This window comes from Alkalimonas mucilaginosa, assembly GCF_036327005.1.
GTDB lineage: Bacteria > Pseudomonadota > Gammaproteobacteria > Enterobacterales > Alteromonadaceae > Alkalimonas > Alkalimonas mucilaginosa.
This window is the reverse complement of the sequence record NZ_JAUGZK010000011.1, coordinates 1-115,343: the sequence shown is the minus strand read 5'-3', so window position 1 is coordinate 115,343 and position 115,343 is coordinate 1. Positions and strand designations below refer to the sequence as shown.

Below are 115,343 nucleotides of genomic sequence, written 5' to 3'. Positions count from 1 at the left end.
GCATATGGTACTTCGCTTTTACTTCATTGGGCAGCGCAAAAAACTGCTTAATGGCGGTGTATGTATCTGCTACCACGTCGTCTGAAATTCCGTGACCGCTAATGCCACAAAATCCAAATTCAGTGTAGGCCTTGCCAATTTCGGCAACAAAGTTATCTTTGTCGGTGGCAAACCGTCTTATATCTAACGTTGGAACTTGCTGTGTCATATAAAAGACCTGTTTTTTAGCCTAAAGAAAAAAAGAACCCTGCAATAGCAGCGCTCATTAAGTTAGCCAATGTTGCTGCCAGCAAGGCTTTTAAACCCAGTGCCGCAATATCAGCCCGGCGACTGGGCGCCATACCGCCCAAACCACCTAATAGGATCGCAATGGAGGAGAAATTGGCAAAGCCACACAGCGCGATAGTGACAATCACTTGGGTATGTGCACTTAGCTCTTCTTTCACCTTTACATAATCAAGGTAAGCAACAAATTCATTGATCACCAGTTTCTGGCCAATAAAACTGCCTGCCACCCGCGCTTCTTCCCAGGATACGCCCAGAATAAAGGCCAGCGGCTGAAAGACATAGCCAAAAATCAGTTGCAAGGTCAGATCATCTTTGCCAAACCAAGCACCGATGCCACCGACCATGCCGTTTATCAGTGCAATAATCCCGATAAATGCCAACAACATGGCCCCCACATTAAGCGCCAGTTGCATACCGCTGGAAGCACCCGCGGCTGCGGCATCGATCACGTTGGTATGAGGTTTTTCCTGCGCAATTTCGGTCAGTTCGTTTTTCGGCTGCTCTGTTTCCGGCAAAATCATTTTCGCCATTAAAAAACCGCCAGGGGCTGCCATAAAACTGGCCGCAATCAGGTATTTTAATTCCACCCCCAACTCGGCATAACCAGCAAGCACCGAGCCAGCCACCGAAGCAAGTCCACCTACCATCACGGCAAAGAGTTCAGAGCGGGTCATCGTTGGCACAAAGGGCCGAACAATCAATGGTGCTTCGGTCTGCCCAACAAAGATATTGGCTGCCGCAGACATGGATTCTGGCCGACTTGTTCCGAGCAGCTTTTGCAAGCCGCCACCAATCAGGCGAATAACCCAGGCCATAATGCCGATGTGATAGAGCACGGCGATCAGGGATGAAAAGAAAACAATAATGGTCAACACATGAATGGCAAAAATAAAGCCTTGCGAGCGGCGGCCCAGATCACCAAATAAAAACTCGATACCATCTCTGGCGTAGCCAATCACATTGGAAACCACCAGTGAAATGCTGTACAACACATCCTGCCCAACAGGGATGTACAAGACAAAAGCACCAATCGCTAACTGAATAGCAAAAGCACCCCCTACAGTACGCCAATTAATTCGCTTTTTATTATTCGATGCCAGCCAGGCTACCAGCAATAGCACCGCGATACCTACTAATCCCATCATTCCCCTGATCCTTTTAATTACTCCGCCAGCAACTGACGAATTTTTGTTTTTATAATGTCGATAGCAATCTGGTTTTTACCGCCTCGAGTCACCACCAAATCGGCAAACTGTTTTGAGGGTGCAATAAAATCAAAGAATGCTGGCCGCACGGTATCTTCGTATTGTTCGACCACCGATTGCAAACTTCTTCCTCTGTCTTCCAAATCACGGCGAATACGCCGCAACAGGCAAATATCCAGTGGTGTATCCATAAAGACGCTAATATCAAATTCATCACGCAGCAATGGATCGCTAAGCAACAAAATCCCCTCTACCAAAATCACTTTGGCTGGTTGCACCTGAATAGTATCTGGTAAACGGGTATGGGTTTTGTAGCAGTACTGAGGCATAGCAATGGCTTTACCTTCCCGTAGCTCCTGCAAATGCTGCCCCAAGAGTTTGTGCTCGAACGCCGACGGATGATCGTAGTTGGTTAGGGTACGCTGCTCAAACGACAAATGGCTTTGGTCGCGGTAATAAGCATCTTCAGCCAGAATAGCAATGCGCTCCCCGCCAAGCTCCTCTACCAGTTCCTGATAAACAGTTGATGCAAATAAACTTTTCCCGGAAGCAGAAGCGCCGGCTATGGCAATGATGGTGTTCTTACCCACGTCGTAGTCACTTTCCAATACACACAAAAAGCAATTATCGCTAAAAATGCCCGATATAGAAATAAAAAACCGGCCCGAAGGCCGGTTTTGTCAGGATAAAGCTTAATTAGAAGCGGTAGCGTACACCTAGCTTCAAGCGCCAGGTCGACTCGTTTTCATTAAAGCGTTCCCAGTTACTTCCTTGACGAGGTTGAAATCCTCGGATAGTAATCTCGCCGGTGTCCTGATTCACATCGCGCACCTGATACAAGCTGATAGTTCCAAACTCCGTATCACGGACATGACCTTTCGAGCTATCCAACAGATTGAGGAAGTTAGAAATGGTAAAATACAGCTCCCCTTTGTGGTCTTTATGGAAACCAGGCACCTGCTGGCGGACACCAACATCCCAGGTAGTTACCCACGGAGAGTTGAAACCGCCTTTCGGCACGTAGCCGCCAATATAACCATTTAAGCCCATACTCGCGACAATATCATAAAACTCTTGCTTTCTGGCTTCACTTTCAAACACATACTGTGCATCATCTGGTGATGGAATGTAAGCTAAAATGCCGCCGCCGCCATCACCATAACCAAATGCTTCACGACCAGGCGCTGAAATATTCGCCAAATAAGTCAAAGCCTTACCTGATTTCCGCTCAAAGAATGAGTTAAAGGTAGTGGTATAACCAGAGAAAATCTCGGTTTCATACGAGATGTTTAACACAAACCGATGACGGGTTTCGTACGGAGAGGTGCCAACCAGGGTTTCATTACGGTTAATCGCAATGTTATTTCCAAAGTTACCATGAGCAGTTGAAGCTGAGCCCACCGTAGCACTGGTAATATCCTGATAAGTGTATGAAGTATTCACACTTAAACCAGACTCCCAACGCTTAAACAACGACGTAGTGATGATATGCGAGCGTCCTTCAGAATCCGCATTGGTCATCATCAGTGCCGGTAAACCTGCATCCTGATACAATTTCCTGCCATCAGTAGTTTCGTAAAACACATCCCCGATAGTGACGTTTTTCCAGAACACTGAGTTTTCAGGCTTCACGTAACTGTACTCCGTGGTCCAGAGTACGTTTTGTAAGTAATCCCCCAAAGAAAAACGATAATCTGTCGCCAACTGGAAACGCCAATCAGAAGGAATTTTAAAGTTTGGATCGTTTAGGTTGATTGGTGAATCTGCACCTGAACGGACATATTCTTCAAAAGATTCAGGTACCGTCGTAATATCAACACCCACCAAAGAGTTGCGCAGGTCTTCAGGGAAACGAGGGTTTGAAGTCACATTCCCAGTATCAACTTTGTTGATACCATTATTACCGTATGCGTTACCGGCCCATACACTTGGTTGACCACCAGAGAAGCGGCCAATACCACCGCGCACTACCAAATCAGTAGCAGCATCCCACTTAAAACCAAAGCGTGGTAGCCAGATATCCAGACCGTTCAGGTTTTCCCGGTTGTCAAAGCCGGTTTGAGTCAGGAAAGACTCATTGAATGCTGGAACATCACTGGTGGTTAAGCGCTCATAGCGTAAACCGAAGCTTAACAGCACATCCGGAGTAATTGCATATTCATCCTGAATATAAAATGCATGCTCGCCACGCTTGAAGGAAACTGCGGCATCGCGCGGATCCAATGATGGTGCATTTTGATAGCGCAGCTCCGTCGCTAAACGATTCTCAAAGTCTTCAATGCTGTTGAAACGGTAGCTACCCCGGGCGTACTGCACAAAAAGATTGTTCGCCTCAGTCTCTTTAAACTGATAGCCAAAGCTCAGCTTGTGATCATCCAGCAAATAAGTACCATCGATACCCAAAATCAGCGTTTTATTACTTAACTCATTAGCGTGGCGACTATGGTCCGAACCAAAAGCGATACGACGATTGGAGTCACCTTCGATATCGACAAAAACTTGCGGCAAAGTACTTAACGAGTTTTGGCCAGTGCTACGATCCTGGTAGGTGGCATAAATTTCGGTTGAAAAATCATGTGTCCAATCAGAGAACAATTTGAAAGCATAGCTGTCCATCGTTTCAGAACGATCATACCAATGACTGGATAACTTCAAAGTTCTTGGATCATCGGTGGTATTTTGGATTTTGTTGCCATCGCTGCGTTGGTAAGTCAATGCAGCCCGGTGATCATCGTTGATGTTCCAATCCAGCTTTAGCAAGATTTTTTCATCTTTTGTGGTCGGGCTTACTGCCCAATCACCTACCTGAACACCATAAATATCATTGGCTATCTGAGCAACAGATTGCAACTCTTCAGCAGTGACATTGGTTGCGTTTGCCACGCCAGAAACACCACTTGGACCCCAGCCAGAAGCCTGTGGCGAACTGTAGCGCTCATAAGAGGCAAAGAAGAACAATTTATCTTGTACTAAAGCACCACCCAGAGTAGCACCCCAGGTCTTTTCATCGAAGTCTAACGAGTCTCTGGAATTGTTGTGCTTGTATTCTCCGGCCCAGGAGTCGTTTTGCCTTTCAAAAAAGAAAGAGCCTGACAACTCATTGGTACCTGATTTTGTCACCGCATTAATTTTTGCACCCTGGAAGCCAGAGTCTTTGGCATGGAAAGGTGATGTGTCGACAATGACCTGTTCAATCGCATCCAGTGAAATAGGAGAACGAGTCGTTGGATAGCCGGTAAAGTTTAAGCCAAAATCGTCATTGATGCCGATGCCATCCACAGAAATGCTGTTAAAACGTGGGTTCGTTCCAGCAACAGAGATAGTGCCATCAGCGGCATTGATATTTACCAATGGGTTGTTACGAATGATGTCTTTCAGATCACGATTAAACGTTGGCGCATTTTCGATATCTCTGGCACCAAAGAAACTGCTTGAGCCAGTGTTATTTACAACCATGATCGAAGAGCCAGTTACTGCTATCCGCTCTACAGATGAAGCAAGCTGTGCATTAAGACGTAAACCATCACCAAGTGTCAGATACACTTCGTCGTAAGTTACCGAACCTTGATCACCACGAATGGTAATCACATAAGGGCCACCAACCCGCAGACCAGTGCTTGAGAAAGCACCTGCATCATTCGTAGTGGTGGTAGTACGCGTGCCGGTCGGAACATGTAGAATTTCTACTCTGGCATTTGCTGCTACTTGTCCGGCTTCAGTGACTACATTACCCCGAACTGATGAAGTTGTATCCGCATAGGCTAATTGACTGACCCCAAGCCCGAGAGCTACAGCCAAAGCTAAATGTTTAATTTTCATATCGTTTCACCTGGTAGTTTCCGAATTTATACCCAATCCATTAGAAAACAATTGCTGTCTTCAATTTGGGAAGACATCCTAACGAATGATTGTGACGTTTTTTTTACGCCGGACCGAACAACAACGGAACTTTTTCCCGAACGGCGCATCTAACTCGTTTGGTCATACAATTGTAACATGACTGGTCTGAGTTGCGTACTTGCTAATGCAGTAATTTTGCAGAAAATTTCTTCAGCTATGGATTCGTTTTCAGTTTTGCTGGCTGATTACAGCTTGAGGTATGATCCCACTACCAACTTTATTTAACTGGCAAAATCATGTTGCATATACCTGTCATCATTCTATCTGTCAGCTTTTTTACAGGCTTGTTTATGTCCATTCATGCTACAGAAATACGTATCGCTACCTTCAATGTCAGCATGGAGGCCGAGAATTACCTGCCAAAAGGCCAACGAGGTAACCAACAGGTTTTGATTGATCGACTAGCCGATGGCAAGGAGCCTCAAATCCAGGCCATCGCCCGTATTATCCAGTTAACCCGGCCGGATGTGATTTTTCTGACCGAATTCGACTACATTGAGTCACCTGCGCAGGGAGTCGAAGCCTTTTTGCAGAACTACCTGGCCGTATCGCAACTAGGTGCAGCGCCAATCGATTACCCTTACTACTTTTATGCCGAAGTGAATACTGGCCAGCCCAGCCCCTTTGATCTAAATCGCGATGGTCAATCTACTGGAGTAGGTGCTGATGCCTGGGGTTTCGGTTTTTATCCGGGCCAGTACGGTATGTTGTTGCTGTCGCGTTACCCTATCCTGAAGGATGAAGTACGGACATTTCGTCAGTTTAAATGGCAGGATATGCCAGGGCATCTTACAACGGTTCAAGCAGATGGCAGCCCCTGGTATGAAGACGCTGCCTGGCAACAATTTCCGTTATCGTCTAAATCGCATTGGGATGTGCCACTAACTATAGATGGTAAACGACTGCATGTATTTGCCAGCCACCCAACACCGCCAGTGTTTGATGGCCCGGAAAACCGCAATGGCAAACGCAATCACGATGAAATCCGCTTTTGGGTCGATTACATCAGTGGCGAACAAGGACATTACATTTACGATGATTCCGGACTGGCTGGTGGCTTTGACAGTCAGGCTCCCTTTGTGGTGCTGGGGGATTTGAATGCATCCACCGTAGAAGGAGATGCCATCGCTGCCGGGATCCAAAGCTTATTGCAACACCCTCGCATACAAGATCCACAACCAGGTAGCCGCGGTGCGGCAGAGCACAGTCCAGACAATCCTTTTGCTGCCCAGCATACGGCTGTCTGGCGCATGCGGGCAGATTATGTGTTGCCAAGTAAAGCAGGCATTCAAGTATTATCGAGCGGGGTGTTTTGGCCTGCAGCCGATGAAGCCGACTACTCATTGGTGAAAAAACGAGAGACCAGCTCGGATCACCGGCTGGTCTGGGTAGATATGCGACTAAAATAAAACTAGCTATGCTGCTCCACCAGTGGTGCGGTGTAACTAAGCTCGGTATCCCAGGGTAACTGGATCCAGGTGTCTTGCTCAATATCGGTGACATACACATCCACCAATGGCTTGCCCTGAGGCTTGGCGTAGACCGTAGCCAGGGTTGCCTGAGGAAACTGCTGCTTGAGTACTTTGGCGGTCTCGCCGGTATCCACCAGATCATCCACAATCAGCAGCTTCGCATCATCCGGCCAATCGCAGCCTTTAACAACGGATAGGTCACCCTGCTGATCGTGCTGATAACTCACAATACAGATGGTATCCAGCAAGCGGATATTCAACTCGCGTGCAAGGATGGTCGCTGGCACCAAACCACCGCGACTAACCGCCAGAATGCGTTCAAAGCGACCAGTCAATAATTTAGCCGCCAGTTCACGACTGGCCCGGTGAAATGCCTCCCAGGAGACATAAAACATCTTATGGTTGGTCATCGACATGGCCGTTAATCCACCATGCCCAAAGCAATTTCAACCATATCATTAAAGGAGGTTTGCCGTAGCTCGGCACTTAGCGATTCACCAGTTCGGATGTGATCGCTTACCGTCAGGATACTCAGAGCTTCAATACCGTATTCAGCCGCCACGCCATACAAACCTGCGGCTTCCATTTCTACAGCCAAAACACCGTATTTTTCTAAGGTATCAAACAAGCTTGGATTAGGGTTGTAGAACAGATCCGAGGTAAAGACATTGCCAACTTGCACCGGAATATTTTTCTGCCGTGCAGCCGCTACGGCCTTTTCAATCAGATTAAAACTGGCTAAAGCAGCAAAGTCCATGCCTTGCAAGCGGTTACGATTCACCGCCGAGTCGGTACTGGCACCCATAGCAATCACTACATCACGAACTTTAACCGCATGTGGCAAGGCACCGCAGGAGCCAATACGTACGATACGTTTTACATCGTAAAACTTGACCAACTCAGTCGCATAAATTGACATCGAAGGCACGCCCATGCCTGAGCCCATAACAGTCACTGGCTTGCCATGATAACTGCCGGTAAATGCATACATGTTTCGTACTTCATTGACGCAGCGTACATCCTGCAAAAAAGTATCGGCAATATGCTTAGCACGTAATGGATCACCTGGCATCAGCACAGTAGCGGCAATATCACCAGGATTAGCAGCAATATGGGGTGTTGTCATACGGATGTTCTCTTAATTATTTAGTCAATTGTGCAAAGAAAGAATCGCCATAAGACATGGCTTCCAACGAAAATAAGTCGGTCAAGGTCTGGCCTATATCGGCAAAGCTATGACGCATGCCTAAGTCGACCTCAGCGATACCCCGGCGATAACACAACACAGGAATAAACTCACGGGTATGTTCAGTGCCTGGCCAGGTAGGATCACAACCATGATCGGCTGTCAGCAACAGCCATGTATCGTCATCCAAAGCATCGATTAATTCCGGTAAACGGCTGTCAAAATACTCCAGCGCCTCACCATAACCAATAGGGTCGCGTCGATGGCCATAATTCTGATCAAAATCAACCAGGTTGGTGAAAACCAGACTGTTGGCTCCAACCAGCGCCATCTGCTGCAAGGTAGTATCTACCAGCGCAGCAAGCCCGGTAGCCTTAACCCCTTTGCTGATGCCCTGATGCGCATAGATATCAGCAATTTTGCCAATGCTAATGACCTCGCCACCAGCTTGTGTCAGTTTATCCAGCACTGTTGGCGCCGGAGGCAAGACCGAATAATCGCGCCGGTTACCGGTACGGGCATAGTTATCGGGGCTATCGCCAAGAAAGGGTCTGGCGATAACACGACCGATATTGTATTCATCCAGCAAACGGCGCGCCACCTGACAAAAATCCAGCAGCTTCTGCAAGCCAAAATATTCTTCATGAGCCGCTACCTGAAACACACTATCAGCTGAGGTGTAGCAGATAGGTTTGCCGGTTTTGATGTGCTCATCACCAAGCTTTTGCAGAATATCCGTACCTGAGGCATGGCAGTTGCCTAAAATGCCTGGGACACCGGTCTCGGCACATAATTTATCGAGTAACTCTGCGGGGAAGCTATCGGTCTTTTGATGAAAGTAGCCCCAATCAAACAGCACAGGCACACCAGCAATCTCCCAATGGCCACTCGGTGTGTCTTTACCACTGCTAAGCTCAGCCGCATAGCCGTAGGCTCCACGTACCTGGCTGGCATCTTCGACCAGAATCGCCTGCTCAGATGCGGCTTTGGCAGCACGCACCAATCCAAGCTTTGCCAGGTTAGGCAATGCCAACTGGCGACCTTTCGCTTTAGCAAAAGCGCTGGCCACACTGGCCATCGTATTGGCGCCAAGATCGCCAAAACGCTCAGCATCAGGCGCACTGCCTATGCCAAAACTATCCAATACCAGGATCACAGCTTTTGTCATCATTGCCTCTATTTGCTGATAGATTCATGTCAGCATTGATGGGATTCTTTGCACAGTATATCAAGTTTCTACCAAAAATGGTGTTAACAGGGGCGTTATGCAATCAGAATACGCATCTGGATTATACAAGCTGGAATGCAGAAATAATTCGAAGGGATGGCTTTAAAATGGTGCCCAGAGGCGGAATCGAACCACCGACACGAGGATTTTCAATCCTCTGCTCTACCGACTGAGCTATCTGGGCATACTGCTGGCTGTTAAGCCTGAACGAACATTGCCGACACCATTCAAAGGGGAAGAATGGTGCCCAGAGGCGGAATCGAACCACCGACACGAGGATTTTCAATCCTCTGCTCTACCGACTGAGCTATCTGGGCAACGGGGAGGTATTAAACGGATTTTGACGAACCAAGTCAATCATTTTTTTACTGCCACAGAGTGTTCGCCTATTCTCTGAGCAAAGCCACGACTTTAGCGCTGTAATTCCAATTCTCTGTCCACAAGTTGTCTATGCTACAATCAGCCGGTAGCATGCAACCAGCCCCAACGATAAATAGCCTTGGAAGTTACATGGAAAAATCCTCTTTCTTCGGTTCCATCTTCTGGCGAAGCCTGCCTTTTTGCCTGATATCCAGCTTGCTGATAACGGGTTTAATGCTGTGGCTGATAAACACAGCCTCATTGTCAAAGCTTAGTCTGATATTTCTGGTCGTTGCCAATATATTTATAGCGTTACTCGCTGCAGTTATGATCAGTTCTGTCATGAACCGGATGCTGCAACATCGCCTGCAACGACTGATGGCTCCCTTGCAACAGGCTTTACGGCAGGAGCAATTTACGCAACGTTTTGCAGAGCACTTAGAGGATGATTTTGGTCTACTGGCCAGTCTGGTCAACCGCCTGTTCCAACGTATTGAAAAAGGAGAGCAGCAGTGCCAGCAGTCGGAGCAAAATATCTTTCAATTGCGCCAGGAAATTGAACAACGTATCAAAGAACGCACTGATGCGTTGGAAACAGCCAAAGTCACAGCCGAGAAAGCCAACGAGGCCAAATCAACCTTCCTCGCTACCATGAGCCATGAAATCCGCACCCCAATGAATGGCATTATCGGCACCATGGACTTATTACGTAAAACAGCCTTAAGTACCACGCAGTTTCGTATGACCGATACCATCCGCGAGTCCTCATTCTCTCTGCTTCGTATACTGGATGATATTCTTGATTTTTCTAAAATTGAAGCTGGCAAGCTGGAGCTTGAAAGCATTCCTCTCTCCATTGCAGATATCATCGAAGCCGTAGGACGTATTTTGGTCTCCGTTGCTCATCAGCGCCAAATCGACTTGAAGATCTTTATTGATCCGCGGATCCCGAATGGTCTTTATGGCGACCCGGTCCGCCTACGGCAAATTTTATACAACCTGGCAGGTAATGCCATTAAGTTCACCCATACCTCTTTGGAAAAAACCGGCTTGGTCATTGTTCGCGCCGATTTATTGGAAGAAACCATGGAGTACTGCCACATCCAATTTAGTGTGCTGGATAATGGCAAGGGCATGACCAAACGACAAATCAATTATGTCTTTCAACCCTTCAATCAGGCCGAGGGATCCATCACACGCAAGTTTGGTGGCACGGGGCTAGGTCTATCCATTTGCCAGCGCTTAACCTCCTTGATGTATGGGCAGATTGAGGTACAAAGCGAGCTCGATAAAGGCACAGAGTTTCGGGTACAGATCCCAATGCGACGTTCTGATGAAACCAAAGCACTGGATAAAGAGCTGTTACGTGATATTCAACTGGTGATATTTAGTCAGGATCAGGATAACTATCAGCACCTTGAAAGTTACGCCCGCTATCTGGGAGCCGACTACTACGGTTACCAGAATGTCGAGCAATTACGCCAGCGAGCTGCCGAGCAACATAGATTACCACCAAAAATCAAAGGAGTCTGGCTGCTGGACGCTACCTACGAGCAAATCAGCGCCGCCCATATAGAAGCCCTGAACCATCACCCGAACTTGCACCAAGTACGCTTTATTGTGATCACCAACCTGGTAGAGCTCACCGAGCAAAGTAACGAGCGCATACTCTACTTACACAGCTCACCTATTTGTCGCAGCCATCTGATTGATGCCATCCTGGTTGCTTCCGGTAAAAAAACCATGCCTTTCAAGGCTGGTTACGATAGAGAAAGCGCCATGAAAACAGCCCCGGCCATTGATACTGCCAAACGCAACCAGCAGCTTATTTTATTGGCGGAAGACAACCAGATGAATCAAAAGGTTATGTTGGATCAACTCAATGCACTGGGTTATGCAGCGGAAGTTGCCAATGATGGCGCTGTGGCGTTGGCTATGTGGCGAGAGTACCGCTATCCATTGGTGCTGACTGATTTGCATATGCCCAACATGAGTGGCTACGATTTAGCAGAAGCAATCCGTAAAGAAGCCTTGCAAACCGATGAAGAGCAACACTTTACCCGCATTATTGCGGTAACAGCCAACGCCTTGAAGGGGGAGGAGCAAAAGTGTCTTAGTGTGGGCATGGATGGCTACATCACAAAACCTATTGAGTTGAATATTCTTGAAAGCATGCTCAATCGTTGGCTACCGTTGCAACAAGCACCCAATAAAGAGTTGATCGAACAACAAGGCGCCCGGGAAACCAATCACCAGACGCCTATCTGCTTTACCACCATCGCCAACTACTTGGGCAATGATCCCGCCAAGCATGAAGAGCATTTGAATTTCTTTGTCCAACAGACCAAGCCCTTACTGAGGACACTGGAGGGGGCCATCCAAACACGCGAGCGTTCCTTGGCACGCCAGCAAAGCCACCAACTAAAAGCTATGGCAAAAAGTATCGGTGCCCTGCAGATGGCCGAGCATGCACTGACACTGGAGAATGCCAGCGCAGAAAAAGACTGGGCCAGTTTGCAGGAGTATTATCGAGTATTGCAGGAGGAGTTTCTTAGCGTAGAAGCGTACGTCCGGCGGCGCTATTAGCCGCCAGACATAACGCAGCTGATGGCTTTAGTTGGCTGAAGTATCGAGCGCTGGCAGACTTTTAATAAGTTCGTCCAGAGCCTTCATTTGAGCCAGGTAAGGTTCCAGCTTTGCTAACGGCAAGGCGCAGGGTCCATCGCATTTGGCCTGGTTTGGGTCGGGGTGCGCTTCAATAAAAAGGCCTGCCAAACCAAGCGCCATCCCTGAACGAGCAAGCTGTGCAGCCTGCGCCCGTCGCCCATCGGCAGAGTCTGCCCGTCCGCCCGGACGTTGCAATGCGTGGGTCGCATCAAAAATAACAGGGGCAAATTGTTTCATATCATCCATACCCAGCATGTCCACAACCAGGTTGTTGTAACCAAAGCTGGAGCCACGCTCACACAACATCACCCGCTCATTGCCAGCTTCAGCGAATTTGGTCAGAATGTGCCGCATCTCGGCCGGAGCCAGGAACTGAGGTTTTTTTACGTTGATCACAGCTCCGGTTTTTGCCATTGCTACCACCAGATCCGTTTGGCGGGCTAAAAAAGCAGGCAATTGCAATACATCCACCACTTCAGCAACCACTGCAGCTTGTTCAGGCTCGTGCACATCGGTAATCAGCGGCACCTGAAAGGTACGCTTTATTTCTTCAAAAATTTTCAAGCCTTCATCAAGGCCTGGTCCACGATAGGAGTGAATGGAAGAGCGATTGGCTTTATCAAAGGAGGCTTTGAATACGTAGGGAATACCCAACTTCTCAGTTACTTGCACATAATGCTCGGCAACCCGCAGTGCTAAATCACGCGACTCCAATACATTCATGCCGCCAAATAATACAAAAGGCAGGCTGTTATTTACCCGAATATCCCCAAGTTCAATGCTATGTTTCGTCATAAAAAACCTTAATAAGAGAGCACCCTGCCTGCCCCGTTTGCAGATCGCAATAATCTGATGACGTGGAGTCACAAACAGGGAAATACAGGGCTGGCTGAGCGCCGCCATAATAAAAAAAACAGTGTACTGCTATTGCAGCGAATATGTAAGGCTAAACGACTTAGCGAAGATCATCTTCCTCTGAATCAGGGTATTTTTTCAGGATCGCTTCCAGCTTATCCACTTTGGATTTAAATACGTCTACCAACTTTGGTTCAAACTGCTTGCCAGACTCGCTCTCGATCAACTGAATGACCTTATTCAACGGCCAGGCAGATTTGTAACAACGGCGGTGGCGCAAAGCATCGTAAACATCAGCAATGGCTGCAATGCGGCCATAGATATGAATATCCTCTGCTTTTTTACCACCGGGATAACCGGTACCATCCCATTTTTCGTGGTGATCACGGGCAATAATGGCACCGGCCTGAATGATAGTACGCTTGGAGTTTTTCAGGATATCGTAGCCGATGGCAGCATGGGTTTTCATCACTTCCCATTCCCGTTCATCCAGCCGTTTCGGCTTGTTCAGAATGCCGTCAGGAATACCCACTTTGCCCACATCGTGCAGTGGTGATGCGAACATCAGCGTCTCGGCTTCATCGTCCGATAAGCCATAGGCTTTAGCCAACTCGTAGCAAATAAAAGCCACCCGTTTTACATGATTACCGGTTTCTATCGAGCGATGCTCCACGGCCTCACTTAGCCGATACACAATTTCCCGCTGTGTATCCTCTATCTCGTGCTGCAACTGCACATTCTCATAGGCAATTTGCACATTCTGTGAAAACAGCTCAATCAGTTTTTTCTGACTATCGGTGATCTGGCCAGGTAAGCCTGATACATAAAGCAAAGAGCCATGGGTAAACTTGCTGGTACAATAGGCCACCAGATAGTTTTCCTTGTACACAATGCTGCGACTTTTTAAAGCATCATAAAAAGCTTCCAGCAAAGTCTGGTCCAAAACTTTGGTCACCGGTTCGCCTTCGCGCTTTTCAAATTCCCCCATGCCGGCAAATACCACCAGGTGTTCCGGATCAGTATCTTCATCTGGATTGCTGGCCACCAGGGAGGACGTGACCAACAAGGCATCATCATTGCATCCAAGAATGGAAGTTAGCTGTTGCAACACTCCATCAATAAATTGTTCCATGGAATGAGCAGAAAAAAGGTCTGCCGAAGCATTAATAATTTTCTCCAGCCCCTGACGACTGTGATCGATGGCAAGAATATCCCGATAAGAGCGCAAACTGGACATGACTACGGTAAATAACTTTTGTGCTGTCAGTTCGGTTTTGGATTTGTAGTCATTGATATCGTAATTGACGATAACCTGACGTTCTGGTGCCTGACCTGGTTGCCCGGTGCGCAAAATAATACGCACATGAGTATTGATCAGCTCTTCACGGATATAGCGCGCGACCTGCAAACCTGCATCGTCGGTTTCCATCACTACATCCAGCAAAATAATGGCCGTATCCGGGTGCTGTTGTATCAGTACTTTGGCTTCTGCACCTGAATAGGCACTCAGAAACTCAAGATTTTTTCCCTGAAAACTAAAGTCACTCAGTGCTAACCTGGTGACAGCATGCACCTCAGACTCATCGTCCACAACCAATACTTTCCAGCAAGCATGGCTGCTGGGTTGTTCAGGCTGCTCTGGCTCCGGGACTTCATCGGCGAATAAAAAGTCATCGCTCATGCACAGATACTCTTTGGCTCATCCACCCTTAAGTTATATGTGTAGAATGGCAATTGGTCAAAGGTTAGTGCAAGGATAATGACTCAGAGCGGCCGCTGGCCAAAACTAATACGCCATTGACCACCATAATCTTTTTTCGATTGAACCTGAATAAAGCCCGCTTGTTGTAAGCGCTCACAGACAGCTTCGGCCTGCTGGTAGCCATGCTCCAGCAGCAACCAGCCACCAGGATGCAACTGCAACACACTGCCCGTAATAATCAGCTCGATATCAGCCAGTCCTTCTGCATCAGCAACCAATGCCGTTTTAGGTTCAAACCGCACATCGCCCTGCTGCAAGTGCGGGTCATCCGGCTCAATGTAGGGAGGATTACTCACAATCAGCTCATATCGTTGTGAGCTAACGGCTGAAAACCAGTTACTCAGTTGGAAATCACAATTTGCCAGCTGCAAAGCAGCTTTGTTGCGATTGGCACAGGCCACAGCCTCTGGCTGCATATCAACACCAGTGACTTGCCAGCCAGAACGCTCTTTGGCCAGTGCCAGCGCGATGGCCCCAGTGCCAGTGCCTAAATCCAGCACCTTGCTATCTGCCGGCAGTTGCAACTGCAGTGCTTGCTCTACCAAAATTTCAGTATCCGCACGTGGGATCAAAGTGGCGGGCGATACAGCCAGTTCAAAATCCCAGAAGTGCCATTGCTGCAGCACATAGGCCAATGGTGTGCCACTTTGCCGCTGCTGCAGAATAGCATCGAGCTGTTGCCACTGCTCTGCGCTCAACAGCTTAGCGGCATGGCTATATAAAAAGCTGTAATTGCATTGCAACACATGGCTTAAACAGTATTTAGCTTCCGCCTCCGCCTCATCCGTCACCTTGGTCAGCACCGTTTTGGCCAGCGTTAACCAACTGCCAATGCTGCATACTGAGCTGTTTGACATGATTTAGTTGTCTTCGGACATAGCAGCCAGCAAATCGGCCTGATGCTCTTGTTGAATCGGCTGCAGGACCAACTCCAGGCTACCTTCCATAATTTCACTGAGCCGGTACAGCGTCAGATTGATGCGATGATCGGTCAGACGGCCTTGGGGGAAGTTGTAGGTACGGATCCGCTCGGAGCGATCGCCGCTACCTACCAGCAAGCGACGGGTCGACTCTTCCGATAAACGGCGCTTTTCATCTTCCGCTGCCTGAATACGCGATTGCAGCATGCTCATGGCTTTGGCTCGATTTTTATGCTGCGAGCGCTCTTCCTGACACTCCACCACGATACCGGTTGGCAAGTGCGTTAAACGGATGGCCGAGTCGGTCCGGTTGACGTGCTGCCCTCCGGCACCGGAAGCCCGAAAAGTATCGACCCGTAAATCGGCTGGATTGATTTCTATCGCTTCACTTTCCGGGATTTCCGGCATCACCGCCACAGTACAAGCCGAAGTATGCACCCGGCCTTGCGACTCCGTCGCTGGTACCCGCTGCACCCGATGACCACCGGATTCAAACTTCATGGTACCGTAGACCCCTTCACCGGATAAATGCGCAATGATTTCTTTGTAACCACCATGCTCGCCTTCACTGGCACTCATGACTTCCAGCCGCCAGCCCCGACTCTCCGCAAAACGGCTGTACATGCGGAACAAATCCCCTGCAAAAATTGCTGCTTCATCGCCCCCCGCACCGGCACGGATCTCTAAAAAGCAGTTGTTGCTGTCGTTCGGATCTCTTGGCAGCATCAGAATTTGCAGCTCGGCTTGCAGTGCTTCCAGTTGTTGCTTTAACTCTTTGTACTCATCCTGGGCCATCTCCCGCACATCTGGATCGCTGTCTTGCTGCATCAATTCAGTTTCTGCCAGAGCCTGTTCAGTCTGTTGGTAATGCACAAAGGCTTTACTGACATCCTCCAACTGGCTGTATTCTTTTGACAGTTCGCGAAAACGCTCCTGATTGGCGATAATACTGGCATCACTGAGCAGCGCCTGCACTTCTTCGTACCGCTCTGTTAATGCTTCCAGTTTCGAATAGACCGATGCTTTCATGATGGGTTAACCCTTATAAACCCTGAACTGTATCAGAGATCAAGTAAAATATTGATAAGTGCGCGCGGCTGCACGCTTTCATCCTGCACCAGATGCCGGATGGCCTTGGTCGGACTGTGCATCAGCCGGTTGCTCAGACGGGTGGCCAGTTCTGCCATCACCTTCTCGGGTTCCTGGCCAGCTACCAGTTGATTCACAGCTTTCGCCAGCAACTCATTTTTTATCTGTTCACACTGCTGACGGTAATCGCGCACCCAGTCCACACTGCCTTGCAACAACAACCATTGCTGAAAATCTGTTACTCCCTGTGCAATCAGCTGTTCAGCTTGCTGGGCGGCCTGCTGCCTTGATTCCATATTTTGCGCAATAATGCTCTGTAAATCATCAACAGTATAGAGATAAGCATCATCCAGCTCTGCTACCTGCGCTTCAATGTCGCGAGGCACTGCCAAATCCACCAAAAACATCGGTTTGTGTTTACGGGCTTTCAAAGCTTGTTCAATCATGCCTTTACCGATAATTGGAAGGGTACTGGCCGTCGAGCTAATCACCACATCAGCCCGCCCCAGAACAGCAGGAACTTGCGATAAGGTCACCACTTCAGCCCCAAAAGCTTCAGCCAATGCCAAACCTCGCTCATAGGTCCGGTTGGCTACCGTCAGCCTGCTGGCCCCCTGCTCTTTTAAATGGCGGGCTACCAGCTCGATGGTTTCACCAGCGCCAATCAGTAGCACTGACACTTTATCCAACCGGCCAAAAATTTGTTTCGCCAGACTGACAGCAACAAAAGCAACCGATACCGCATTGGCACCAATCTCGGTTTCTGTGCGTACCTGCTTGGCGATAGCAAAGGTTTTTTGAAACAAGCGTTCAAACTGTGGGTTGATGGTGCCAGCCTGGCGCGACTGACTATACGCTTGCTTTACCTGGCCTAAAATCTGCGGCTCGCCTAATACCAGTGAATCGAGCCCGGATGCCACCCGCATCAGGTGTGTCGCCGCATCCTGCTGCTGGTAGAGATACAAATGAGGCTGCATGGTTTGGCTATCCAGTTGGTGAAATTCACTTAACCAGGCAATCACCTGTTCCGCTTGCTCGGTGGAACCGTTAAAATACACCTCAGTGCGATTGCAGGTCGACAGGATCACCGCATCGGTGACATTCGCCACGGTTGCCAGCTCACGCAGCGCCTGTGGCACCTGCTCAGGTGCAAAAGCCACTTGTTCACGCAGTGCCACTGGTGCTGTTTTGTGATTAATGCCTAATGCGTAAATGGCCATTCACCTGTAATAACCTTGATATTGAAGGGGCGAATTGTACGAAAAAGCCCAGATTAATAAAAGCTCAGACGAGGACTTTCGTGTGCCAAAAGCAGTAAAAATCCTGTTTTCCCTGTTATTGCTGACCTTCTTGCTTAGTGGTTGCAGCCTGAAGCCCCGGACCGATGGCCCCATTCTGACAGCCCAGCAGCGGCAGGATCGAATTGAACAGCTGCAGCACTTTGAGCTAACAGCCACCATGGGGATCCAAAGCCCGGCCGACAACGTCAGTGGCAGCCTGCTCTGGCAGCAGCAGGCTGACGACTATCGGGCCAGAATGAACAACTCCTTTGGTATCAGCATCTTCAGACTGGACAGCAGCGCTGGCAGCACCCGCCTGCAAGTCCGGGGCGAAGATTACCAGGCCAGCAACAGCAGCGAGCTGATGCTGGCGCTGACAGGCTGGAGCCTGCCGCTGGACGAGATGCCGTTATGGCTGAAAGGTTTAGCTGGCGACCATGCCAGTGCCAAAGAGTACGATGAGCTGGGCCGCTTAATTGCGTTTACATTACAGGATCGCAGCGGTGATCACTGGCAGGTGCGCTATGAAAGCTTCTTCTCCGATAGCCTGGCCCTGCCCAGACGCATTGTGGTGCAATCGGATGATATTCGCATCCGCCTGCTGATCCGGAGCTGGCAGCTATGAATAACACTCTCAGCCTGCCCGCGGTAGCAAAACTGAATTTATTTTTGCACATCACCGGGCGCCGGGCCGATGGCTACCACGAGCTACAAAGTATTTTCCAGTTGCTGGATTATGGCGACACCCTGCACTTTTCAACCCTTCCCACGGCAGAACTCCGCTTAAGCTGCAATCAGGCTGAACTGGTGACGGATGATAATCTGGTGCTAAAAGCCGCGCGTTTATTGCAGCATACCACCGGCTGCACTCAGGGTGCAGCGATCCAACTGGAGAAACGATTGCCCATGGGCGGCGGTCTGGGGGGCGGCTCTTCCGATGCCGCCACCACCCTGCTGGCGCTGAACCAGCTGTGGCAACTGGGACTAAGCCGGCAACAACTGGCTGAGCTTGGTTTGCAACTGGGCGCCGATGTGCCTGTTTTTGTGCAGGGTTACACCGCTTTTGCCGAAGGTGTCGGCGAGCATTTGACGCCGATTGCACTGCCCGAGCGCTGGTATCTGGTGGCTACACCAAATTGCCATATTTCCACCAAAGAAATATTTCAACACCCTGATTTACCAAGAGACACAGCAAAAATCAGCCTGCAGCAGGTGCTACAGTCAGACTGGCACAACGACTGCGAGCCACTGGTCAGTCAGCTCTATCCGAATGTTGCATTAACCTTACAGTGGTTGTTAGAATACGCCCCAAGCCGCATGACAGGGACCGGAGCCAGTGTGTTCGCCGCGTTTTCTGATCGTATGCAAGCGGAAGCTGCTCTGCGCAATTTGCCCTCGTTCTGTCGGGGCTTTGTCGCCAGAGGGGTCAATGAGTCGCCAGTCCTGGCTGCTCTGGCCGCGTTTAGGTAATGCCGCATCATTACCATCAGGGCCCTGCTTGTGGCAGGGTCAAAACTGTTTAACCGGACTCCAACTGCCCTGAGGATCCTACCGTGCCCGATATGAAGGTTTTTGCTGGTAACGCCATACCAGAACTCGCAAGCAAAATTGCCAGCCGACTCTACATCAAATTAGGTGATGCCGATGTTGGCCGCTTCAGCGATGGCGAAGTCAGCGTGATGATCAATGAAAATGTCCGTGGCTCCGACGTTTTTATCATTCAGTCTACCTGTGCGCCAACCAACGACAACCTGATGGAACTGATTGTGATGGTGGATGCATTACGTCGTGCCTCCGCCGGCCGGATCACTGCGGTACTGCCCTACTTTGGTTATGCCCGCCAGGATCGTCGGGTTCGCTCTGCCCGGGTGCCTATTACCGCCAAAGTCGTGGCCGATTTCCTGTCCAGCGTCGGGGTGGATCGGGTACTGACCGTAGACCTGCATGCCGAGCAGATCCAGGGTTTCTTTGATGTGCCGGTCGATAACGTCTTTGCCAGCCCGGTGCTGCTGGAAGATATGCGCAAAAAAGATTTGCAATCACCAGTGGTGGTTTCACCGGATATCGGCGGTGTAGTCCGTGCCCGTGCGGTAGCTAAACTGCTGAACGATGCTGATTTAGCCATCATCGACAAACGCCGTCCAAAAGCCAATGTATCCCAGGTGATGCACATCATCGGTGATGTGAAGGATCGTGATTGTATTCTGGTCGACGATATGATCGATACCGGCGGCACCCTGTGCAAAGCCGCTGAAGCCTTAAAAGAGCAAGGCGCCAAGCGGGTCTTTGCCTATGCCACCCACCCGGTGTTCTCCGGCAATGCGCCACAAATCATTGCCAACTCTGTGATCGATGAGCTGATCGTGACCGACACCATTCCGCTGAGTGCTGAGATGAAAAAAGTCGCCAAAGTGCGCCAGCTGTCGCTGAGCGAAATGATGGCCGAGTGCATTCGCCGCATCAGCAACGAAGAATCCATTTCGTCGATGTTTGATTAAACGCATCTCGATGCTGTGACAGAAGGCACCTCAGGGTGCCTTTTTCATTGCACGCTGATCCTGCGGGTGGTATTATGTCGCGCCCCTTTCGGGGGTGAACGTCCCACAGTCTGGTCGCGGGCTGTGGAACCTTATGAATTATTGGAGTAAAGCCATGTCTGACGCAATTTATACATTAGATGCTGAAGTCCGGACTGACCTGGGGAAAGGTGCGAGCCGCCGCCTGCGTCACGAGGATAAAGTACCAGCCATCATTTACGGTGGTCACAAAGATGCTCTGTCAATCACTTTAGAGCACTCTAAGCTGTTGAAAGCACAAAGCTTTGAATCTTTCTACTCGCACATTCTGACCCTGAATGTCGGCAAAGAAAAGATCCAGGCCATCGTTAAAGATATGCAGCGTCACCCGTTCAAGCCAAAAATCATGCACGTCGATTTCCAACGTGTTGAAGCTGGCCATGAGCTGCACACTACTGTGCCTCTGCACTTCCTGAACGAAGAAGTCGCCATCAAGAAAGGCGGCGTGGTTGTTCACGGTGCCAACGAAGTTGAAATCAACGTGCTGCCAAAAGATCTGCCTGAGTTCATCGAGGTTGATCTGAGCAATGTTGAAATCGGTCAGACCATCCACTTATCTGATCTGGTTGCACCTAAAGGCGTTACCTTCACTCAGTTGACCAAAGGCGAAGGCCATGACCTGGCTGTCGTTTCTGTCAACAAACCTGCTGGTAAAGCAGTAGATGCTGACGAAGGTGAAGCAGCCGAATCTGCTGAGTAATGTCCCAGCCGATCCAGCTGATCGTGGGCCTGGGTAATCCAGGCCCCGAATACAGCCAGACCAGACACAATGCCGGCGCCTGGTTTGTAGAGCAACTGGCACGACAGGCTCAGACGTCGCTAAAGCATGAGCCCAAATTCTTTGGTGATATAGCCCGTATTCCATTGGCTGGTCACGACATCAAGCTGCTTATCCCCACTACCTTTATGAACTTAAGCGGCAAAGCCGTGCAAGCCGTGGCGCAGTTTTATAAAATCCCTACCGAGCACATCTTAGTCGCGCACGATGAAATGGCGCTGGCACCAGGCGTTGCCCGTTTTAAGCTCGGTGGTGGCCATGCTGGTCACAATGGGTTAAAAGACACCACAGCACGGCTGGCCAATGACGCCAACTTTTTGCGTTTGCGGCTTGGCATTGGTCATCCTGGGGATAAACACAAAGTTACCGGCTATGTGCTTGGCAAAGCACCAGCCAGTGAGCAAACACTAATCGAAGCCAGTATTGATGAGGCACTGCGTTGCCTGCCAATACTGCTGAAGGATGGCCTGGTGAAAGCGCAAAGCCGCTTGCATAGTTTTCAGGCCAGCACCGCGTAACTGGCAGCATGTCGCTGCACAACGATAGGACACTGTCATGGGATTTAAATGTGGAATTGTCGGTTTACCGAATGTTGGTAAATCAACCTTGTTCAATGCACTGACCAAAGCCGGGATTGAAGCGGCCAACTTTCCGTTTTGTACCATTGAGCCCAATACCGGCGTGGTACCGGTACCGGATCAGCGCCTGAACCAGCTGGCCGACATCGTCAAGCCACAACGGGTGATCCCAACCACCATGGAATTTGTTGATATCGCCGGTCTGGTCAAAGGCGCTTCCAAAGGCGAAGGCCTTGGCAATAAATTCCTGGCCAATATCCGCGAAACCGATGCCATTGGTCATGTCGTGCGTTGTTTTGACGACGACAACATCATCCATGTTGCCGGCAAAGTCGACCCGGCCGATGACATTGATACCATCAATATGGAACTGGTGCTGGCCGATATGGAAAGTGCCGAACGGGCTATGTTGCGGGTTGGCAAGAAAGCCAAGTCTGGCGACAAAGATGCCAAGGCTGAGCTAGAGGTCCTGGCCAAAGTCAAGGCGCATCTGGAAGAAGGCTTAACCCTGCGCCAACTGGCACTGGAGCCGGAAGAGGTAGCGCTGGTAAGCTACATGAACTTCCTCACCATCAAGCCGACCATGTACATTGCCAATGTGACCGAAGATGGTTTTGAGAATAACCCCTACCTGGACATCGTGCGTAACATTGCCGCCAAAGAAGATGCCATCGTAGTGCCGGTATGTGCCGCTATTGAGTCCGAAATCGCCGAGCTTGACGACGACGAGCGAGCAGAATTTATGGCGGATCTTGGCCTGGAAGAACCGGGCCTGAACCGGGTGATCCGCGGCGGCTACTCGCTGCTAAGCCTGCAGACTTACTTCACTGCCGGTGTCAAAGAAGTGCGGGCCTGGACAGTTGCCATAGGTGCCAGTGCTCCGAAAGCTGCCGGCGTCATTCACACCGACTTTGAAAAAGGCTTTATCCGCGCCGAAGTGATTGGCTTTGACGACTTTATTGCCTGTAAGGGTGAAGCTGGTGCCAAAGAAGCTGGCAAGCTACGGGTTGAAGGCAAAAATTACATTGTCAAAGATGGCGATGTGATGCATTTCCTGTTTAATGTGTAATGAAGTCAGTAAGGCCGTCAGAAAGTTCTTAGCGCTGGCGGCTGCTTCTTGTTGCATTGTTACCTTAAAGACAAATGATGAAGCATAAATTCTCTTGTATTGTCCTGTTCAGTTTATCCTTGTCGCATCCGACAGTAATGGCAAACCATTGCATTCAAATACTGTCAAAAGTTCAAGAGCACAGCCGCACTCTTAGCTTGCGCCAGTTTAACGAAACACCTGGTGAAGGATGGACAGTATTGGCATACAAAGGCTGCTATAGAGAAGCTTCAACCCTTATTGAAGATTATGCCGAGCATAACGGTTGGACTGTTAATCTTCAGTGGCATCAGTTGCAAATGCTTGCGTTAGCAGGCGATTATAAAAGTGCTATTTTAATTGGTGAGCAAATTTTAGCAGCAGAACCAACCGCAGCAGCCAACAACCCCTTCCTGTTTCAAGAGTTTGTGGCAGGCACCGTGGCCTTTTTGAAAAACGACGAAGCTGAGCTGCATTACTACCGGGATAAGCTTGCTGCTGGAAAGGACTTTAAGCCAAACGCAATAAACTTAAAAGTATTGGAAAGCTTGGCCGAAGATTTAACCCGAACTTATTACGAAGCCTACGCGGCCGAAAGACAAAAAATTAATGCATCTGGTGAGTAGCGCTGTACTTTTGCATTTTAATCACACAGCTTGCGTATAAAAGCAGCAAACGGACTTGAGCAGCCGGCATAAATTGCAAAAAACGGTTGACGCTGCCAAAGCAGATACGGATAATACGCGCCACTTGCTGAAGACAAGTTAACGTGGCTACATAGCTCAGCTGGTTAGAGCACAGCACTCATAATGCTGGGGTCGCAGGTTCGATTCCCGCTGTAGCCACCACTTTTTCTTCAGGTACATGTCGCGGAAGTGGCGGAATTGGTAGACGCACTGGATTTAGGTTCCAGCGCCGCAAGGTGTGAGAGTTCGAGTCTCTCCTTCCGCACCATATGTACCAGGCAAGGAGAGACACTGCAGGGGTGTAGCCAAGCGGTAAGGCAGCGGGTTTTGATCCCGCCATGCCCAGGTTCGAATCCTGGCACCCCTGCCATTTCTCTTTCTTCTGATGTAAATCCTTGTTAGGGGTGTAGCCAAGCGGTAAGGCAGCGGGTTTTGATCCCGCCATGCCCAGGTTCGAATCCTGGCACCCCTGCCATTCTCAGCAGCAAATCATCACCGAATTTCAATCTCATTGTATGTATCCCGCTTAGCCTGTGGCATAACGGGTTACCAGCTTTTTCAGCAAGTTACTTCGCCCGGCCAGCGCCAAACCCAATTGACGTAGCTGCCTGACCAGTGGCGACCGACTGCCAAAGCCCTGATAGAGTGCATCCATGCCGCTCATCATCAACCAGTTTTGCGGCTGACGTTGCTGCTGATAGCGTGCCAGCAGCGCTTGCGGCTGCTCGAGCGCAGCCACACCTGATTGCTGCAACAACTGACACAATAAAGCCGCATCGGCAAAGCCAAGGTTCACCCCCTGCCCTGCCATCGGATGAATGGCATGGGCTGCATCCCCCACCAATACCAGCCGTTGCTGATAATAGGATAACGCATGCAAGCGTTGCAGCGGGAACCAGGTCGCCCTTTGCACTTCAATGTTTCCCAGTTGCGCTGGAAAAGCAGCCATCATGGCCTGACTGAGCGCTAGCGGCGACATCGCAGCCAACTGCTGCACCTTAGGCAAGCTGTCGTACCAAACCAAGGATCCTTGCTGGCCCGGCAGCGGTAAGAAAGCTTTGGGGCCAGTTTCAGTAAATTGTTGCCAGGTCACATCCTGCTGCGGCAGCTCAGTCACCACATGGGCGACCAGGCAGCCTTGTGCATAACGCCAGCCGCGGGTACCAATGCCAGCCAGCTGACGCAGTGCCGAACGGGCGCCATCGGCCGCAATGACCAAACGGCTGTGCAGACAGTCGCCATTATCCAACGTCAGCTGTGCGCTGTCAGCGTCCTGCTGCAAAGCTATCACCCTGGCCGGGCAAAACAGCTGTAAGCTTTGTGGGAATTGCTGCCAGCACGCAAGTTGCAGCAGGCGGTTTTCGACAATATGCCCAAGTTCGCTCTGGTTGATGCTGGCTGCGTGAAACTCCACACTCTGCTCTGGCCGCTCAAAGGCCTGCAAACGCCGATACGGACATAACCGCATCGCAGCAACCGCCTGCCAGGCACCGGATTGCTCCAACCACTGCTGGCTGCGCTGGCTGATGGCCGATACCCGTAAATCTGCCGGTTGGCTGGCGTCATAGGGCTCTGGCTGCTGCGCTTCTACCAGCGCTACTTGCCAGCCCTGCTGCGCCATATATGCCGCAATACTGGCACCAACCATGCCACCACCAACCACCGTCAGATCAAACATCTTTCGCCCTCTGCATTTTTCAACCGGATCATTGTACGCTAAAATGGTGGTTCTGTGCTGCTTCGGCAGACGATAGAAGTCACGATGCCATGCCTGATCAAAATGGGTCAGACAGAATTCAACATCTGCCACGAAAAGCAGTTGACGGCTGTTGAAAAATACGGCATTTTGCGCGCCTTTATTCAAGGGTTCTCCGACATAGCTTCGGGGGCTCAGGCTTACTCTAACGGAGAAGTTAAATGCGAAATGTAACGGTTGCTGCCACCCAGATGATCGGTGGTTGGAATGTCGAGGAAAACATTGCCCGTGGTGAGAAACTGGTTCGTCAGGCCGCGGCTCAGGGCGCACAAATTATCCTGCTGCAAGAGCTGTTCGAACGCAATTACTTCTGCCAGAAACAAAAAGAGCAGTACCTGGACTTTGCCACCACACTAGAAGAAAACCCGGCCATTCGCCACTTTCAAGCCATTGCCAAAGAGCTGGCGGTGGTGTTGCCCATCAGCTTCTACGAGAAAGCCGGCAACTGCTTCTACAACAGCATCGCTGTATTGGATGCCGATGGCAGCCTGCTGGGTGTGTATCGTAAAAGCCATATTCCGGATGGGCCTGGTTACTCCGAGAAGTTCTATTTCACGCCGGGCGACAGCGGTTTTAAAGTGTGGCAAACCCGTTATGCCAAAATCGGCATTGGCATCTGCTGGGATCAATGGTTCCCGGAGTGCGCCCGTAGCATGGCCTTAATGGGCGCAGAGCTGCTGTTCTATCCAACCGCCATTGGCAGTGAACCACACGATGCCAGCGTGAACTCACGCGATCACTGGCAGCGTACCCAGCAAGGGCATGCCGCTGCCAACCTGGTACCACTGATTGCCTCCAACCGCATTGGCGTGGAAACCGAAGATGACTTCGCCATCACCTTCTACGGCAGCTCTTTTATTGCCAATGAGTACGGTGCCAAGGTGCAGGAAGCCGATGAAAACAGCGAAGCTGTGCTGGTACACACCTTTGATTTGGATGAAGTCGCGCAAAACCGGCGCGGCTGGGGTGTGTTCCGTGACCGCCGTATCGATTTGTACCAGCCGCTGCTGACCAAAGATGGTTTCACCCAACAAGGTGGCAACTAAGTTGGCGCGCACACTAAGCACAACCCCACGGCAGGATGGCTTTTACATGCCTGCCGAGTGGCAACCGCATCGCCAGACCTGGATGGTATGGCCAGAGCGTACCGACAACTGGCGCTTGGGTGCCAAGCCTGCTCAGGCCGCTTTTACCCGAGTGATCCAGGCCATAGCCCGCTTTGAACCGGTCACCGTTGGTGTATCGGCCAATCAGTACGGCAATGCGTTGGCCCAGCTGCACAGCAGCCCGGAGCTGGCAGAGCGGATCCGGGTGATTGAGCTCTCCAGCAACGATGCCTGGTGCCGGGATACCGGTCCCAGCTTTGTGGTCAATGGCAAAGGCGAGGTGCGGGGCATTGACTGGACATTCAACGCCTGGGGCGGCCTGAATGGCGGCTTGTATTTCCCCTGGCATCTGGACGATCAGGTCGCCAGCAAGGTGCTCAGTGTCGAACAGCAACTGCGTTATCGCACCGAAGGCTTTGTGCTGGAAGGTGGCGGCATTCATGTGGATGGCGAAGGCACTGTGCTCACCACCGAAGAGTGTTTGCTCAACCCTAATCGCAACCCGCATTTAAGCCGGGCGCAGATCGAACAGATGCTGCATGATTATCTTGGTACCAGCAAGGTGATCTGGCTGCAGCAAGGTATTTACCTGGATGAGACCGATGGCCATATCGACAACATGGCTTGTTTCGTCAAACCTGGTGAAGTTTTGCTGGCCTGGACCGATGATGAAAGCGATCCGCAGTACGCCCGCTCTAAGGCAGCACTTGAAGTGCTGGAGCAAAGCACCGATGCCCAAGGCCGTGCTATTAAAGTGCACAAGCTGCCATTGCCAGCCCCCATTATTGCGGAGCCGGAAGAGTATGCCAGTGTCGACTCGGTACTGCATACCATACCACGCGAAGCCCATGCCCGGCTGGCCGGCTCTTACATCAATTTTTACCTCTGCAATGGCGGCCTGATTATGCCGGCTTTTGACGATCCGAATGACGAAGTTGCTGCAGCCATTCTGCGCGGCCTGTTCCCGGAACGCGAAGTGGTGTTGGTACCTGGGCGGGAAATTCTGCTTGGCGGTGGCAATATTCACTGCATTACCCAGCAGCAGCCCGCCTGATACCCAAGTCGTTTTTTCTGTAAAACACAGCGTAACCCTACCACAGTGGTTCTTTAATCGGGACCACTGTGCGCCTTGCTTTACAAAGACGTCTAAACATCTTTACTACTACACAAATAAATTGCTATAGACCAATTATTCCTTAGCTCATAGCAAAGCATTCTAAAGTTTTATTTGCCTATTTTTTGCACCACTGTTCATTATTTAAGCGCTCCGATTCAAATGAGCACATTAAATAACAATAAAACAGAGGAACATCCAATGACCTTAAAACACCAGCTGACCATAGCTGGAATTGCAGCCAGTCTTGCTTTTGCTGCTCTTCCTGCCTGGTCGCAAGCCAGCCTGCTTAGCGTTCCTGAGCACAAAACCATACCAAATCAATACATTGTGGTCTTAAAAGAACAAGAGTTAGCTTTACTAGGTGCCGATGCAGTCCACGTAAAAGCCCGTAGCTACAGCCAGTTAGCACAAGGCACTGTGAAAGCAGAGTTCAATCATGCCCTGAAAGGTTTTGTGATTGAAACAAATGACAGCGGTGTCAAAACCTTGTTGCAACAAGCATCCGTCGATTACATCGAGCCGGTTCAGCGTATATCGCTGTACAACCAGCAAAATAATGCGCCCTGGGGCTTGGATCGCCTGGATCAGCAAAACCTGCCTTTGAATGGTGTCTATCGTTATGATTTAACCGGTGCCGGTGTCAATGCCTATGTGATTGACACCGGCATCAACACCAGCCATACCCAGTTTCGTGGTCGTATTGGCCGGGTCGTAACTACCATCGGTAATAACCCGGAAGACTGCAATGGCCATGGTACCCATGTGGCCGGCAGTATTGGTGCGACAACCTATGGCGTGGCCAAACAAGTGACGCTCCACTCCGTGAAGGTGTTTGGCTGCAGTGGGGAAACCACTTCTACTGCAATTATTCAGGGCATTGACTGGGTAGCAGCCAACGCAGTCCGCCCTGCTGTCGCCAATATGAGCCTCGGTGGTGGGGCTTCGCCCGCCCTGGACCAAGCTACCAATCGTTTGATCCAACGCGGAGTCGCCACCGTGGTGGCGGCAGGCAACGACAATGCAAATGCTTGCAACTATTCACCCGCCAGAGTCTCAGCAGCGATGACAGTGGGTTCATCCACCCGCAACGACAGTCGTTCGAATTTTTCCAACTGGGGCAGCTGTGTCAATATCTTTGCACCAGGCTCAGATATTATTGCGCCCTGGATTGGTGGTGCTAACGCCACCCGAACGATCAGCGGCACGTCTATGGCCAGTCCTCATGTAGCAGGAGCCGCAGCGCTTTACCTGCAACAAAACCCCAATGCCACACCAGCTCAGGTGGCGCAAGCAATCTACAGCAATGCCGCCACGGGCAAAATATCCAACCCTAATGGTACCGTAAACCGGCTACTTAACACCGAGTTTTTGCTGGGTGGCGGTGGTGGTAATCAACCACCAGTTGCCAGCTTTACCGTGAGTATTAATGGACTCTCCATCAGTCTGCAGGATACTTCCACCGATGATCAAGGCGTGGTTAGTTGGCAGTGGGATTTTGGCGATGGCAACAGCTCCAGCCAGCAAAATCCGATGCATAGCTATGCCCAAGGCGGTAGTTACAGCATCAGTCTGACCGTGGCCGATCAACAGGGCTTACAGAGCACAGCCCGCAGAACCATTACGGTCAGTGGCGGCGGTGGCGGTGGCTGCGATGGTTTAGCCCCCTGGTCCGCAACCACATCGTATCAGGCAGGTCAGCAGGTCAGCTACAATGGACGTCGTTATGAAGCCACCTGGTGGTCGACCGGTGCCCGTCCGGATCTGTTCAGCAACGTCTGGCGTGATCTGGGCCCATGCAGCGGCGGTGGCGGTAATCAACCTCCGGTTGCCGACTTCAGCTTCCAAAGCAATGGCCTGACGGTGCAGTTTAGCGATCAGAGTACCGATGACCAAGGTGTTGTCAGCTGGGAATGGAGCTTTGGCGATGGGAGCAGTTCTGTCCAACAACACCCGGTACACAGCTACAGTCAGGCTGGCAGCTATCAGGTGCAGTTAACGGTGGCAGATGCGGATGGCGCCAGCCATAGCACCAGCAAAACGGTGACCGTCAGCAATCAGGGCGGAGGCTGCTCCGGCTTACCGGCCTGGCAAGCCAGTGCTGTCTATACCGCCGGCGATCAAGTACAGTATAATGGCCAACGCTATCGTGCCAACTGGTGGACTCAAAACCAGAACCCAAGCCAGTATTCAGGGCAATGGGCAGTCTGGACCCATCAGGGGGCTTGTCAATAACACCTCACAAGGGGAAGCCTGGCTTCCCCTTGCTGTCTTATCAGACGTAGCTTCAATCAAGATTTAACACCACACTTTTGCTATTCCATTAATGCATACTACTATTGATTAGCGGTCAAATGATGACCACTTAGGAGAGACTAGCATGCACTATTGTTTTAACCTTAAAGCAGCAGCTTTGCTCAGCATTACCGCCACCTTAGCATTAGGATGTGGCTCAAGTGATCCTGCTCCCGATTTAAATGTGGTATCCGCTGTATCTGTAAAAGAACGGCGCTCAATCGAGATTACCGGCTCTGTTTCAGATAGGAATAGCTTCACCTTGGAGTGGACTCAAACCTCAGGGCCTGTCTTAGAGTTAAGCAGTACCTCGGTGATCAATCCCACTCTGACCGCTCCATCCGTTGACAGTGATCAAACTGCCGTTTTACAGGTCACCGCAACCAACACCAAAGGTAAAACGAGTTCTGCGACCGTTACCGTTAGCATTGTTAATAACACCGCGCCTGAAATATCTGCTGACTTTGCCCCCATTCCAGAAAAACTCCAGGCCAGTTTACAGGCAACAATCACCGATGATGGAACCGTCAGTTCCATTGCCTGGGAGCAAATAGCAGGCCCTGCTGTTGAGCTGGAAGGTACCACAACCGAGGTCATTACTTTTACTGCGCCCGCAGTCACCGAGTTGACCCAATTGACCTTTCGAATCACAGCCACTGATGATGATAATGAAAGCAGCCAGGTCACGGCTCATGTCGATGTTGAACCCAATTTGCTGGCCTTCACGATTTCAGGCAAAGTCGTTGGTTTGGGGTTTGCAGAAAGCCAGGTGACAGCATCTGTTAACGGCGTTGATTATACTTCTCAAGCTGATGAAGCCGGTGCTTTTGAGCTTGAAGTACTGGTAGATGATGATTTACTCAACAGTGTTGCGGTAGTTACCGCCCTAGGAGAAAATGAACGACTCTCCTACAAAGCCTTTGTATCCGGGTTCAGGTTGGAAGAAGTCGTGGTCGCTCAACTTCAAACCGCATCGTTGGGAAACACAGCCCCACAACCTATTACCTTAACTGTCTCTCCAGTTTCAACAGCACTGTATTCGCTGATAGTTGCCGAAAACAATGGTGTAATCCCAGCAGCCCTTGAGCAGCTGGTGTTTGTTGAAAAGTCAATTGATCCACAAGCATTGATTGAAGCAGCAGCTATTGCCAAGATACTGACGGAAAACCCTGACATCGAGTTACCCGAGGGGATCAACTCAATTTCCGAACTTTTAGCAAATACCGCAAGTTATAATCAGCTGCTGGAAGAGGTCAATACCAACAACCCCGGGCTGGTTGCTGAGTCCATTCTAAGCATTAGTGAGGATGCTGAGCTAATAGAGCCAATCGAAGTCGTTTCGCTATCGCCAATTTACTTTCAAACGATGAGTGCAGCCACTGGCTTTGTTCCAAGAAGTGGTGAGCGCTGGCAGTTTAACTCTGACGGTACAGGCAATCGCGCTACCGCTTTTCAAAATGCAACGTTCAATTGGAGCCTGGTGAATGGAGATGTGGTAGTGAACTACACTGAGCTACTGAAATCTACTGCTTTTCCAGCCCCCCGCGTTGGGCTTGCGGGTCTGACTCAAAGTGATATCGACAAATTGACGGATAGTAATATTTTCCAAATAGAAGTCACTTATACCACGACAGAGTCAAGGTTAACACGCCTGATAGGGGGTGCTTTGATCGATACCTTTAGAGTTCGGGATAAAACCACAGCCCAAATGGTACCGATTCTAACACCTCAAGGTACGGTTGATCCGGTAGGTGAATTACAAGAGTTAACCACCACCAGAAACTTGAGAAAAGCTATTAGTGAAGCAGCTACACCATTTAGCAATCAACTGGTTGTTGGTACCTGGTCTTTACTCAATTATTATGCCGAACCCTTTTTCAATGGCCCCTTAAAAGGGTTTTATCTCGATCGAATGACATTTAATGCCGATGGAAGCGGGCTGGGATTAGACACAGAATTTACCTTCGAGTGGTCTATCGAGTCCACCGTGTTAACCATCAACTTTGCGGATGGAAGCAAGCTGGAAAAGCAGATCCTGGATCAAAGCAACAACGACTTCTCCGTCTTTACCTCTGCATTTGGAACCGATGGTAAATTAATCGGTTCAAGAGCAGAGTACGGCTTTAAAATTGACGAAGCAACCAGCATTGCTGATGGAAGCTTTGTTAACCCAGTTGGCAAATACTGGCAAACGACAGTCAACCAATGGACACCTCCAAACTGGCAGGACGGTAAGTTAGCTTTTTGCACGGGAAATGATGCCAAGGATGGCGCATGCCAAAATGGTGTGAACTACTTTGGCTGGCAATTTAATGCTGGAGCCGACGGTTTCAACGTGGCCTCATTTGATGGGATACCTCCGAACTTTTCACCCAGCTTTTCAGATAGTCTTCACAAACTATCTTGGAGTATCAGTAGCGGCAAGCTAAGCTTCGAGTTTCTCGACTGCGATGATGACGATACTGCAGCCTGTAGAATACGTGAATGGCGACTCCTTAAAACAGAGAATGGTATACTGGGTCGGCGCTTTTATGTCGGAGAACGCCAATACTGGCGCTTTAGTGCGGACGAAGAGTTTAAAGTGCAAATTGGGCTTCGGATCAATATCTATGAAGAGTTAGCCTATGAGTACTGGAACCCAATGGAGTCTCAGTCTGTTAGCAGCAGAGGCTTGAATAGTGGGCTACGCGCGTTATCAAGAAGGATTCTGTTTGACAATCAAACACAAACCACCGCGTTTTAATTGGTGAGCAGCGCTTTTGTTCGCGCTGCTTTAAGTATCTTAAGGGTTAGAGCAAGTGGCTCTAACCCAATTATTTCCAAAGCATGAGATGGCCTGGTTTCTTTATCTGCTTCGAACCAACAACGATCATATTTATACTGGCATCAGCACTGATCCTGCACGCCGTCTGCGCCAGCACAATGGTGAGATCAGCGGGGGTGCCAAAGCCTTACGGGGCCGACGGCCATTGCAGTTGTTGTACCAGGAGCCCTACCCGTGTCGCAGCAGTGCCAGCAAAGCGGAATATCAATTTAAGCAATTGAGCAAACAACAAAAAGAAGCCTTTATTCGCCTAAAGGCGGATGGAGCTCCGGCCAGTTCCCCGCTAGAATAACTCTTTTCCCTGCACTAAGGAGCTGGCCTGCAGATGCCTGTGTTGCCACTGGACAACTACGCCCTGATCCTCGGTTATCTGGCCATCGGCCTGCTGCTGCGACTGGTGCCTGCCATGCCGGCTGACAGCGCGCGAGCCCTGAATGCTTATGTGCTGAATGTCGCTTTGCCTGCACTGGTGTTGTTGAAAATCCCCGAACTGCAGTTTTCCGCCCAGCTCTGGCTGCCGGTATTAACGCCCTGGTTGTTGCTAGTGCTGGTGGCAGGCTTGACATTGCTGGTGGGACATTGGCTGAGCTGGAGCCGGGATACCAAGGTCGCCCTGTTGATCGTGTTGCCGCTTGGCAATACCTCTTTTCTTGGCTTTCCGATGGTGGAGGCCTTTTGGGGCAGTGATCGCATGCCGGTCGCCATTATTTACGATCAGCTCGGCTCTTTTATTGCCCTGGCTACCTACTCCACCATTCTGGCCAGTCTGTACGGCCAACAGCAACAATCAGCAAGTATGAAAGCTATTGCACGCAAAGTACTCAGCTCACCGCCTCTCTTGGCCTTGCTGCTGGCACTGATGCTACGCAACAGCAGCTATCCGGCTCTGGCAAGTCAATTACTCAACAATGTTGCAGCCACCCTGGTGCCAGTGGTGATGATCGCGGTTGGCTTTAGCCTGCGCTTTCGTCTGCAAGCCAGTGAACTAAAGCCGCTTGGCTTCGGTTTGCTGGTGACACTGGTTCTGATGCCCCTGATGGCTTATGCTATAGCCAGTAGCAGCTCCGTTGATGTTAGTTTGCGGCAAACGGTGGTGTTTATGGCTGCGATGCCACCGATGATTTCTGCCGGCGCCATCGCCATTATGGCCGGGTTGGCACCCCGTCTGGTCAGTGCCCTGGTCGGCTTTGGTGTGCTGCTTAGTTTTCTAACCTTACCAGTGGTGTTCTGGTTGCTAAATTAACAATGTTCAAAGGAAACCTATGCTGGAATCTACCCTCACCTGGTTGCAACCGCATCTTGAAAGCCTGGTAAGCCCAGCTACCTGGTGGCAAGTGGTGGTGCTGGCGCTGGCAGCGGTGGCTGCCTCTTTGTTCAACCGGCGTATCCAGACACTGCTGGAAAGTCAGGCATCGGCTAACCAGCGGGGTTTTCGCCATATTGCAGTACGCAGTTTGCAGCGCCTGCTCTGGCCGTTAACTGCGCTTGCGGTGGTACTGCCAGCCAAAGCGGTGTTGGATTGGTACGAGCTGCCCTTGCAGCTGCTGGGCGTTGCCGTGCCCATTCTCTGGGCGCTGGCGCTGATCCGTTTTAGCATCTATTTACTGCGCAAAGCCTTTACTATTAATCCACTGCTGAAGTCTTCTGAAAGCGCCCTGTCGGTATTGATCTGGTTGGGTGTAGTCCTGCACCTACTGGGCTGGCTGCCAACAGTGCTGGGCTTTTTGGACAGCATGGCGCTTAACCTGGGTGAAAACCGCATTTCAGTCTTATCCGTGTTAAAGCTGTTAATGCTGGTCGCACTGGCTTTTACGATAGCCATTTGGCTGTCTGAACTCATAAGCCGTCAATTGCAACGCTCAGCCTATATTTCACCCAGCATGCGGGTTGGCTTTAACAAGTTCAGTAAGTTTATTTTGCTGACACTGGCTTTTCTCATCGCACTCAATGCCGTCGGGATAAACCTAAGCTCACTGGCTATCTTTGGTGGTGCGCTTGGTGTTGGCCTTGGTTTTGGCTTACAACGGATTGCCTCGAATTTTATCAGCGGCTTTATTCTGGTACTGGATCGTTCTATTAAACCCGGTGATGTTATTACCGTGGGGGATAAATTTGGCTGGGTCGAGGCGCTGAATTCCCGCTATGTGGTGGTGCGAAACCGTGAAGGGGTCGATACGCTGATCCCGAATGAAAACCTGATTACCTCGGAAGTGATCAACTGGAGCTATGCCGATCGCAATGTGCGGGTGGTGATCCCGGTGCAAATCAGTTACGACGATGATCCAGAGCAAGCGATGGCACTGATGCTGGAGTGCGCCAAAGCTTCATCCCGAATTTTGACCGAGCCAGCCCCTTCGGTGCGCTTGATGGAGTTTGCCGACAGTGGCATTGAGCTGCAGCTGCGCGCCTGGATTTCCGATCCGGAAAACGGCACCGGTGGCGTCAAGTCGGAAGTGAATTTAGCCATTTGGCGGGCATTTAAGGAACATAACATCACCATTCCTTACCCACAGCGCGATTTGCATATTAAATCAATGCCAGCCGAGCTTAAACGGCATCAGGATGATTGAAACAGCAGAAAAAAGGTAAGGGTGCCGAAAGCACCCTGACTCATTACACCAAGGTGATCCGAGCAAACTTGCGCTTACCTACCTGATAGATGGCGTCGCTGCCTTTGGTGATTTCCAGCTTGCTGTCGTCGATTTTTTCATCGCCGTTGCGCTTCACTGCACCCTGCTTGATCATCCGTATAGCCTCAGACGTACTGGCCACCAGGCCAGCTTCTTTCAGCAGATTGGCTATGGGCATGGCGTCGCCCTCACAGCTTAGCTGCAGCTCTGGAATATCATCCGGCAGGGCATTTTTGGAAAAACGCTGAATAAAGTCCTGCTCTGCGGCATCAGCGGCAGCTGCATCGTGGAAACGGGCAATGATTTCTTTCGCCAGCTCAACTTTCACATCGCGCGGGTTGCCACCATCGGCAATGCGCTGCTTTAGTGCTTCAATGTCGCTCAGTGGCCGGAAGCTTAGCAGCTCGAAATAACGCCACATCAACTCATCAGAAACCGACATGATTTTGCCAAACATCTCGTTGGGTGCATCGGTGATGCCAACGTAGTTGCCCAGCGATTTCGACATCTTCTGCACGCCATCCAGACCTTCCAGCAGCGGCACCATCATCACGGTTTGTGGCCGCTGCCCGGCTTCTTTTTGCAGCTCACGGCCCATCAGCAGGTTAAAGCGCTGATCGGTACCGCCCATCTCGACATCGGCTTCCAGCGCCACCGAATCCCAGCCTTGTACCAGCGGGTACAGAAACTCATGGATCGCAATCGACTGATTGTTGGCAAAGCGCTTTTTAAAGTCATCGCGCTCCAGCATCCGGGCCACTGTTTGCTGTGAGGCCAGCCGGATTAAACCAGCGGCACCTAACTCCCCCATCCATTCAGAGTTAAAAGCGATACGGGTTTTGGCCGGGTCCAGAATTTTAAACACCTGCTCTTTGTAAGTTTCGGCGTTGGTCAGCACATCTTCCCGGCTCAGTGGCTTGCGGGTGACATTTTTGCCGCTGGGATCACCTATCATGCCGGTAAAATCACCGATCAGGAAAATCACTTCATGACCATACTGCTGGAAGGTGCGCAGCTTGTTAATCAGCACGGTATGGCCCAGATGCAAATCTGGCGCTGTAGGATCAAAACCTGCTTTAATTTTCAATGGCTTGCCTTGCTTTAGCTTGGCAATCAGCTCGTCTTCCAGCAAAATCTCTTCGCAGCCGCGTTTTAACTCAGCAAACGCCTGCTCCCAGTTGGTCATGGTGTTCTCCAAAAAAGTAATCATCGTTGTCAGGATCGGTTATTTTAACTGATGCGGCTGGCATTGGAAATTGCACAATACTGGCAACAGTGAAAAAAAAGCGTTATGCTGCTAATTTAAGCAGTAATCAGATCCTTATCTATGCAAACATTGGTGTCACGTCTTCCACTCGCTCATCGCCTGTTCATTGTGGGTTTGATCCTGCTGTCTGTACTGGTGATCCTGCTACCAACAGAGACAACAGGTTCAAAACAAAGCAGTAGCGAGGTCGCAGAACTTAACGAGCTTTATATCCCTGAATTGTTACCCTTGGATACCAGTCTGTCAGCAGCAACCGATGTGCCTCCACTCTTAGAGCCGGTGCCTGAAACATTGCCTGAGCCTGAGCTGGCATGGCATAGCATAACCGTGCAAAGTGGCGATGCCCTATCCAACTTGTTTCGCCGCGCCAATGTCAGCCAGCAAACCATGCTGGCCATTCTGGCACTGGGCGATAGCACCCGTACCCTGACCCGCTTATTTCCCGGTGAAACACTGGAGTTTGGCTTAGATGAAACGGGCCAGCTGCAAGAGCTGCGTTATGCCATCAACCGGCTGGAATCGCTGCTGGTCTATCGTAATCACGAAGGACGGTTTCAAGCTGAACAACAGCGCCGTACTGTTGAAGCACGCACCGAATACGCCGCTGCCACCATTCAATCCAGCTTTTGGCATGCTGGCCTGAGTGCCGGCCTTAGCAACAACCAAATCATGGCGCTGGCCAGTATCTTTGGCTGGGATATCGACTTTGCACTGGATATACGGGCTGGTGACAGCTTTACCGTTTTGTTTGAGCGCAACTACAGCGAGGATGAGTTTATTGGACATGGTGCTATTCTTGCCGCTCAATTCAGCAATCAGGGCCGGGTGATTCAGGCGGTACGCCACAGCGATGGCCACTATTACAAACCCGATGGCACCAGCATGCGGCAGGCTTTTTTGCGTGCGCCGGTCGAGTTTACCCGCATCAGCTCCAACTTCAATCCCCGCCGACAGCACCCGGTCACCGGTCGGGTAGCGCCGCATAATGGCATTGATTATGTTGCTCCGGTTGGCACCCCTATTATGGCCACCGGTGATGGCCGGGTAACGGCTTCTACCTACAACAATCTGAACGGCAACTATGTGTTTATCCAACACGGCAACAACATCATTACCAAGTACCTGCATCTGTCCCGCCGTCAGGTCAAGGTGGGCGATCGGGTCCGGCAGGGCCAGGTGATTGGCCGGCTGGGTGCTACCGGCCGGGTTACTGGCCCGCATCTGCACTACGAGTTTGTGGTCAATGGCGTGCACCGCAATCCAAGAACAGTACAACTCCCCCAGGCTCAGGCTTTAACTGGTGCTGATAAAACCAGCTTTATTGCCAAAGCCAGCGAAGTACTGGCAGAGCTGCAGAGCCAACAACAGCAGTTGCTGGCTGCAGTGCCTTAACTGCTGCAGGCACTTAGCGTAGGATTTAGCGCTTACCCCCTTGCAAAACTTGTTAATGCATCAAACCATGCTAGTATATGGTTGCTTTATGGTTACTGAAGCAATTTATTCCGCTATTGCATGACACAAGGAAGCATGATGGCAACTCAACATTTTACTTTTACCTCAACCTTACAAATTCACATCGCCCCTCATGAGCAAGAGATTTACGCTGATAAAGGCGAAGCTATTACCTTTGAACTGGCCAATAAAAGTGGTTTAAAACTACTGGACTGGGGCTTGTATTTTAACAACCCGTTTGAGCCGGAGCGCTCCACGCGCTATTCATTCGGGGCCAAGAGCTGTGCCGAGCATTTGTACCGGGCAGAAAAACGGGTGGCACAAGATAGCACTACCGTTAAGGTTCCTATGTACAACGCCTACGCACTGTATCTGGTTGCAGAGCTGAAAGATGGTAAGCAACAGCTGTTCCAGTTGGATCCGGAAATTATCATCAATGATGGTGATGTAGATAGCTAACCAACTGACCACTTTTCATTTCAATCCCAACTCACTGAACTCAGGCTCATTCAACAACGATACCAATGGATAGCCTGAGTCCAGCGCTTGCTGCAACCAGCGCTTTGCTCTTTCATTATTACCACAAACTACAGCCTGTTGCGCCGCCAGCACAAACTGTCTGCTATCAGGCAGATCAGGCAACCCCAGCATAATCTGTTCCGATCTCTCACAGTCTCCGACTTTTGCCAGGTATACCGCCAACCTTAGTTGAAGCAAGGTATTATTTGGTGCCAACTCCAACCGCTCACGCAATAGCTTTATCGCTTGTTGGTAGGCTTGTTCAGCCAGCGATTGCTGTTGGCTATGCCGATAACTATCCGCCAGGTTAGCCCAAAGCAAGTAGTTTGTGGGGTCTAATTCAACCGCTTGCTGAAAAGCCTGCACCGCTTCTTCATATTTATATTGATAAAATAAAGCCGTTGCTACATTGGAATAATTGCTGGCAACGGGTGAAAGCTTTAATGCTTGAAGGAAAGCATAATGGGCTTCGCTGTACTGAGCACGATTGAATTGGATAGCCCCTAACATCCCCCATACTGAGGCATTCTCTGGGGCCCACTCCGATAACTTACGATAAGCCTGTTCTGCTTTGTCCAACTGGCTGGTCTGTAAATAAAAGGTGGCAAGATAGTTCAGTACAAACCAGCTGTGATGCTGTTCTAAAGCATTCAAAAAAGCCTGCTCCGCAAGTTCCAAGCGGCCTTGCCTTCGATAAGTATCTGCCAGGCCAAAGTAAGCCTCTGTTTGATTTGGCTCTCTTTGCAACACTTGGTGAAACATTGTGATCGCCTCATCAAAATCCGACTGCTGGACAGCCAGTTGGCCAAATAAAACAGGCAAATGGGGATCTGTTGGATAACGCAGCTGCAAACTATTCAGTGTATGTTGAACCCGCTCCAACCGGTGCAAGGTATCACGCGGAGCGACCCAAAGCGAGGCCCGAATCAGTGCCACTTCCGCGGCAGGAAAATCTGGTTGTAAGGCAATAGCCTGTTCCAGGGCTTCGATTCCGGCCAGTAAGCTTGGAGCAGAATTATCGCGGTACATATAGCCAAGGCCAAGCAAGTAGCGGCGATAAACCTCTTCCTCTTGAACTATCTCAGTTGCCAGTGTTGTGGCTGAAGCAGCGGTTTTGGTGCCTAGCAAATCCGATGCCGCCTGACGAAGACGGATGCTATTGCTCGCCCAATCGGTAGCAGATAACGCCAATTCTTTCGTCCGTATCCGCTGCCCATCCTTAGCATCCAGCAACGCTAACTCCAATGCAAGCTGTTGAGAAGGTTCCGCCCATTGCATGCTGCCAAGCAGAATACGCTCAGCACCAAAATACTGGTGCAACTGTACTACAGTCAAGTCCTGATACCGCCTTAGCTCAACCGGTGGGACAACCCATTTGGCACCATGGTTTTGCTGCAATGCAGCAAGATCATAACTCAGACTAAACCCCAACCCTCGCCCCAATAACGTAAGCTCTGGGTCATCCGACACGACGTGAAATGGCATCACAGCGAGCACCTTGCCTTCGGCTAACAGTGTTTGCTTATTCAGGCTCCCATAACCAAACCAAAGTAGTGGTATCAGTGCACAAAAAACAAGCCCAAGCACCATAGGCTGCTGGTACCAGAGTACTCGATGGGGTTGTGGCTTATTCAACTTCCGTATGCTGCGCTCAAGTTGTTCGACAAGCAGCTGCATAGAATCCGGCCGCAGCTCTGGGCTTACCGACAAACATTGACGAATCAATCGCTGCACCGGGGCAGGCACCTGCGTCTGCGCCCATGCTGGGGCGGGTCGAGTCATCCCTTCCGTCACAGCGGCTGCAGTAGCAATGGCATCATTAGCAGCAAAAGGATGCTGCTGGTAACACAGCTCATACAGCAACACCCCAAAGCTGAAGACATCGGATGCCACGGAAGCAGCTTCGCCCTGCAACAGTTCTGGAGCCAACCAGCCGACGCTATTCTGTAACGCGGTAGTCTGAGTTACATCCAGCCCGGCATTGGCTTCCAGCGGCTGGTCAGTCAGCACGGCTCGCAGTACGCTCAGCTCGCGGCTGCCCATACCAAAATCAACCAACCGAACCTGGTTATCAGCCGTAAGCAGCACATTGGATGGCTTTAATGCCCGATGCAACACCCCCGCCTGGTGCGCATAGCTCATCGCACTGGCGATTTGCTTTGCAATAGCCAGCCGCTCAATCAAATCATAGCGATTTTCTGCCAGATAGGCGGCCAGGTTTTTACCTTCAACCCACTCGGTAGCAATATAAGACTGGCTCTCTGCACTGCCCATTGCATCAACAGAGGCAATGCCTGGATGCTTCAGAGCAGCAACAGCGGCCGCAGCTTCAAGCAGCTCGGCACAAGACGCAGCATTGCACTGCAATACTTTAAGCGCCACCACTCGTTGCTGCGTTGCATCATAAGCTTTATAGCAGGTACCGTAACTGCCTGCACCAACGTCAGAAACGACAGTAAATGGTATGGCTTGTTCAGAGCTGTTGTGCTCAACGACCACGGTTTCCCCACCAGTAAAAAACACTTAATCTGGCTGCAGTATACCCAGAAACAGCGGATGGCACAGCTGTTTCCTGTGCCGATTATACCGGGGAGCTTTATGAATCGGCAGCCGCTACCCCACCAAGGCCAACAGGATACCTGCGGCTACTGCCGAGCCAATCACACCAGCCACATTCGGCCCCATTGCATGCATCAACAGGAAGTTGTGGGGGTTGGCTTGCAAACCTACTTTGTTCACTACCCTGGCTGCCATCGGCACCGCTGATACACCGGCAGCGCCTACCAGGGGGTTGATCGGCTGCTTCGACAACTTATTCATGATTTTTGCCATAATCACCCCGGAGCCGGTGCCAATGGCAAAAGCTACCATGCCAAGCACCAGGATCCCCAATGTTTGGGTGGTCAGAAAATGTTCGGCACTTAACCGCGAACCCACTGCCAAACCAAGGAAAATGGTCACGATATTAATCAGCTCGTTTTGCGCAGTCTTGCTCAGTCGATCCACCACCCCGGCTTCACGCATCAGGTTGCCTAAACACAGCATCCCGATCAGCGGTGCTGCCGTTGGTAAAAACAAGATAGTCAGCATCAACAAAATGAGCGGAAACAAGATTTTTTCTTTCTTGCTGACAGTACGCAGCTGCGTCATCTGAATTTCGCGCTCTTTCTGACTGGTCAGCGCTTTCATAATAGGCGGCTGAATTAAAGGCACCAGAGCCATGTATGAGTATGCAGCCACCGCAATGGCCCCCAGCAACTCTGGTGCCAATTGCGATGCCAGGAAGATGGCGGTTGGGCCATCGGCCCCGCCAATGATGGCAATCGCAGCCGCTTCTTTAAAGGTAAAACTCATACCCGGGATCCAGTTCAGTGCAATGGCCCCCAATAAAGTAGCGAAAATACCAAACTGCGCCGCGGCACCTAAAAATAGCATCCGAGGGTAAGCAATCAGTGCACCAAAATCGGTCATAGCACCGACACCAAGGAAAATCAGTAGTGGGAATAAGCCTGTTCCCACCCCAACTTCGTAGAACATATGCAGCAAGCCGCCCACTTCCCCCATACCAGCCAGCGGAATATTGGTCAAAATGGCACCAAAACCAATGGGTAACAACAGCAAGGGTTCAAAGTTTTTGGCAATAGCCAGGTACAACAAGCCAATGCCAACCAACAGCATCACCACTTGACCAGCGGTGAAATTCAATACGCCGGTCGACTGCAATAAGGTTTGAAAAGCATCCATCAAAACATCCTTCAGGCGTAGGTGATTAAAACATCGCCGTTGGTCACAGCATCGCCAGCGCTGACATGGATTTGTTGAATGGTACCATCCACCGCCGCACGCACTTCGGTCTCCATTTTCATCGCTTCCATAATGATCACCACATCGCCCTTCTTCACCTGAGCACCCTCTTTGGTCACCACCTTCCAGATGTTGCCAGCCAAAGGTGCCGTTAAGGTGCCGCTACCGGTCACAGAAGCGCGGCCTGGAATGTTTTCTTCCACCACCGGCTTGATGCTGCTGAGCTCTCCGCTAGGCGCTACCTCCACTTCATACACCTTGCCATCGACCCGTACGCTGTAGGCGGCAACGCCACCGGTTACCGTTACCGCTGGGCTTGTAGTGCTGCCGGTGTCAGACGGCACTTCCGGGACGGGCTCAAAGGCGGCCGGGTTATTGCGGTTTTTTAAGAATTTCAAACCCACTTGCGGGAACAAAGCATAGGTCAGCACATCATCTACCTGAGCGTCGGCCAGGCTGATGCTTTCTTTTTTAGCGATTTCCTGCAGCTCTTTGCTTAACCGCTCCATCTCCGGTTCCAGCAAATCGGCAGGGCGGCAGGTGATGGCATCGCTGCCGTCCAGTACCCGTTTCTGCAGCTCCGCATCCACTTCGGCAGGGGTAGCACCGTATTCGCCTTTTAACACACCGGCGGTTTCTTTGGTGATGGTTTTGTAGCGCTCGCCGGTCAGCACATTGAGCACCGCCTGAGTGCCGACAATCTGTGAGGTTGGGGTAACCAACGGAATAAAACCTAAATCCTCACGGACTTTCGGAATTTCTTTCAGTACGGTATCCAGTTTATCCAGTGCATCCTGCTCTTTGAGCTGGCTTTCCATATTGGTCAGCATCCCACCTGGCACCTGGGCCAGCAAAATACGGGCATCAACGCCTTTTAAGGAACCTTCAAATTTAGCGTATTTCTTCCGCACTTCACGGAAATAAGCGGCAATTTCAGCCAGTAACACCAAATCCAGACCAGTATCGCGCTCGGTGCCTTCGGTAATGGCGACCATGGTTTCTGTCGCGCTATGACCATAGGTCATACTCATCGAGGAAATCGCAGTATCCAGCATATCAATGCCGGCATCGATGGCTTTCTGGTAGGTGGCCGTACTGAGCCCTGTGGTAGCGTGGCATTGCATCGCCAGCGGGATTTTCACCGCTTCTTTGATGCGGGTAATCAGCTCATCGGCTACATAAGGCTTCAGCAAACCCGCCATATCTTTAATACAAATGGAGTGACAGCCCATATCCTCGAGCTGGATCGCCATATCCACCCACATATCGATGGTATGCACCGGACTGACAGTATAAGACATCGTCCCCTGAGCATGGGCATTGGCTTTCACTGCAGCCTGAATGGCGGTTTGCAAGTTACGGATATCGTTCATGGCATCGAAAATGCGGAACACATCCACCCCGTTCTCGACCGCACGATCGACAAAGGCTTCGACCACATCATCGGCATAATGCCGGTAGCCCAGCAAATTCTGGCCGCGCAGCAACATCTGCTGCTTGGTATTGGGCATGGCTTTTTTTAGTGCCCGGATCCGGTGCCAGGGGTCTTCCCCCAGATAACGAATGCAGGCATCGAAAGTAGCTCCTCCCCAGGACTCCATCGACCAGTAGCCGACCTTGTCCAGTTTTTCAGCAATAGGCAGCATGTCTTCCAGACGCATCCGGGTTGCCAACAGGGATTGATGGGCATCTCTGAGTACCAGCTCGGTTAATAACAATGGCTTACTCATAACAGTCCTCTTTTAATGTTGTTGCTGCCGATGTTGATGAATTGCTGCGGTAATGGCGGCCACCAGTCGGGGAGAGATCGTATCGGATGCCACCACCTCCACGGTTGTCGCTGTGCTTTTTTTCGTTGGGAAGAATCGTCGTACACTGAAACTCATTAGCTGAATAATCACCACCAGCAGGGTCAGGAACACAAAGACGGTTGCCATCCCAATGGCCATAAGTTCCGCTGCCTGCTGCAGCATAGTGCTGACTTCCATGATTTCCCCCTTAGCCAGTATGGTTTGCGCTTATGCGAAGCACAGAGCACAACCTGTTCATCTGTAAAAAATTGTTGCCTGCAGCAGCATTATGCGGATTCTGGTTCGAACCGACAATTCAGCCTTGTGATAACTGCTATAGATACCATGAATCCACAACCATATAAACACTTTTACGTCCAGACATCCAAAACAATTCTAAAGACTTCTGCTGCAAAAGTAAGCTACTTTTTGGTATTTTTATTCATTCTGCCTCAGCCATTGTTGTCAGCAGGCCGGCTATATCCTGACTCAACTGCTGCCAGCCCACTGCCATTGCCTCAACCAGGGCAGGATAACCGTCGTTAGCCAAGGGTTGGCGAATTAGAAAAGGTTGCCGTGCACTATGCTGCGGCCCGGATAAGCGGTACTCCCCACTTAACAGCGCATAGCCATCGGCGGTACCCACCATCCGATCTAACCGGATATGCAATTGCATAGCGGTTTTGTCGGTTTGCGGTTGCAGCTGCCAACCACTGCCTGATGCATCCAGGTTCAACGCCAGATGACGACTCAGTTGCGTGGCGAGATCATCCGCCCACAGATGCTGCCTGGCGACGGTAAGCTCGGTCGCACTGTGTTGAAAGGCAATGCCCCTTTGCTGCAGAAAAGGAGCCAGTTGGATACTTTGCAACACCAGAGTACGCCCACTGGATGACTGGGGGGCTGAATGCTCAGGCAACGTCTCAGGATAAGGAAACTGGTAATACTGTGTGTGTACCGCGTGCTGTGAGCACGCCATTAGCAACAATAAACATCCACCGTACAACACGGTTCTCATGGCCGGGCTCTCCTTGGTTCGGGATCAGCTTCAGGCGTGGCCTGAAAAATAAGGGCATTGCTGCGCTGGTTTAAGGTATGCAGCAAGGGCTGCAAATCCCGCTGCAACTGCTCGAATTGCTGTAAATTACTGTTTAGCCGCTGATGCGTCTGAGACTCTGGCCCAAAAGACTGCAGCAGTTGCTCCAATTGCTGCAGGCTGTGGTTTAATTGCTCTGGCACCTGCTGCATCGCAGGTTGCGCCAGGTAAGCTTCCAGTTGCAGCATCACCTGCTGCATTTCAGCCATGGCTGTCGTGGCCTGGGCCAGGGTACGGGTCCCCTCTTCCAGCAAGGGTTCAACCGGCAACTGAATCATCTTCTCCAGCGCCATCAACACTTTCTGTTCAATGTTACTAAGGCCTCCCCGCGCCGTAGGTAATACGGCATAACCAGCATAATCCATTGCTTGCCAACTGATGTCCGGTTCATCCATCATATCCAAATCAATGTACAAGCCACCGGTCAACAGGCTACTGGTTTTCAGGATGGCTCTTAACCCTTGCTCTGCCCCACGGGCTAATTGCTGCTTTACCTGTTCGGTACTGATGTTTTCGTACAAGCGCCCTGTTTCAATGCGGATCAACACAGGTATTCCCTGATCAAAGGAGGTTTCCAGCGGGTGCGCCATGGAAAAGAAAAATGGCACACTAACCACAGTCCCAACCCGGACTCCACGGTACTCTACCGGTGCGCCAGCTTTTAACCCCCGGACAGACTCTTCAAAAAACAACAGATACTCAACATACTGACTGTACATCCCATCATGCATGCTGTTTTTATTCGGAAACAAGGCAAATTCGGTCTCAGAAGGTACCGGCTCTCCGGCCGGCCATCCCTCAAGGACATCAAAGCTGACGCCACCACTGATCAGACTGGCAATGGACGCAACGTCCACCCGGACGCCATCCGGTGTCAACTCAAAGCTGACACCACTGGCTTGCCAAAAGCGAACATTTTCAGTAACCAGCGAATCATAGGGTGCCCGGATAAACAGCTGATACAGCATGTGCCTGTCGTGCATATCAAACGAACTGTGCTCGACGGTGCCCACCTCATAACCACGATACAAAACCGGATCACCTACCGATAACACTCCGGTGTCTTCACTTCGTAGTCGAATACGAATGCCAGCGGCCTCTGCAGAAGCTACAGGCGGTGTTTCCAATAAATTGTGATGCAGGACAATGCGATCAGAATCGCCGGGTTGCAGCTCAATATAGGCTCCGGATAACAAGGTAGTAAGCCCGGTGATACCAGAGCGGCTGACTTGAGGCCGCACTACCCAAAACTGAGTTTCAGCATTGAGCAAAGGGGCTGTATCCGGCCGCATCCGGACTTTCATTTCGACTTGTTTCAAATCCGCGGTTAAGGCCACCGACACCACCTGCCCGACATCAACGCTGCGGCTTTTTACCGGCGTTTTACCTGCAACAATACCTTCTGCATGCGGCGCAATCAACGTCACTACAGGCCCCTGATTTTGATAACTGTAATACAGCATCCAAATGCCAATGCCTATAGCTGCCAGAGGTACTATCCAAATAGGGGACCATTGCCGTATCGGCTGAATGCTGGCCTCACGTTGTGCCTGTGTTGTCACGAAGTATGCTCCGTCATTGAGTTTGGCTGTTCAGTAGTTGCTGGCGCTTGCCCTGTCGGGCTATCCCACAGTAAACGGGGGTCAAAACTCAGGGCTGCCAGCATGGTAATAATGACCACGGCAGCAAAGGTTACCGCAGCAGGCCCCGGGTACACGCTCATTAATAAATCAAAGCGAACCAAAGCCGCTAAAATAGCCACTACCAGCACATCCACCATCGACCAGCGGCCTATCCAATCTACCCAACGAAACACCCAGGTAGATAACCGTTGCCGGTAGCTTTGTGGTTGCATCACAAGATAGCATAACCCGTAGAGCACCAGAATTTTCAACACAGGAATCACCACACTGGCCAGAGCAATAATCACTGCAACCGGGTAAGCGCCATCCTGCCACAGTAAACGAATACCACTTAAGATCGTGGACTGCGTTTCCTGGCCCATGGATACCGTTACCATAATGGGATAAATATTGGCTGGCAAATACAAAATGGCAGCCGTGGTAGTAAGCGCCAGGGTTTTCTGAATACTGGCAGGAATGCGACGATGCACCCTGTCACCACAGCGACTGCAATGCGACAGGTTGAAAGGAACCAAAGCCGTACAACAGGCACAAACTTTAAGGTGCTGGCTAAAACCAGTGCATCCAGGCTGAGCTTGAAGCATCGGCTTGGGGTTAGGAGAAATACGCGACCACATTTCGCGGCGATCAATCACCTGAAAAGTACGCAAATGCAACAGGCAGAATAAACAGAATGCCCAGAAACTAAGCCCTAGTGCTAAATCGCCATGACTGGCTAATTTAACAAAGCTCACCAGCAAGCCAATCAGAAAAATATCCACCATGCTCCAGGGTTTGAGCATAAAGAGCACCCTGGCCACCCACATCCGGGCAGGTAAGGGCCATATCATCCCCAGCTTCAGATAAATCACCGCTGTCATACAAAAAGCCGGAATGGCCTGAATAAACAACCAAACCAGCACCGCCAATGCCGGATGATGCACAGCAAACAGCACCGAGGAAGTATCCAGAAAGCTCATCTGCTGCTGACTACCTGCAGCGTGCATGCTAATAAATGGAAATAAATTGGCCAGCACCAGCATAAACAAGGCACTACTGGCAAACAGTACCGGTCTGATAACAGGTTGGGGGTGACGGCTATCCAGCAGATGACCACACTGACTGCAATGTGCTTCTTCGCCCGGCTGTAGCTCAGGCAAATGCTGTAGCAGATCACAGTAACGGCAGAGCACCAACTCGCCTTCAACATCTGGCTGTTCCAGCTCGCCTTGCGCGGTAAGATGATAGTGCTTGCTTGCCATAGCCTTGGGATCCTTTGCTTAGAAAAGATCTAATAGCATGCAGCTAGTAAGGATGCAAATAAGACGCGCATGGCTAAAACGACAAAACCCGCCTTGGCTTGCACCTTAGCGGGTTTCTTCGTATATGGCGGACGCGGGAGGATTGCTGGCGGCGTCCTGCCGCCAGCCCTTCGGGCCAGCTGAAGCTGTCCTGATTTGCTCCTGGCAAATCAGTCGAACCTGCGGAGCTTCTCACCCTCCCGCTGATGGAGCATAGGGCTAAAACGACAAAACCCGCTTCGGCTTACACCTTAGCGGGTTTCTTCGTATATGGCGGACGCGGGAGGATTCGAACCTCCGACCGCTCGGTTCGTAGCCGAGTACTCTATCCAGCTGAGCTACGCGTCCTAAAATCTTTGTTACTGCACACAGTCTAAATTGAATGGCGGACGCGGGAGGATTCGAACCTCCGACCGCTCGGTTCGTAGCCGAGTACTCTATCCAGCTGAGCTACGCGTCCAATTCAATTTAAATGGCGGAGAAAGAGGGATTCGAACCCTCGATAGAGTTTCCCCTATACACCCTTAGCAGGGGTGCGCCTTCAGCCACTCGGCCATTTCTCCGCGCTGTGTTGCGGCGTGTATATTAAAGTCTCAGGAAAATAAGTCAAACAATTTTTCTGCCAGGTCAGTTTGTTTGCCGACCTTTTAAGCAATCTGCGGTTTTTACTGGCAATTAAGCATCGCAGCCAGCAATACCGCCGGGCACCACCTTAAGCGTTGCCTTCGTCTTCAGGCGACTTTTCAGCCTGGATCCGCATGTAGATCTCTTCACGGTGAACGGATACTTCTTTTGGTGCATTCACGCCAATACGTACCTGATTTCCTTTGACACCCAAAACTGTAACGGTGACTTCATCACCAATCATCAGCGTTTCACCAACCCGTCGTGTAAGAATAAGCATTCGTTTGCTCCTATTTCCTTGTTTTCGGTCCAGCTCAGATACTGGCATCCTGAAAAAGTGCTCTATCATAACTCAGCTATCAACTGAAAGAAAAGCAACCAATCCGTTTTCCCAATGCAATTTCAACAACATCAGACTGAACGGTTTAGCCATCTCAAATCAGTGTAGCAAAGATGATACAGCAGTGATGAAAAAAACATACTGCCAACCTCTTTCTATTTACATAGTAGCGGCCGGCAGCTTTGGATCAATCCGCTAGACGGTTAATTGCTGCTCCAGATAGCCAACGGCCTGCTGCAGTACCTTTGGTAAGGCGGCGGTATCGGAGCCACCAGCTTGCGCCATATCTGGCCGGCCCCCGCCTTTGCCTCCGAGTTGTTCAGCAGCCCAGCCCACCAACTTTCCGGCATGCACCTTGGTTGTCAAATCCTGAGTTACGCCAGCAATCAGACTGATTTTGCCATCATTAACCGTCGCCAGCAGCAGGACCCCTGAACCCAGCTTGTTTTTTAGCTCATCCAGCATGGTACGCAAGGCTTTTGCTTCCACCTGGGGTAGCTCGGTAATCAGTACTTTGTTGCCAGCGATCAGCTGCACCTGATCCAGCAATGAAGCCCCGGCATGACTGGCTAGCTTTTGTTTCAGTTGTTCGATGTCTTTCTCCAGTTGGCGGCTACGCTCCAGGCTTTGCTGCACACGCTCTGCAATCGAAAAGAGATCGCCTTTCACAGCACTGGCCACACCTTGTGCCTGCTGCTCCAACTGATGAAGCCAGGATAACGCCTGCATACCAGTGACCGCTTCAATACGACGCACACCGGCTGCAATACCCCCCTCCGAGACAATTTTAAACAAACCAATATCACCGGTTTTTTGCACATGGGTACCGCCACACAACTCAACGGAGAATGGGCTCATGGTCAGCACCCTGACATCGTCATCGTATTTTTCGCCAAACAGTGCCATAGCACCAGCAGCTTTCGCCGCTTCCAGACTCATCAGCTCGGTCTGCACCGGATGATTGGCCTGAATGTGTTGATTCACCAACACTTCCACGGCTTGCAACTGAGCAGCGCTGATGGCTTCGTAGTGAGAAAAGTCAAAACGAAAACGATCCGGGCCAACCAAGGAGCCTTTTTGCGTAACATGGTCTCCCAGCACCGAACGCAAGGCCGCATGCACCAGGTGAGTTGCCGAGTGATTCTGCCGAATGGCCTGACGACGCGCGTCATCAATCTGAGCTTGTACCGTTGCCCCAACCGCCAGTTGCCCTTTCAGCTTCCCTTTATGGGCGTGCGCTTTCGCCAGTTTAATGGTATCGGTCACACTAAACACACTGCCATCGGCCAGGGTTAAGTTGCCGGTATCCCCTATCTGGCCGCCGGACTCGGCATAAAATGGTGTTTGATCCAGAATAATCAGCGCTTCCTCACCATCATCCAACTGCTGGCAAGCCTGGCCATCACGAAGAATTTCCAGCACTTTGGCGTTACCATGATCCTGCTGATAGCCGGTAAAGTCAGTAACTTGTTTACTACTAAGTTGGGCATTGTAATCCATACCAAACTGACTGGCTTGCTGGGCACGCTGCCGCTGCTGGGCCATTTCCGCATCAAAGCCAGCCTGATCGACGGTATACCCTTGTTCGCGCGCCACATCGTTGGTTAAGTCGACCGGAAAACCATAGGTGTCGTACAATTTAAACACCAGGTCACCAGGCAATACCTTCGTATCCAGTTGCTGCAACGCCTCCTGCAGCATGGTCAGACCGCGCTGCAAGGTTTTACCAAACTGTTCTTCTTCAATCCGCAGTAACTTCTCAATCACCGCTTGCTTGGCTGCAAGTTCCGGATAAGCCTCTCCCATCTGAGCAACCAGTGCCGGCACCAGCTTATGGAAAAAAGCCCCCTCTGCGCCCAGTTGATGGCCATGCCGAACAGCCCGGCGAATAATACGGCGCAACACATAACCGCGACCTTCATTGGATGGCTGCACGCCGTCTACCATCAAAAATGCACAGCTGCGAATATGATCGGCAATTACCCGCAATGATTTATTGCTTAAATCATTGGTGCCGGTGACCTCAGCGGCAGCAGCAATCAAAGCCTGAAACATATCGATTTCGTAATTGCTGTGTACGCCTTGCATAATGGCAGCAATCCGCTCCAGCCCCATGCCGGTATCCACGCTGGGCTTCGGCAAGGGTTCCATCCGGCCATCCGCATGGCGGTTAAACTGCATAAAGACGATGTTCCAGATTTCAATAAAGCGATCGCCATCCTCTTCCGGGCTGCCTGGAGGCCCACCCCAGATCTGTTCACCATGATCGTAAAACACTTCGGTACAAGGGCCGCATGGGCCGGTATCCCCCATGGCCCAGAAGTTATCAGATGCGTATGGTTCGCCTTTATTGTCACCAATGCGAATTACTTTTTCTGCCGGCAGGCCAATCTGCTTGGTCCAGATATCAAAGGCTTCGTCATCGCTGGCGTAGACAGTGACCAACAGCTTGTCCGCCGGCAGCGCCAATTCTTTGGTTAAAAACTCCCAGGCGTAGGCAATTGCTTCTTGCTTGAAATAATCACCAAAGCTGAAGTTACCCAGCATCTCAAAAAAAGTATGGTGACGGGCGGTATAACCGACATTTTCCAAATCGTTGTGCTTACCGCCTGCTCGCACACAACGCTGCGATGAGGTTGCCCGGCTGTATGAGCGTGGATCCTGGCCCAGAAAGACATCCTTAAAGGGTACCATGCCAGCGTTGGTAAACAGTAAGGTGGCATCATTGCCGGGGATCAGGGAAGCGCTCGGAACAATGTGGTGTCCTTTGCTGGCAAAGTAATCCAGAAAAGCAGTCCGGATTGCGGACGATGTCATGCTCATGATGGTTTCCTAACTTCGGTTGTATGTGAGTACAGCGCTGCAGTCTTCCGGGTAAAAACCCCGTTGCTGCAGATAACGCAGCCGCTTTGCACGCTCATTGACACTGGTAATGGCGGTGTCGCCATATTTTTTCAAGTAAATGCGCTGCGCCAGAGCCGACCAATCAGGCTCGATTTGAGCCAGTTGCTGCTGCAACAAAGCAACGGCAATGCCATGACGCCTGCACTCCTGCTGGATATACAGAGGCCCATAGCCTTTGCCAATCCGCGAACGCAACAACATATCGACAAAGCGGGCATCACTTTGATAATTTTCAGCCTGGCACCATGATATCACCTGCTGAACCAGCTGGTCATCTTCTGTCTTAGCCTGTAAACGCTGTTGCAACTGCTGCGCACTGAACTCACGTCGCGCCAGCAGCTGTAAAGCTGCTTTTTTCAACTCACTTAAGCGCATGGCTCAGACTTCCAAAACACCTGAATCCTGGTTGCCATTTTGATCCGTTGGATCAGCGCTGCCCGGATCAACGTTAAAGATGTCCTGAAACGAAATAAAAAATGCAATACTAAGTAGCGGCAGCACCAGGAACATACCAAGCAGCATAGTCGGTACAGTTGCCAGGCAAAGCGCCAGTCCGATAGCTCCAAACAACAGCAGTGGTATCAGGTTGCGCCAGCACGCAACCAAACTTGCCATTAACGCAGGAAGCAGTCGCTTGTCCGGTAAAAAATACAAAATAGCGACCGCATAACTGAACATCATCCAGATCATGGCCGTGCAAAAAACAAACAACAATACCTGGCTAAATACCAACTGCTCGGCGGCCAACTGCTGCATGACATGTTCGCCCAATAAACTAAGGGGGATAGCCAAGAGTAAATTGAGTGCCGCCAGTTGTAAAAACAGCGGCCGAAACTGCGCCTGCTGCAAGGGCCGAAACAACCAGCTAAAACTGGCAGTCTTTCCCCGTTGCACAGCAACAATGGCACTATAAAGCCCTGCCGTGATAAAGGGATTTAAAAACAATGTCACTATAAATAAGACAGGATTCATCGAACCCAGCAAATTTAGCAGCAACATAAAAGAGAGTAATTGGATCCAAAGCCAGGGAGCCATAGTAAACAGCTGCCAGGCCTGCTTTATCCAGTACAAAGCAGATAAAACAGGACGACGACGAATCAATTCAAACACGGAACCGGAATGCTGCACAAACTCCCCTCACCAGTCATATAGCCTGCAAAATTAAAGTGAACCTGTCATGGCTGGTATCATACTGGAAAAAGCCAACAACGTCAGGGGCTGGTATAGAAAAAGCAGAGTTAAGGATGATTGGGGGCAAGCAGCTGGTACTGGTTCACTGAGCCAAAAAATTCCAACTGCATACGATGATAGTCTGGCTGTGCAAACAACTGCTGCAATGCCTTATCAAAATCTTGCTGCAAAGTTTGCTCACGAAAAGCGGCTCTATAGTCGCTGGGTGGAAATAGCGTATGCAGTTGAATAGGCTGAGAATCGTCACTCACACGCCGAAAGTAATGGAAGATATTGATATCCATCACAGCAGCGTCAATACGCCCTGCAAGTAACAAATCGACCTGCGTTTTCTGATTGGTCGTTTCCTGATAGCGGCTGGAGCTATGCGCCATATCGCCAAACTCATCTCCCAACACAGTTTTGGCACTTTGAAAAGCCACCACATTCAACCGTTGCATATCCTGCGGGTGTTGAATCACCAACTCTTTTTCACGCAAAGAAATCACTGCATTTTGATAGCGCACATAGGGAAGGCTGTAAAATAATTCAGTCGGCTGCTCAGCGTAACGCTGCAAAGTAGCGACATCACCATGACCTTGTTCCAGCAAGTAACGAATACGGGCATTGGGCACATGCAAAAAGACTGCATCAAAACCCATGCGTTTACTAACCTCTCGTAACAACTCCAGTTCAAAACCGGTACTGTCTTGTAACTGGATATAAGGTGGCTTATCCATTCCTACCAAAATCGTCAGGGTACGTTCAGCATCAGCGGGTACACTTAAGAATAATACGGTCAATCCAAGCAGTAGTCGCATCGATGTCACTCTGTGGCCAGCGATGTTATTAGTATAGTCAGAAATTGTATTTAAAGGCATTGCGACTTATCTTTAAATATGACAGCTGCCACTTGTTGGAGGTCTATTGTGCATGCGTAACATCTTCACTTTGAGCCTGATGCTGTGGTGCTTGTCACTGCAGGCGCACAGCTGCCAACTTCGAATGGGTGCAGACAGTTACTTTCCTCCCCACCTGGAGCCGACTCAGACCGGCTGGCAGGGTTTATCCATTGATCTTATTCAAGCACTGGCCAGCGAAGCCGGTTGTGAATTAAGTATTTTGCAATCCCCCTGGCGCCGCTCATTGCAGTTAACTGCACAAGGGCAATTGGATTTGATCAGTCACCTTTCATTCTCTGAGGAAAGAAAGCAGAACTTTATTTTTATTGGACCCCATCATATTGAGCGCGTTGTGTTACTGGGAAACCCGGAGGAGTTACCTGCCATTGAACACCTTACAGAGTTGGCTGCTTGGCCTGAGGAGCTCGTAATCGCCGTGTTAAACGGCGCTTACTACGGTGAAGAGTTTCACCGACTGATAGACCAAGATGGGTTTGGGCCTACTTTGGTAGAGATCCGCAGCCACGAAGATAAGTTAGGGCTGCTGGATTCTGGCCGAGTAGATGCAGTCCTGGAAGATCAAAGCACGCTGTTTTACTGGCAACAAAGCGGACTGATGACCGACAAACCTTACCAGCAACTCCTGATCATTTACGAAAACCCGGTGTATTTCGGTTTTAGCCGGGTCAGTATCTCCGAAGAACAAACCAGGCAGCTGGATGCTGCCTGGCTTCGGCTTTATCATCAAGGACGATTGCAACAAATCAGAGCCCGTTACCTGCCTGGTCTCCCTCTACCGGCTCCTGCCGCTATTTTTTGATGCTTTCCTTAATCGTTTAGATTAGGTGCAAGCCATACCTCAGCTTCAGGTTCGCTCCAGCCTTTACGTGCTGCATAGTCAACCAGTTGATCACGGCCAATTTTACTAACCGCAAAGTACTTGCTGTCCGGATGAGCCAGATACCAGCCGCTGACCGCAGCACCTGGCCACATAGCATAGCTTTCAGTCAGCTGCATGCCGGTTTGGGCCTCCACATCCAGCAGCTGCCACAAAGTACCCTTCTCCGTATGCTCAGGGCATGCCGGGTAACCTGGTGCCGGCCGGATGCCCTGGTACAACTCTCGAATCAACTGTTCATTTTCCAGTTGCTCATCGGCCGCATAGCCCCAATACTCACGGCGGATCTTCAGATGCAGAAACTCCGCCAGCGCTTCAGCCAGCCGATCGGCCAATGCTTTGACCAGAATGCTGTTGTAATCATCGTGCGCTGCGGCAAATTCTGCGGCAAACTCATCAGCGCCAAAGCCAGTACTCACCGCAAAAGCCCCGATGTAATCAGCCACACCGCTACTGACCGGCGCAATGAAATCACTCAGACAACTGTTGGGGATCTGATTACGCAACTGCAACTGCTGACGCAACTGATGCAGACGACACCTTTCGTTGCTGCGGCTCTCATCGGTGTAAACAATAATATCGTCGCCGTCGCTGTTAGCAGGAAACAGGCCAAACACAGCTTTGCCCTGAATGCGCTTGCTGCCAATCATCTGATCCAGCATAGCATTGGCATCAGCCAGTAACTTGCGTGCCTCAAGACCAACTTCCGGGTGATTTAAAATGGCCGGGTATTTGCCCGACAGCTGCCAGGTCATAAAGAATGGTGTCCAGTCGATGTAATCACGCAGCTGCTGCAAATCCACATCGGTCCACAGGTGCACACCCGGTTGTTTCGGAGCTGACGCTACCCTGGTTAGATCCAGCTGAAACTTATTGGCCCGAGCCTCAGCTAAACTCAGCATCTTCTGACCCGGACGGCTGCGCTGATGCTGCTCACGAACCGTGATGTATTCCTGCTTAGTTCGCGCCAGATAATCGGCTTTGCTACTTTGGCTGATCAAAGACTGCACTACCGAGACACTGCGCGAAGCATTCGGTACATAGACCACCCCATGCTGATAGTGCGGTTCTATCTTCACCGCGGTGTGTACCTTGGAAGTAGTAGCGCCGCCAATCAACAGTGGTAGTTCAAAACCAAGCCGTGTCATTTCTTTCGCCACATGCACCATTTCATCCAGTGATGGGGTGATTAAGCCTGACAAGCCAATCACATCGACATTTTCATCTTTGGCCACCTGCAGCAACTTAGCGCAAGGCACCATCACGCCCAAATCAATGACTTCGAAGTTGTTGCACTGCAGTACCACGCCGACAATGTTTTTGCCAATGTCGTGCACATCACCTTTGACCGTGGCCAGCAAAATTTTACCCTGGGCCTGACCACCGGACTTTTCCGCCTCGATATAAGGCTGCAAATAAGCCACCGCTTTTTTCATCACCCGGGCAGATTTCACCACCTGCGGTAGGAACATTTTGCCCTCACCAAACAAGTCGCCCACCACATTCATGCCATCCATCAACGGGCCTTCAATCACATGCAGTGGTTTTTCCGCCTGCTGGCGGGCTTGTTCGGTATCCTGTTCAATGTAATCGGTAATCCCTTTAACCAGCGCATGCTCCAGCCGTTTGTTTACCGGCAGGCTGCGCCAGGCATCGTCCTGCTTTTCTGCCACGCTGCCATCACCTTTAAATTCAGGTGCAATCTCCAGCAAACGCTCGGTGGCATCCTCGCGCCGGTTTAAGATGACATCTTCCACCCGCTCGCGAAGCAGCTCTGGGATATCGTCGTATACCGCCAACTGACCAGCATTGACGATACCCATATCCATGCCAGCGGCGATAGCATGGTACAAAAACACCGAATGCATGGCTTCACGCACCGGATCATTACCCCGAAACGAGAACGAAATATTGGACACACCGCCGGAGATCTTGGCATAGGGGCACAAGCGTTTGATATCGAGGCAGGCCTCAATAAAATCCACGGCATAATTGTTGTGCTCTTCGATGCCGGTCGCTACCGCAAAAATATTGGGATCAAAGATAATGTCTTCCGGTGGGAAGCCCACGCTATCCACCAGCAAATGATAAGCGCGCTGACAAATTTCGACTTTCCGCGCTTTGGTATCGGCCTGGCCCACTTCATCAAAGGCCATCACCACAGCGGCTGCGCCATAGCGCCGAATACGTCTGGCTTGTTCTAAAAAGGGGGCTTCGCCTTCTTTTAAGGATATGGAGTTTACAATGGCCTTGCCCTGAATGCATTTTAGCGCCGCTTCGATCACCTCCCACTTGGAGGAATCAACCATGATCGGTACCCGGGCAATGTCCGGCTCACCAGCCAGCAAATTGAGGTAACGCACCATGGCCGCCTTGCTGTCGAGCATGGCTTCATCCATATTGATGTCGATGATCTGAGCACCGTTCTCAACCTGCTGCTTGGCCACTTCGAGCGCGGTTTCATAATCACCATTTAAAATCAGCTTTTTAAAACGTGCTGAACCAGTGACATTGGTGCGCTCACCGATATTGATAAATCGTGCCTGTTGTTGCATTACCACTCCGGTGAAAAAGCTTCCAGGCCAGCCAGATTAAACTGATGGCTGGCAGGTTTCGGTTGACGCGGCGACACGCCAGCGACCGCTGCAGCGATGGTACGAATGTGCTCTGGCGTGGTACCGCAGCAACCACCGACAATATTGACAAAGCCTTGCTTGGCCCAATCGGCAATTTCTGCCGCCATTTCGTCAGCACCCAAGTCATACTCGCCAAATTCATTTGGTAAACCAGCATTTGGGTGTACCGAGACAAAAGCTTCCGATACAGTAGAAAGGGCCTCGACATAAGGTCGCAATAAATCAGGCCCCAGCGCACAGTTTAGGCCAAAACAGACTGGTTTCACATGCGCCAGCGAATGGTAGAAGGCTTCTGTGGTCTGGCCCGACAGCGTCCGACCGGATGCATCGGTGATGGTGCCGGAGATCATCACCGGCAGCTCAAAGCCAAGCTCGTCAAAGACCTCCAACACAGCAAAGGCTGCTGCTTTGGCGTTTAAGGTATCGAAAATAGTCTCCAGCATAATGATGTCGGCACCACCTTCAATAAGGGCATGAGTCGACTCTTTGTAAGCTGTAACCAGCTCATCAAAGCTGACATTACGAAAACCAGCATCATTTACATCCGGTGAAATCGACGCAGTACGGTTGGTTGGCCCCAAAACGCCTGCAACATAGCGCGGCCGCCCTGGGGTCTGCGCGCTGATTTCGTCACAGGCTTCACGGGCCAGTCGGGCAGCTTCACGGTTAATGCGTGCCGAGAGTGCCTCCATCTGATAATCGGCCATAGCGATGGTGGTGGCATTAAAGCTGTTGGTTTCGACAATATCAGCTCCAGCTTGAAGATACTGACGATGAATCGCGCGAATAATGTCCGGCTGAGTCAGTACTAACAGGTCATTGTTGCCTTTTAAATCTGTCGGCCAGTCAGCAAACTCACTGCCACGGTAATCAGCTTCTTGCAGTTGATGGGCCTGGATCATAGTCCCCATGGCACCATCCAGGATCAGGATCCGCTGCGCTAACACGGTACGCAGCTGCTCAGGGGTCAATCGTGCTTTGCTCATGAAACCTCACCTCTGGCCAATGGCTCCCAGATCAAAAGGGGTGGCCTGATAGACATAATAGTTTAACCAGTTACTGAATAACAAAAAGGCATGGCTTTGCCATAATTTTAAAGGCGGCTGGCTGGGATCATCCTGCGGAAAATAGTGTTCTGGGATCTTCGGGTTCAACCCGGCGGCCAGATCACGTTGGTATTCATCGGCCAAGGTATTCACATCGTACTCCGGATGGCCGGTGACAAAGACCCGGCTGCCACTGCTGTTCTGCAATAAGTAAGGACCCGTTACATCGGATTCGGCCAGAATGTGCAAGTCATCATGCTGCGAAAAACGCTGCTTGGGGACCTGGGCATAACGGGAATGCGGCACCTGAAAGGCGTCATCAAAGCCACGCACCAGCGGACACAGCGGCTGCTTTAACTGCTGGGCATAGACACCGGATAACTTGTCACCACGAATTTCACGCTGCAAACCATAATAATGATACAGAGCAGCATGTGCAGCCCAACACAAAAACAAAGTGGAGGTCACATGACTGTCGGCCCAGCTTAAGATCCCTTCCAACTGATCCCAGTAGGTGACATCTTCATAATCAACTAAACCAAGCGGTGCGCCAGTGATTATCAAGCCATCGTATTTTTGATCCGCGACCTGAGAAAAATAACGGTAGAAACAGTTTAAATGGCTTTCCGGCGTATGTTTGCTGACATGATCGTCCAGCCGCAGCAGCTCCACATCCACCTGCAAAGGCGAGTTTGCCAACAAGCGTAACAGCTGAATTTCAGTGGTAATTTTATTTGGCATCAGATTTAAGATGGCGATACGCTGCGGCCGGATATCCTGGCTGGCTGCCCGGCTTTCGGTCATGACAAACACATTTTCTGCAGACAAAGCCCCTACTGCAGGCAGTTGATCGACAACTTTAATTGGCATAACGACTCCACACCCACTGAAAACAATGAGTGGAGTGTGCGTAAAAAACCGGGAAAAGTCAACTTCTAAACGTATAGACGTCCAAAACTGGTGGTTTGCGGTATTGCGGCTGAAGCCCATCATTGCCCATAAAAAATGCCAGCACTATGGCTGGCATGATGTGAGCGCCGTAAAAACTTACTCTTCTGCTGGCAACTCTTCTGCTGTATCTAACGCAGCTTTCTTGATTGTTTCTGGTTTTAGCAGCAAGCGGTTACGCAACTCGGCTTCAATTTCATTAGCAATGGCTGGATTGTCCAACAGAAACTTCATCGCATTGGCTTTGCCCTGCCCGACTTTATTACCCTGATAGGCATACCAGGCACCGGATTTATCCACCAGTTTTTCCTGCACCCCCAGATCGAGCAGCTCGCCCTGCTTATTGATGCCCTGGCCATAGGTAATAATAAACTCAGCCTGTTTAAAGGGTGGCGCTACCTTGTTTTTCACCACTTTAACCCGGGTTTCGTTACCAATGATTTCATCGCCATCTTTCACTGAACCAATACGGCGAATATCCAACCGGACGGAGGCATAGAACTTCAGTGCGTTACCACCGGTAGTGGTTTCCGGGTTGCCGAACATCACGCCAATCTTCATCCGGATTTGGTTGATGAAAATACACAGAGTGTTAGAGCGCTTGATATTAGCGGTCAGTTTACGCAATGCTTGCGACATTAAGCGGGCTTGCAAGCCCATATGGCTGTCGCCCATATCGCCTTCGATTTCCGCTTTCGGCGTTAAGGCAGCGACCGAGTCCACAATGACCACATCGACCGCGGCAGAGCGCACCAACATGTCGCAAATTTCCAGTGCCTGCTCACCGGTATCCGGTTGTGATACCAGCAAATCATCGACATTCACCCCCAGCTTAGCGGCATACACCGGGTCGAGCGCATGCTCGGCATCGATAAAGGCACAGGTTTTACCGGCGCGCTGCGCTTCGGCAATCACCTGCAAAGTCAGGGTGGTTTTACCGGAGGACTCAGGCCCATAGATTTCAACAATACGACCATACGGCAAACCGCCAATGCCAAGCGCAATATCCAACCCCAGTGAGCCCGTCGACACAGAGGCAATATCCAGCGCTGTGCTGTCACCCAGTCGCATAATCGAGCCTTTACCGAACTGACGTTCAATTTGGCCTAAGGCGGCGGCCAGCGCTTTTTGTTTATTGTCGTCCATTGATGACTCCCGAAAAATTAGATTGGGCTGAATGCTGTATGAGCATACAGTAGTTTAGTTTGCGCTTGCTGTCAACAGCCGGATGCTTTGTTGCAGCGCAAAATCGATGGCTTGCTGGCGGATTTCTGTCCGATCACCGACAAAGTGCTGCTGGTTGCTGGTGCAGATACCATCCAACCAAAATGCAAAACACACCGTCCCCACCGGCTTGTACTCAGAGCCGCCTCCAGGCCCGGCGATACCGGAAATTGCAATGGCTAAATCAGCAGCAGCGGCTTTGGCAGCACCGGCCGCCATTTCCTGCACCGTTTGCAGGCTAACCGCACCATGCTGCTGCAGGGTTTGCGCATCCACCGCTAATAATTGCTGTTTGGATTTGTTACTATAGGTGACAAAACTGCGATCCAGATACGCAGAGCTACCGGCTACAGCGGTTAGGTTGTATGCTAAGCCACCGCCGGTACAGGATTCCGCCGTCGTCACCATCAGCTGTTGCTCGATTAATAACTGGCCCAGTGTCTGCGCCAGTTGCAAGGTGTCGGTGGTGGTGCTCATAGCGATCCATATGCAAGGAATTTGATACCATTATGCCGTCCACCACAGCCCTGGGGCAAGCTGCCAGTACCCATACCCCGATGATGCAACAATATCTGGGGTTAAAAGCCCAGCATCCGGATATTCTGCTGTTCTACCGTATGGGCGATTTTTACGAACTGTTTTATGACGACGCGAAAAAAGCAGCCCGCTTGCTGGATATCTCGCTGACCAAGCGCGGCCAAAGTGGTGGCCAGCCGATCCCGATGGCCGGCGTACCCTACCATGCGGTCGAATCCTACCTGGCCCGGCTGGTACAGCTCGGTGAGTCAGTCGCTATTTGTGAGCAGATTGGCGATCCGGCGACCAGCAAAGGCCCGGTTGAGCGTCAGGTCGTGCGTATAGTCACGCCAGGTACGGTCACCGATGAAGCTCTGCTGCAGGAGCGGCGCGATACCCTGCTGGGCAGCCTGGTGCAGCACAAGGATCAGTTTGGCCTGGCATGGCTGGATTTGGCCAGTGGCCGTTTTTTACTGCAGCAACTAAGCACAGAAAGCGATGTACAGGCTTTATTGCAGCGGCTGCAGCCGGCAGAGCTGCTATACAGTGAAGAGCTGGCCGCTCAGCAACTGCTGCCGGTGCGTTGCAGCAACCGTCGCCGCCCAGTCTGGGAGTTTGAAGCCGAGACTGCCCGGCGTTTGTTGTGCCAGCAATTTGGCACCAAGGATTTGCTGAGCTTTGGCGTAGAAGATGCCCCGGTGGGCCTGATGGCTGCGGGCTGCTTAATGCAGTACGTCAAAGATACCCAGCGCAGCCAGTTGCCACATATCCGCGCCATCGCCAAAGAGCAAAGCGATGACTACATTGTGCTGGATGCCGCCACCCGGCGTAATCTTGAGCTGACGCAAAACCTGGCCGGCGGCCGCGAACATACCTTGCTGGATGTACTGGATCACACCCAGACCGCCATGGGCTCGCGTTTGTTGCAGCGCTGGATCCATGCACCACTCCGCCAGCAGCAGCGCATCACAGAACGTCTGCAAGCGGTGACGGAGCTGACAGACTTCTATCCAGAGCTACAGCCGCAACTAAAGCACATTGGGGATATCGAGCGGGTGATTGCCCGTATTGCCTTACGCTCTGCCCGGCCGCGCGATTTTGCAAGGCTGCGCCAGGCCTTGCAACAACTGCCTGAGTTGCACCCATTGGCCAGCAGTTGGCACAGCCCTTTACTGAGCACACTGGCCAGCCAGGCCGAGCCACTGCCAGAGCTCTGTGCCTTACTGGAGCGCGCCATTGTTGAGCAGCCACCTGTGCTGATCCGCGATGGTGGTGTCATTGCTTCAGGTTATCATGAAGAACTGGATCATTGGCGGGCACTGGCGACCGGTGCCACCGATTACCTGCAGCAACTGGAAGCCCGGGAAAAAGAGCGCACCGGCATCAGTTCACTCAAGGTTGGTTTTAACCGGGTGCATGGTTATTACATTGAAATTGGCCGTGGCTCGGATCATAAAGTACCGGCAGACTACATTCGCCGCCAAACACTGAAAAATAACGAGCGTTTTATTATCCCGGAGCTGAAAGAATACGAAGACAAGGTTCTAGGCAGCCAAAGCAAAGCGCTGGCGCTGGAAAAGCAGCTGTACGATGCGCTGTTTGATCAGGTTCTACCGCAACTGGCCGAGCTGCAACAGCTGGCAACAGCATTGGCGCAACTGGATGTCTTGAGTACCTTTGCCGAGCGCGCTGATGTGCTGAATTACCAACAGCCGGAGCTTCAAGCCGCCACTGGTATTCAGATTGAGCAAGGACGCCATCCGGTGGTTGAGCAGGTCATGCAGGAGCCTTTTATTGCCAACCCACTGCAACTGTCGCCCAAGCGGCGTATGCTGCTGATCACAGGCCCCAACATGGGCGGTAAATCCACCTATATGCGCCAGACTGCGCTAATCGTGCTGATGGCCGCTATTGGCAGCTATGTCCCCGCCGAACGGGCGGTGATAGGCCCAATCGATCGGATCTTTACCCGGGTTGGCGCGTCGGATGATCTGGCCTCCGGTCGCTCAACCTTTATGGTGGAAATGACCGAAACCGCCACCATTTTACACCACGCCACCCCACACAGCCTGGTACTGATGGATGAAGTGGGCCGCGGCACCAGCACCTACGATGGGTTATCACTGGCCTGGGCCTGCGCCGACTATCTGGCCCGGCAATTAAAAGCCATGACCTTGTTTGCTACCCACTACTTTGAACTGACGCAACTGGCGGATGAGTTGGATGGGCTGGCCAATGTGCATTTCGATGCGGTTGAGCATGGCGACACCATTGCCTTTATGCACCATGTACAGGAAGGAGCCGCCAGCAAAAGCTTTGGCTTGCAGGTGGCGCAACTGGCCGGTGTGCCTAAAGTGGTGATCCAGCAAGCCAGACGCAAGTTACAGCAACTGGAGCAGGCCGAGCCAACGGCAGCAGCCAGCTCACAGCCGGCAGCCGCAGCGCAACTGGATCTACTGGCCCCGGAGCATCCGGTGTTGCAGCAACTACGCAGCATCAATCCGGACGATCTCAGCGCCCGCCAGGCGCTGGATGTACTGTATCAGTTACAGGCGCAGTTGGCCGAGTAAAGCTCCCAACAAAAAAGCGCCCGACGGCGCTTTTTTTAAATCAGTAACTTAATCCTGAAACAGGGTTTCAATATTGAGCCCCTGATGGGTAACGATTTCCTTTAACCGCCGCAAGGCCTCCACCTGAATTTGCCGCACCCGCTCGCGGGTCAGGCCAATTTCATGGCCGACATCTTCCAACGTGGAAGGCTCGTACCCCAACAAACCAAAGCGACGGGCCAGTACTTCACGCTGTTTCGGGTTCAGTTCATCCAGCCATTGCACCAGATGCTGTTTGATGTCCTGATCCTGCAGCTCCACTTCAGGCCCCAGCTCTTTTTCATCGGCTATCACATCAAGCAATTGCTTATCTGACGAGCCTGCAGCCAGGCCATCTACGGAGGTAATGCGCTCATTCAATTTGAGCATCTTGCTGACTTCTTCTACCGGCTTATCCAAGGCGATAGCAATTTCTTCTGCCGTTGGCTCGTGATCCAGCTTTTGTGATAACTCACGGGCGGCACGAAGGTAAATGTTGAGCTCTTTGACTACATGGATAGGCAAACGAATGGTGCGGGTTTGGTTCATAATGGCCCGCTCAATGGTTTGACGGATCCACCAGGTCGCATAGGTTGAAAAACGGAAGCCTCGCTCTGGATCAAACTTTTCGACAGCCCGAATTAAGCCAAGGTTGCCTTCTTCAATCAGATCAAGCAAGGCCAGGCCCCGGTTGATATAACGGCGAGCAATTTTCACCACCAGCCGCAGATTGCTCTCAATCATGCGTTTACGAGCGGCCTCATCACCTTTCAGTGCCAGCCGCGAAAAGTAGACTTCTTCTTCAGCGCTTAATAACGGTGAAAAACCAATCTCTCCCAAATACATCTGTGTTGCATCCAAAGCTCGATAATTGTCGTCTTTGGCAAATACATCGTCATTATCACTGTCATTATCTTCTTCGGTAAGTTCAGCGGTATCCGGCTCATCCGCATCCTCCACCAAGGACAGATCGTCGTTCACATCATCACTGCTATCATCACGCTCATGTCTTGCCTTAGGTCCCATATCCTTCTCCCACATCTAATAGGGTGTTTGCGGTACAGTCAGCCCAATGATTGGTTTTGACCGCCCATGCGTCCTTCAGGACGTCTGTTTTTATAATGTCGCCTTTCATTACTTCGGTAGAAATTGCAGCGGGTCAACCGATTGCCCTCGAAAACGGATTTCAAAGTGCAATTGTGTTCGACTAGCTTCAGTACTGCCCATATCGGCAATATGTTGCCCAGCACTCACTTGTTGTTGCTCCCGAACCAGCAAACGGCTGTTATGGGCATAAGCACTCAGATAATCATCGTTGTGTTTAATGATGATTAAATTGCCATAGCCTCTCAGTGCATTGCCGGCATACACCACCTGGCCTGCCGCAGCCGCATTAATGCGTTGCCCTTCATTGCCGGCAATCTTAATGCCTTTGCTGCCATGCTCCTGATGCGAGAAACGCGCCAGTATGCTGCCACGGACAGGCCACTGCCATTGCAATCTGTTGCCAGTTGGGGTATTCTGCTCCGTTTTTTTCGGGGTTTGTGCTGGTGTATTATGAACATAACCCGTTTGCTGACGCGGCGCAACCGATTTTGCCGGCGGGGTTGGATTGGTCTGAGCTCTTTGTGTCGATGGCGCAACTGGTGCTGGCCTGGTTACTACTGGCGCTGGCTGCACAACTGCGGTAGCCTGTGCTGGCCGACTGCTTTGACGAACAGCAGGAGCGCTTCCGGTCATACGCAACTGCTGTCCCGGCTGAATAATGTAAGGCGCTTCAATCTGATTGCGCCTGGCCAGCTCCCGGAAATCCTGCCCGGCTCGAAAAGCAATAGAGTAGAGTGTGTCACCGCGTACCACCTGGTACGTATCGGTGCGAATATCACCTCGCGATGACTGTGCTGAATTAATCTGCAAACGCTCGACCGGAGCTGGAGCAGAGCGCTTGGCGCAACCGCTTAAAAGCAGCAGCAAAGTCACCACCACCAACAACCAGCAGAGACCTGGCAGCATGCCAAGGCTGTCTCTGTATCCAACTGGTGCTGTAGGTGCGCTCATCGCAACCTCATGTTCTGCTTATATCTTCACTTGCTACCTGCCGCTCAAGACGCAGCATACCTTGCATTAATGCGATACCGAGTAACGCCATCAATAGCGCTCCAAGCAATTGCAAGGAATCATGCGATTGCTGATAGGTTTGCCAGCTCACAGGTTCACCTGCCAACTGCCAGGGCCAGACCCGGTACATAGCCCCTATCACTACACCAACCAAAAGTGCCAGTGTGGCATCATGGTAGCGTGCCAGCAAGCAGGATAACAAGCGGGAAAAGCTAAGCAAGCCCAATGCGCAACCACTGGCAAATAACAACAATGGCAACAACTGCAACTCCGTCACAGCCAGTAGCACAGGCGCATACATGCCTAACAACAACAAAATAAAACTACCCGATATGCCTGGTAAAATCATGGCACAAATCGCAATGGCGCCTGCAACAAAGAACATCCAAAGCTCGGGCTCAAGCTCTACCGGCTGCAAACGACCAATGATCAAGGCCAACACAATACCAGCCAACAGCAGCAACAAACGCAGCCGGTCCCAGCGCAACCGCATGCATAAAGGTGGCAAAGCAGCCAGAATCAAGCCAAAAAATAGCGACCACAATAGCACAGGCTGATGCAGCAACATCCAACTGACTCCATTAGCCAGCACAAACACACTGAGTAAAATACCGCCGAACAGACAGAGTAAAAATGTGCCATCAATATGCTGCCACGCTGCCAGAAAACGACCGCGTAATAGCATTCCCAACGCATGATGATCCACCGATCGAATCGCCCGAATCAGCCGCTCATAAATCCCCAGCAACAAAGCCAGGGTTCCCCCAGAAACACCGGGCACAATATCAGCAGCGCCCATCATCAGTCCCTTGCACCACACCATCAAATACGACATCACCACACCCTGTGCTGTAAGATCAATCAGGCCAGCTCACCTGGCACCAACGGAACGAAGCGAACAGCCTCGACATTTTCTTCTACAAAATTATCACCTTGCCGCACAATAACACGCAATACCTGCTCATCAGTACCCACCGGGATAACCAGTCGCCCGCCATCACTTAACTGCTGCAACAGTGCCTGCGGCACCGCACTAGGTGCCGCTGTTACCAGAATGCAATCAAAAGGTGCTTTGCTGGTCCAGCCTTGCCAACCATCACCGTGCTTCATCGATACATTGTGTAAATCCAACTGCTGCAGCCGCCTTTTAGCCTGAAACTGCAAGCTCTTGATACGCTCTACGCTGTAAACCCGCTCAAACAGCTGAGCCAGCACAGCGGTTTGATACCCTGAACCTGTTCCAATCTCCAGTACATGCTGATGCTTAGCGCCAGCCAACAACAGCTCCGTCATGCGTCCGACGATGTAGGGCTGAGAAATGGTCTGACCATGACCTATCGGTAATGCAGTATTTTCATAAGCCTTGTGCGCCAATACGGTCTCCACAAACAAGTGCCTTGGAGTTTGGGCAATGGCTGCGATTACTTGCTGATTACGAATGCCTTCACTTTGTAATTTTTGTGCCAGCACACTGGCGCTGCGTTGAGTTGCTACGGCCATTTACAACTTAATTCCTTCTAGCCACTGACTGAGTTGTTCCATGCTTTTGTAGGCGGACATATCCACATGAATGGGAGTGATAGAAGCATAGCCATTGGCGATAGCATAAAAATCTGTGCCTGGGCCCGCATCCAGTTCGGGCCCCAAAGAGCCATACCAGTAGATATCACGCCCCCAAGGGTCACGTGCTTTGGTCATGGTTTCTGCTTTATGCCGCCGGCCAAGCCGGGTAATTTGCAAACCTTTTAATTGCGCTACCGGAATGGCCGGGACATTGATGTTCAAGATTTGGTCGGCTGGTAATGGGTGCGATTTAAGCTTTTTAATCACCTGTACTGTCACATAGGCAGCAGTTTCAAAATGCTCGTCGTCATGACCAGCCAAAGAGACCGCTATGGCTGGCAGCCCTAAATGCCGCCCTTCCGTTGCCGCTGCAACCGTGCCAGAGTAAATCACATCATCCCCCATATTAGCACCATGGTTGATGCCTGCCACTACCAGATCCGGGGTGAAATCCAGCAGTTGACTAATCGCCAAGTGCACACAGTCCGTTGGTGTACCACTGACAGCAATGTAGCCATTATCCAGTTGCTGGGTCCTGAGTGGATTGAGTAAAGTGAGTGAATTGCTGGCGCCACTGCAATTGCGATCCGGCCCAACCGTGGTGACCTCAGCAATTTGTGACAACGCTTGCTGCAACACCTGTATGCCCTTGGCGTAGACGCCATCATCATTACTTAACAAAATTCGCATTTGTATTCTCCATACTGCTACTGGGCACCAAGGTCGCTATACTGCACCAATTCTCGCAGCACACTGGTGGCAAAACAACCCGTTGGCAGCGCAAATTTCAGCAAAATTGTATCGGCTTGTTGCGTCGCACTCAGTTGTTGTGGTACCAGCCGGATAGTGCGACGCTCTGCCTTTAAACGAAAATCAATCAACCCTTGTACCAGGCTATCATGCCCGGCCAACCAACTGGCTTCCAATCGGGCCGCCTCCTGCTTGGGCTGGGATTTTTCGGCTGCAGCCAAACCACAGAGTGCTGCGGTTGGATGAAGATCGCCTTGCTCTACACGTTGCTGCAATGCATCCAGTTCCTCATCCGCACGAAAAATGGAGCCAGAGCCATCCAGCTGCACGATATCGCCTGGTAACAGGGTGTTGAAATAACCGGCGGCAATTCGCGACGAGACTTGTTGGTTAAATAAAAAGGAGCGTGCTGCTGACAAGACCAGACCACGCAACTGCCGATCAGCAATACCCTGACCGGCAAACAGCGCTTTTGCTTTGGCCAGGTTACCGCCATCAATGCCAAAACGTTGCTCACCGTAATAATTCGGCACGCCCTGTTGCACCTGCGCCAGGCGCGGTAACACTGCAGCGATATCCTCTACCTGACGTAAGCAGATTTGGAAGTGATTGCGCTTCAAAGCCCCCAACCGTAGCTTGCGATGATGACGCTGCACCTGCAAAATCCGGTAGCCCTCTCCCTGCCAGTCCTGCCAAGGTACATCCGCTTTGATTGGCCAGGGCAGGCAAAACCACTGCCGGGTAATCGCATGTCGGTCCTTGCGGCCGGCAAAACTGATATCACGATTTTTAAGGCCGCTGCGCTCTGCCAGTTGCCGGGCGACAAACTGGGTATTCTGGCCAATTTTCTCAATCTGCAGCAACAGATGCTCACCCGCACCGCTGGGACTGAAATTGAGTTCTTCATCCACGATAAAGTCTTCAGGCTGACTCCGGATACAGGCTGCGGCTTGGGGGCGGCCATACAGCCAACTCAGCTCTGTCGCTGTCATCAAGAAGCCACCAGCAACACCACAGCTTCTGCTGCAATGCCTTCTTTTCGCCCGACAAAGCCCAAGCGCTCTGTGGTAGTCGCTTTCACATTGATTTGACTTAGATCAGCCTGTAAATCTTCAGCAATCACAGTACGCATCGCTGCAATATGAGGTGCAATCTTGGGGGCTTGCGCCATAATCGTAATATCCAGATTACCCAACTGCCAGCCTTGCTGTTGCATGGTCACAACCACCTGGCGTAACAGCAAACGACTGTCGATATTGGCATAGGCTGCATCGGTGTCGGGAAAGTGGTGACCAATATCACCAAGTGCCAACGCCCCCAGAATGGCATCGGTCAAAGCATGCAACACCACATCCCCATCGGAGTGAGCGAGCAACCCCTGGGGGTAATCTACTTGAACACCCGCCAGGGTAACAGGACCATCGCCACCAAAAGCGTGTACGTCGAAACCATGGCCAATACGAAATGCTCTCATCGTTGCGTCTCCAAATAAAATGCTGCCAGAGCCAGATCCTCGGGCCGGGTCACTTTGATATTATCGCTCCGCCCCTCCACCAACAACACAGGATGACCCGCCCACTCCATAGCCGAAGCTTCATCGGTAATCGTAACCCCTTCAGCTAGAGCTGCAGTTAGTGCCTGCTTTAATGGTAGCAATGGAAATAACTGTGGAGTTAACGCATGCCAGAGACGGTGGCGGTCGACCGTCTGCTCGATTTGGGGGCCACCACGCTTCATGGTATCACGCACTGGGGCAGCCAAAATACCACCACAGCCGGCTTGCTGGCATTGTGTCACTAGTTTTTTTAAGTCAGTTACATGCAATAAGGGCCTGGCAGCATCATGCACCAGTACCCAGTCGTAGCTGGCCACATCCAACTGTTGTAAAGCCGCCAACACCGAGTCAGCCCGCTCTTTTCCACCCGGAACAGTTTGGATGCCGCCACAGCCGACAAGCGATGTTTGGGAAAAGTACCGATCATGTTCCGCCAGGGCAATTACCAGCGGCAATTGGGGTTGTGCTTGCCGAAGTGCAGCAACACTATGCTCCAGAATCGTCCGGCCGTGCAGCTTCAAATACTGCTTGGGGAGCTCACTCTGCATTCTGCTGCCTATACCTGCAGCCGGAACCACGGCCGCAAGGCGCAAAGGATCCAGTCCAGTCATCGACGTTCCTGCTGAGGATGGCTATGGACATCCTGCAATTGTCTGGTCCGGCGGGCATTATCCGACACAATGCGGAAAAACACTTCATCATCCCGAATCATACCAAGCTCATTGCGGGCCCGCTCTTCAATGGCTTCCAGTCCCTGACGCAAATCATCAACATCGGCAAGCAGCAAGCGATTGCGCTTGGCCAGTTCCTCATTAGCGACTTGTTGTTGCTCCAACTGATGGCTTCGCTGCAGATAATCACTCACACTGTGCTGACCAAACCACAGCCGGTACTGCAGTACGACAAAAAGTAAAACAAAAGCTATCGTCAGTAATCGCATGCCACCAACTCGGGGATCATCATGCAGTTATTATGAAGCCTTCAGCGCACAGAGGGAAGCCTTAACTCATAGCGAGAGGGGATTGCAGATGGGGTTTGGCAAAGTTTTTCCAATTCACTCCTGTGGTCAAAAGCAACTCACGTAAGCTCAGAGCCCTGGGTACAGCACGCTTTTGATTGCTCCATTGATGGCCACAACAGCAGGCAGTCATGACCACCTTGATCGGCTGCAGCACAAATTTATCGGCATTGTCGCTTCCTAACGGCGTACCGGCAAAGGCAAACCAACCATGCTGGTTGCAATGCAGACGCTGACCCACTTTATCGACCTCATCAATGGCATCCAGTAATATAGCCTCCCCCCCCAAGTGTTCACGGTATACCGGCACCAACAAACCAGGTTTAGCTGCTTTTTCAAAGAAACGGGCAATTTGATCCGGTCGTTGTCGGTTAACCGGGCAATGGGTAGCCTGACTGGCATACCAGGAGGCATTCTGACTGTCCAACAACAAGGGCGACTGGACCTTTAAAATACGCTGTGCAGCCTTACGAATGTAAAATGGTAAACTGGCCAGTATTGCTGGTAACTGCTCAGCGGCAACGGCTCCAGGCTGTGCCAGGCGCAACAGTTCGCGCTCGTACAATGCGTTGCAGAGCTCGGTATAGGTTTGATTCTGGCTGGATACCTGCCAAAAATGTGGCTGTTCCATTGCTTCTTTCATCATGACACGATGGTAACGGAGGCCTGCCGACTTGCACAAGAAAAAAACAGCGCTTTCGTACAGCGCTGCAAAATAATCCTCAATCTAGCACCTGAAAGCTGTGTACAATCGCCGCGAACTCACCATTTTTCCGCATTGCATCCAGCTCTTTTTGTAAACGCAACACCAACTCAGTAGGCACCGCCGGATGTAATGCCAGATAATTACCGGCAACTCCTTCTAAGGCAATAACAGGCTCCACCACCGTCATATTTTGCTGGTGCTGTGCCAGCCATACCGGCATCACCAGCTCCGAAGACACCAACAAATCAACCCGCCCCTGTAAAAACAATGGCGTTGCAGCCGACTTGGATTCAAAATCCAACAAGTGCTGCCCATGCTCAAAGCCTTTTTGTAAGAAGTACTCCTCGAACACATCGCCTCGCGCCACCGCCACCATATAATTCTTGGCATCATCAATCTGTAGCAATTGAATATCGGAACGACTTTTCAAGCGATACAAATAAGGTGTGGTATACGCCAGCGGCCCCACCCACTGAAACAACGCCTCACGCTCCTGACTGCGCGAGGTAGAATACAGTCCGGCATTAGCAGTGCTTAATGTATGCTCAAAGGCGCGCCGCCACGGATACAACTGAAAACTGCACCGAATAGCCACCCGCTCACACAGGCGTCGCACTATCTCGGTATTGGTGCCGGTAATAGCACCATCCTGCTCATAACTAAACGGCGGGAAATGTTCGGTATACAGCACCAAGTCTTCCGTTGCCTCAGATAGCGGGGAAATGCCCGTTATAAACACAGCGATGAGCACACAGTATATTGAGTTCAAATAAAGCGTCTCCAGAACTATCCTTATGCTAAGCTTAGAGTGAAAACGCAACAAATCAAATAGGTTAAAAGCCAGAGCCGGGCTGTTGCAAAAAGGCCAACTCTTCATCGGTAGAGGAGCGGCCCAGAATGGCATTGCGATGCGGGTAGCGGCCAAAGCGCTCGATGATGTCGCGGTGTTTGATTTCAAATTGCAAGTTGTCTTCCAAACCCTCCTGATCGTACAACCGCATCGCCACATCATGAATAGCCAACGACTCGCTGTGCATAAAGGGCATGTACAAGAAGCTTTGTTCTGAAGGGGTTAACTCTTGATCCAAACCCAGGTTGATGGCTTCCTGCGCCAGGCCAAGCGCGAGAGGATCGCAGGCAAAAGCCTGAGGGCTGTCGCGGTAAATATTGCGCGAAAACTGATCGAGCACAATAATCTCTGCCAATCGCCCCCGCGGCTCTTGCCGCCAGGGATAAAGCTCACAGCAGGCCGCCATCTGATGCAGCTTGCCAAACACATCACGGATCTGCTGATCCAGCTCCGGATTTTTGGCAAACCACTGTTCTTTGTTCAGCTCTTCAAACCAGAAAGTGAGTACAGTATTGAGCATGGTTTTCATCAGTAGGCCTTTATCCAGAGTGGGAGTATTTCCATACTAGGATGTTATGACACCTGCTGCAAGCTCATGGTTTTGCGTCAAATACCGCAGATGCCCCAAAAACGTCCGGGCAACCGGCCCCAGAGTATCGGCATCGTTAAAGTTCAGATAAAAGGTCATGCTGCGGCTGCTGCCTCTGGGTAAGGGCAGTACCTGCAGCTGCCCAGTCTGCAAATAAGGCTGCACCGCATGAAGTGGTAACCAGGCGAAACCGAGGTTTTTTTGCAACAGCTCAATCGAAGTGCCCGTATGACTGACGGTCCAGCGCTGCTCCGAACCCAACCAACCATAATCTTTATCGCGAGCTTTACCGGAGTCACGCAACACAATTTGCCTGCAATTCTTCAAATCCTCCAGGGTCAGTGCGCGCTTTATCTGATGCAATGGGTGCATCGGGCTAGCAACAGCAACAAATTCAACCTGGCATATATCTTCACTCAGGTTATCGGCCAAAGTGTAGGGGGCGACCGCAATTTCAGCTTTGCCTTGCGCCAGCAGTTCATTGGCGCCAGCCAGTATGGTTTCCATCAGCTCAATGCGGATCAGCGGGTACTCGTGTGATACCGCTGACAGGGTCTGATACAAAATATCCCGGGGAAAAGCTTCGTCCACGGCAATACTCAGTGTCGACTCTACGCCCGCCTGCAGGTTCAAAGCCACCTGCTCCATCCGCTCGGCTTCGGTCAGCAAAAAATTGATGCGGCGCAGCAACTGTTCACCGGCAGCGGTCAACTGAGTTTTGCGCCCTTCGACCTGAAACAGCGTGACCCCAAGCACATCTTCAAGCTTATGGACCGCATGATGAATGCTGGACTGGCTTTTAAACACCGCTTCTGCGGCCTGATGAAAGCCACCATGCTCGGCCACCGCTTTAAACATCCGCCACTGCTCTAAGGTTGAACGGGCCATTGCAGACTCCCTGTTGGTTAAAAGCGAACAACCCGGCCGGGGCCGGGTTGATTCAGTTGCACATTTAGTGGCTGCGGCTTAGCGCAGCATCCACCGAGGCTTTGCCTGCACCACTGAATAACAAGGAAACACTGGCTGCCAGCAAGGCCAAGCCAAATTCGTAACCATTGTTGCTCATAAAGAGGCCGTTTTCAAAGTGCACCGCAAATATTGCCACCAGCATGGTTACAGCAAGCACTGCGGCAGCAGGCCGGGTTAACAAGCCAATGACCAGTGCGATGCCGCCAAAGAACTCGGCAGAACCAGCTAAAAATGCCATCAGCACGCCCGGCGCCAGACCAATACTCTCCATCCAACCGCCGGTGCCTGCTAAACCATAACCACCAAACCAGCCGAATAACTTCTGGGCACCATGGGCGGCAAAGATGATGCCGACAGGGACTCTAAGCGCCAAAGCGCCCCAACCTGCTTCGGTTGCTGCCAATTTTTTCAGTAATGCCATTGCTTTGTTCATCATGTATTCCTCTGTCAGTTAGTTGGATGTCGACCTGCTCAGACAAAATCCCCGTTGTCGATGAGAACAGTATAGAAGGGCCGAATGAATTATAAAATTGGATAATAAGAATTGATATGTACGAATTATTAGAACGATAGTGCAAAAAATCAGCGCTGATAAGTTAGCCTGCATCTATTCAATAGTAACGAATCGGTAGTAACCAATCGATTGTAACGAACAAATAGTTCATTTTTATCCGATATATACTGGCAGCCAAGCCAGCTAAAGTAGCAGGGTGTAAAACACTATGGGAGCACCTTATGTTTGAAATCATCCGAAGCCATGAGCGGGGGCGAGCCAGTTTTGGCTGGCTGAAAAGCCGCCATACCTTTTCCTTTGGCCACTATTACAACCCACAGCAGATGGGCTTTTCCAAACTGCGGGTGATTAATGACGACAGAGTGGCAGCTGGGGCCGGCTTTGATACCCATGGTCACCGCAATATGGAGATCATTAGTTATGTGCTGCAGGGCGCCATTGCTCATAAAGACTCAGCCGGCAATGAGGAAGTGCTGCCAGCCGGTGAATTTCAGTTGATGAGCGCGGGCCGGGGGATTTACCACAGCGAATACAATGCCAGCCCCAACGAGGAGTTGGCGTTTTTGCAAATTTGGATAGAACCCAATCAGTTCGATGGTGCTCCTGGCTATCAGCAAAAATACTTTGGCGATCAACCGGGCCTGACCCCGGTGATCACGCCGGATGGGCGTGATGGCACCTTACAAATCAGGCAAGATGCCAGCGTGTCGCAGTTACGGCTGAGTGAGCAGCAGCAACTGCAGCTGCCGATGCAACCCAATCGGGCCTATTACCTGCATCTGATCGCCGGTGAGCTCAGCCTGGCCGGCGAACAACTCCAGCCAGGTGATGGTATCAAGCTGATGGATCAGTCAGCAACACCCGCCATCGCCAGCTCTGGGCCGGTTCATGCCTTGTGGTTTGATTTGCCTGGCCTTAGCACCTAAATTTAAGCAACGCTGTGCACAAAGCCCAGCAAGTGAGGATGGTATGAGTACAACAGACAAACAGCCGGAGTCCGATTGCAGCATACGGCACGGCTGCGCCGCTATCGAGCTGATTATCGACCCAAAGCCAAAAGATCTGGGTGGATTCTCTGTCCGGCGCAGCCTGCCGGTGCGTGAACGGCGCAGTGTCGGCCCCTGGTTATTTTTTGATGAGATGGGTGCAGCTGAATTTGCCGCTGGCAGCGGCATCAATGTGCGGCCCCATCCGCATGTGAATCTGGCAACCGTGACCTATCTGTTTGAAGGTGAGATTTTGCACCGCGATTCGCTGGGAAGCTACCAGGCCATTACCCCGGGAGCCATTAACCTGATGGTGGCAGGCAAAGGCATCGTACACTCCGAGCGGGAACGACCAGAAATCACCGCTCAGCCGCACCGGTTGCACGGCCTGCAATTATGGATGGCGCTGCCTGAAACCGATGAAGAAATTGATCCAGCCTTTTACCACTACCCGGCCAGCAGTATCCCGGGCACCCTGGTCGATGGCGTTCCAGTACGGGTGCTGATTGGCTCGGCCTATGGCCTGACGTCACCGGTCAAAACCTTCTACCAAACCCTGTACCTTGAAGCTGAGCTGCAAGCCGGCCAGAGCCTGCTGCTGCCAGACTGTGCAGAGCGCGGCCTGTATCTGGTATCCGGCCAGGTGCAGCTGCAAGACAGCCAGTTGCAGGCCCGGCAGTTGATGGTACTTAAAGCTGCGGAAGGTGTTCGCCTGACCGCTACCGCACCAAGTCGCCTGGCACTGATTGGCGGAGAAACCATTGGCCCGCGCTTTATGGAGTGGAATTTTGTCTCTAGCCGCAAAGAGCGTATCGCGCAGGCAAAGCAGGACTGGCAACAAGGCCGCTTTCCCAAGGTCCCGGGGGATGAAGAGGAGTTCATTCCTTACCCATAGTGGTTGCTGTAAAAACGGACATTACAGCGCCAGCTTGGCACCTTGCGACAACAGTTGACCGATGTCCCTGGCAGGTATCGGCTTACTGAACAAATAGCCCTGCATTTCATCGCAATTAAGCTCACGCAACAGTGCCAGTTGCTCCCTGCTATCGACCCCTTCAGCCACCACTTTCAGCTTCATATTGTGTGCCATGGTAATGATGGTGGAGACAATCATCCGCTCGGCTTGATTCTCCATCATTTTGAGCACAAAGGAGCGATCGATCTTTAAGGTATCCAATGGCAACCGGGCGATGTAGCTAAGTGAAGAGTAGCCGGTACCAAAGTCGTCAATCGCTATGGTTACACCGAGTGCACGCAACTGACCAAGCTTTTGCTGACTGTCGGTCACATTGCCAATCACTACACTCTCGGTGAGCTCTAACTCCAGCAGGTTGGTCGCAGTATCCGGTTGCAGCATCTCTTCAAGATACCCGACAAAGTCACGCTGACTAAGCTGTACCGCTGAAAGATTGATTGCCACTCGAGGGACGCTAATTCCTTGTTCGGTCCAGTTTTGCAGATCCCGTAGCGCTTGCGTTATGACCCAGTTGCCAACCTCCAGGATCAAACCGGTCTCCTCCAACATCGGGATAAACTCAAAGGGAGCCACCAGCCCGCGTTCAGGGCTCTGCCAACGAATTAATGCCTCCATCCCCACAATGGCACCGGTTTGTAAACTCACTTTGGGCTGATAAAACAAGCGAAATTCAGCATGGTCCAGGGCCCGGCGCAGTTTGTTTTCCAACTCCAGCTTTTGCGCCACCTGCCTGGACATCTCCTGATCAAAAAACAGATAGGGCACCCCTTTAAACTTGGCTTGTTTTAATGCCAGCTCTGCATGCAGAAATAGCGACTCAGCATCCTTGCCATCGTCTGGGAACAAAGCAATGCCAATACGGTGCGATACCACCAGCTCTTTGTGCTCCAAAATAAATGATTGCCCTAATGCCCGTTTGATCGGGCCTTCAATCAAGCGAGCAATTTCATCTGCACTTCGAACATCCGGCAATGCCAACGCAAAAAGATCCGGTCCTACCCTGGCCAAATCCACTGCCTGAGGCACACACTGCTGAAGACGCCGCTTCAGCTCCAGAATCAAACCATCTCCCGCTTGCCGCCCCAACGCATCATTGATTTGTTTAAAGCGGACAACATCCACAATCAGCACCGCCAATTGCTCATCTTCCCGCTGTGCCGCTTGCAGCCATTGCCCCAGTCGTTCATGGAATAAAAAACGATTGGCCAGTCCGGTCAGCACGTCATAATGCACCAGATAATTGGCTTGTTCTTCTTTGGCAATAAACTCCAGAGCAAAAGAGATATCATGTGCCAACTCTTTAAGTAACGCTAATTCCGTTTTATCGAAAAAACCGGTTTCCTGAGCATAAAGTACAAAGAGCCCAATAACCTGATCCTCAATAAGCAAAGGCAAAGCTATTTCAGAACCATAATCAGCACGAACCCGGTACAAGGGTGATGGCCCCATCCGTGGCAACAAAGCCACATCATTGCAAAAAGCAATTTCTTTACTACCAAGGGCCTGCGCCATCACTCCAGCAGGTAAAGGGCACAGCTGCCCCTGCAAAGCAAACACTTGCCGGCGCCGGGCCGAACTGCTAAAACGCCCTTGAAGGGCCGTGAGCCGGATTGCTTTACTGTTCGGCTCCCAATGGCCAATCCAGGCCAAGTCAAACTGGCCATGTTGCACCACGATCTGACAAGCTTCCTGGAACAGCGCTTCGCGATCATGTTGCCGCACTATAGTGGCATTAATTTGGCTCAAAACAGCGTACAACCTGGTGAGGCGGGCAATCTTTTCTTCGCTTTCTTTGTTGCTGGTAATATCCTTGGCAATACCGGCAAAGCGATACAACTCGCCTGCAGTATTAAATACCGGGAAGCCCCGATCGTGGATCCAGCGTATCGAACCATCGGGCCGGATGATCCGGTACGTGGTATCGTACTCCTGTTGTTCTTTCTCGATATCGGGCAACAACTCATTATCATCCGGATGAAGCCTTAACAGCGCATCCCGGGATTGCTTTCCGGCCTCTGGCCTGGGTTGCTGCCAAATCGCTTCGTAAGCCGGGCTGATGTAAATACTCTGGCCCGTCTCAACCGACACCAGCCAAAACACATCGTTGATGTTTTCCGCCAACTGGCGGAAACGTTCATCCTGCTCTTGCAACTTTGCAAACAAGCGGCTGTGCTCATACATTCGGCCCGCCTGTGCTGCCAAAATACTTAATAGCTGCTCATCTTCATCATTAAATTCATTGGCTGCCAGGCGGTTACCAAGGCAAATCCAGCCATAAATCTGTGTCGGCGAGGCAATAGGCGCCAGTAAAAGCGCATGCATGGATGGATAAGAGGCAGGTAACCCGATGGCAGCCGCCTGTCCGGATGGATTGGCGAGTCGCCTGGGTAAGCCATCACGCAGTACTTGATGAAAGCTATCTGACAATTTGGACTCGGCAAAGTCACTGGCCTGCGGTTCAACCGCCATCCCACTGGCTACCAGCGCCGGCGAAGTGTCAGCCGATTCCGCCGGCAGATACAAAAATGCAATGCGGGCCCCGATTAACTGCCGGCTTTGGTGACACAGCGCATCCAGCAAGCGCGCCGGATCACGCTCAGAGGCAAGCTGCAGGTTGATCTCAATCAGTGCCGCATACCGCTGGTTGGCTAACCCCAGCGAATCAGCCATGGTCTTTAATTTATCCGTCATCAAGCGCAAATGTTGCTGCTCGAGCTCCTGAGGCTCAGCGCACACTGGTTGCTCGCCAACATCCTGCAATACGCTTTCTACCGTATCCAGCAGCATCTCAGGCTCCGCCGGCTTGGTTAGCACCGCCAGCACACCACATTTTTTAGCCAAATCCATCGCAGCTTGTTCATGGTAACTGGCGGTATAAAAGATAACACGCGTTTGCGCAATTTCAGGATGGGCGCGCACTTGCTTTACAAACTCAAAACCATCCATCACCGGCATCAGCACATCTGCAATCACCAGATCCGGCCGCTCCTGTTGTACCAGTTTCAGGCCCTCACGCCCATCACTGGCTGCCAGCATGCGATATCCACGGTATCCCAGTAAAGTCACCAGTAATTCGCGACCGTCCGGATGATCATCTACTACCAGGATGCAGAGCATGACGCTACACCTTCCCTTTGACTAAAAACTTTTCCGTCTCCTGCACAAAGCTTTCAGGCTCAATGGGCTTGCTAAAATAACCATCAAAGCCAGCCTGCAAGATCTTTTGCCGCTCTTCGGGCATCACCGAAGCCGTTACAGCCAGAACCGGAATATGCTGCAGCGCCGGCTCCTGCTTGATGCGCTGAACCAGCTCATACCCATCCATATTCGGCATGCGCACATCACTGATAATCAGATCCGGACACTGCTGCTTTGCCATCAGCAAACCAGCCACTCCATCCGTAGCTGTAAATACCTGATGCGCTCCCAGTTGTTGCAATAAATACACCATCAGTTCCAGATTGGCCTGGTTGTCTTCAATCACCAGAATGCGCGCACTCATAACGACACTCCCTGTAACCGCAGGGTAAAGATACTGCCTACTCCAGGCTGGCTCTGACAGTGGATTTCTCCCCCCAGCAGTTCAGCCAGTTGTTGGCTTAAATGCAGCCCAAGGCCAGTGCCTTCCTTATCGGCGTTATTGGTGAGGTTTAATCGGGTAAAGGCAGAAAACAAGTTAGCCTGATCTTCGCAGGAAATACCGGTGCCACTATCCTGCACGCGGATCTCAACCCACGCAGCGCCGGTCTCATCACAGCCAGAAACGGTGGTGATTCGTACTTGTCCTTCCTCGGTAAATTTAATAGCATTGTTCATAAGGTTCAGAATAATCTGATGCAAAGCCCGTCGATCAGCCAGTACCAGCAATGGCTGCTCCGGTAACTCAGAGCTTAGTTGCAACGCCTTGCGATCTGCTGCGGGCTGCAAGGTATTCAACACCTCCAGCACAGTATCGCGGCAATCCAGCGTCTGCAGTTCAACACTGATCTTACCGGCGCTGATTTTAGCCAAATCCAGCAAGTCGTTGATCAAGGCTAGCAAATGCCGGGCGCTGCGTTGGACGGTATCCAACTGCTTTTCCTGTTCTGCAGTCAAAGGCCCTGGCAGTTTCATCAACAAAGTACCGGTAAAGCCAATAATGGCATTAAGAGGCGTACGCAACTCATGGCTCATCACCGCTAAAAAGCTGTCTTTGGCATTGTTGGCCCGTTCAAGCTCTTTATTCTTACTGTGCAGCTCAAGCTCCACCCGCTTGCGATCGGTGATATCACGGATCGCACTCATCACCAGTATGCCTTCTTCTGTTTGTAACGGGCTCAGGCTGATTTCTACCGGAAACTCGTCACCATTTTTCCGCACACCATACAGCTCGAGACCCGCCCCCATTGAGCGGGTGCGGGGTGAGGTAAAGAAATCCGAGCGATGCCCAACATGCAAGGAGCGGTAGCGCTCTGGTAGCAGGCTCTCCACGGCCTTCCCCAGCAACTCGTCCCTCGACCAGCCAAAGGCCTGTTCAGCCTGGCCATTGGCCAACACAATACGACCAAAAATATTCACCATAACAATCGCATCCGGGGTTGAATCCAGTAAGTCACGATAGCGTGCTTCCAAAAACTTGGTATCCCGACGGGTTTTCAGGTGGGTCACGTCTTTTTTATTGGTGAGAATAAAAGCCAGTTGCCCATCGTCCCGATGCACAGCACGCATTGAAATATTCAGATAGAGCAGAGCACCATCTTTGCGTACCCGGTAAGATTCGTAAGCGGAAACTTCTTCGGTGCAGGCTCGCAGCAGAGTATTGCGTTCCTCTGCCAACAAATGCGCAGGGACTATCAGCTCGAATATCGAACGACCCAGGCTTTCAGCTTCGGAAAAACCAAATGTCGTTTCGGCCCCCTGGTTCCATTGCAGCACCTCGCCATCGGGTGAAAGGGCCACCAATGCATCCGACGTTGTTTCGGCGATCAACCGGTAGTAATCGTTTGACATAAGCAAAACTTTTCCATGTTTGTCAGTCCATTGCTGAATGAGCGCTGGTAAAAACTGAGTATAGATACCCCCCCCGTAACCACCCGACGAAAAACTGATAAATTTACAACAAATATTCGTATCTGAAAGCATCCCCCTTGCCCGGACATGAATTGCCAGCCATGATGATATGGCCAAAACTATGGCGACCCACAACAGCCTGGGTGTGACGTCGGGCAAGATACAGGATAAGAAAATCATGCGCATTGCAGTGATCGGTGGTGGCATTAACGGCTTGTGCACGGCCTGGCAATTAGCGAAGGCCGGCCATCAGGTACAGCTGTTCGAGCGTGACGCACTGATGCAGGCGACCAGTCGCGCTTCTTCCAAGCTGCTGCATGGTGGCCTGCGTTATCTGGAGCAAGGTGAGTTCCGTCTGGTGCATGAAGCACTAAAAGAGCGTCGTTGGTGGCTGGATCATACCCCGCAGCTAACCCGACGCTTGCCCTTGCTCTATCCGCTTTACCGCCAAAGCCGTCGCACACGCTGGCAACTGAAAATCGGCCTTATGTTGTATGATTTATTTGCTGGCCGCAAAGGCATTGGCCGCCATCGCTGGCTAAACCCGACACAAACACTACGCTGCTCTCCGCAATTACAATCAAATGGTTTAAAAGGCGCTTATTTGTTTTTTGATGGCCAGATGGACGATTACCAGCTAGGGCTTTGGGTCGCCGCTCAGTGCCGTCAGGCAGGGGTTGATCTTGTGGAGCATCAACCGGTACTGAAACTAACAACGAGCGGCGAGCTACAGTTAAACACCGGCTGGCTATCCTTTGATCGCATCATTAATGTGGCAGGGCCCTGGAGCGAAGCTTTGCTGCTGCAATCCGGCTTGCCGGTGCAACAACCACTCGATCTGGTGCGAGGCAGTCATCTGCTGCTGCCTGGCCTGGGCCGCTACGGCCATATGCTGGAAGTTCCAGGTAGTCGTCGCATCGTCTTTGCCCTGCCCTACAAGCGGCACTGCCTGCTTGGTACCACCGAAGTTCGGCAACAGCTGCACGAGCCGATTGCCTGCTCCGAAACCGAACGGGATGAATTGCTGGCAGTGTACAACCAGTACTTTCAGCCGCAGGCCCAGGTAGCTGATATTCTGGATAGTTTTGCGGGCGTGCGGCCTTTATTAAAAAGCAGTGCCGATAGCAGCCGTGCCAGTCGGGAATACAGCCTGCATTGGCAACAAAAGTTGCTCACTGTCAGCGGTGGTAAATGGACCACAGCCCGGGCTTTGGCCCGGCAGGTGCTGACACAGGTGCAACACTCTGCAAGCTAAGCATGTCTGATGCACACAGGTTATGATAAACAGTGCTCCTAAGGAGAAGCTTGATGCACTCTGTATCCTTTATCCGGAGAGGAGCGGCTTTTTCCATGGTACATTGCTCCCGAGCATGACTACGGCCGAGGATTACTCAATGCATGAAACGCCAGCCAACAGCCACTTAGCTGCTGGCTGATAGTGTATTAATCGTCAGCTAAAAAACAATGCTCTATGTATGCTTCGCCATCGTTGATACTCCATTCGCTTTGAGGTTTAGCTTCCATCGCTTTACACCACTTTGATGAGCCTACTGCCGGCGAGCAGCCAGCCAAGGCCAACAATGCGCTGCTTAACATCAGTATAACCAGTACCTTTTTCATTTCATGCTCCTTCTTCAGGGCTAATAGATCTTTACCAGAGGAACTCCGGTAACGCTCTCATGCACCAGCAACCGCTTCTATTCAGGCCGCCGGCCTCACTCATGGCCGCTACCTGCGTCTCTGAATCAGCTCTTGCGCATCTTCCTTAATGATTTTTATATCGCAAAGAACATGTTGCAAGCCTGGTCAGGTGCGAGCCGATCTTAAATGCCGTTAACCGGCGCTTAGCGACGATGATTCCTGTTGCAGTGGTTAGAAGCCAACATAGCCGGGGGCAAAGCCCCCCGAATTTCAGGCTGATTTGGACAATTTTAACCCGTTTAACGATGGTAATGGCCACAAAGCGGGCGATCTTGTGTTGCAGGATGTAGCGAAATGCTGGCAAGCCAGTATCGGCATCAGCCCCTACCCAAGCAACGGGCAGGGCTGACTGTACGCAATGAGTGAAGGATCCCTACGCGCTAGTAGAACTCATCCGGATCGTCCAGTATTTTTTCTTTCACAAACTCTCCATTCTGGTATAGCCGCAACATCATGGGGGATCCTAAAAAGTACCACCACTCCTCACCATGCCTGACCGCCTCTTTATAGTCGATCACCGATAGCAAGGCGCCATTTTCTTCAAACCGGAACTCACGCCCATGCAACTGCCCCTGGTTGTTAAAGTGCGAGATCCCAAGAAGGTAGCCATTAGCAGAGTAGCGACGCCACTCCCCGACTTGAACGCCTGCTGTATAGTGGCCTTCCAACCTTGAGACGTCACGATAACCTTCACTGATCTTCCAGAAACCATCCCGTTCGCCATCGACATAGTGCCCTTCACTGACCAGTTGACCGTCCCGATAGGCGAGTACAGCACCATGTCGCTTGCCGTGATGGTAGTGCTCATGCAGCAACAGTTGATCATCCGCATCCAGTTGCTTACGCTCACCATGCAAACGTCCCTCTGCATCGTAGAACTCATAAAACTGGTCTGTGCCAAGGTGTTGATACCAGTTGCCAATGCGTTTGCCATGGTCAAAAGTACCACTGACCCGAACCTCTCCGTCCGCATTTACCTCTCGGTAATCACCATGACGCTGCCCTTCAATATAATAAGCTTCAGTGTAACCTCTGCCCCGCTGAGCAAGAAAGGAACGCCCATGTCGTTTACGATTCAGGGTCTGGTGCCACTCCGTCAACTCACCGTCACTAGTATAGCGTTCACTTCGATACCACTGCTTATCGTCGCTGGTGGTCGTGCGTCTGGTTAACTGCCCGGACTGATTGTATTCTTCTGTCACCGTTGCCGGTCCAAAATCAGCCTGCACCGGCTCCATGTTACGCTGCATGCTGCCATCCTGGCGGAGGGTACGCTCTATCTGCACTTTGCCGTCCTGATCAAAGAGCTGATAACGGCGCAACTGACCATTGGCATACCAGAGTTCGTGCTCACCTACTCGCTGGCGATGCTTGTACTCACCCCGGCTCTTGAGCTGGCCATCATCAAAATACTCTTCCACCACACCATCCACCTGGCCATTGCGGTAGTTGCGCTGCCGCATCAGCACGCCTTCCTCATTCCAGAGCCGACTCACCCCCTCCCGATTGCCGTCAACATAGTTCACCTCGACACGCAGCTCACCATTGGGGTGATAACTCAGGTCTCGGCCATGTCGTTTGTGATCCTTTACTTCTTGCTTACGCTGTAAACTGCCATCTTCAAAATAAATGGTATAAATGCCATGCACTAGGTTATCACGGTAAGGGATCTTGCGGTGCAGCTTGCCATTTTCATGGTAGGTTTTCACTATGCCTTGATACCGGCCTTGCTGATCGCGACTACCTTCCTGCAATAATTGTCCTGATTTAAAATACAGCCGATAGTCACCCACCTGGGTTGCCTGGCTAACATCTTTGTGATCAATAAAAGTTTCATAACGCAGCTCACCAGACAGATAATTAACCCGCATCCGATAGCCTTCGGCCAGCTCACTGATCTCTGCCAGCACATAGCTGGCTTCAGCTTCATCGACCGGACGCATCTGGCCATCCAACCATACAGACCCGGCTGCAACGAATGGACTGCTCAACAATAAAACGATGGTAAAAACGATCCCTTTCACAATTCAAAGTCCTCAGATTAATCCTGGTAGGCCACCTGCGACGACGGTAAGGCCGGAAATTGGTGCACCCACTCGCGCACGATGCGATCACCAGAGGCTTCCAGCTTTTCAACACGATTTACCCGCCCGGCAATACGCAGCATGCCCTCTTCGGTTACAAAGTCGAGCAAACGAATATCTGCTAGCTTAACTCCTGGTTGACTGGCAAAACCCGGTGGTGGTACCAGGCTTAACGCTTTCTGCTGAGTATCCAAAAAACGAAACAGACGAAGTAGCTCAATCAGCTGCATGTCGGCAAATGCTTCTTGCCAGTTTTCCCCCAGCAGGGCTGAAACCGGAACCAGCCAATTTTGCTCCCCCAAGTCAAGATCAAACAGCTGCCACTCGGGCTGCCCTGCGCATTGCAAACGCACAACGGCGGTATGGTCATAAAAGAAGTTTCGCACACCGTCTTCAGTGGCTAGTTGATACACCACTTCCAGGGGTAATTGCGAATCCCGTCGCATAAAGCGTTGACGTGGTTCATGTGGCAACCAGACGATCCGGCGCCCTGCTTCCTTGATGTCTGCAGTTTGCTCCAAGGAACACAAAGCGGCCTGCTCATGACTCAATACCATGTACAACTGGGGACGCTCAAAGTCCTGTGGTGCAAGGTCGTGCAGTTCCTTCAGCTCGAATACGGGTCCTGTTAATGCGAAGTCGGTTACATTATCCTCTTCTGGAAACAGGTAGACACTAGTCAGGGGTTCCAGCTCAACAGTGCTTAGCGCAACATCCGGATTGTAAAAACGGATCTGCTTTTCTTCCAGTGACTGATCCTCTATCCGATGAGCCAGTAGCTGTAATTCATTGGGTCGCTCACCTTCAAAATACAGCGTGTGGCTAAGAGGGAAATAACCGCTAGTGACTATCGCCATTAATCGTCTGTTCCCATCCTCCAGCCAATCAGGCACATTGGCTGCTTTCATGTGTTCCACACTTCCGCTATCCGGGCCAGTAATGCGAGTACTGAAAAAAACATTTTTCGCCTGTTCCAACCTGAGGTGATAGACATCAGGCTGCTCAGTTGGCGTAAGTACCGCCCGGGCCTCACCAAATTGGACAGATGTTTCCGAGTCTTTCACCGGTAAGCGAACGATGTTGTGGGTCATAGCAAAGCGCTGTAATCGGGCTTCAATAAATGCGATCTGTTCAAGCTTTGGCACCACATCCTGCCAGCCTAATGGATAAATATCCGTGTGGGTTTGTACTGCTTTAGTCTCTGAAAACGCGAAACTAAGGGCACCAACAGAATGCCAGTCCAGCTCTATCGGATTACCAGCCTGATCATGCGCCTGCAAATTATCCACTTCAATATGACCCAGTTGGAACATATCAAAAACACCATGATTGTATTCCAGAGTAATTTTGTCGCCATTACTCTGGATACTGCCACTACGCCCCGGAAACACCTCAGCAGAGCTTGGCATATCCAAAGCAGTCAAGTCATCTGGCAACGCCCCAATATCTGCTGGCATTTGATAATCCGCCGAATAGATAAAGTCCAAATCGAAACCTGACTTCCAATCATCTGGCATCACAGCAGCCACGACCCGTACACGCCCCTCAGCAAACTCATGCTGCAGTGGCATATCCATGACCACAGCAGAACGTGTCAGCAAACCAGTGCTTCGCTCTAGCTGAATAACGCCATACAACTTGACTTCATCGTTCTCGCCCTGCAACGACAAGCCAACCTGTTGGTCGTCCAGCGACTCCACCGTTAAAGTAATCTCCGGCAACAGTTCAACCGCCGGCATCTGTTGGGTAGCCCCAAGCTTTAACGCTATACCATTGCTGTAGCCAGGCCGGCTCAGCTCATCCTGAAGCAGTTGGCGGATGGGATCAAAGCCAGAATCATCGGCATCTTCAATTTCATGGTGCACAATGAAATCCGTGACTTCACCGCTTTTTTTATCAATGACGGTGCTAACACCCGCCTCCAGGAAAGGCCATATTTTCTTTTGCCGGTAATCAGGTGTATCCAGGCTGCTGAAATTACCGTTACGAAAGCGCACCATCATAAAACGTGGGCGCATCAATACATCAAAACTGGCAGCCTGCTCGGTTACATCGTAATCCATAATCATATGGCTGTAGATCCGCTCAGAGCTGGAACCAAAAGAGTTGCTGGCTTCAATGTATGTTTCGCTAAACATCTGGTAACGGCGCTGTTCTCCGTCTTCAGGCTGGAAAGTCAGGTGTTTGGGCCGATCAGAGCAAGCCTGTACGGCCAAAGCACAACAAAAAATGAAAAGGATACGATAAACGGTCAACTTAGCTCCCTGCAAAATAAGTGTCATGTGTGAGTCAATGTATAGGATACCGTTGCTGGTCACCATGCTCAATGGCGGAAGGCCGCAGAAAGCTGAGCCGCACCTATCACAAAGCTGTTGATCGTGTTCAACTCTGGGTCCTGAAGCGGCTTTGGAACTGGCGGTGGCCGCAGATATAAAAACAACACGAACAATAAGGCAATCAGCACAGCGACTCGCAGCTTCATGATTTTTCACCGGACAGGCGATTAAAGGAAGCTATAGCCAACATACCAAGTACCAGGCTAGTCACAAGAAGTAGCAACAGATGCAACCAGACTGCATGCCCTTGCCCCATGCCGATCACGCTCAAGCCAATTTGCGATAAATGATAACTGGGCCATAACCAACTGGCTTGCTGTAACATCGCTGGTAACAGATGAATGGGCAACCAGAGGCCGGATAAAAACGCCATTGGTAAATACAGTAAGTTGACGACGCCGGGAGCCGCTTTATCGCTTAATGTTAAGCCAAGAATCAACCCTATCAGGGCAAACGGCAGTGTACCCAGCACTAAGATGACCGCAATCAATAGCCATTGCCCGCTGAGCAACCGTACGCCGCCGAACAATGCAGCGATACTAAACAGCAGCAGAATAATCAGCAGCGAAAATACCATGGAGGTACTGAGCTTCGCCAGCAAATAGGCGGTAATCGGCATAGGGGACAGTCGTTTCAAAGTGAGCCAGCCATGGGCGCGGTCGCTGGCAATATTCATGGCAAAATTAAACATGGCCGGACCCATAATGCCGAAACAACCATAGGTCACCAACATATAAGCGCTGTTTGCGCCCGAACTCAATACCACACCAAAAAACAGATAAAACATCAGTGGAAATGCCAGTGACGGTATCACAAAGCCAGGAGTACGCAAGATACTGAGCAGATCGTACCAGGCTTCTTTTTGATAGCTGATTCGGTGATTCATCCGGCTTGCTCCTCATCATGGGCAGGGCTCTGAGTGAGTTGCAAAAAGGCTTGCTCCAGAGCTACCTGACGCACCTCGAGCTGGCTGACCGCACTATCCTGATTCAGTAACGCTTTGACGGTTTGTTCCGCATGACTGCTATGCAAAGTAATAGTGTTATTGTCGCGGCTTAGTGTCAGCACAGCGGGCAGCGCCCTTAAGGTGGTATCATCCAGTGCGCTGCTGCATTGAATGACTTTGTAGTGCATTAAGGCTTTCAGTTCAAACGGGCTGCCATTGGCAATGATCGCTCCCTGATGCAACACCAGAATACGATCGGCCAGTTGCTCGGCTTCATCCAGATAATGCGTGGTCAGTACCACGGCTACCCCTTGCTGCTTCAACTGCCTTATCTGTTGCCACAAATTGCGCCGGGCTTCAACATCCATGCCCAGGGTGGGTTCATCCAGCAACAGCAATTGCGGTTTTCCAGCCAAAGCCAGCGCAAACAACAAACGTTGTTTCTGGCCACCGGATAAACGGCCAAAGCGTTGATGACTGTGTTCTTCCAGCCCGGCCAGTTGAACCAGTTCAGTCGGGCTATAGCCATTTGCATAGTAGCTGCTGAACAAGTCGCACTGTTCCAGTACCGTTAAGTTGGCGCTTAAGCTACCAATTTGCATCATTACGCCTAACTTCTGACGTAGCTTAGGGCTTCGTACCAAGCCTTCTTGCACCTGACCAAACAGGCTGACCTCACCAGAGTCAACCTTAATCAGCCCCAAAACAGCTGAAATAAGAGTAGTTTTGCCAGCACCGTTTGGCCCCAGAATGCAAAGTATTTCACCAGCTGTCAGCTCCATTGTGACGTCAACCAACACCGTTTTTGCGGCATAACGTTTACTCAACTTTCTGACTTGCAGCGGCAGCGATTGCTCATCCATCAGTGGCCTCCTGCCATATTCTCCATCAGAAATTGCTGGATTTGCTTATTCAGCCACAAGGGCGCATCAGCCATAATGAAATGCTTCGAATCAGCGGCAAAAGCAAAGCGGTGCAGCGCTGTCGGCGCATTTGCCAGTTGATCTTCATAGTTAGCCTGTACCTGCTCTGGCGTGGTATAGGGAGCACCACTTTGTAAGGCGCCAAGTGTTAGCACCGGTACCCGGATAGCCGAAAGCTCTGGCCGTAAGTCAGCTTGCATTAATTCCCCCATAGCCCGGCCGCTCGTCATACCATCGGAACGGGACATGTCGTTGACAATGCGCTGATGCCAGCTTTCGTTATTGGCCATCCCTTGAGCCATGGCCATGGGGTCAAAGCTCGCTGGTGCTGCCGGCTGATTTTCGGATACAAGGTCGGCTGTATTGTCATTGGTGTTATTGGCTGCCGCCTGCGCAAACAAAGCACCTAGTGCCGGTAAACCATCCACGTTAATGGCTGCGCCAATCTGCTCCGGTGCTCTGGCTGCCAGCGCCAGTGCGAGGTAACCACCCAGTGAATGGCCAATAACCGCCGGCTTCTCCAGTTGTTGGCCGGCAATATACTGCAAAATGGCTTGCTGTTGCGTTTGCAAATACCCCTTTTCCCAAGCGTCGGCAGGCAGTGGTTTTACCCCGGCAAAGCCAGCTAAGGTCAGAATATGTAGCTGATAATTATTTTTTAATGCTTCAACCGTGCTTTGCCAAACCTCACCAGAAGAAGCCAGGCCCGGAATTAAAATCACCGCAGGCCCCTGCCCTATAACAGTGACCTCGAAGCAAGCACAAGCTTGTTGCTGCTGCACAGCAGGCGTCGCGGCAGACAGCGCCGCTTCAGCAGGCAGGCTGAGCAAGCTACCGGTTAAGCCTAATAGCAATACCAGCTGGCGTACGGAAGTATTTAACTGTTTCATGGTGCTTTCCTCAGTTGTGATTCATGTCAGTAAGGTCAGCTTAAGTGACAATGGCAGCCTATACAGGTAACGGATGTCACCAATAGTGGCTGACAATTGCCATGCCGTCCTATGACATTTGTCACTGGCACTCCACTAGTGGGAGTGATTACACTAACAGCCAGCGAACCGCCGGAGTTATCCATGATGCCAAACGACAAACTGCCTCAAAAGATGAGTTGGGCCTATCTGGTAAACTTAATTTTTTACCTTATTCCGCAATTTACGGTGAAGTTTGCTCTATGGCAGTACCTGGCTATGACGGTGGCATTAGTACTGTTTTTGCTGTGTTATTTTTGGGCCTATCGTTGTCACCGCAGTGAAATGCACTGGCCTATTTTAGGGATCTTACTAGTGGCTACCATGATTACACCGATAAACCCAGGTTCAATTTCGATGTTTTCTTTCGCTGGTTTTTTCATCGGCTACGCTAATCGCTTGCGCCGTTACTTACTGTCTTTAGCGGGGCTGGTTAGCCTATTGATAGTATTAAACTTCGTATTCACCCTTCATTGGCCCTACTTTTTGCATTTCGGCATTCCTGTGGTGATGGCGGTAAGTTTCCTCGGTTGGACGGAGCAGACACATGTGCTACAGCGTCTGGCAAAACAACAAAGCGAAGACGAAATTAAACAACTAGCAGCCATGGTGGAACGCGAACGTATTGCTCGTGACTTGCATGATATTCTTGGCCACACCTTATCCAGTATCATTTTAAAAGCTGATCTGGCAGAGAAGTTACTGAGCCATAAACAAACAAACGAGGCACAACAGCAACTGACTGAATTAAGCCAGGTAGCTCGAGATGCTCTAAGCCAGGTGCGTCAAAGCGTTTCGGGGTACAAACATCAGGGGCTAACCACGGAAGTAAGTAAATTACTTAGCCGGTTACGAGACGCCGGTTTTCAGGCAGAACTTACAGGCGATTTGCCGGAGTTGAGTCGCCGACAGGAAACCGCTGTTATTCTTGCCCTGACAGAACTGGTTACTAATGTGATCCGCCATAGCCGTGGGGATTACTGCCAACTGCAATGTAGTCAGCAGGCTGACCAGCTAACGATCAGTCTGACCGATAATGGCCATTGCTCAGCAGTACACGAAGGCAACGGCATCACCGGTTTACGCGAGCGATTGGCAGCACTTGGCGGCTCACTCAATTTCTCCCTGACTGGAGGCGTCTGTGCCTGTATCAAATTGCCCCATAGTGATGAGAGTACCGCATGAATATTCTTTTAGCAGAAGATCAAGCCATGATCCGCACCGCACTTGCCAGCTTGTTGCGTCTGGAAGCTGGTTATCAGGTCACAGAAGCAGCTGATGGTAAAGCAGCCTTGGCCCTGTTAAAACAACAAGCGTTTGATTTGCTGCTCAGCGACATTGAAATGCCAGGTTTAACCGGTATCGAGCTGGCTCGGCATGTACAGCAACACAAGCTCGCCACTAAGGTGATTATTATTACCACCTTTGGCAGGGCTGGTTATGTCAAACGTGCGATGGATACAGGTGTTGGTGGTTTTTTATTAAAGGACGCGCCGGTAGAGCAACTGGTGCAGGCCATTCATCAGGTGATGGCTGGCAAAAAGGTGGTCGATAGCGAACTACTGCTTAACTCATTGGGAGAACAAGACCCACTTTCAGAGAAAGAGCGGCAGGCACTGCGACTGGCGGCAGAAGGCAAAAGCAGCAGCGAAATTGCCAGTGCACTCTATGTTGCCGAAGGCACAGCACGTAACTACTTGTCGGAAGCCATCAGTAAGCTCAATGCCAGTAACCGTATTGATGCAGCGCGTATTGCCCGGCAAAAGGGCTGGTTGTAGGTTACTACCTACAAAACATAGGCGATGAAAGCTCTGTTTGCACAGTAAAATAGCGAGGTGCTGGAGCAGTTATTGCGAACGGGTATTGCAACTGAAGCCATGGCGGAATGGCGGCCACCACATAATAAGCTAAAACCTTCCGCCAGCCGAGGCTGGCGGAAGGTTTCGCTGCAACGCTTACGGCGTAATAATCTAGATACGAAAGTGACGAACCAACTCACTTAATGATTGTGCCAACCGAGCCAGCTCTGCACTGGATGCCTGAGTTTCATTTGCCCCCGCCGAAGTTTGTGTCGATAAGTCGCGAATATTGACCAAATTACGATCCACTTCACGAGCAACCGTTGCTTGCTCTTCAGCAGCACTGGCAATCGTCAGGTTTTGCTCATTAATTTGCCCTATGGCCTCGGCAATAAGCTGCAGTGCTTCACCAGCCTGCTGGGCAATCTTTAATGTTTCTGTTGCTTTCCCGCTACAACCGCCCATGCTCTCCACCGTATTATTGGTTTCTGCCTGCACGGCATGCATCATCCGCTCAATTTCTTTAGTCGACTCCTGCGTACGGTGCGCCAAAGCTCTCACTTCATCGGCCACAACCGCGAAACCGCGGCCGCTCTCCCCCGCTCGGGCTGCCTCTATTGCTGCATTCAGTGCCAGTAAATTCGTTTGCTCGGCAATAGCACGAATCACATCCAGTACGGAGCCAATATCTTTCACCCGCTCTGCCAGTGTCTCAATCCCATGGCGCGATGATTGCAATTCTTGATCCAGCGCTTGTATGGTTTGAATGGTATGATTAACCCGCTCTTGTCCCTGACGGGCTTTTTCATTGGCCGTTTCAGAATCCCGCGAGGTAGCGGCTGCACTGCGGGCAACCTCTTCGATGGCAGTCGTTAACTCAGTGACCGCGGTTGCCCCCTGCTCCAGCTCTTCACTTTGCTGGTGCAAAGTACGACTGGATTGCTCAGTAACGACACTAAGCTCTTCAGATGTGGTAGCCAGTTGCGAAGACGAATGGTTGATTTCATTCACCGTCTTACTTAGCTGCTGCTGCATCTGGGCCATGGTTCGGATCATCTCACCCGCTTCGTCTGGCTCATCATCATGAAATTTCTGATTCAGTTCTCCTGCAGCAATTCTTTGACTGATCAAAACTGCTGCCTGCATTGGTCTGATTAAACTTCGGCTGAGCAACAGGCCGAGTATCGCAGCAACAACGACTGCGATACCAATAATGACCATCATGTTCATATTAGCAAGCTCAATACTGCGGACTGCACTTTTAGCCTGCTCGGTTGCCGTAATTTGTTGATATTTTGCTACTGCAACCAGCGCATCGGTTACGCTTCGCGCAGCATCATTGATACCCTGATGACGGAGTTGCTCTGCTTGATCCAACTGACCTTGTTCAATAAGCGCTATCAATTGCCGGTGCAGCTGATCGTATTGTTGTTTGGCATTCACAGCTTGGCTAAAAACCGCATTGCCCGCTGCAGTTTGGTGAAATTCAGCAGCACGATCTGAGGCCTGCTGATAACTACGCATTGCATCTTGCAATGTCGCCATCCGTAATCGGCGATCAGCCTCAGAGTTGGCATACAGTACATTAAGAGTGTACAAACGAATTAATAAAAAATCCCGATTCATATCCCCAACCAGCAAGGAAGCGGGCAGTCGCCGGTCTGCAATATTTTCAAGATTAGCTCCCGTTTCAGCGAAGCGAATCTTTGCTACCCCACCAACCACAATACTTAATAGCACCATTAACGTGAAAACTATAGCAAGCCTCTTACCAATCTTAACCTTCCTCAACATAAAAACCTCACGCTATCAAACTTCCATTTAAATGAATGTATCTTCTACCGTAGCTAATTGATGCGCAGAACAAATATTAGCCACAACTAACTTTAGCCTACTGATTTATTAAAGCAAAACAATGCCTTATTTTTATAACGAATAGCCCCGACTGAACAGACAACCTCAGTTGCTCAATCACGGACTAAGTGATGCCTATCATTACGGTAGAAGTTCTCTGCGGAAAGTGACCTGCTATAACAGGATAAAGCAGTGAGCCTTGCAAGCTATCTAGCTTAGGGAATAAAAATCCAGCAACAATGGATAAGCCAACTGCCGGTGGCTACCCCAACAGCATCCACAATGCCACGCCAAACATCAGGCTGGCACCGATACGGTTTAAGTACTGAATACGATTGGCTTTGCCAAAGAAAAGTGCCAGTGCTTTGCCCCCACTGGCATACAACAACATCGACATGAACTCCAACACCAGGATAATAACCACCAGGATCAGCAATTGTGGCCAGAATGCCAATTGGCTATCAATAAAGGGCGGCAGTAATGCCATATGAAAAGCCCAGCCCTTGGGGTTAGCCACTGCGGTAATAAACCCCTGGCTAAACAAAGTACGTCTGGGTATTAACTGAGGTACCAGCCCCGCATGCTGTAAGGCCAGTTTCCCTTTGGCTTGCCACATTTGCAGACCAATGTAAGCCAGGTAACAAGCACCAACAACTTTAAGCCATTGAAATACTGCTGGGAACTGAAGCATGATAGCAGCCACCCCACAGACAGCCAAAATTGCGACCAATGCTACGCCCAGCATTTCACCCCACATCATCCAGCAAGTACGACGCACCCCCTGGCTCATGCCCAAAGTCATCGCCAGAGTCATGCACATACCCGGTGTCACCGAGACAAACAAAAATGTCGGAATAAAAACAGCCAACAGGGCCAGATTCACCATAGCAACCTCAGCAACGGAACAGCGCTATTCTGGCGACTTGTACGCAAGGCAGCAACAGGCTTAATCAGCGATTTTAGTCAACTGAGCGCAGAGCTCGCCGGCAGCATGAAATAACAAGGTTATTTCGCTAATTGATTGGCAAAATCATGGTTTACATCACGATGCCCTGCTTCATCTTTACGCACCGCTATCACAACGTCGCGCAGCCGGGCATCAGCCGGAAGTTGCCAGTAATCAATAGCGATCTGCGGTGCGGCACCATTGTCGATTGCCCCCTTGTCTATCTCTGCCAGATAACAACTGTAGCTGTACACAGCTTCTTCTTCAAAATAACCGACCAAACGATGTGCTGTTTTTGCCGACAGAATGTATAAAATTAAAAAACCGGTAAAAAATAGCCCCTGCGCCAATAAAATCAGCGCACGCTCGAACCAGTTCGGCTTGGCAATTTCAATAAAAGTCATCAGATGCATGCGTTCATTTTCAGCTTCATCCAACAGCACCCGGATCCAGCCGTTATCATGCTCCATCCGGCGCAAGCTGCGCATATGCCGCAGCATACCAGCCACCATGCCAGGTACCCCGGCGACTGTTTCTAAAATAACGGCACGGTGGCCATAGCGTTTGGCAAAAAAAGTATCTGCGCAAAAGCGCAGCATTTTAGTAAGTCGATAAGCAATCCGATCAGACAAGTTCTGCGGGCGATGGTGACTGGCTAAAGGATCCGACGGGTTATGGTTTTCCTCAGGCATGCACGCCTCCTTGTTGCTAACTGTTTTCATAGTATCGCAAAAGTACCTGAACCCTGGCTGAGGACAGCACAGCAAAAGGTGACAAAACAACGTAATATCTTTTAAAGTTTTTTAATAATAGCTACTTATATGCCCTAGAGGACAAAATTCAGAGGAGCTGCCAGATCGCAAATTACTGCCAGAGAGCAGCAATATCAGATGCACCACGACAGAATCAATTATTCCAACAAAAATAAAATTTAGATTATAAAGAATTGCAAAAAACACAATCCATGTTAATTTAGTAGCTATGAACTTTCAGTTTTTGTCCGCAGGCAAGCGCCTTCTTATGGATTAGCAACTTGGCAATCCATTTCATAACGACAAGACATTTGAGCTGACTAAAGTGGTGAAACAATGACAACATACATCTTAGGTGTCGATGGCGGCGGAACCAAAACTGTCGCCAGGTTAGTAAATACAGACACAGGCCAGAGCTGGCAGTGCCTTGGTGGCCCATCCTCCTTATCGCTGAGTGTAGATTCAGCCGTCAAAACCATTGTGCAACAAGGCAGCGAGCTTGCCAGACAAGCAGGCATCGCATTGTCCGACATCTCCCTATTATGTGGTTTGGCGGGCTCCAGCGAGCAAAGCCTCTGCCTGGCCGCACAACACGCCTTGCAAGCCAGCTTTTATCAGGTAGAAATTTGCAGCGATGCGAAAACATCAGCCTGGGGTGCTAATCATGGACAGCCGGTTGCGGTAGTCGCTCTTGGCACTGGTTCAGTCGCCATGACACTGAATAATCAAGGCATTGAAACACTGATTGGTGGCTGGGGATTGTTGGTTGGTGACGAAGGCAGTGGAGCCAGATTTGGCCTGCATGCCATCAATACCATGCTGTGGGAAATGGATAGCGGGCAAGAGCTCTCCGATACCGGGCGTTTACTCAGCGAGCAGGTGGGGCATGAACGCAGTGACATACTGTCCTGGCTACGCACCGCAAAAAGCACCGATTTCGCTGCCCTGCTGCCTGCTATTTGGCCATGGCAATCCCGCTGCCCTGTGGCTCAAGCATTGGTGCAACAACACCTGCAAGCAGTGGTCCGTATTATTCAAACACTGGATCCCAAACTACCTTTGATGCTGATCGGTGGGCTGGCCGCTCTCACAGCGCCATTATTACCTGCCCACATCCAGCAACGACTGCAACCGGCTTTGGGGGACGCCTTAGATGGTGCCTGTCTACTGGCCAGGCATTTGTTTGTGCCCATCAGCTCTGACGCCAGAGCCGGCTTCGCCAGGCAGGCTTAGCAAGCGCGCATAAACCAGGCACAGATGCACCCCAGCGTTGCATTATCTGGCAGCAGCGCGATAATCGAGCAGCGCCTGATTCGAGGCTTCCAGCATTTTCCTGCCTTTATCCGACGATTGTGTCAGTAAAATAAACAGGGTATCAATCACCAGCTCCTGCGCTGTACGTGCCAGGATGGATGACAAGCGCGCAGACGTTTCATCCGCCACCGTATGCAGGCATACATCCGCCAAACGACTGATGCTGTTACTGCCATAGCCCGTTAAGCTGATTATTTGCACTTGATTGGCTCTGGCATGTTTTGCTGTAGCAATGACTTCAGGCGTTTCACCTGACTCACTGATCACAAACAACAAGTCATCCTGGCTGTAGTTTGCCACATTCGCCAGCTGCACATGGGTATCGCTTTCGGTCAGCGCCGCCATCCCCAGCTTTTGCAGTTTCAGTGTCAAATCCCGGGCGACCAGTGCCGAAGCGCCAATACCACACAGCATGATGCGTTTAGCCGTCAGCAACTTTTGACAAGCCAGCTCAAAGGTTTGCTGGCTATTAATGGCACGGGTATTATGCAACACCGTCACTTTACTGGCGACCAGCTTATCTGCCGTCACGTCAAAGTTATCGTCGAGCGAAATCTGACCATGCAATTGAACCGATGGCTTTTCGGCTGTCTGGTGCAGGCTGTCGTTTAAGGCAAATTTAAAATCGGTATAACCCTTATTGCCCAGCTTTTGCGTAAACTTCACCACGCTGGCCTGACTGACCCCAGCCGTTTCAGCCAAAGTACGCGAAGACATGTAACGTATTTGATCCGGGTTGGAAAGAATAAAGTCTGCCAACAACTTCTCACCTGGCGAGAATAAATCACGCAAGACATTGATCTTATGAAGAATAGACATGATATTTCATCATTTATAACAAAGTGCAATCATTGTAGAGTATCAGAAATCATTTTTCATCCATTACAGTACCTGGTGCCTGTTGGCGGAGCTGCTGCTGTTTAACGGCTCACTTCTTCCAACAAGTAAAGTATCGATTGATAAGGCAGGCCGCTGTGCTCGGTGAGGCCAATTTCACAGGTCCGGCTATTGCTGTAGCCACGCTGGCAACCCGATGGAATTTGCTGTTTCAGTGTGCGCAGTGCATGAGCATTTAGCCCAGGCAGAGTAAAGCCTTTATCGCCGGCAAAACCACAACAGTCGATATCTGCCGGAATCACAACCTGCTCAGCACAGGCTTTGGTTAAAGCCACTAACTGATCGGCACTACCACGACGCTGCGTGCTGCAGGTAACATGCAAGACTACCGGTTCGGTTTGCTTGTTTATAGTCAGCGCCGGTAACGCCTTTTGGTATAAAAACTCGGCTAATTCAAACAGCTCAAAATCCGGCTGACCTGCTTGCAGTTGCAAGGCACAAGGGGCTGCATCGGTGATCACCATCAATGGTTTAGCCGGCATAGCTTGCTGCAGCTGCTGTATCGTCTGACTGCGCTTGCGTTCGGCCAGTTCGCGCCAGCCTTTGCTATCCCATGGTTGGCCGCAGCAAAGGTCATTCAGTTTGTCTGGTACCAGCAACTGAAAACCAGCGCGCTGCAGCACAATGGACAACACTGTGGGTATATCACGCGGATCGGCTGCCTGCCTGTCTGGAGAGAAAATCCGATTGGCACAACTTGGAAAGTAAAGGACAGGTGTTAATTGCGATGCCGTTGCTGCAGGCAGTTTCACCTTGCTGGCACCGCTTGGCCAAGCGCCATAGTAATAAGGCAAAGCCGGCGCAAAACGACGTAAGCCACGGGAAGCCGCACCCACAGCTGCAACACCAAGCATATTGCGGGCAACGCCTGCGCTATTCAATGCAAAACGAGCCAACTGACTGGCGGCAGAAAAATGATTGGCAGCCCAGACAGCGACTTTCGGCACAGGTTTGGCGGCCGCCCGCAATGTTTTGATATAGTCACCGGTATTGATCCCCACCGGGCAGCGACTGGCGCACAGGCCAGTTGCCGCGCAGCTATCAATACCAGCATGCTGATACGCAGCACGCGCCTCAGTAAGTTCGGTGCCTGCTAAGGCTTGCATCTGACGCTGCATCGCGATGCGTTGTCGTGGGGTCAGGCTGAACTCCTGCGATGGGCATACCGCTTCGCAAAAGCCGCACTCAATGCATTTGTCGATGATTCCATCAACCGCCGGCAGCATTTTTAGGTTGGCTAAGTGCGCATTCGCATCCGTATTTAGAATAACGCCTGGGTTTAAGATACCAAGCGGATCAAACAACTGCTTAATACGCCGCATGATCTGGTAGGCATCATCGCCCCACTCCAGGGCCACAAAAGGGGCCATATTACGACCAGTGCCGTGTTCAGCTTTTAAAGAGCCTTGAAAATCTACCGCCACCATCTGGCTAACCTCGGCCATAAAGTCCGCATAGCGCTGTTTCTGCTGCCCGGTGTCAAAGGCCTGGGTAAACACAAAGTGGAGATTGCCTTCCAGAGCATGCCCAAAAATAATGGCTTCATCATAGCCATAGCGGCTAAAGAGACGCTGCAGTGCTGCCACACCTTCCGCTAAGCGCTCTATCGGAAATGCAACATCTTCAATAATCACGGTAGTGCCGGTGGCACGCACAGCACCGACCGCAGGAAAAGTACCTTTACGAATATTCCACAAGGCAGCATTGCGACTGGCATCGCGGCTAAATACAACCTCTGCGACCAGGCTTGGACGATAAGCTGACAATACGTTATTAACCGCTTTGATATGCTGCTGCAGCAGCTCTTCGGTGGTAGCAGCTACTTCAATCAATAAAGCCGCTGCGTTAGCAGGTAACGAAGCAATATCCGGCATACCAGGTTTATCAGCCACACTTTGCAATGCTCTGAAATCCAGTAACTCAACGGCCTCGACCGGGCAACTACTAAGCAAGGAAACACTCTCACAGCAGGCTTGCAAGCTATCGAATACAAAAAAACCGGTGGCTCTGTAAGGATCTTGCGGCACCGTTTGATAGGTGATGTCGGCAATAAAACCCAGTGTCCCTTCGGAGCCAATCATCAGATGCTTCAGGATATCCAGCGGGTTTGTATAATCCACCAGCGCATTGAGGCCATAACCGGTGGTGTTTTTTAGCCGGTATTTATGGCGTATCCGGTTTTGTAACGCCTCATTGGCATTGACTTCAGCTGCCAGCGCCTGCAAAGCATCCAACAGCTGCCGGTTGCGAAGCTGAAAATCAGCAACACTCTTTGGGCAGGACGTATCCAGCACAGTACCATCGGCCAGCACCAGCGTCATATCCTGTACCGTATGGTAGCTGTTGTGTTTCACACCACAGCACATGCCGGATGCATTATTGGCTGCGATGCCCCCCACTTTACAACTGTTGATGGAGGCCGGATCCGGCCCAATCTTCCGGCCATAGGGCTGTAATAATTGATTGGCTTTAGCCCCAATCACACCAGCTTGCAGCCAGATTTTCGCGCCATCATCAATGACTCTGGCAGCTTGCCAATGATCCGACAGTAACAACAGGACCGAATCCGAAATGGCCTGGCCAGACAAACTGGTCCCCGCAGCCCGAAAGGTCACAGCAATCTGCATCTCACTGGCTCGTTGCAACACGGCCACCACTTGCTGCAGGTTATGTGCCCGCACTACCAATTGTGGCAGCAAATAATAAAAGCTGGCATCACCACTGTATGCCATGCGCCGGGGTAAGTCGGCAAACACATCCGGGGCATCACTCAGGGCTTCGAGCAAAAGCTGAAAATCCCGGTACTTCTGCTGCAAAACTGCAGGGTGGTGGTTGCTCATGGCCTGGCCTTTATCAAAGAATCAGATTCACTGTTAAGGATAAAGCAAATACGGCGCACGGTTTTGCTTAAATTCAGTCAGATCAGCCTGCCAACTTGCTTTAATTTCATCCTCAGATAGCCCTTGCTCAATAGCAAGCCGTAGCCTATCCGTGCCAGCCAGCTTATCCATAAAGTCAGCCGCCGTGAAAAAAGGCTCACCTGCTTCCGCAAATACCTGATGCCACTGGATCAGGTAACTTAATTGCAATCCTTCAACCGGTGTCTGCCGCAGGTCCTGGCCGTAAACCCTTTGATCTTTAAACTTAGGATGACTTGCCGCACCAGGAATGGAGCGAGGCGTAAACGAGAAAGGGGGCTCACTGTCCGACACATACAGTGTTGGATGGCCAATGACCTGAAAAGGAAAATCGGTACCACGCCCTTCACTGACCGGAGTCGCTTCAAAAAAGCAGAGGGAAGCATAAGCACGAATGGATTGGTGGTTCGGCAAGTTGGGGCTTGGCCGAACCGGCAGCTCATAGCGCATGGTTCGTTGGTAATTCAGCATGGGTACCAGGTGCAGCTCCAGTGGACTACTGGTATCCAGCCAGCCTTCCCCAAGGATCATCTGTGCCAGCTCAGCCACCGTCATACCGTGCAACAGTGGAATGCGATGCATGCCAACAAAAGAGCGAAACTTTTCGTCAAGCAATGGCCCATCGACAAATTCACCATTTGGATTTGGTCTGTCTAGTACAATAAAAGGAATACCCCGCTCACTGGCCGCTTCCATCATATAGTGCATAGAACTGATGTAGGTATAAAAGCGGGCTCCAACATCCTGAATATCGAACAGCACCACATCCAAATCGCTCATTGCAGCCTCAGATGGCTTTCTTGAACTGCCATAAATGGAGTAAATCTCTACGCCAGTCGCGGTATCTATACCAGCGGCGACATGAGCACCGGCATCATGATCGCCCCGAAAGCCATGCTCTGGGGCAAAGATACGCTGCACCCTGACCTGCTGGCTTAGTAAGTAATCCACCAGATGCTGTTGTTGATGCATGGATGTCTGGTTCACCACCAATCCGACGCGCTTACCGGCCAACAGCGGCAAAAACCGCTCCGCTTGTTCAACGCCGAGCACCAGTTTCTCTTCGTGCGTATCTGGCTGCGAAGGCGCGGGACTGCAAGATGCAAGCAGCAACATCACCACACAAGATGCGATCGTTTTAACCATGATTGACCTCCAGTATGGCACTGCGTAACCGGCCATGATGTTTCTCCAGTAATTGTTGCCCGCTGCGGATATCCAGCCCAGTGACAAGATGTAAAATAGCCAGTTTGGTTTGATGACCGGTTTTTTGCACCGCTTCACTGGCCTCTTGCAAAGTGCAGCCGGTTGCTTCAGCCACAATTCTTACTGCCCTGGCATAGAGTTTTTGATTGCTGGCACTCACATCCACCATCAGGTTTTGATACACCTTACCACAGCGGACCATACTGGCTGTAGTCAGCATATTCAGCACCATTTTTTGGGCCGTTCCCGACTTCATCCGGGTTGATCCCGTCAGCACTTCAGGGCCAACCACAGGACAAATGCTGATCGCAGCACAGCGGGTGACGGCAGAGCCCGGATTACAGGTTAGCGCGACTGTGGCCGCTCCCAGCTCACGTGCATACGTCAAAGCATGGGTCACATAAGGAGTACGACCACTGGCCGCAATTCCTACCAGAACATCCTTGGCACTGAAATCGATTCGCTTTAAATCTGCGATACCAAGATTGCCATCATCCTCGGCTCCTTCCACCGCTTTATGAATGGCCGCATCGCCACCGGCAATAATGCCAATGACCTGCTCGGGCGACACGCTAAAGGTTGGCGGACACTCAACGGCATCCAGCACACCTAAACGTCCGCTGGTTCCGGCACCAAGATAGACCAGACGCCCACCGTGCTGGAAGGCATCCACAATATGGTCGACTGCCTCTGCAATCTGCGGCAAGACCGCTTTAATCGCTGGGGCAATACGATGGTCTTCCGCATTAATGGTTTCCAGCAGTGCCAAAGATCCCAGCTCATCCAAATCCAAGGTGTACGGGTTCCGGCTTTCTGAAACTAACTGCTCCAGCTCATTCACCAGCTCTATATGATCATTCACTGCTCTTACCTTACGTTCAAATGTTTCAATAAAAATCTTTATAGCCAAACGGCTTAAACCCTTTGTTCAGCCAGCTTCCATTGTTGCTGCTGATCACGGCAAGGCTTCGCAGCGACGCAGATAAAGAACGCGATGAGCGTGCCAATGCATAATTGCCAGGTGAATCCCAGATCAAAGCGCCAGCTCTCAGGCAGGTATGCTTGCAAAGTGTATGGCTGCAGTGCCAAAGGCACCATAAAACCGGCAATAAAGGCCCAGGTGACACTGGTTTTGCTGCCTCGATTGGTAAATAACGCGGTGAAATACACGCCCAATAACCCACTGTAGGAAAATACCATCACGCTCAGCGCAAAAGCCAGCAATGGCATATCCGAGCTTTTTTGCCAGTAAAAGCAGATAATGGCCATGCCTGAAAGAGCTAAGGCACTCAGAGTCATACCGGCCTGCCCTGCGAACACATAATGTTTTTCTGCAGGCTGAGCCTTCGAACCGCCCTGCTTTTGCTTTTCTAACCAGGGCCGGTAAAGATCCTGCACCAGCACCGATGACATCGCATTTAACCCGGAGTTGATGGTTGACAAAGCCGCAGCCACCACCCCAATAGTGACAAGGCCACGCACCCCACTTGGCATTTCATGCAATACATAAGACATAAAGACCGTTATTTTTTCGCCGGAGAAGCTGTCCGACATAGTCCCACCTTCGCTTAACATCAGATCCGGCCGCAGATAAAAGATGTACAGCAACATGCCAATAAAAATAAACAACAGCATCACCGGGATCACCATCACAATGGACCAGAGCAAGGCTTTTGAACCACTTTTCGCATCTTTGCACGACAACATCCGCTGAGTAATGTCCTGATCCAGTCCAAATGCAGCAATATTGAGCAAGGTAAAGCCAATCAGTGCGGACCAAAAGGTAAAAACCCCGGCGGAGGTAAAGTCCAGCCGAAAGTCAAACAGGGTTAATTTTGATAACTCACGATCATGCGGATGCGCCAATGCATCCATAATTTGCGTGAAATCTGCTGGGATGGCATACAATAATGACACTATCACTGCCAGGGCAGCAGAAACATACACGATGCACTGAATCACATCGCTGTAAATCACTGAGCGGATCCCCCCGACAAACGAATAGGCCAAGCCCGCCATGGTCAGTAACAGGATGGACAAAATCACACTACCGGCCGCAATATCGGCGAACAGAATCATTGAAACTGCAATACCCGCCATATACAAGCGGGCACCGCTGGCAAACACACGCCCGAATAAGTACAGCACACTGGCTTGTGATTTGGAGCTTGCACCAAAACGTTGTTCGAGCAACTCGTACACGGTACCTACTTTGTACTGATAAAAACGGGGAATTAAAGCAACTGCGACCACATAAGCCGCAATAAAGGCTCCAATATTGGTCATTAAGTAACTGAAATCCCCCCGGAACCCTTGATCTGGTCCCCCTAGAAAGGTAGCAGCCGATTGCGAGGTGGCCAGTACAGAGACAGCCACCATCCAGATGGGCATTGAGTTTCCGGCAAGAAAGTAATCTCTGGCATTATTCGACGTGCGCTGACTAAAATACCAGCCAGTGAATGACATCAGTGCTATATAAACGCAGAAAGCCAGCCAATCTGGCCAATCGAATTGAGATGTCATGATCACCTTGCCTTTGTTCTGTGTACTTACGTAATCTTTTATACTATATTCTTAACGCATTAAAGAATAATTGATTACGCAAGTCAAGTGACTAGGTAGTGATTCATTTCGGTATCGTCTGGAGGAAACCTTGAAACAAGCCAACTTTCTGAGTTTGCCTATACAACTCGTCGCTGCAAGCATACTGCTCGCACTGGTGTCGCTAACCGCATGCAGTAAAGCCTACACAGAAGCACAATTGCGTGCAGATATCGCACAGAAGCTCATGATCGACATCCGCTACTTCTGTGATGATGGTACCGCTGCAGATCACTGCCGCACACCAGTAACAAGCTTGCCAGATGACATCCAACGCCTTATCAGCGAACACGCCATTGGTGGCGTCATCCTGTTCCGGGAAAACCTGCAAAGCATTGAACAGATTATTCAACTCAACCAGCAACTGCAGCAAGCAGCACAACAAAGCAGCTCAGCACAACCGCTCTTTATCGGCATAGACCAGGAAGGAGGCCGGGTTTTCAGAACACCGCGTGAGCACAGCACCGCCTTTACCGGCAATATGGCCATAGGAGCTACCTACCCAGCCTATGGCACCCACTTCGCCAGGCAAAGTGGTAAGGTGCTTGGGGCAGAATTAAAAGCCTTGGGCATCAACCTGAACTTTGCTCCCACCGTAGATGTGAACAACAACCCGGCTAACCCGGTGATCAACGTCCGCTCTTACAGCGAAGATCCGCAACTGGTGGCAGAACTTGGACTGGCCCAGCTAGTCGCAATGCAGCAACAAGGGGTGCTGGCCACCTTAAAGCATTTCCCTGGCCACGGTGATACCCATGTTGATAGTCATCATGGTTTACCCAAAGTAAGCCATCCACGCAGCCGTATTGATGCGGTCGAGCTGTTGCCATTTCGTTATGGCATTGCCCATGGTGATCCAGCCATGATCATGACGGCCCATATTCAGTTCCCGGCGCTGGATAACAGCACCCTGACAGACACTCAGGGCAACAGCCAATACCGGCCGGCGACCTTATCACGGGCCATCCTAACCGACTTGCTCCGAAACGAGCTGGGTTTTCAAGGCCTGATTGTCACCGATGCGCTCGATATGGCGGGGATCAGTCACTTTTTCAGCCCCACTCAAGCGCTGATCGAAACCTTTCGGGCTGGTGCTGATATTGCGCTGATGCCCATCCGCTTGCACCACCCTGACGAGCTGAGCGGTTTAAGTCGGCTGATCGATGCTGTCGTCGCTGCGGTGCACAGTGGCGAGCTTTCCGCGACTGAAATTCGCCAGTCTGCCGAGCGTATCCGCCAGTACAAACAGCACTATCAGTTGGCAGAGGCGCTCTCCGCGGATATCGATCAAAGCATCAGCAGGGCACAGACTTTACTTGGTAATGCGGAGCATCGGTTGATAGAGCAGCAACTGGCAGAAGCAGCCATCACTGTGGTACGCGGTGACCAGATCCCACTGGATGAGCAGATCACCAACCTGCTCTTAGTGATGCCCGAACGTTCTGGTTGCATGGCATTGCACCATGAATTGACCCAGGCGCGCCCATCCCTTCGCAGCACTTGCCTATCGCTGGATGACTACCATGCAGCTGCATTCAACAGCCAACTACAGCATACAGATGCAGTGCTGGTTGGTAGTATTGTGCCAGCGGCCAGCCTGGTGGAGTTTGGTGGCATGTACGATCAGCAACCAACATCAGGTGAGCGTTTAAATCCACAGCAACAGCAGCAGTTGTTGCCGCAGTTGATCGCACAAGCGAAAGCGGCCGGGCAACAGGTGATTTTTGTGAGCCTGCGAACACCTTACGATATTACATCGCTGGCAAAAGATGCTGATACAGTGCTGGCCGTATACGGCTATAACACCCATCTGGAGCAGAGTGATAACCAGCAACGGATAACAGGCCCGGCCTTTGCTGCATTGGCACGCGTTCTGACCGGGCAGGCACAGCCAGAAGGAAGGCTGCCAGTCAGCCTGGATTAGGAGGCTTTCAGCATGTTTCAACGATTGAGCAACTATGCCGACAGTATTTTGTCTGCTCTGCCTGCTAACCGGTTACTGGCCATCGACACCTTTCGGGGCCTGACCATTACGGCCATGATTCTGGTGAATAATCCCGGCAGTTGGGGAGCCATCTATGCGCCCCTGAAACATGCCGATTGGCATGGCTGGACAGCTACGGATTTAATCTTTCCATTCTTCGTCTTTATTGTTGGGGTATCGATCCTGTTATCGGTCGGAGCACAGCAGGCACGAGGGGTGGACAAAGCGGCCATAGTACGCCATGGCGCTAAGCGCATGCTCAAGCTGATTCTGCTGGGCTGGTTTCTCGCACTGTTTTACTACAATTTCCGCGACCCGTCGTTTAACTGGCTGACCGACCGCTTGCTGGAAATGCGGATCCCAGGCGTCTTGCAACGGCTAGGAGTCGTTTACTTTGCCACCCTGCTGATCGTACTGTATTGTCCCAGACGTCATTACCCCGGCTGGGCCATCGGACTTTGCCTGCTATACAGCCTGCTGCTGTTGTGGGTACCCTACAGCGATGCGGAGGGTGTTCGTTACCAGGGCGAGCTAGTACCCGGCAACAACCTGGCTGCCTGGCTTGATACCCTGGTATTTGGCGCTAAGCATCTTTATACCGACAGTCAGCCCTTCGCTTCCGATCCGGAAGGCTTACTCAGCACCTTGCCGGCTATCAGCAGTTGCCTGACTGGCGTCATAGCGGCACAGTATCTGCACAGTAAAGCCACCTTAAACCAGAAAATTTTGGTACTGGCAGGCTCTGGTCTGATCCTGATAGTACTGGCGGAATTACTCAGTAACATCCTCCCCATCAATAAACCACTCTGGACCCCAAGCTACGTGTTGCTGAGTACAGGTTTCGCGTTGGTCATACTGGCGATTTGTCTCTGGCTGATTGATCGGCATAACTACCGCCGCTGGACGGCGCCTTTTGTTGTCTTTGGTGCCAATGCCATTGCTTTTTTTATGTTTGCCGGTGTGATGGCCCGCCTGTTCGGCTTAGTACCCTTGGGTGATCGTTCCGTGCAAAGCCTGCTCTATGGTGATCTGTTGCAGCCACTTTTGGGCAGCTACAATGGCTCGCTTGCTTATGCCCTGCTCTTTTTAGCCATGTCCTATCTGGTCATGCACTGGATGTACAAAAAGGGCTGGTTCTGGAAGGTATAAGTCACTGATGTTACTAAACAGGAAGCCACAGAACAGACAGCTTTCGCCCTCTTAGCCCCCTCTTAGACGGTCAGTCTGGTTAAAAAACTGGCCGTGCCATTTGACAACGGCCGAAAAATAATCAATTATTCATTCATGGCAGTTTATATAAAAATCTATTATTCATAAAACACAAAGAGCAAACACAGGGAGACAACATGCATACATCAACAGGATTCAGGGTTTCCATAGTTAGTGCGTCTGTGCTGTTAGCCTGCTCAAGCCTGGCAACAGCTGATACGGCAGAAGAAGACGGGGTTGAACGGATACAGGTCAGAGGCTTTGCCGCCTCGCAAGAGCGTAACCTCAATATCAAGCGATTCTCAGACGTTATTGTCGATGCAGTCACGGCAGAAGATGTAGGCAAGTTCCCGGATCAAACCGTGGCAGACTCACTGGCCCGCATCAGCGGTGTTCAGGTGGAAAAAAGCGACGGTGAAAGCGACCGGGTCAGCATTCGAGGCACCGCCCCCCATTTGAACCTGACATTACTGAATGGTCAGAATGTCGCTTCGGCAACGGCTTCAACCTCTATCCTGACGCCATCACGCGGCTTTAATTACTCCTTGCTTCCGGCCGAAGTGATTCAAACGCTGGAGGTGCATAAATCAGCCCAGGCTAAAATTGATGAAGGCTCACTTGGAGGCACTGTCATTGTCCGTACCCGCAATCCACTGGAGCTAGAGAGTAACTTTTTAGCTTTATCGGCCCGAATGGCCTATCAGGATAGCAGCAACAAGACCAGTCCACTGCTTTCTGGCTTTTATTCCTGGAAAAACGATAACGAAGACTTCGGCTTTAATGTCAGTGCCGTTTATAAAGAAAACAACATTCAGCGCGACAGCAAATTCACCGGTGGTTTAAGCCGTGTTGTGCGCGATGAGATGACCTATTTTGCTCCAGCCGAAGCCCGGGCATCGCGCTATGAATCAGCCCGCGATCTCACCACCCTGACAGCGGCATTCCAATACGCGCCAACCGCTGCCTGGTCGTTTACATTCAACAATTTATATTCCAAAGTTGATCAAGAGAACTATTCGGTTGCCAATGGTGCCTACTTAATTGGCAGCCCCAATGATATCCAGTTTAGCAACGCAGTTGGCAACCTGATTACCGATGGCCGGGTGTTGCCAAATGACAATGATGTCAATTGGGAGAAAGAGGCGTTGTACACAGCCAATTATCATTTAGGGGGCTATGAAACCCGGGTGCATGATTTACAAGCAGAGTACTCGGCGGACAACTACACCTTATCCTTCCAGTTTGGTTTTACCCGCGCCAAAGGGGATATCAAAGATGATCAGGTAGAGTTTCAGGCCGCCGCTGCTGCAGACTTTAGCATTGCCGGTGGCGATGTTTCCTATCGCTTTGACGATAGCTTAATGCCGGCCGATTACAATGGCCTCTATACCCACCGTAATCTAATTTCCAACACCCAGAAAGAAAGCTACTTCCAGGCCGATTTGAATTACCAACTGAGTGGCGGCTGGTTTACCTCCATTGATGCAGGGGTAAAATACCGCGCCCACAACAAAACCTCAGGTTTGTTTAAAGTGGTCTGGCACCCGGATGATCTTGGCGCAGCCCGCTTAAGCCAGTTTACCGATGGCAGCTTAATTCAGGACTTTTTTGCCCGGGGCACAGAGCAGCATGCACTCTATCAATTTAATCACGCCGCCTGGCAGCAATGGACGGCGGATACCACGCCACTGCGTGAGTACGATCATATGGAGTATGCCTTTGACCTGACTGAAAATATTGGCAATGCCTACCTGCAGGGTAATTTTGCTATCGATAAGCTGCGCGGTAACATCGGTGTGCGCTATGCCCGCACCGAGCAAACCAGTGAAGGCTATGATTTTTGGATGCAATTCCCCTGGGCTCCGGAATCCTGGGTCTGGACTCCCGTGGTGGTGGAACGCAGCTACGACGATATCTTGCCAAGCCTGAACCTGAGTTACAGCCTGGAGGAAGATATCATCCTGCGCTTTGCTGCTGCCAAAGTTATCTCCCGGCCAGACTACGACTTACTCACCAGCCGTCGTGGTTACCGTAAGACTGCATTCCACAATCCACCCAACCCGGGCTTCCAGGGCAATCCGCACCTGGATCCGTATCGGGCCAATCAGTACGATCTATCGGCTGAATATTACTTCACCAGTGCATCCATTGTATCTGTTGCCTATTTCTACAAGGATATCAGCTCCTACATCGACGAGCAGTACTTCCCGGTGATGCTACCCGATGAGAACAACAATCTGGATGAGTACAACCTGCGCACGCCGGTGAATACCGAAGGAGGGGTGAATCAGGGCATCGAGTTAAACCTGCAGCATAATTTTGGCAACGGCTTTGGTGCCCTGGCCAACTACACCTATGCCGATGCCAAAATGAATGAAGAAGGCAAAGAGCTTCCCAACAACTCGCGCCATACCTACAACGCAACGGTTTATTACGATGAAGGCGATTGGTCGGCCCGGATCTCCTACAATTACCGCGACCGTTACTACGCCGGTATCATAGGTGAGCATCGTTGGTATCAAAGTGGTTACGGCCAGATTGATACCAATATCTCCTACCGGATCAATGAAAACTTTACGGCCATGCTGCAGGTGGTCAATTTAGGTGACGCCAAAGCAAAAGCGGAAGTTGGCGATGATGGTGCCCCATTCCGGATTAACCACTTTGGCCGTCGCATCTTTGCCGGTGTCAGTGCCAGGTTTTAAGCATCAGGCCACACGTAAAGCTGCCAGGCAGTTTTGCGTGTGGCTGCATAGTGCATAGACCGTACTGCCCGCAGTCGCGGTGATGAATCTGTTGTGAGCCCGCTCAGCTCGAACAGAAATACCAGGCTACAGCCAGACGTGCAGGCTTAATCTGCCAACCATTTATACATGACCAGCGCATCAATAAAGCCAAGCTCAGGATGGTTGAATGCGCGGGGCAATGTACCAACAACGGCAAAGCCCAGCTTCTGCCAAAGTCGTATCGCACCTTGATTGCTCGATGCTACAAAATTGAACTGCATCGCCAGATAGCCCAACTCTTTGGCTACCTGCTGTGAGTGCAAACACATGGCACTTGCCAACCCTCGCCCCCTGGCAGTTTCTGCCACCATGTAACCACAATTGCAGACATGGCTGCCAGGCCCAGCCTGGTTGGTTTTCAAATAGTAAGTGCCCAGGATTTGGCCCCCCTCTTCCGCCACAAAGGTTTGCCGTGGCGTTAGCAGCCACAGCTGCCTGGCTTCCTCTTTACTGATGTCTCTGGCAAAGGCATAGGTTTCGCCTGCTGCCGCAATGGCATGAAAAATTGGCCAAATCTGTTCGAAGTCGTCATGGGTAGCAAAACGAATGTTCATGTTTGAGGTTTCCAATCCAATAATCACAGCCGATTATACCGTTTAGGCAAGTCGAGGCCTTTCTAAAGACCCCGACCAGTTCAACCTAGTGCTGTAATCTTTGGGAAAGCTTCGTTACTGCATCTACCACGTTTTGTGCGTTGCTTTGGATTTGGTCAATCACGGCTCTTGCCTGGTTGACCAGCTCAGTCACTTCCTGGGTTTGTGCCTGGCTGCCTTGTATTAACTCGACCGCACTTGCAGCCAACTGCTGGTTTTTACCGACTACATCCACAATTTCGACCGTGGCTGCGCTGGTGCGGGAGGCCAGTTGCCGAACTTCATCCGCGACCACGGCAAACCCCCGTCCTTGCTCACCGGCTCTGGCAGCCTCAATAGCAGCATTCAGTGCCAGCAGGTTGGTTTGATCCGCAATGCTACTAATGCTTTGAATAATGGTCCCAATCACTTCAGATTGCTTATCCAGACCATGAATAATTTCAGCTGCTTTCCCCATCTCTACTTCAAGCTGTTGCAGCATCGCAGCGGTCTCACTCACCACCCTGATCCCTTCCTGAGTGCTGCTATCCGTTTGCCTGGAGCTGTCAAAAGCAACCTTTGCGGTGGCGGTCACGTCACGCTCTTGCTCGACTTCATCCGTAATCAAAGTGGCAAACTTAACCACCTTGTGGTACTCACCCTGCACATTTTTGATCGGGTTGTAAGAGGCTTGCAGCCACACTTCTCTGCCAGCACTGTCAACACGAGCGTAACGCTCTGAAAAAAACTGACCACTGCGTAAACGTTGCCAGAACTGTTGATAATCTTTGTGATTGTATATTTCAGGCGCACAAAACATCCGGTGATGCTTGCCTTTAATGTCTTCCAACCGATACCCCATAGCATTTAAGAACAGATCGTTGGCAGTTAACACATGGCCATCCATATCAAACTCAATCATAGCGGTCGAGCGCAGCATCGCTTTTATCACACTTTCAAACTGATGCGATGCTTCAATGGTTCGGGTTAAATTCGTTGCATAGACTTCAAAACGCTCCAGCTTGTCATCCAGGTTCCTTACCGGGCACACAGCAGCGCGCAACCAAAATTGCTGACCATTGGCATTTGCAATTTGCCAGGCACCGATCCAGACTTTGCCTTCACTGAGAGCCGCGACCAGTTTCTTGTAATGATCCGTACTACGAAGCGCTGCAGGGACCAGTTCTTTCATAGGCTTTCCTTGTACTTGCGTACCTGAAAGGCCAATCTCCTGCTCAAAGTTCTGATTTACGGATACAACCTGACCATTGCTGGTTAAATCCAACCGCAACATCTCGGCACTGACAGCGACGCTGATTTGCTTTAATGAAGCAATTTCTTGCTGTAATGACTCATTTTCCAAGCGTAATTTTTTTACACCAAACATCGTTATCCATGCCTTCGAAAAATTAATTATTCGCTCAGCATGGTAAAAGCCGCTACATTAGTCAAGGAGTTTAAAGCTGTTGAGCAAAGCGTAAAACATTGCCAATAACGACACCGCTCAGCACGGTCTGTATTCGACATAGGAGCAGCACATGCCTAAAGCAACTGCGCCCCAAAATGCGGCTCGTCGCCACTTTTTAAAACTAGTGGCGGGCTCAGGTTTAATCGTCAGCACCGCCATGCTGCCTGGCCTGGCATTTGCTGGCCAGCGCTTTCGACCCGGTTTGCAGTTATATACCGTCCGGGAGCTGATGCAGCAAGATGCTCGCAGCACCTTTCAGCTGATTGCAGATCTTGGTTACCAAGAGGTAGAGTTTGCCGGCCTGTTCGATCACCCCGCCAGCACCCTCGCCACATGGTTAACAGACTTTAAGCTCCGTGCACCAGCCGGGCATATCCAGTTGCAGCCCTTACTAAGTTCACCCAGCAAAATTTTGGAAGAAGCACTGACCTTGGGGCATAGCTACGTGGTGCTTGCCTACCTGCACGATCATGAGCGTGCCGATGGGCTAAGCAGCTACCTGTCCCTGGCAGAGCAGTTAAACCGGATTGGTGAACAGTTTCAGGCAGCAGGGGTACAACTTGCCTACCACAATCATGACTTTGAATTTGTACCAACCAACGGCACCACACCTTATGAGGTATTGCTGCAGCAAACCAGTGCAGACAGCCTTAAAATGGAACTGGATATTTACTGGGCCGCCAAAATGCAGGTCGATATGCCATCCCTCTTCCGGCAGCATCCCGGCCGCTTCCCGCTCTGGCACTTAAAAGATATGGCTGCCGATGGTGGCTTTGCAGATCTTGGCCAAGGCATCATTGATTTTGCCCCCATCGCAGCACAAAGCAGCCTGGCGGGTTTGCAGCATGCTTTTGTTGAAAGAGATCACACCGACGACCTGCAAACGACCCTGGAGCAGGGGCTAAAAGGCTTTAACAAGATCCTGTTGTGAGTGTTACTGCAAAGTGCAGTTACAACAATGCGGTCTCGAAGTTCCGGTACCGTGTTATCGGGCATGGATAAAACGCAGGCGTATTAATCAGCTCTTCCCCCTTTGCCTTTGATACCAGCGACGATAGTGTGTATGCTTATTATTTATACAGCTGTATTAGATAATTCAGCAATAATGACCAAACCAAGGAAGATTGCATGATGTCATTTAGATACTCCTATTCAAAACGCCCTTTACTTTTACCTTTAATTATTGCGCTGACCGGACTACTCCTATTCAGTTATGGCGCTAAGGCTGATAACCGCCAGGACGCCGACGGCGCTGGTGATCATCCGGCGGTGAAACGAGTCGCAGGTTCATTTATTCGTACTTTTGAAAGAGACGATTTTGCACAAGTCATGCTACCGGCAGGAGCACTGGACTTAAGAACCAGAGCCTACTCAGACGATCTGGCTGTAGAAGGCGAGCACCTGAGAATGATCTATGAGTTCACAGATCCTGATATCAGTCCTTTGCGGGTACATCGAAGTTATCTTCATACGCTGGAAGAGCAGGGTTTTGACATCCTGTTTAGTGGTGAGGGTGATGAGCTGGTAAGCGCCGGACGCAGTGCTAACTTCCTGACTCAACACCGGCACCTCGCTGCCAATGGCCCAATTCAGGTTCGGCAAAATGTTTATTACATCTTGGCGCAAAAGCCAGCTGAAGCACTTACGGTCAGTGTTTCTACTTACCTATTTGCCGGTAACAACCCTCGCGGTACTGGTGTGACTGTTAATGTAGTGACCGAAGAAGCCATGGAAGTCAGTATGGAGCACCGGCCACTGACATCGAACGAAATGGCAGACAGTCTGATAGAAAGTGGCCGTGTTGCCATTCAGGATATACTCTTTGCATTTGACAGCGATGAGATTTTGCCAGAATCTGCCGACAGCCTGAGTACCATCGCTACCTTGCTGCAGGAACAAGCTGAGTTGAGGCTGCTGGTAGTTGGCCATACTGATGATGTTGGTGACTTTGACTACAACCTCAGGCTTTCACTACAACGTGCAACAGCAGTGGTCAGCTACTTACAACAACGGCATAACGTCGACTCGGCCCGGTTACAAGCCTCCGGGGCTGGCATGATGGCGCCAATTGCCAGCAACCGGAATGAAGCTGGCCGCAGTTTGAACCGGCGCGTTGAACTGGTTGAAATCAGAGCACGTTAGTGCTC

At 51.0% G+C, this 115,343-nt stretch carries 97 protein-coding genes, 9 tRNA genes and 1 other RNA gene (1 of these 107 running past the window's edge); 36 read left to right on the top strand and 71 right to left on the bottom strand.

What is annotated here, in order from left to right; genetic code table 11:
• From QWF21_RS14035 to QWF21_RS14020, 4 genes are all read right to left on the bottom strand, one after another.
• Window positions 1-208 carry the 5' end (the start) of an isopenicillin N synthase family dioxygenase gene (locus tag QWF21_RS14035; RefSeq protein WP_330088669.1) on the bottom strand. The gene continues 743 nt to the left of window position 1, outside the view, so only the first 208 of its 951 coding nucleotides appear in the window; its start codon is at window positions 206-208; the stop codon falls past the left edge of the window.
• A 16-nt stretch (window positions 209-224) separates the two neighbouring features.
• Entirely contained in the window at window positions 225-1,433 is a 1,209-nt protein-coding gene (locus QWF21_RS14030; protein ID WP_330088668.1) for a NupC/NupG family nucleoside CNT transporter, read from the bottom strand.
• Between the two features lie 17 nt (window positions 1,434-1,450).
• Entirely contained in the window at window positions 1,451-2,083 is a 633-nt protein-coding gene (gene udk, locus QWF21_RS14025; RefSeq protein ID WP_330088667.1) for a uridine kinase, read from the bottom strand.
• Window positions 2,084-2,189: 106 nt separating this feature from the next.
• A complete protein-coding gene (locus QWF21_RS14020) occupies window positions 2,190-5,312 on the bottom strand; it encodes a TonB-dependent receptor (RefSeq protein ID WP_330088666.1) in 3,123 nt (1,040 codons plus the stop codon).
• Between the two features lie 371 nt (window positions 5,313-5,683).
• Here QWF21_RS14020 and QWF21_RS14015 point away from each other — a divergent pair, with 371 nt between their 5' ends.
• Entirely contained in the window at window positions 5,684-6,802 is a 1,119-nt protein-coding gene (locus QWF21_RS14015) for an endonuclease/exonuclease/phosphatase family protein (protein ID WP_330088665.1), read from the top strand.
• 2 nt (window positions 6,803-6,804) lie between these two features.
• On the opposite strand, the gene gpt is transcribed toward QWF21_RS14015, so the two are convergent.
• The 6 genes from gpt to QWF21_RS13985 all read right to left on the bottom strand — a co-directional run bounded on the left by gpt (window position 6,805) and on the right by QWF21_RS13985 (window position 9,983).
• On the bottom strand, window positions 6,805-7,281 hold the full coding sequence (gene gpt, locus QWF21_RS14010) for a xanthine phosphoribosyltransferase (protein ID WP_330088664.1): 477 nt from the start codon (window positions 7,279-7,281) through the stop codon (window positions 6,805-6,807).
• A gap of 5 nt (window positions 7,282-7,286) precedes the next feature.
• Entirely contained in the window at window positions 7,287-7,991 is a 705-nt protein-coding gene (gene deoD / locus QWF21_RS14005; RefSeq protein ID WP_330088663.1) for a purine-nucleoside phosphorylase, read from the bottom strand.
• A 16-nt stretch (window positions 7,992-8,007) separates the two neighbouring features.
• A complete protein-coding gene (locus QWF21_RS14000) occupies window positions 8,008-9,219 on the bottom strand; it encodes a phosphopentomutase (RefSeq protein ID WP_330088662.1) in 1,212 nt (403 codons plus the stop codon).
• 168 nt (window positions 9,220-9,387) lie between these two features.
• Window positions 9,388-9,463, bottom strand: a tRNA-Phe gene (locus tag QWF21_RS13995).
• Window positions 9,464-9,520: 57 nt separating this feature from the next.
• Window positions 9,521-9,596 (bottom strand) — tRNA-Phe (locus QWF21_RS13990).
• A 189-nt stretch (window positions 9,597-9,785) separates the two neighbouring features.
• Window positions 9,786-9,983 (bottom strand): hypothetical protein, encoded by a 198-nt coding sequence (locus QWF21_RS13985; RefSeq protein WP_330088661.1) that lies wholly within the window; start codon window positions 9,981-9,983, stop codon window positions 9,786-9,788.
• On the opposite strand from QWF21_RS13985, the gene QWF21_RS13980 reads away from it, so the two are divergent.
• A complete protein-coding gene (locus QWF21_RS13980; protein WP_330088660.1) occupies window positions 9,967-12,225 on the top strand; it encodes a hybrid sensor histidine kinase/response regulator in 2,259 nt (752 codons plus the stop codon). The two genes, QWF21_RS13985 and QWF21_RS13980, sit on opposite strands and share 17 nt — an antisense overlap.
• A gap of 27 nt (window positions 12,226-12,252) precedes the next feature.
• On the opposite strand, the gene kdsA is transcribed toward QWF21_RS13980, so the two are convergent.
• The 5 genes from kdsA to hemA all read right to left on the bottom strand — a co-directional run bounded on the left by kdsA (window position 12,253) and on the right by hemA (window position 18,152).
• Window positions 12,253-13,101, bottom strand: a complete 849-nt coding sequence (kdsA, locus tag QWF21_RS13975; protein WP_330088659.1) for a 3-deoxy-8-phosphooctulonate synthase — start codon at window positions 13,099-13,101, stop codon at window positions 12,253-12,255.
• Window positions 13,102-13,261: 160 nt separating this feature from the next.
• Window positions 13,262-14,842 (bottom strand): DUF3369 domain-containing protein, encoded by a 1,581-nt coding sequence (locus QWF21_RS13970; protein WP_330088658.1) that lies wholly within the window; start codon window positions 14,840-14,842, stop codon window positions 13,262-13,264.
• A gap of 83 nt (window positions 14,843-14,925) precedes the next feature.
• Window positions 14,926-15,780 (bottom strand): peptide chain release factor N(5)-glutamine methyltransferase, encoded by an 855-nt coding sequence (gene prmC, locus QWF21_RS13965; RefSeq protein ID WP_330088657.1) that lies wholly within the window; start codon window positions 15,778-15,780, stop codon window positions 14,926-14,928.
• Between the two features lie 3 nt (window positions 15,781-15,783).
• The gene (prfA, locus tag QWF21_RS13960; protein WP_330088656.1) at window positions 15,784-16,872 is read right to left on the bottom strand and encodes a peptide chain release factor 1; all 1,089 of its coding nucleotides are present in this window, start codon (window positions 16,870-16,872) and stop codon (window positions 15,784-15,786) included.
• A 32-nt stretch (window positions 16,873-16,904) separates the two neighbouring features.
• On the bottom strand, window positions 16,905-18,152 hold the full coding sequence (hemA, locus tag QWF21_RS13955; RefSeq protein ID WP_330088655.1) for a glutamyl-tRNA reductase: 1,248 nt from the start codon (window positions 18,150-18,152) through the stop codon (window positions 16,905-16,907).
• Window positions 18,153-18,234: 82 nt separating this feature from the next.
• On the opposite strand from hemA, the gene lolB reads away from it, so the two are divergent.
• The 11 genes from lolB (at window position 18,235) to QWF21_RS13900 (ending at window position 24,392) form a co-directional block, all read left to right on the top strand.
• Window positions 18,235-18,837 (top strand): lipoprotein insertase outer membrane protein LolB, encoded by a 603-nt coding sequence (lolB, locus tag QWF21_RS13950; protein WP_330088654.1) that lies wholly within the window; start codon window positions 18,235-18,237, stop codon window positions 18,835-18,837.
• Complete coding sequence (ispE, locus tag QWF21_RS13945) at window positions 18,834-19,682, top strand: 4-(cytidine 5'-diphospho)-2-C-methyl-D-erythritol kinase (RefSeq protein WP_330088653.1); 849 nt, start codon at window positions 18,834-18,836, stop codon at window positions 19,680-19,682. The genes lolB and ispE overlap by 4 nt, the downstream gene beginning before the upstream one ends.
• A gap of 83 nt (window positions 19,683-19,765) precedes the next feature.
• A complete protein-coding gene (locus QWF21_RS13940; protein WP_330088652.1) occupies window positions 19,766-20,710 on the top strand; it encodes a ribose-phosphate pyrophosphokinase in 945 nt (314 codons plus the stop codon).
• Window positions 20,711-20,864: 154 nt separating this feature from the next.
• Window positions 20,865-21,488 (top strand): 50S ribosomal protein L25/general stress protein Ctc, encoded by a 624-nt coding sequence (locus tag QWF21_RS13935; RefSeq protein ID WP_330088651.1) that lies wholly within the window; start codon window positions 20,865-20,867, stop codon window positions 21,486-21,488.
• On the top strand, window positions 21,488-22,084 hold the full coding sequence (gene pth / locus QWF21_RS13930) for an aminoacyl-tRNA hydrolase (RefSeq protein ID WP_330088650.1): 597 nt from the start codon (window positions 21,488-21,490) through the stop codon (window positions 22,082-22,084). Before QWF21_RS13935 ends, pth begins: the two co-directional genes overlap by 1 nt.
• 37 nt (window positions 22,085-22,121) lie before the next feature.
• Window positions 22,122-23,213 carry a redox-regulated ATPase YchF gene (gene ychF, locus QWF21_RS13925; protein WP_330088649.1) on the top strand — a complete coding sequence of 364 codons (1,092 nt, stop codon included), beginning with the start codon at window positions 22,122-22,124 and terminating at the stop codon, window positions 23,211-23,213.
• A 77-nt stretch (window positions 23,214-23,290) separates the two neighbouring features.
• Entirely contained in the window at window positions 23,291-23,857 is a 567-nt protein-coding gene (locus QWF21_RS13920) for a hypothetical protein (protein WP_330088648.1), read from the top strand.
• Window positions 23,858-24,002: 145 nt separating this feature from the next.
• Window positions 24,003-24,079: transfer RNA gene (locus QWF21_RS13915), tRNA-Met, on the top strand.
• 21 nt (window positions 24,080-24,100) lie between these two features.
• Window positions 24,101-24,185: transfer RNA gene (locus QWF21_RS13910), tRNA-Leu, on the top strand.
• 27 nt (window positions 24,186-24,212) lie between these two features.
• Window positions 24,213-24,287: transfer RNA gene (locus QWF21_RS13905), tRNA-Gln, on the top strand.
• Window positions 24,288-24,317: 30 nt separating this feature from the next.
• Window positions 24,318-24,392: transfer RNA gene (locus tag QWF21_RS13900), tRNA-Gln, on the top strand.
• Between the two features lie 51 nt (window positions 24,393-24,443).
• Here the strand turns inward: QWF21_RS13900 and QWF21_RS13895 are convergent.
• Complete coding sequence (locus QWF21_RS13895) at window positions 24,444-25,595, bottom strand: FAD-dependent oxidoreductase (RefSeq protein WP_330088647.1); 1,152 nt, start codon at window positions 25,593-25,595, stop codon at window positions 24,444-24,446.
• Between the two features lie 239 nt (window positions 25,596-25,834).
• On the opposite strand from QWF21_RS13895, the gene aguB reads away from it, so the two are divergent.
• The 7 genes from aguB to QWF21_RS13860 all read left to right on the top strand — a co-directional run bounded on the left by aguB (window position 25,835) and on the right by QWF21_RS13860 (window position 35,582).
• The gene (gene aguB / locus QWF21_RS13890; protein ID WP_330088646.1) at window positions 25,835-26,719 is read left to right on the top strand and encodes an N-carbamoylputrescine amidase; all 885 of its coding nucleotides are present in this window, start codon (window positions 25,835-25,837) and stop codon (window positions 26,717-26,719) included.
• Window positions 26,691-27,833: an agmatine deiminase gene (aguA, locus tag QWF21_RS13885; protein ID WP_330088645.1), complete on the top strand. Its 1,143-nt coding sequence runs from the start codon at window positions 26,691-26,693 to the stop codon at window positions 27,831-27,833. The genes aguB and aguA overlap by 29 nt, the downstream gene beginning before the upstream one ends.
• Before the next feature lie 261 nt (window positions 27,834-28,094).
• Window positions 28,095-30,128 (top strand): S8 family serine peptidase, encoded by a 2,034-nt coding sequence (locus tag QWF21_RS13880; protein WP_330088644.1) that lies wholly within the window; start codon window positions 28,095-28,097, stop codon window positions 30,126-30,128.
• A gap of 145 nt (window positions 30,129-30,273) precedes the next feature.
• Window positions 30,274-32,931, top strand: a complete 2,658-nt coding sequence (locus QWF21_RS13875) for a lipocalin-like domain-containing protein (RefSeq protein ID WP_330088643.1) — start codon at window positions 30,274-30,276, stop codon at window positions 32,929-32,931.
• A gap of 88 nt (window positions 32,932-33,019) precedes the next feature.
• A complete protein-coding gene (locus tag QWF21_RS13870) occupies window positions 33,020-33,304 on the top strand; it encodes a GIY-YIG nuclease family protein (RefSeq protein ID WP_330088642.1) in 285 nt (94 codons plus the stop codon).
• A 33-nt stretch (window positions 33,305-33,337) separates the two neighbouring features.
• The gene (locus QWF21_RS13865; protein WP_330088641.1) at window positions 33,338-34,255 is read left to right on the top strand and encodes an AEC family transporter; all 918 of its coding nucleotides are present in this window, start codon (window positions 33,338-33,340) and stop codon (window positions 34,253-34,255) included.
• Between the two features lie 19 nt (window positions 34,256-34,274).
• Window positions 34,275-35,582 (top strand): mechanosensitive ion channel family protein, encoded by a 1,308-nt coding sequence (locus QWF21_RS13860; RefSeq protein ID WP_330088640.1) that lies wholly within the window; start codon window positions 34,275-34,277, stop codon window positions 35,580-35,582.
• Between the two features lie 43 nt (window positions 35,583-35,625).
• On the opposite strand, the gene tyrS is transcribed toward QWF21_RS13860, so the two are convergent.
• Window positions 35,626-36,828, bottom strand: a complete 1,203-nt coding sequence (gene tyrS / locus QWF21_RS13855; RefSeq protein ID WP_330088639.1) for a tyrosine--tRNA ligase — start codon at window positions 36,826-36,828, stop codon at window positions 35,626-35,628.
• A gap of 141 nt (window positions 36,829-36,969) precedes the next feature.
• Between tyrS and QWF21_RS13850 the strand changes: the two genes are divergently transcribed.
• Together QWF21_RS13850 and QWF21_RS13845 are read left to right on the top strand one after the other, a co-directional pair.
• Window positions 36,970-38,301: a peptidoglycan DD-metalloendopeptidase family protein gene (locus QWF21_RS13850; protein WP_407935297.1), complete on the top strand. Its 1,332-nt coding sequence runs from the start codon at window positions 36,970-36,972 to the stop codon at window positions 38,299-38,301.
• A gap of 138 nt (window positions 38,302-38,439) precedes the next feature.
• Window positions 38,440-38,820, top strand: coding sequence for a hypothetical protein (locus QWF21_RS13845; protein WP_330088637.1), 381 nt, complete (start codon window positions 38,440-38,442; stop codon window positions 38,818-38,820).
• Window positions 38,821-38,835: 15 nt separating this feature from the next.
• On the opposite strand, the gene QWF21_RS13840 is transcribed toward QWF21_RS13845, so the two are convergent.
• The 16 genes from QWF21_RS13840 to QWF21_RS13765 all read right to left on the bottom strand — a co-directional run bounded on the left by QWF21_RS13840 (window position 38,836) and on the right by QWF21_RS13765 (window position 54,352).
• On the bottom strand, window positions 38,836-41,403 hold the full coding sequence (locus QWF21_RS13840) for a protein kinase domain-containing protein (RefSeq protein ID WP_330088636.1): 2,568 nt from the start codon (window positions 41,401-41,403) through the stop codon (window positions 38,836-38,838).
• Between the two features lie 90 nt (window positions 41,404-41,493).
• Window positions 41,494-42,624 (bottom strand): sodium ion-translocating decarboxylase subunit beta, encoded by a 1,131-nt coding sequence (locus tag QWF21_RS13835; RefSeq protein WP_330088635.1) that lies wholly within the window; start codon window positions 42,622-42,624, stop codon window positions 41,494-41,496.
• Window positions 42,625-42,635: 11 nt separating this feature from the next.
• Window positions 42,636-44,414, bottom strand: coding sequence for a sodium-extruding oxaloacetate decarboxylase subunit alpha (gene oadA, locus QWF21_RS13830; protein ID WP_330088634.1), 1,779 nt, complete (start codon window positions 44,412-44,414; stop codon window positions 42,636-42,638).
• Window positions 44,415-44,426: 12 nt separating this feature from the next.
• On the bottom strand, window positions 44,427-44,672 hold the full coding sequence (locus QWF21_RS13825) for an OadG family protein (RefSeq protein WP_330088633.1): 246 nt from the start codon (window positions 44,670-44,672) through the stop codon (window positions 44,427-44,429).
• 244 nt (window positions 44,673-44,916) lie between these two features.
• Window positions 44,917-45,492: a PqiC family protein gene (locus QWF21_RS13820; RefSeq protein WP_330088632.1), complete on the bottom strand. Its 576-nt coding sequence runs from the start codon at window positions 45,490-45,492 to the stop codon at window positions 44,917-44,919.
• Window positions 45,489-47,132, bottom strand: coding sequence for an intermembrane transport protein PqiB (gene pqiB, locus QWF21_RS13815; protein WP_330088631.1), 1,644 nt, complete (start codon window positions 47,130-47,132; stop codon window positions 45,489-45,491). The genes QWF21_RS13820 and pqiB overlap by 4 nt, the downstream gene beginning before the upstream one ends.
• Complete coding sequence (locus QWF21_RS13810) at window positions 47,129-48,454, bottom strand: PqiA/YebS family transporter subunit (protein WP_330088630.1); 1,326 nt, start codon at window positions 48,452-48,454, stop codon at window positions 47,129-47,131. The genes pqiB and QWF21_RS13810 overlap by 4 nt, the downstream gene beginning before the upstream one ends.
• 125 nt (window positions 48,455-48,579) lie before the next feature.
• Window positions 48,580-48,710, bottom strand: a non-coding RNA gene (locus QWF21_RS13805) — RtT sRNA.
• A 54-nt stretch (window positions 48,711-48,764) separates the two neighbouring features.
• Window positions 48,765-48,841 (bottom strand) — tRNA-Arg (locus QWF21_RS13800).
• A gap of 35 nt (window positions 48,842-48,876) precedes the next feature.
• Window positions 48,877-48,953 (bottom strand) — tRNA-Arg (locus QWF21_RS13795).
• A gap of 13 nt (window positions 48,954-48,966) precedes the next feature.
• Window positions 48,967-49,056: transfer RNA gene (locus tag QWF21_RS13790), tRNA-Ser, on the bottom strand.
• Between the two features lie 149 nt (window positions 49,057-49,205).
• Complete coding sequence (gene csrA / locus QWF21_RS13785) at window positions 49,206-49,397, bottom strand: carbon storage regulator CsrA (protein WP_330088629.1); 192 nt, start codon at window positions 49,395-49,397, stop codon at window positions 49,206-49,208.
• A gap of 255 nt (window positions 49,398-49,652) precedes the next feature.
• Entirely contained in the window at window positions 49,653-52,280 is a 2,628-nt protein-coding gene (gene alaS / locus QWF21_RS13780; protein WP_330088628.1) for an alanine--tRNA ligase, read from the bottom strand.
• 9 nt (window positions 52,281-52,289) lie between these two features.
• Entirely contained in the window at window positions 52,290-52,736 is a 447-nt protein-coding gene (locus QWF21_RS13775) for a regulatory protein RecX (RefSeq protein WP_330088627.1), read from the bottom strand.
• Between the two features lie 3 nt (window positions 52,737-52,739).
• The gene (locus QWF21_RS13770; RefSeq protein ID WP_330088626.1) at window positions 52,740-53,489 is read right to left on the bottom strand and encodes a hypothetical protein; all 750 of its coding nucleotides are present in this window, start codon (window positions 53,487-53,489) and stop codon (window positions 52,740-52,742) included.
• A 110-nt stretch (window positions 53,490-53,599) separates the two neighbouring features.
• Window positions 53,600-54,352 carry a substrate-binding periplasmic protein gene (locus QWF21_RS13765; protein WP_330088625.1) on the bottom strand — a complete coding sequence of 251 codons (753 nt, stop codon included), beginning with the start codon at window positions 54,350-54,352 and terminating at the stop codon, window positions 53,600-53,602.
• 112 nt (window positions 54,353-54,464) lie between these two features.
• Here QWF21_RS13765 and QWF21_RS13760 point away from each other — a divergent pair, with 112 nt between their 5' ends.
• Window positions 54,465-55,253: a substrate-binding periplasmic protein gene (locus tag QWF21_RS13760; protein WP_330088624.1), complete on the top strand. Its 789-nt coding sequence runs from the start codon at window positions 54,465-54,467 to the stop codon at window positions 55,251-55,253.
• An 8-nt stretch (window positions 55,254-55,261) separates the two neighbouring features.
• Here QWF21_RS13760 and metH read toward each other — a convergent pair whose 3' ends face one another.
• The 5 genes from metH to QWF21_RS13735 all read right to left on the bottom strand — a co-directional run bounded on the left by metH (window position 55,262) and on the right by QWF21_RS13735 (window position 61,662).
• Entirely contained in the window at window positions 55,262-57,886 is a 2,625-nt protein-coding gene (gene metH / locus QWF21_RS13755) for a methionine synthase (protein WP_330088623.1), read from the bottom strand.
• Window positions 57,886-58,953 (bottom strand): homocysteine S-methyltransferase family protein, encoded by a 1,068-nt coding sequence (locus tag QWF21_RS13750; protein ID WP_330088622.1) that lies wholly within the window; start codon window positions 58,951-58,953, stop codon window positions 57,886-57,888. The genes metH and QWF21_RS13750 overlap by 1 nt, the downstream gene beginning before the upstream one ends.
• Before the next feature lie 6 nt (window positions 58,954-58,959).
• Window positions 58,960-59,883, bottom strand: a complete 924-nt coding sequence (locus tag QWF21_RS13745) for a homoserine O-succinyltransferase (protein WP_330088621.1) — start codon at window positions 59,881-59,883, stop codon at window positions 58,960-58,962.
• 177 nt (window positions 59,884-60,060) lie between these two features.
• Entirely contained in the window at window positions 60,061-61,107 is a 1,047-nt protein-coding gene (recA, locus tag QWF21_RS13740) for a recombinase RecA (RefSeq protein WP_330088620.1), read from the bottom strand.
• A gap of 54 nt (window positions 61,108-61,161) precedes the next feature.
• Complete coding sequence (locus tag QWF21_RS13735) at window positions 61,162-61,662, bottom strand: CinA family protein (protein ID WP_330088619.1); 501 nt, start codon at window positions 61,660-61,662, stop codon at window positions 61,162-61,164.
• Between the two features lie 32 nt (window positions 61,663-61,694).
• Between QWF21_RS13735 and mutS the strand changes: the two genes are divergently transcribed.
• The gene (mutS, locus tag QWF21_RS13730; protein ID WP_330088618.1) at window positions 61,695-64,271 is read left to right on the top strand and encodes a DNA mismatch repair protein MutS; all 2,577 of its coding nucleotides are present in this window, start codon (window positions 61,695-61,697) and stop codon (window positions 64,269-64,271) included.
• Window positions 64,272-64,319: 48 nt separating this feature from the next.
• Here the strand turns inward: mutS and rpoS are convergent, their stop codons facing one another.
• The 14 genes from rpoS to QWF21_RS13660 form a co-directional block, all read right to left on the bottom strand.
• Window positions 64,320-65,315 carry an RNA polymerase sigma factor RpoS gene (gene rpoS, locus QWF21_RS13725; protein ID WP_330088617.1) on the bottom strand — a complete coding sequence of 332 codons (996 nt, stop codon included), beginning with the start codon at window positions 65,313-65,315 and terminating at the stop codon, window positions 64,320-64,322.
• A 108-nt stretch (window positions 65,316-65,423) separates the two neighbouring features.
• Window positions 65,424-66,347: a peptidoglycan DD-metalloendopeptidase family protein gene (locus QWF21_RS13720; protein ID WP_330088616.1), complete on the bottom strand. Its 924-nt coding sequence runs from the start codon at window positions 66,345-66,347 to the stop codon at window positions 65,424-65,426.
• Between the two features lie 7 nt (window positions 66,348-66,354).
• Complete coding sequence (locus tag QWF21_RS13715) at window positions 66,355-67,242, bottom strand: DUF368 domain-containing protein (protein WP_330088615.1); 888 nt, start codon at window positions 67,240-67,242, stop codon at window positions 66,355-66,357.
• 26 nt (window positions 67,243-67,268) lie between these two features.
• Entirely contained in the window at window positions 67,269-67,907 is a 639-nt protein-coding gene (locus QWF21_RS13710) for a protein-L-isoaspartate(D-aspartate) O-methyltransferase (protein WP_330088614.1), read from the bottom strand.
• Complete coding sequence (gene surE, locus QWF21_RS13705) at window positions 67,908-68,660, bottom strand: 5'/3'-nucleotidase SurE (protein ID WP_330088613.1); 753 nt, start codon at window positions 68,658-68,660, stop codon at window positions 67,908-67,910. It lies immediately after the preceding gene.
• Between the two features lie 17 nt (window positions 68,661-68,677).
• Window positions 68,678-69,712 (bottom strand): tRNA pseudouridine(13) synthase TruD, encoded by a 1,035-nt coding sequence (truD, locus tag QWF21_RS13700; protein ID WP_330088612.1) that lies wholly within the window; start codon window positions 69,710-69,712, stop codon window positions 68,678-68,680.
• A complete protein-coding gene (gene ispF, locus QWF21_RS13695) occupies window positions 69,712-70,194 on the bottom strand; it encodes a 2-C-methyl-D-erythritol 2,4-cyclodiphosphate synthase (protein WP_330088611.1) in 483 nt (160 codons plus the stop codon). Before ispF ends, truD begins: the two co-directional genes overlap by 1 nt.
• Window positions 70,191-70,886 carry a 2-C-methyl-D-erythritol 4-phosphate cytidylyltransferase gene (ispD, locus tag QWF21_RS13690; RefSeq protein WP_330088610.1) on the bottom strand — a complete coding sequence of 232 codons (696 nt, stop codon included), beginning with the start codon at window positions 70,884-70,886 and terminating at the stop codon, window positions 70,191-70,193. Before ispD ends, ispF begins: the two co-directional genes overlap by 4 nt.
• A complete protein-coding gene (ftsB, locus tag QWF21_RS13685) occupies window positions 70,883-71,215 on the bottom strand; it encodes a cell division protein FtsB (protein ID WP_330088609.1) in 333 nt (110 codons plus the stop codon). Before ftsB ends, ispD begins: the two co-directional genes overlap by 4 nt.
• A 61-nt stretch (window positions 71,216-71,276) precedes the next feature.
• Window positions 71,277-71,924: a hypothetical protein gene (locus QWF21_RS13680; protein WP_330088608.1), complete on the bottom strand. Its 648-nt coding sequence runs from the start codon at window positions 71,922-71,924 to the stop codon at window positions 71,277-71,279.
• 91 nt (window positions 71,925-72,015) lie between these two features.
• Window positions 72,016-72,690: a substrate-binding periplasmic protein gene (locus QWF21_RS13675; RefSeq protein WP_330088607.1), complete on the bottom strand. Its 675-nt coding sequence runs from the start codon at window positions 72,688-72,690 to the stop codon at window positions 72,016-72,018.
• A 142-nt stretch (window positions 72,691-72,832) separates the two neighbouring features.
• Window positions 72,833-73,369 (bottom strand): DUF924 family protein, encoded by a 537-nt coding sequence (locus QWF21_RS13670; protein ID WP_330088674.1) that lies wholly within the window; start codon window positions 73,367-73,369, stop codon window positions 72,833-72,835.
• A gap of 45 nt (window positions 73,370-73,414) precedes the next feature.
• On the bottom strand, window positions 73,415-74,326 hold the full coding sequence (locus QWF21_RS13665) for a LysR family transcriptional regulator (RefSeq protein ID WP_330088606.1): 912 nt from the start codon (window positions 74,324-74,326) through the stop codon (window positions 73,415-73,417).
• A 64-nt stretch (window positions 74,327-74,390) separates the two neighbouring features.
• Window positions 74,391-74,840 (bottom strand): DoxX family protein, encoded by a 450-nt coding sequence (locus QWF21_RS13660; protein ID WP_330088605.1) that lies wholly within the window; start codon window positions 74,838-74,840, stop codon window positions 74,391-74,393.
• Window positions 74,841-75,142: 302 nt separating this feature from the next.
• On the opposite strand from QWF21_RS13660, the gene QWF21_RS13655 reads away from it, so the two are divergent.
• Both QWF21_RS13655 and QWF21_RS13650 read left to right on the top strand, forming a co-directional pair.
• A complete protein-coding gene (locus tag QWF21_RS13655; RefSeq protein WP_330088604.1) occupies window positions 75,143-75,847 on the top strand; it encodes a pirin family protein in 705 nt (234 codons plus the stop codon).
• Window positions 75,848-75,890: 43 nt separating this feature from the next.
• Complete coding sequence (locus QWF21_RS13650) at window positions 75,891-76,802, top strand: pirin family protein (protein ID WP_330088603.1); 912 nt, start codon at window positions 75,891-75,893, stop codon at window positions 76,800-76,802.
• 21 nt (window positions 76,803-76,823) lie between these two features.
• On the opposite strand, the gene QWF21_RS13645 is transcribed toward QWF21_RS13650, so the two are convergent.
• The 3 genes from QWF21_RS13645 to QWF21_RS13635 are packed head-to-tail and all read right to left on the bottom strand — an operon-like array spanning window position 76,824 to window position 81,872.
• Window positions 76,824-80,000: an EAL domain-containing protein gene (locus QWF21_RS13645; protein ID WP_330088602.1), complete on the bottom strand. Its 3,177-nt coding sequence runs from the start codon at window positions 79,998-80,000 to the stop codon at window positions 76,824-76,826.
• Window positions 80,001-80,004: 4 nt separating this feature from the next.
• Window positions 80,005-80,385 (bottom strand): response regulator, encoded by a 381-nt coding sequence (locus tag QWF21_RS13640; protein ID WP_330088601.1) that lies wholly within the window; start codon window positions 80,383-80,385, stop codon window positions 80,005-80,007.
• Window positions 80,382-81,872: a PAS domain-containing sensor histidine kinase gene (locus QWF21_RS13635; RefSeq protein ID WP_330088600.1), complete on the bottom strand. Its 1,491-nt coding sequence runs from the start codon at window positions 81,870-81,872 to the stop codon at window positions 80,382-80,384. Before QWF21_RS13635 ends, QWF21_RS13640 begins: the two co-directional genes overlap by 4 nt.
• A 238-nt stretch (window positions 81,873-82,110) precedes the next feature.
• On the opposite strand from QWF21_RS13635, the gene QWF21_RS13630 reads away from it, so the two are divergent.
• Window positions 82,111-83,187: an FAD-dependent oxidoreductase gene (locus tag QWF21_RS13630; RefSeq protein WP_330088673.1), complete on the top strand. Its 1,077-nt coding sequence runs from the start codon at window positions 82,111-82,113 to the stop codon at window positions 83,185-83,187.
• A 188-nt stretch (window positions 83,188-83,375) separates the two neighbouring features.
• Here QWF21_RS13630 and QWF21_RS13625 read toward each other — a convergent pair whose 3' ends face one another.
• Window positions 83,376-83,552 (bottom strand): DUF3012 domain-containing protein, encoded by a 177-nt coding sequence (locus QWF21_RS13625; protein ID WP_330088599.1) that lies wholly within the window; start codon window positions 83,550-83,552, stop codon window positions 83,376-83,378.
• A 301-nt stretch (window positions 83,553-83,853) separates the two neighbouring features.
• Here QWF21_RS13625 and QWF21_RS13620 point away from each other — a divergent pair, with 301 nt between their 5' ends.
• Complete coding sequence (locus QWF21_RS13620; RefSeq protein WP_330088598.1) at window positions 83,854-83,982, top strand: diguanylate cyclase domain-containing protein; 129 nt, start codon at window positions 83,854-83,856, stop codon at window positions 83,980-83,982.
• 31 nt (window positions 83,983-84,013) lie between these two features.
• Here QWF21_RS13620 and QWF21_RS13615 read toward each other — a convergent pair whose 3' ends face one another.
• The 5 genes from QWF21_RS13615 to QWF21_RS13595 form a co-directional block, all read right to left on the bottom strand.
• A complete protein-coding gene (locus QWF21_RS13615) occupies window positions 84,014-85,657 on the bottom strand; it encodes a toxin-antitoxin system YwqK family antitoxin (protein WP_330088597.1) in 1,644 nt (547 codons plus the stop codon).
• 17 nt (window positions 85,658-85,674) lie between these two features.
• Window positions 85,675-87,999: a hypothetical protein gene (locus QWF21_RS13610; RefSeq protein ID WP_330088596.1), complete on the bottom strand. Its 2,325-nt coding sequence runs from the start codon at window positions 87,997-87,999 to the stop codon at window positions 85,675-85,677.
• Between the two features lie 196 nt (window positions 88,000-88,195).
• A complete protein-coding gene (locus QWF21_RS13605) occupies window positions 88,196-88,939 on the bottom strand; it encodes an ABC transporter permease (RefSeq protein WP_330088595.1) in 744 nt (247 codons plus the stop codon).
• The gene (locus tag QWF21_RS13600) at window positions 88,936-89,862 is read right to left on the bottom strand and encodes an ABC transporter ATP-binding protein (RefSeq protein ID WP_330088594.1); all 927 of its coding nucleotides are present in this window, start codon (window positions 89,860-89,862) and stop codon (window positions 88,936-88,938) included. Before QWF21_RS13600 ends, QWF21_RS13605 begins: the two co-directional genes overlap by 4 nt.
• Window positions 89,862-90,812: an alpha/beta fold hydrolase gene (locus QWF21_RS13595; protein ID WP_330088593.1), complete on the bottom strand. Its 951-nt coding sequence runs from the start codon at window positions 90,810-90,812 to the stop codon at window positions 89,862-89,864. Before QWF21_RS13595 ends, QWF21_RS13600 begins: the two co-directional genes overlap by 1 nt.
• A 183-nt stretch (window positions 90,813-90,995) precedes the next feature.
• On the opposite strand from QWF21_RS13595, the gene QWF21_RS13590 reads away from it, so the two are divergent.
• Window positions 90,996-92,075, top strand: coding sequence for a sensor histidine kinase (locus QWF21_RS13590; RefSeq protein ID WP_330088592.1), 1,080 nt, complete (start codon window positions 90,996-90,998; stop codon window positions 92,073-92,075).
• Window positions 92,072-92,668 carry a response regulator transcription factor gene (locus QWF21_RS13585; protein WP_330088591.1) on the top strand — a complete coding sequence of 199 codons (597 nt, stop codon included), beginning with the start codon at window positions 92,072-92,074 and terminating at the stop codon, window positions 92,666-92,668. The genes QWF21_RS13590 and QWF21_RS13585 overlap by 4 nt, the downstream gene beginning before the upstream one ends.
• Before the next feature lie 192 nt (window positions 92,669-92,860).
• On the opposite strand, the gene QWF21_RS13580 is transcribed toward QWF21_RS13585, so the two are convergent.
• The 3 genes from QWF21_RS13580 to QWF21_RS13570 all read right to left on the bottom strand — a co-directional run bounded on the left by QWF21_RS13580 (window position 92,861) and on the right by QWF21_RS13570 (window position 96,181).
• Complete coding sequence (locus QWF21_RS13580) at window positions 92,861-94,483, bottom strand: methyl-accepting chemotaxis protein (protein ID WP_330088590.1); 1,623 nt, start codon at window positions 94,481-94,483, stop codon at window positions 92,861-92,863.
• Between the two features lie 322 nt (window positions 94,484-94,805).
• Window positions 94,806-95,429, bottom strand: a complete 624-nt coding sequence (locus tag QWF21_RS13575) for a LysE family translocator (protein ID WP_330088589.1) — start codon at window positions 95,427-95,429, stop codon at window positions 94,806-94,808.
• Window positions 95,430-95,548: 119 nt separating this feature from the next.
• On the bottom strand, window positions 95,549-96,181 hold the full coding sequence (locus tag QWF21_RS13570; RefSeq protein ID WP_330088588.1) for an alternative oxidase: 633 nt from the start codon (window positions 96,179-96,181) through the stop codon (window positions 95,549-95,551).
• 396 nt (window positions 96,182-96,577) lie between these two features.
• Between QWF21_RS13570 and QWF21_RS13565 the strand changes: the two genes are divergently transcribed.
• The gene (locus QWF21_RS13565; RefSeq protein ID WP_330088587.1) at window positions 96,578-97,474 is read left to right on the top strand and encodes a BadF/BadG/BcrA/BcrD ATPase family protein; all 897 of its coding nucleotides are present in this window, start codon (window positions 96,578-96,580) and stop codon (window positions 97,472-97,474) included.
• Between the two features lie 42 nt (window positions 97,475-97,516).
• On the opposite strand, the gene QWF21_RS13560 is transcribed toward QWF21_RS13565, so the two are convergent.
• From QWF21_RS13560 to QWF21_RS13540, 5 genes are all read right to left on the bottom strand, one after another.
• The gene (locus tag QWF21_RS13560) at window positions 97,517-98,374 is read right to left on the bottom strand and encodes a MurR/RpiR family transcriptional regulator (protein ID WP_330088586.1); all 858 of its coding nucleotides are present in this window, start codon (window positions 98,372-98,374) and stop codon (window positions 97,517-97,519) included.
• Window positions 98,375-98,475: 101 nt separating this feature from the next.
• Entirely contained in the window at window positions 98,476-101,292 is a 2,817-nt protein-coding gene (locus QWF21_RS13555) for an FAD-binding and (Fe-S)-binding domain-containing protein (RefSeq protein WP_330088585.1), read from the bottom strand.
• Window positions 101,293-101,325: 33 nt separating this feature from the next.
• Window positions 101,326-102,516 (bottom strand): exo-beta-N-acetylmuramidase NamZ family protein, encoded by a 1,191-nt coding sequence (locus tag QWF21_RS13550; protein ID WP_407935296.1) that lies wholly within the window; start codon window positions 102,514-102,516, stop codon window positions 101,326-101,328.
• Window positions 102,509-103,438, bottom strand: coding sequence for an N-acetylmuramic acid 6-phosphate etherase (gene murQ, locus QWF21_RS13545; protein ID WP_330088584.1), 930 nt, complete (start codon window positions 103,436-103,438; stop codon window positions 102,509-102,511). Before murQ ends, QWF21_RS13550 begins: the two co-directional genes overlap by 8 nt.
• Before the next feature lie 53 nt (window positions 103,439-103,491).
• Window positions 103,492-105,099 (bottom strand): sodium:solute symporter, encoded by a 1,608-nt coding sequence (locus QWF21_RS13540; protein ID WP_330088583.1) that lies wholly within the window; start codon window positions 105,097-105,099, stop codon window positions 103,492-103,494.
• Window positions 105,100-105,364: 265 nt separating this feature from the next.
• On the opposite strand from QWF21_RS13540, the gene QWF21_RS13535 reads away from it, so the two are divergent.
• From QWF21_RS13535 to QWF21_RS13525, 3 genes are all read left to right on the top strand, one after another.
• Window positions 105,365-107,101, top strand: a complete 1,737-nt coding sequence (locus tag QWF21_RS13535) for a glycoside hydrolase family 3 protein (RefSeq protein WP_330088582.1) — start codon at window positions 105,365-105,367, stop codon at window positions 107,099-107,101.
• Window positions 107,102-107,113: 12 nt separating this feature from the next.
• A complete protein-coding gene (locus QWF21_RS13530) occupies window positions 107,114-108,310 on the top strand; it encodes an acyltransferase family protein (RefSeq protein ID WP_330088581.1) in 1,197 nt (398 codons plus the stop codon).
• A gap of 197 nt (window positions 108,311-108,507) precedes the next feature.
• Window positions 108,508-111,075, top strand: coding sequence for a TonB-dependent receptor (locus QWF21_RS13525; protein ID WP_330088580.1), 2,568 nt, complete (start codon window positions 108,508-108,510; stop codon window positions 111,073-111,075).
• A 146-nt stretch (window positions 111,076-111,221) separates the two neighbouring features.
• Here QWF21_RS13525 and QWF21_RS13520 read toward each other — a convergent pair whose 3' ends face one another.
• Both QWF21_RS13520 and QWF21_RS13515 read right to left on the bottom strand, forming a co-directional pair.
• Window positions 111,222-111,710: a GNAT family N-acetyltransferase gene (locus tag QWF21_RS13520; RefSeq protein ID WP_330088579.1), complete on the bottom strand. Its 489-nt coding sequence runs from the start codon at window positions 111,708-111,710 to the stop codon at window positions 111,222-111,224.
• A gap of 85 nt (window positions 111,711-111,795) precedes the next feature.
• Window positions 111,796-113,115: a methyl-accepting chemotaxis protein gene (locus tag QWF21_RS13515; protein ID WP_330088578.1), complete on the bottom strand. Its 1,320-nt coding sequence runs from the start codon at window positions 113,113-113,115 to the stop codon at window positions 111,796-111,798.
• 151 nt (window positions 113,116-113,266) lie between these two features.
• Between QWF21_RS13515 and QWF21_RS13510 the strand changes: the two genes are divergently transcribed.
• Together QWF21_RS13510 and QWF21_RS13505 are read left to right on the top strand one after the other, a co-directional pair.
• On the top strand, window positions 113,267-114,127 hold the full coding sequence (locus QWF21_RS13510) for a sugar phosphate isomerase/epimerase family protein (RefSeq protein WP_330088577.1): 861 nt from the start codon (window positions 113,267-113,269) through the stop codon (window positions 114,125-114,127).
• A gap of 197 nt (window positions 114,128-114,324) precedes the next feature.
• Window positions 114,325-115,338, top strand: a complete 1,014-nt coding sequence (locus QWF21_RS13505; RefSeq protein WP_330088576.1) for an OmpA family protein — start codon at window positions 114,325-114,327, stop codon at window positions 115,336-115,338.
• Window positions 115,339-115,343: the final 5 nt, after the last annotated feature.

Coding starts and splice junctions, on each gene's coding strand:
- QWF21_RS13775 (WP_330088627.1), bottom strand. CDS start 52,736: ATGCGCTTAAGTGAGTTGAAAAAAGCAGCTTTACAGCTGCTGGCGCGA.
- QWF21_RS13715 (WP_330088615.1), bottom strand. CDS start 67,242: ATGTCGTATTTGATGGTGTGGTGCAAGGGACTGATGATGGGCGCTGCT.
- QWF21_RS13745 (WP_330088621.1), bottom strand. CDS start 59,883: ATGCCAATTAAAGTTGTCGATCAACTGCCTGCAGTAGGGGCTTTGTCT.
- QWF21_RS13845 (WP_330088637.1), top strand. CDS start 38,440: ATGGCAACTCAACATTTTACTTTTACCTCAACCTTACAAATTCACATC.
- QWF21_RS13835 (WP_330088635.1), bottom strand. CDS start 42,624: ATGGATGCTTTTCAAACCTTATTGCAGTCGACCGGCGTATTGAATTTC.
- QWF21_RS13550 (WP_407935296.1), bottom strand. CDS start 102,516: ATGGTTAAAACGATCGCATCTTGTGTGGTGATGTTGCTGCTTGCATCT.
- QWF21_RS13635 (WP_330088600.1), bottom strand. CDS start 81,872: ATGTCAAACGATTACTACCGGTTGATCGCCGAAACAACGTCGGATGCA.
- alaS (WP_330088628.1), bottom strand. CDS start 52,280: ATGAGCATGACATCGTCCGCAATCCGGACTGCTTTTCTGGATTACTTT.
- QWF21_RS13585 (WP_330088591.1), top strand. CDS start 92,072: ATGAATATTCTTTTAGCAGAAGATCAAGCCATGATCCGCACCGCACTT.
- QWF21_RS13630 (WP_330088673.1), top strand. CDS start 82,111: ATGCGCATTGCAGTGATCGGTGGTGGCATTAACGGCTTGTGCACGGCC.
- oadA (WP_330088634.1), bottom strand. CDS start 44,414: ATGAGTAAGCCATTGTTATTAACCGAGCTGGTACTCAGAGATGCCCAT.
- gpt (WP_330088664.1), bottom strand. CDS start 7,281: ATGTCGATGACCAACCATAAGATGTTTTATGTCTCCTGGGAGGCATTT.
- QWF21_RS13655 (WP_330088604.1), top strand. CDS start 75,143: ATGTTTGAAATCATCCGAAGCCATGAGCGGGGGCGAGCCAGTTTTGGC.
- QWF21_RS13510 (WP_330088577.1), top strand. CDS start 113,267: ATGCCTAAAGCAACTGCGCCCCAAAATGCGGCTCGTCGCCACTTTTTA.
- QWF21_RS13610 (WP_330088596.1), bottom strand. CDS start 87,999: ATGACACTTATTTTGCAGGGAGCTAAGTTGACCGTTTATCGTATCCTT.
- aguB (WP_330088646.1), top strand. CDS start 25,835: ATGCGAAATGTAACGGTTGCTGCCACCCAGATGATCGGTGGTTGGAAT.
- csrA (WP_330088629.1), bottom strand. CDS start 49,397: ATGCTTATTCTTACACGACGGGTTGGTGAAACGCTGATGATTGGTGAT.
- QWF21_RS13540 (WP_330088583.1), bottom strand. CDS start 105,099: ATGACATCTCAATTCGATTGGCCAGATTGGCTGGCTTTCTGCGTTTAT.
- QWF21_RS14020 (WP_330088666.1), bottom strand. CDS start 5,312: ATGAAAATTAAACATTTAGCTTTGGCTGTAGCTCTCGGGCTTGGGGTC.
- QWF21_RS13760 (WP_330088624.1), top strand. CDS start 54,465: ATGCGTAACATCTTCACTTTGAGCCTGATGCTGTGGTGCTTGTCACTG.
- QWF21_RS13980 (WP_330088660.1), top strand. CDS start 9,967: ATGATCAGTTCTGTCATGAACCGGATGCTGCAACATCGCCTGCAACGA.
- ychF (WP_330088649.1), top strand. CDS start 22,122: ATGGGATTTAAATGTGGAATTGTCGGTTTACCGAATGTTGGTAAATCA.
- QWF21_RS13920 (WP_330088648.1), top strand. CDS start 23,291: ATGAAGCATAAATTCTCTTGTATTGTCCTGTTCAGTTTATCCTTGTCG.
- QWF21_RS13575 (WP_330088589.1), bottom strand. CDS start 95,429: ATGGTGAATCTGGCCCTGTTGGCTGTTTTTATTCCGACATTTTTGTTT.
- QWF21_RS13580 (WP_330088590.1), bottom strand. CDS start 94,483: ATGTTGAGGAAGGTTAAGATTGGTAAGAGGCTTGCTATAGTTTTCACG.
- ftsB (WP_330088609.1), bottom strand. CDS start 71,215: ATGCGATTACTGACGATAGCTTTTGTTTTACTTTTTGTCGTACTGCAG.
- QWF21_RS13680 (WP_330088608.1), bottom strand. CDS start 71,924: ATGGAACAGCCACATTTTTGGCAGGTATCCAGCCAGAATCAAACCTAT.
- QWF21_RS14030 (WP_330088668.1), bottom strand. CDS start 1,433: ATGATGGGATTAGTAGGTATCGCGGTGCTATTGCTGGTAGCCTGGCTG.
- QWF21_RS13850 (WP_407935297.1), top strand. CDS start 36,970: ATGCAAACATTGGTGTCACGTCTTCCACTCGCTCATCGCCTGTTCATT.
- QWF21_RS13765 (WP_330088625.1), bottom strand. CDS start 54,352: ATGCGACTACTGCTTGGATTGACCGTATTATTCTTAAGTGTACCCGCT.
- QWF21_RS13970 (WP_330088658.1), bottom strand. CDS start 14,842: ATGAGCGATGACTTTTTATTCGCCGATGAAGTCCCGGAGCCAGAGCAG.
- QWF21_RS13595 (WP_330088593.1), bottom strand. CDS start 90,812: ATGAAACAGTTAAATACTTCCGTACGCCAGCTGGTATTGCTATTAGGC.
- QWF21_RS13735 (WP_330088619.1), bottom strand. CDS start 61,662: ATGAGCACCACCACCGACACCTTGCAACTGGCGCAGACACTGGGCCAG.
- QWF21_RS13710 (WP_330088614.1), bottom strand. CDS start 67,907: ATGGCCGTAGCAACTCAACGCAGCGCCAGTGTGCTGGCACAAAAATTA.
- QWF21_RS13820 (WP_330088632.1), bottom strand. CDS start 45,492: ATGAGAACCGTGTTGTACGGTGGATGTTTATTGTTGCTAATGGCGTGC.
- QWF21_RS13870 (WP_330088642.1), top strand. CDS start 33,020: ATGGCCTGGTTTCTTTATCTGCTTCGAACCAACAACGATCATATTTAT.
- aguA (WP_330088645.1), top strand. CDS start 26,691: ATGGTTTCACCCAACAAGGTGGCAACTAAGTTGGCGCGCACACTAAGC.
- QWF21_RS13645 (WP_330088602.1), bottom strand. CDS start 80,000: ATGCTCTGCATCCTGGTAGTAGATGATCATCCGGACGGTCGCGAATTA.
- QWF21_RS13590 (WP_330088592.1), top strand. CDS start 90,996: ATGATGCCAAACGACAAACTGCCTCAAAAGATGAGTTGGGCCTATCTG.
- QWF21_RS13825 (WP_330088633.1), bottom strand. CDS start 44,672: ATGGAAGTCAGCACTATGCTGCAGCAGGCAGCGGAACTTATGGCCATT.
- QWF21_RS13520 (WP_330088579.1), bottom strand. CDS start 111,710: ATGAACATTCGTTTTGCTACCCATGACGACTTCGAACAGATTTGGCCA.
- ispD (WP_330088610.1), bottom strand. CDS start 70,886: ATGACTGGACTGGATCCTTTGCGCCTTGCGGCCGTGGTTCCGGCTGCA.
- QWF21_RS13505 (WP_330088576.1), top strand. CDS start 114,325: ATGATGTCATTTAGATACTCCTATTCAAAACGCCCTTTACTTTTACCT.
- QWF21_RS13565 (WP_330088587.1), top strand. CDS start 96,578: ATGACAACATACATCTTAGGTGTCGATGGCGGCGGAACCAAAACTGTC.
- ispE (WP_330088653.1), top strand. CDS start 18,834: ATGAATAACACTCTCAGCCTGCCCGCGGTAGCAAAACTGAATTTATTT.
- QWF21_RS13665 (WP_330088606.1), bottom strand. CDS start 74,326: ATGGCCCGTTCAACCTTAGAGCAGTGGCGGATGTTTAAAGCGGTGGCC.
- pth (WP_330088650.1), top strand. CDS start 21,488: ATGTCCCAGCCGATCCAGCTGATCGTGGGCCTGGGTAATCCAGGCCCC.
- QWF21_RS13880 (WP_330088644.1), top strand. CDS start 28,095: ATGACCTTAAAACACCAGCTGACCATAGCTGGAATTGCAGCCAGTCTT.
- prfA (WP_330088656.1), bottom strand. CDS start 16,872: ATGAAAGCATCGGTCTATTCGAAACTGGAAGCATTAACAGAGCGGTAC.
- truD (WP_330088612.1), bottom strand. CDS start 69,712: ATGACAGCGACAGAGCTGAGTTGGCTGTATGGCCGCCCCCAAGCCGCA.
- surE (WP_330088613.1), bottom strand. CDS start 68,660: ATGCGAATTTTGTTAAGTAATGATGATGGCGTCTACGCCAAGGGCATA.
- mutS (WP_330088618.1), top strand. CDS start 61,695: ATGCCGTCCACCACAGCCCTGGGGCAAGCTGCCAGTACCCATACCCCG.
- QWF21_RS13625 (WP_330088599.1), bottom strand. CDS start 83,552: ATGAAAAAGGTACTGGTTATACTGATGTTAAGCAGCGCATTGTTGGCC.
- kdsA (WP_330088659.1), bottom strand. CDS start 13,101: ATGACGAAACATAGCATTGAACTTGGGGATATTCGGGTAAATAACAGC.
- QWF21_RS13720 (WP_330088616.1), bottom strand. CDS start 66,347: ATGAGCGCACCTACAGCACCAGTTGGATACAGAGACAGCCTTGGCATG.
- QWF21_RS13560 (WP_330088586.1), bottom strand. CDS start 98,374: ATGTCTATTCTTCATAAGATCAATGTCTTGCGTGATTTATTCTCGCCA.
- QWF21_RS13605 (WP_330088595.1), bottom strand. CDS start 88,939: ATGAATCACCGAATCAGCTATCAAAAAGAAGCCTGGTACGATCTGCTC.
- QWF21_RS13535 (WP_330088582.1), top strand. CDS start 105,365: ATGATCGACATCCGCTACTTCTGTGATGATGGTACCGCTGCAGATCAC.
- deoD (WP_330088663.1), bottom strand. CDS start 7,991: ATGACAACACCCCATATTGCTGCTAATCCTGGTGATATTGCCGCTACT.
- QWF21_RS13640 (WP_330088601.1), bottom strand. CDS start 80,385: ATGAGTGCGCGCATTCTGGTGATTGAAGACAACCAGGCCAATCTGGAA.
- QWF21_RS13525 (WP_330088580.1), top strand. CDS start 108,508: ATGCATACATCAACAGGATTCAGGGTTTCCATAGTTAGTGCGTCTGTG.
- recA (WP_330088620.1), bottom strand. CDS start 61,107: ATGGACGACAATAAACAAAAAGCGCTGGCCGCCGCCTTAGGCCAAATT.
- rpoS (WP_330088617.1), bottom strand. CDS start 65,315: ATGGGACCTAAGGCAAGACATGAGCGTGATGATAGCAGTGATGATGTG.
- QWF21_RS13570 (WP_330088588.1), bottom strand. CDS start 96,181: ATGCCTGAGGAAAACCATAACCCGTCGGATCCTTTAGCCAGTCACCAT.
- QWF21_RS13895 (WP_330088647.1), bottom strand. CDS start 25,595: ATGTTTGATCTGACGGTGGTTGGTGGTGGCATGGTTGGTGCCAGTATT.
- QWF21_RS14000 (WP_330088662.1), bottom strand. CDS start 9,219: ATGACAAAAGCTGTGATCCTGGTATTGGATAGTTTTGGCATAGGCAGT.
- ispF (WP_330088611.1), bottom strand. CDS start 70,194: ATGAGAGCATTTCGTATTGGCCATGGTTTCGACGTACACGCTTTTGGT.
- hemA (WP_330088655.1), bottom strand. CDS start 18,152: ATGGCCATTTACGCATTAGGCATTAATCACAAAACAGCACCAGTGGCA.
- QWF21_RS13555 (WP_330088585.1), bottom strand. CDS start 101,292: ATGAGCAACCACCACCCTGCAGTTTTGCAGCAGAAGTACCGGGATTTT.
- QWF21_RS13985 (WP_330088661.1), bottom strand. CDS start 9,983: ATGACAGAACTGATCATAACTGCAGCGAGTAACGCTATAAATATATTG.
- QWF21_RS13875 (WP_330088643.1), top strand. CDS start 30,274: ATGCACTATTGTTTTAACCTTAAAGCAGCAGCTTTGCTCAGCATTACC.
- metH (WP_330088623.1), bottom strand. CDS start 57,886: ATGCAACAACAGGCACGATTTATCAATATCGGTGAGCGCACCAATGTC.
- QWF21_RS13515 (WP_330088578.1), bottom strand. CDS start 113,115: ATGTTTGGTGTAAAAAAATTACGCTTGGAAAATGAGTCATTACAGCAA.
- tyrS (WP_330088639.1), bottom strand. CDS start 36,828: ATGACCAACTGGGAGCAGGCGTTTGCTGAGTTAAAACGCGGCTGCGAA.
- QWF21_RS13650 (WP_330088603.1), top strand. CDS start 75,891: ATGAGTACAACAGACAAACAGCCGGAGTCCGATTGCAGCATACGGCAC.
- QWF21_RS13670 (WP_330088674.1), bottom strand. CDS start 73,369: ATGCTCAATACTGTACTCACTTTCTGGTTTGAAGAGCTGAACAAAGAA.
- QWF21_RS13530 (WP_330088581.1), top strand. CDS start 107,114: ATGTTTCAACGATTGAGCAACTATGCCGACAGTATTTTGTCTGCTCTG.
- QWF21_RS13660 (WP_330088605.1), bottom strand. CDS start 74,840: ATGAACAAAGCAATGGCATTACTGAAAAAATTGGCAGCAACCGAAGCA.
- QWF21_RS13810 (WP_330088630.1), bottom strand. CDS start 48,454: ATGGCAAGCAAGCACTATCATCTTACCGCGCAAGGCGAGCTGGAACAG.
- QWF21_RS13935 (WP_330088651.1), top strand. CDS start 20,865: ATGTCTGACGCAATTTATACATTAGATGCTGAAGTCCGGACTGACCTG.
- QWF21_RS13865 (WP_330088641.1), top strand. CDS start 33,338: ATGCCTGTGTTGCCACTGGACAACTACGCCCTGATCCTCGGTTATCTG.
- QWF21_RS13860 (WP_330088640.1), top strand. CDS start 34,275: ATGCTGGAATCTACCCTCACCTGGTTGCAACCGCATCTTGAAAGCCTG.
- QWF21_RS13750 (WP_330088622.1), bottom strand. CDS start 58,953: ATGAGCAAAGCACGATTGACCCCTGAGCAGCTGCGTACCGTGTTAGCG.
- prmC (WP_330088657.1), bottom strand. CDS start 15,780: ATGTCAAACAGCTCAGTATGCAGCATTGGCAGTTGGTTAACGCTGGCC.
- QWF21_RS14015 (WP_330088665.1), top strand. CDS start 5,684: ATGTCCATTCATGCTACAGAAATACGTATCGCTACCTTCAATGTCAGC.
- QWF21_RS13600 (WP_330088594.1), bottom strand. CDS start 89,862: ATGGATGAGCAATCGCTGCCGCTGCAAGTCAGAAAGTTGAGTAAACGT.